This window comes from Mesorhizobium sp. WSM3862 (assembly GCF_002294985.1).
Classification (GTDB): domain Bacteria; phylum Pseudomonadota; class Alphaproteobacteria; order Rhizobiales; family Rhizobiaceae; genus Mesorhizobium.
Map to the genome: position 1 here is coordinate 1 of NZ_NSGE01000007.1, position 115,343 is coordinate 115,343.

General features: G+C 64.1%; 99 protein-coding genes and 1 pseudogene (1 of these 100 running past the window's edge). 71 read left to right on the top strand and 29 right to left on the bottom strand.

Annotated elements, in window-relative coordinates; genetic code table 11:
• The 5 genes from CK224_RS21320 to CK224_RS21340 all read left to right on the top strand — a co-directional run.
• Nucleotides 1–2,337: VCBS domain-containing protein (locus tag CK224_RS21320; protein ID WP_176477983.1), on the top strand; the 2,337-nt coding region annotated here is incomplete at its 5' end.
• A 180-nt stretch (nt 2,338–2,517) separates the two neighbouring features.
• Nucleotides 2,518–4,212: a type I secretion system permease/ATPase gene (locus CK224_RS21325; protein WP_095783301.1), complete on the top strand. Its 1,695-nt coding sequence runs from the start codon at nt 2,518–2,520 to the stop codon at nt 4,210–4,212.
• Nucleotides 4,209–5,549, top strand: coding sequence for an HlyD family type I secretion periplasmic adaptor subunit (locus tag CK224_RS21330; RefSeq protein ID WP_095783142.1), 1,341 nt, complete (start codon nt 4,209–4,211; stop codon nt 5,547–5,549). Before CK224_RS21325 ends, CK224_RS21330 begins: the two co-directional genes overlap by 4 nt.
• A gap of 148 nt (nt 5,550–5,697) precedes the next feature.
• Nucleotides 5,698–6,129, top strand: a complete 432-nt coding sequence (locus tag CK224_RS21335; RefSeq protein WP_095783143.1) for a hypothetical protein — start codon at nt 5,698–5,700, stop codon at nt 6,127–6,129.
• Entirely contained in the window at nt 6,129–6,995 is an 867-nt protein-coding gene (locus CK224_RS21340) for an alpha/beta hydrolase (protein WP_095783144.1), read from the top strand. The genes CK224_RS21335 and CK224_RS21340 overlap by 1 nt, the downstream gene beginning before the upstream one ends.
• Here CK224_RS21340 and CK224_RS21345 read toward each other — a convergent pair.
• Both CK224_RS21345 and CK224_RS21350 read right to left on the bottom strand, forming a co-directional pair.
• Complete coding sequence (locus CK224_RS21345) at nt 6,982–7,611, bottom strand: hypothetical protein (RefSeq protein WP_095783145.1); 630 nt, start codon at nt 7,609–7,611, stop codon at nt 6,982–6,984. The genes CK224_RS21340 and CK224_RS21345 overlap by 14 nt on opposite strands.
• On the bottom strand, nt 7,608–8,801 hold the full coding sequence (locus CK224_RS21350; protein ID WP_176477984.1) for a cytochrome P450: 1,194 nt from the start codon (nt 8,799–8,801) through the stop codon (nt 7,608–7,610). Before CK224_RS21350 ends, CK224_RS21345 begins: the two co-directional genes overlap by 4 nt.
• A gap of 337 nt (nt 8,802–9,138) precedes the next feature.
• On the opposite strand from CK224_RS21350, the gene CK224_RS21355 reads away from it, so the two are divergent.
• From CK224_RS21355 to CK224_RS21390, 8 genes are all read left to right on the top strand, one after another.
• The gene (locus CK224_RS21355) at nt 9,139–9,987 is read left to right on the top strand and encodes an Lpg1974 family pore-forming outer membrane protein (RefSeq protein ID WP_095783146.1); all 849 of its coding nucleotides are present in this window, start codon (nt 9,139–9,141) and stop codon (nt 9,985–9,987) included.
• A 19-nt stretch (nt 9,988–10,006) separates the two neighbouring features.
• Complete coding sequence (locus CK224_RS21360; protein ID WP_176477985.1) at nt 10,007–10,861, top strand: alpha/beta hydrolase; 855 nt, start codon at nt 10,007–10,009, stop codon at nt 10,859–10,861.
• Between the two features lie 175 nt (nt 10,862–11,036).
• Nucleotides 11,037–13,478, top strand: coding sequence for an ATP-binding protein (locus CK224_RS21365; protein ID WP_095783148.1), 2,442 nt, complete (start codon nt 11,037–11,039; stop codon nt 13,476–13,478).
• 5 nt (nt 13,479–13,483) lie between these two features.
• Nucleotides 13,484–13,870: a response regulator gene (locus tag CK224_RS21370; RefSeq protein ID WP_082980640.1), complete on the top strand. Its 387-nt coding sequence runs from the start codon at nt 13,484–13,486 to the stop codon at nt 13,868–13,870.
• 183 nt (nt 13,871–14,053) lie between these two features.
• Nucleotides 14,054–14,446, top strand: coding sequence for a response regulator (locus CK224_RS21375; protein ID WP_067000929.1), 393 nt, complete (start codon nt 14,054–14,056; stop codon nt 14,444–14,446).
• Nucleotides 14,446–16,194 carry a YaiO family outer membrane beta-barrel protein gene (locus tag CK224_RS21380; protein ID WP_095783149.1) on the top strand — a complete coding sequence of 583 codons (1,749 nt, stop codon included), beginning with the start codon at nt 14,446–14,448 and terminating at the stop codon, nt 16,192–16,194. The genes CK224_RS21375 and CK224_RS21380 overlap by 1 nt, the downstream gene beginning before the upstream one ends.
• A 2-nt stretch (nt 16,195–16,196) precedes the next feature.
• Nucleotides 16,197–17,234: a HEAT repeat domain-containing protein gene (locus tag CK224_RS21385; RefSeq protein ID WP_095783150.1), complete on the top strand. Its 1,038-nt coding sequence runs from the start codon at nt 16,197–16,199 to the stop codon at nt 17,232–17,234.
• Nucleotides 17,231–18,658, top strand: a complete 1,428-nt coding sequence (locus CK224_RS21390) for a glycosyltransferase family 2 protein (protein WP_176477986.1) — start codon at nt 17,231–17,233, stop codon at nt 18,656–18,658. The genes CK224_RS21385 and CK224_RS21390 overlap by 4 nt, the downstream gene beginning before the upstream one ends.
• A gap of 15 nt (nt 18,659–18,673) precedes the next feature.
• On the opposite strand, the gene CK224_RS21395 is transcribed toward CK224_RS21390, so the two are convergent.
• Nucleotides 18,674–18,979, bottom strand: a complete 306-nt coding sequence (locus CK224_RS21395) for an Hpt domain-containing protein (RefSeq protein WP_176477995.1) — start codon at nt 18,977–18,979, stop codon at nt 18,674–18,676.
• A 145-nt stretch (nt 18,980–19,124) separates the two neighbouring features.
• On the opposite strand from CK224_RS21395, the gene CK224_RS21400 reads away from it, so the two are divergent.
• Both CK224_RS21400 and CK224_RS21405 read left to right on the top strand, forming a co-directional pair.
• Nucleotides 19,125–19,772, top strand: a complete 648-nt coding sequence (locus CK224_RS21400; protein WP_095783152.1) for a class I SAM-dependent methyltransferase — start codon at nt 19,125–19,127, stop codon at nt 19,770–19,772.
• Nucleotides 19,773–19,930: 158 nt separating this feature from the next.
• Nucleotides 19,931–21,703 (top strand): SLC13 family permease, encoded by a 1,773-nt coding sequence (locus CK224_RS21405; protein WP_095783153.1) that lies wholly within the window; start codon nt 19,931–19,933, stop codon nt 21,701–21,703.
• 51 nt (nt 21,704–21,754) lie between these two features.
• On the opposite strand, the gene CK224_RS21410 is transcribed toward CK224_RS21405, so the two are convergent.
• A complete protein-coding gene (locus CK224_RS21410) occupies nt 21,755–22,834 on the bottom strand; it encodes a mechanosensitive ion channel family protein (RefSeq protein WP_095783154.1) in 1,080 nt (359 codons plus the stop codon).
• A 665-nt stretch (nt 22,835–23,499) separates the two neighbouring features.
• Between CK224_RS21410 and CK224_RS21420 the strand changes: the two genes are divergently transcribed.
• The 6 genes from CK224_RS21420 to CK224_RS21445 are packed head-to-tail and all read left to right on the top strand — an operon-like array spanning nt 23,500 to nt 28,345.
• Entirely contained in the window at nt 23,500–24,276 is a 777-nt protein-coding gene (locus CK224_RS21420) for an amino acid ABC transporter ATP-binding protein (RefSeq protein WP_067330146.1), read from the top strand.
• A gap of 41 nt (nt 24,277–24,317) precedes the next feature.
• Nucleotides 24,318–25,136, top strand: a complete 819-nt coding sequence (locus CK224_RS21425; RefSeq protein ID WP_095783155.1) for a transporter substrate-binding domain-containing protein — start codon at nt 24,318–24,320, stop codon at nt 25,134–25,136.
• A 54-nt stretch (nt 25,137–25,190) separates the two neighbouring features.
• Nucleotides 25,191–25,904 (top strand): ABC transporter permease subunit, encoded by a 714-nt coding sequence (locus CK224_RS21430; protein ID WP_095779996.1) that lies wholly within the window; start codon nt 25,191–25,193, stop codon nt 25,902–25,904.
• Nucleotide 25,905: 1 nt separating this feature from the next.
• Complete coding sequence (locus CK224_RS21435) at nt 25,906–26,625, top strand: ABC transporter permease subunit (protein WP_067329696.1); 720 nt, start codon at nt 25,906–25,908, stop codon at nt 26,623–26,625.
• Nucleotides 26,613–26,966, top strand: a complete 354-nt coding sequence (locus CK224_RS21440; protein ID WP_067329699.1) for a cupin domain-containing protein — start codon at nt 26,613–26,615, stop codon at nt 26,964–26,966. The genes CK224_RS21435 and CK224_RS21440 overlap by 13 nt, the downstream gene beginning before the upstream one ends.
• Before the next feature lie 47 nt (nt 26,967–27,013).
• Entirely contained in the window at nt 27,014–28,345 is a 1,332-nt protein-coding gene (locus CK224_RS21445; protein WP_095783303.1) for an FAD-binding oxidoreductase, read from the top strand.
• A gap of 186 nt (nt 28,346–28,531) precedes the next feature.
• Here the strand turns inward: CK224_RS21445 and CK224_RS21450 are convergent, their stop codons facing one another.
• Nucleotides 28,532–29,206 carry an FCD domain-containing protein gene (locus CK224_RS21450; RefSeq protein WP_095783156.1) on the bottom strand — a complete coding sequence of 225 codons (675 nt, stop codon included), beginning with the start codon at nt 29,204–29,206 and terminating at the stop codon, nt 28,532–28,534.
• A 137-nt stretch (nt 29,207–29,343) separates the two neighbouring features.
• Here CK224_RS21450 and CK224_RS21455 point away from each other — a divergent pair, with 137 nt between their 5' ends.
• From CK224_RS21455 to CK224_RS21480, 6 genes are all read left to right on the top strand, one after another.
• Nucleotides 29,344–30,840: an NAD-dependent succinate-semialdehyde dehydrogenase gene (locus CK224_RS21455; RefSeq protein ID WP_095783157.1), complete on the top strand. Its 1,497-nt coding sequence runs from the start codon at nt 29,344–29,346 to the stop codon at nt 30,838–30,840.
• Between the two features lie 322 nt (nt 30,841–31,162).
• Entirely contained in the window at nt 31,163–32,218 is a 1,056-nt protein-coding gene (locus CK224_RS21460) for a LacI family DNA-binding transcriptional regulator (RefSeq protein ID WP_095783158.1), read from the top strand.
• Nucleotides 32,219–32,283: 65 nt separating this feature from the next.
• Nucleotides 32,284–33,531 (top strand): sugar ABC transporter substrate-binding protein, encoded by a 1,248-nt coding sequence (locus CK224_RS21465; protein WP_095783159.1) that lies wholly within the window; start codon nt 32,284–32,286, stop codon nt 33,529–33,531.
• Between the two features lie 487 nt (nt 33,532–34,018).
• Nucleotides 34,019–34,942, top strand: a complete 924-nt coding sequence (locus CK224_RS21470) for a sugar ABC transporter permease (RefSeq protein WP_095783160.1) — start codon at nt 34,019–34,021, stop codon at nt 34,940–34,942.
• Nucleotides 34,942–35,799, top strand: a complete 858-nt coding sequence (locus tag CK224_RS21475) for a carbohydrate ABC transporter permease (protein WP_067000383.1) — start codon at nt 34,942–34,944, stop codon at nt 35,797–35,799. Before CK224_RS21470 ends, CK224_RS21475 begins: the two co-directional genes overlap by 1 nt.
• 27 nt (nt 35,800–35,826) lie before the next feature.
• A complete protein-coding gene (locus tag CK224_RS21480) occupies nt 35,827–37,824 on the top strand; it encodes a glycoside hydrolase family 127 protein (protein ID WP_095783161.1) in 1,998 nt (665 codons plus the stop codon).
• Between the two features lie 10 nt (nt 37,825–37,834).
• Here CK224_RS21480 and CK224_RS21485 read toward each other — a convergent pair whose 3' ends face one another.
• Together CK224_RS21485 and CK224_RS21490 are read right to left on the bottom strand one after the other, a co-directional pair.
• Nucleotides 37,835–38,635 carry an endonuclease/exonuclease/phosphatase family protein gene (locus CK224_RS21485; RefSeq protein WP_082954104.1) on the bottom strand — a complete coding sequence of 267 codons (801 nt, stop codon included), beginning with the start codon at nt 38,633–38,635 and terminating at the stop codon, nt 37,835–37,837.
• Between the two features lie 25 nt (nt 38,636–38,660).
• Nucleotides 38,661–40,118: a phospholipase D-like domain-containing protein gene (locus tag CK224_RS21490; protein ID WP_095783162.1), complete on the bottom strand. Its 1,458-nt coding sequence runs from the start codon at nt 40,116–40,118 to the stop codon at nt 38,661–38,663.
• Nucleotides 40,119–40,318: 200 nt separating this feature from the next.
• Here CK224_RS21490 and CK224_RS21495 point away from each other — a divergent pair, with 200 nt between their 5' ends.
• Nucleotides 40,319–42,997 carry a PAS domain S-box protein gene (locus tag CK224_RS21495; RefSeq protein ID WP_095783304.1) on the top strand — a complete coding sequence of 893 codons (2,679 nt, stop codon included), beginning with the start codon at nt 40,319–40,321 and terminating at the stop codon, nt 42,995–42,997.
• 40 nt (nt 42,998–43,037) lie between these two features.
• Complete coding sequence (locus CK224_RS21500; protein ID WP_095783163.1) at nt 43,038–43,499, top strand: response regulator; 462 nt, start codon at nt 43,038–43,040, stop codon at nt 43,497–43,499.
• On the opposite strand, the pseudogene CK224_RS21505 reads toward CK224_RS21500, so the two are convergent.
• Nucleotides 43,430–43,705 (bottom strand): annotated as a pseudogene (locus CK224_RS21505) (hypothetical protein); the annotation flags it as partial. The gene CK224_RS21500 and the pseudogene CK224_RS21505 sit on opposite strands and share 70 nt — an antisense overlap.
• A gap of 130 nt (nt 43,706–43,835) precedes the next feature.
• The gene (locus tag CK224_RS21510; protein WP_067329733.1) at nt 43,836–44,585 is read right to left on the bottom strand and encodes a DUF899 family protein; all 750 of its coding nucleotides are present in this window, start codon (nt 44,583–44,585) and stop codon (nt 43,836–43,838) included.
• 134 nt (nt 44,586–44,719) lie between these two features.
• On the opposite strand from CK224_RS21510, the gene CK224_RS21515 reads away from it, so the two are divergent.
• Nucleotides 44,720–45,940, top strand: coding sequence for a helix-turn-helix domain-containing protein (locus CK224_RS21515; protein WP_095783164.1), 1,221 nt, complete (start codon nt 44,720–44,722; stop codon nt 45,938–45,940).
• 31 nt (nt 45,941–45,971) lie between these two features.
• Nucleotides 45,972–46,610 (top strand): PQQ-binding-like beta-propeller repeat protein, encoded by a 639-nt coding sequence (locus tag CK224_RS21520; RefSeq protein ID WP_095783165.1) that lies wholly within the window; start codon nt 45,972–45,974, stop codon nt 46,608–46,610.
• Between the two features lie 39 nt (nt 46,611–46,649).
• Here CK224_RS21520 and CK224_RS21525 read toward each other — a convergent pair whose 3' ends face one another.
• The 3 genes from CK224_RS21525 to CK224_RS21535 all read right to left on the bottom strand — a co-directional run bounded on the left by CK224_RS21525 (nt 46,650) and on the right by CK224_RS21535 (nt 49,812).
• Entirely contained in the window at nt 46,650–47,738 is a 1,089-nt protein-coding gene (locus CK224_RS21525) for an acyltransferase family protein (protein WP_095783305.1), read from the bottom strand.
• A gap of 113 nt (nt 47,739–47,851) precedes the next feature.
• Nucleotides 47,852–49,093, bottom strand: coding sequence for an MFS transporter (locus CK224_RS21530; protein WP_095783306.1), 1,242 nt, complete (start codon nt 49,091–49,093; stop codon nt 47,852–47,854).
• On the bottom strand, nt 49,081–49,812 hold the full coding sequence (locus tag CK224_RS21535) for an MBL fold metallo-hydrolase (RefSeq protein WP_095783166.1): 732 nt from the start codon (nt 49,810–49,812) through the stop codon (nt 49,081–49,083). Before CK224_RS21535 ends, CK224_RS21530 begins: the two co-directional genes overlap by 13 nt.
• A 99-nt stretch (nt 49,813–49,911) precedes the next feature.
• Between CK224_RS21535 and CK224_RS21540 the strand changes: the two genes are divergently transcribed.
• From CK224_RS21540 to CK224_RS21570, 7 genes are all read left to right on the top strand, one after another.
• Nucleotides 49,912–50,577: a metalloregulator ArsR/SmtB family transcription factor gene (locus CK224_RS21540; protein ID WP_095783167.1), complete on the top strand. Its 666-nt coding sequence runs from the start codon at nt 49,912–49,914 to the stop codon at nt 50,575–50,577.
• Nucleotides 50,578–51,072: 495 nt separating this feature from the next.
• The gene (locus CK224_RS21545) at nt 51,073–52,092 is read left to right on the top strand and encodes an ABC transporter substrate-binding protein (protein ID WP_095783168.1); all 1,020 of its coding nucleotides are present in this window, start codon (nt 51,073–51,075) and stop codon (nt 52,090–52,092) included.
• Between the two features lie 45 nt (nt 52,093–52,137).
• Nucleotides 52,138–53,145, top strand: a complete 1,008-nt coding sequence (locus CK224_RS21550; RefSeq protein ID WP_095783169.1) for an ABC transporter substrate-binding protein — start codon at nt 52,138–52,140, stop codon at nt 53,143–53,145.
• Nucleotides 53,142–53,726, top strand: a complete 585-nt coding sequence (locus CK224_RS21555; RefSeq protein WP_176477988.1) for an SCO family protein — start codon at nt 53,142–53,144, stop codon at nt 53,724–53,726. Before CK224_RS21550 ends, CK224_RS21555 begins: the two co-directional genes overlap by 4 nt.
• A complete protein-coding gene (locus tag CK224_RS21560) occupies nt 53,692–56,346 on the top strand; it encodes a GAF domain-containing protein (RefSeq protein WP_176477989.1) in 2,655 nt (884 codons plus the stop codon). Before CK224_RS21555 ends, CK224_RS21560 begins: the two co-directional genes overlap by 35 nt.
• Nucleotides 56,343–56,708 (top strand): response regulator, encoded by a 366-nt coding sequence (locus CK224_RS21565; RefSeq protein WP_095783172.1) that lies wholly within the window; start codon nt 56,343–56,345, stop codon nt 56,706–56,708. Before CK224_RS21560 ends, CK224_RS21565 begins: the two co-directional genes overlap by 4 nt.
• Nucleotides 56,626–57,870: a response regulator gene (locus CK224_RS21570; RefSeq protein WP_245426093.1), complete on the top strand. Its 1,245-nt coding sequence runs from the start codon at nt 56,626–56,628 to the stop codon at nt 57,868–57,870. The genes CK224_RS21565 and CK224_RS21570 overlap by 83 nt, the downstream gene beginning before the upstream one ends.
• Before the next feature lie 196 nt (nt 57,871–58,066).
• On the opposite strand, the gene efp is transcribed toward CK224_RS21570, so the two are convergent.
• Nucleotides 58,067–58,636 carry an elongation factor P gene (gene efp / locus CK224_RS21575; RefSeq protein WP_067000944.1) on the bottom strand — a complete coding sequence of 190 codons (570 nt, stop codon included), beginning with the start codon at nt 58,634–58,636 and terminating at the stop codon, nt 58,067–58,069.
• A gap of 129 nt (nt 58,637–58,765) precedes the next feature.
• On the opposite strand from efp, the gene epmA reads away from it, so the two are divergent.
• The 7 genes from epmA (at nt 58,766) to lpxK (ending at nt 65,685) form a co-directional block, all read left to right on the top strand.
• Nucleotides 58,766–59,809: an EF-P lysine aminoacylase EpmA gene (gene epmA, locus CK224_RS21580; RefSeq protein ID WP_095783173.1), complete on the top strand. Its 1,044-nt coding sequence runs from the start codon at nt 58,766–58,768 to the stop codon at nt 59,807–59,809.
• Between the two features lie 220 nt (nt 59,810–60,029).
• On the top strand, nt 60,030–61,373 hold the full coding sequence (locus CK224_RS21585; RefSeq protein ID WP_095783174.1) for a TldD/PmbA family protein: 1,344 nt from the start codon (nt 60,030–60,032) through the stop codon (nt 61,371–61,373).
• Nucleotide 61,374: 1 nt separating this feature from the next.
• Nucleotides 61,375–62,169 (top strand): 3'(2'),5'-bisphosphate nucleotidase CysQ, encoded by a 795-nt coding sequence (locus CK224_RS21590; RefSeq protein ID WP_095780018.1) that lies wholly within the window; start codon nt 61,375–61,377, stop codon nt 62,167–62,169.
• Between the two features lie 75 nt (nt 62,170–62,244).
• Nucleotides 62,245–62,490, top strand: coding sequence for a DUF4170 domain-containing protein (locus tag CK224_RS21595; protein WP_040973997.1), 246 nt, complete (start codon nt 62,245–62,247; stop codon nt 62,488–62,490).
• 5 nt (nt 62,491–62,495) lie between these two features.
• On the top strand, nt 62,496–63,272 hold the full coding sequence (locus CK224_RS21600) for a lysophospholipid acyltransferase family protein (RefSeq protein WP_095783175.1): 777 nt from the start codon (nt 62,496–62,498) through the stop codon (nt 63,270–63,272).
• A complete protein-coding gene (waaA, locus tag CK224_RS21605; RefSeq protein ID WP_095783176.1) occupies nt 63,269–64,585 on the top strand; it encodes a lipid IV(A) 3-deoxy-D-manno-octulosonic acid transferase in 1,317 nt (438 codons plus the stop codon). Before CK224_RS21600 ends, waaA begins: the two co-directional genes overlap by 4 nt.
• A 62-nt stretch (nt 64,586–64,647) precedes the next feature.
• Nucleotides 64,648–65,685: a tetraacyldisaccharide 4'-kinase gene (gene lpxK, locus CK224_RS21610; RefSeq protein ID WP_095783307.1), complete on the top strand. Its 1,038-nt coding sequence runs from the start codon at nt 64,648–64,650 to the stop codon at nt 65,683–65,685.
• 6 nt (nt 65,686–65,691) lie between these two features.
• On the opposite strand, the gene CK224_RS21615 is transcribed toward lpxK, so the two are convergent.
• The gene (locus CK224_RS21615) at nt 65,692–65,925 is read right to left on the bottom strand and encodes a DUF2093 domain-containing protein (RefSeq protein WP_067000947.1); all 234 of its coding nucleotides are present in this window, start codon (nt 65,923–65,925) and stop codon (nt 65,692–65,694) included.
• Nucleotides 65,926–66,038: 113 nt separating this feature from the next.
• Between CK224_RS21615 and CK224_RS21620 the strand changes: the two genes are divergently transcribed.
• Nucleotides 66,039–66,620, top strand: coding sequence for a hypothetical protein (locus CK224_RS21620; protein ID WP_095783177.1), 582 nt, complete (start codon nt 66,039–66,041; stop codon nt 66,618–66,620).
• Between the two features lie 10 nt (nt 66,621–66,630).
• Here CK224_RS21620 and CK224_RS21625 read toward each other — a convergent pair whose 3' ends face one another.
• Nucleotides 66,631–67,557: a LysR family transcriptional regulator gene (locus CK224_RS21625; RefSeq protein WP_095783178.1), complete on the bottom strand. Its 927-nt coding sequence runs from the start codon at nt 67,555–67,557 to the stop codon at nt 66,631–66,633.
• Between the two features lie 90 nt (nt 67,558–67,647).
• Here CK224_RS21625 and CK224_RS21630 point away from each other — a divergent pair, with 90 nt between their 5' ends.
• Nucleotides 67,648–68,541, top strand: coding sequence for a DMT family transporter (locus CK224_RS21630; RefSeq protein ID WP_095783179.1), 894 nt, complete (start codon nt 67,648–67,650; stop codon nt 68,539–68,541).
• A gap of 184 nt (nt 68,542–68,725) precedes the next feature.
• Here the strand turns inward: CK224_RS21630 and mutL are convergent, their stop codons facing one another.
• Nucleotides 68,726–70,603, bottom strand: coding sequence for a DNA mismatch repair endonuclease MutL (mutL, locus tag CK224_RS21635; protein WP_095783180.1), 1,878 nt, complete (start codon nt 70,601–70,603; stop codon nt 68,726–68,728).
• A 45-nt stretch (nt 70,604–70,648) separates the two neighbouring features.
• Nucleotides 70,649–71,551 carry a LysR substrate-binding domain-containing protein gene (locus tag CK224_RS21640; protein WP_095778563.1) on the bottom strand — a complete coding sequence of 301 codons (903 nt, stop codon included), beginning with the start codon at nt 71,549–71,551 and terminating at the stop codon, nt 70,649–70,651.
• A 90-nt stretch (nt 71,552–71,641) separates the two neighbouring features.
• On the opposite strand from CK224_RS21640, the gene CK224_RS21645 reads away from it, so the two are divergent.
• Entirely contained in the window at nt 71,642–73,192 is a 1,551-nt protein-coding gene (locus CK224_RS21645) for a trimethylamine methyltransferase family protein (protein WP_095783181.1), read from the top strand.
• 52 nt (nt 73,193–73,244) lie between these two features.
• Here CK224_RS21645 and CK224_RS21650 read toward each other — a convergent pair whose 3' ends face one another.
• On the bottom strand, nt 73,245–73,928 hold the full coding sequence (locus CK224_RS21650) for a GntR family transcriptional regulator (protein ID WP_067000956.1): 684 nt from the start codon (nt 73,926–73,928) through the stop codon (nt 73,245–73,247).
• 247 nt (nt 73,929–74,175) lie between these two features.
• Between CK224_RS21650 and CK224_RS21655 the strand changes: the two genes are divergently transcribed.
• From CK224_RS21655 to CK224_RS21670, 4 genes are all read left to right on the top strand, one after another.
• Nucleotides 74,176–75,216 (top strand): proline racemase family protein, encoded by a 1,041-nt coding sequence (locus CK224_RS21655; protein ID WP_095783182.1) that lies wholly within the window; start codon nt 74,176–74,178, stop codon nt 75,214–75,216.
• Between the two features lie 218 nt (nt 75,217–75,434).
• A complete protein-coding gene (locus tag CK224_RS21660; RefSeq protein ID WP_095783183.1) occupies nt 75,435–77,084 on the top strand; it encodes an ABC transporter substrate-binding protein in 1,650 nt (549 codons plus the stop codon).
• Between the two features lie 93 nt (nt 77,085–77,177).
• Nucleotides 77,178–77,651 carry a DUF3828 domain-containing protein gene (locus CK224_RS21665; RefSeq protein WP_095783184.1) on the top strand — a complete coding sequence of 158 codons (474 nt, stop codon included), beginning with the start codon at nt 77,178–77,180 and terminating at the stop codon, nt 77,649–77,651.
• A gap of 4 nt (nt 77,652–77,655) precedes the next feature.
• Complete coding sequence (locus CK224_RS21670; RefSeq protein WP_095783185.1) at nt 77,656–78,243, top strand: hypothetical protein; 588 nt, start codon at nt 77,656–77,658, stop codon at nt 78,241–78,243.
• 218 nt (nt 78,244–78,461) lie between these two features.
• On the opposite strand, the gene queF is transcribed toward CK224_RS21670, so the two are convergent.
• A complete protein-coding gene (queF, locus tag CK224_RS21680) occupies nt 78,462–78,923 on the bottom strand; it encodes a preQ(1) synthase (RefSeq protein ID WP_095778694.1) in 462 nt (153 codons plus the stop codon).
• 198 nt (nt 78,924–79,121) lie between these two features.
• Here queF and CK224_RS21685 point away from each other — a divergent pair, with 198 nt between their 5' ends.
• Nucleotides 79,122–81,167, top strand: a complete 2,046-nt coding sequence (locus CK224_RS21685; protein WP_095783186.1) for an NADH:flavin oxidoreductase — start codon at nt 79,122–79,124, stop codon at nt 81,165–81,167.
• A gap of 376 nt (nt 81,168–81,543) precedes the next feature.
• On the opposite strand, the gene CK224_RS21690 is transcribed toward CK224_RS21685, so the two are convergent.
• On the bottom strand, nt 81,544–81,951 hold the full coding sequence (locus CK224_RS21690) for a hypothetical protein (RefSeq protein WP_095778570.1): 408 nt from the start codon (nt 81,949–81,951) through the stop codon (nt 81,544–81,546).
• A 169-nt stretch (nt 81,952–82,120) separates the two neighbouring features.
• Between CK224_RS21690 and CK224_RS21695 the strand changes: the two genes are divergently transcribed.
• Entirely contained in the window at nt 82,121–82,549 is a 429-nt protein-coding gene (locus CK224_RS21695; protein ID WP_095783187.1) for a MarR family winged helix-turn-helix transcriptional regulator, read from the top strand.
• On the opposite strand, the gene CK224_RS21700 is transcribed toward CK224_RS21695, so the two are convergent.
• Complete coding sequence (locus tag CK224_RS21700) at nt 82,546–84,615, bottom strand: EAL domain-containing protein (protein WP_067000493.1); 2,070 nt, start codon at nt 84,613–84,615, stop codon at nt 82,546–82,548. The two genes, CK224_RS21695 and CK224_RS21700, sit on opposite strands and share 4 nt — an antisense overlap.
• A gap of 299 nt (nt 84,616–84,914) precedes the next feature.
• On the opposite strand from CK224_RS21700, the gene CK224_RS21705 reads away from it, so the two are divergent.
• Genes CK224_RS21705 through tdh form a run of 3 tightly spaced genes read left to right on the top strand, consistent with a single transcriptional unit; the run spans nt 84,915 to nt 87,648 of the window.
• Nucleotides 84,915–86,102 (top strand): glycine C-acetyltransferase, encoded by a 1,188-nt coding sequence (locus CK224_RS21705; protein WP_095783188.1) that lies wholly within the window; start codon nt 84,915–84,917, stop codon nt 86,100–86,102.
• Between the two features lie 27 nt (nt 86,103–86,129).
• On the top strand, nt 86,130–86,573 hold the full coding sequence (locus CK224_RS21710; protein WP_095783189.1) for an SRPBCC family protein: 444 nt from the start codon (nt 86,130–86,132) through the stop codon (nt 86,571–86,573).
• A gap of 40 nt (nt 86,574–86,613) precedes the next feature.
• Nucleotides 86,614–87,648 (top strand): L-threonine 3-dehydrogenase, encoded by a 1,035-nt coding sequence (tdh, locus tag CK224_RS21715; RefSeq protein ID WP_067000502.1) that lies wholly within the window; start codon nt 86,614–86,616, stop codon nt 87,646–87,648.
• Between the two features lie 82 nt (nt 87,649–87,730).
• On the opposite strand, the gene CK224_RS21720 is transcribed toward tdh, so the two are convergent.
• Nucleotides 87,731–88,174 carry a MarR family transcriptional regulator gene (locus tag CK224_RS21720; protein WP_176477990.1) on the bottom strand — a complete coding sequence of 148 codons (444 nt, stop codon included), beginning with the start codon at nt 88,172–88,174 and terminating at the stop codon, nt 87,731–87,733.
• A 134-nt stretch (nt 88,175–88,308) separates the two neighbouring features.
• Here CK224_RS21720 and hmgA point away from each other — a divergent pair, with 134 nt between their 5' ends.
• The 5 genes from hmgA (at nt 88,309) to CK224_RS21745 (ending at nt 91,935) form a co-directional block, all read left to right on the top strand.
• Nucleotides 88,309–89,622 carry a homogentisate 1,2-dioxygenase gene (hmgA, locus tag CK224_RS21725; protein ID WP_095783191.1) on the top strand — a complete coding sequence of 438 codons (1,314 nt, stop codon included), beginning with the start codon at nt 88,309–88,311 and terminating at the stop codon, nt 89,620–89,622.
• A 106-nt stretch (nt 89,623–89,728) separates the two neighbouring features.
• On the top strand, nt 89,729–90,754 hold the full coding sequence (locus CK224_RS21730; protein WP_095783192.1) for a fumarylacetoacetate hydrolase family protein: 1,026 nt from the start codon (nt 89,729–89,731) through the stop codon (nt 90,752–90,754).
• A 4-nt stretch (nt 90,755–90,758) separates the two neighbouring features.
• The gene (locus tag CK224_RS21735; protein WP_095783193.1) at nt 90,759–91,295 is read left to right on the top strand and encodes a DinB family protein; all 537 of its coding nucleotides are present in this window, start codon (nt 90,759–90,761) and stop codon (nt 91,293–91,295) included.
• A 75-nt stretch (nt 91,296–91,370) separates the two neighbouring features.
• Nucleotides 91,371–91,631 carry a BrnT family toxin gene (locus CK224_RS21740; protein WP_095783194.1) on the top strand — a complete coding sequence of 87 codons (261 nt, stop codon included), beginning with the start codon at nt 91,371–91,373 and terminating at the stop codon, nt 91,629–91,631.
• Nucleotides 91,618–91,935: a BrnA antitoxin family protein gene (locus CK224_RS21745; protein ID WP_067000515.1), complete on the top strand. Its 318-nt coding sequence runs from the start codon at nt 91,618–91,620 to the stop codon at nt 91,933–91,935. Before CK224_RS21740 ends, CK224_RS21745 begins: the two co-directional genes overlap by 14 nt.
• Before the next feature lie 29 nt (nt 91,936–91,964).
• Here the strand turns inward: CK224_RS21745 and hppD are convergent, their stop codons facing one another.
• Nucleotides 91,965–93,080, bottom strand: coding sequence for a 4-hydroxyphenylpyruvate dioxygenase (gene hppD / locus CK224_RS21750; RefSeq protein ID WP_095783195.1), 1,116 nt, complete (start codon nt 93,078–93,080; stop codon nt 91,965–91,967).
• Between the two features lie 138 nt (nt 93,081–93,218).
• Here hppD and CK224_RS21755 point away from each other — a divergent pair, with 138 nt between their 5' ends.
• Nucleotides 93,219–93,686 carry an Lrp/AsnC family transcriptional regulator gene (locus tag CK224_RS21755; protein WP_059187534.1) on the top strand — a complete coding sequence of 156 codons (468 nt, stop codon included), beginning with the start codon at nt 93,219–93,221 and terminating at the stop codon, nt 93,684–93,686.
• 77 nt (nt 93,687–93,763) lie between these two features.
• On the opposite strand, the gene CK224_RS21760 is transcribed toward CK224_RS21755, so the two are convergent.
• The 4 genes from CK224_RS21760 to aztA form a co-directional block, all read right to left on the bottom strand.
• Nucleotides 93,764–94,102 (bottom strand): TIGR01244 family sulfur transferase, encoded by a 339-nt coding sequence (locus CK224_RS21760; RefSeq protein ID WP_067000965.1) that lies wholly within the window; start codon nt 94,100–94,102, stop codon nt 93,764–93,766.
• A 144-nt stretch (nt 94,103–94,246) separates the two neighbouring features.
• Complete coding sequence (gene aztC, locus CK224_RS21765) at nt 94,247–95,188, bottom strand: zinc ABC transporter substrate-binding protein AztC (RefSeq protein WP_095783196.1); 942 nt, start codon at nt 95,186–95,188, stop codon at nt 94,247–94,249.
• Between the two features lie 25 nt (nt 95,189–95,213).
• Nucleotides 95,214–96,089 (bottom strand): zinc ABC transporter permease AztB, encoded by an 876-nt coding sequence (gene aztB / locus CK224_RS21770; protein ID WP_067000522.1) that lies wholly within the window; start codon nt 96,087–96,089, stop codon nt 95,214–95,216.
• On the bottom strand, nt 96,089–96,907 hold the full coding sequence (aztA, locus tag CK224_RS21775) for a zinc ABC transporter ATP-binding protein AztA (RefSeq protein WP_095783197.1): 819 nt from the start codon (nt 96,905–96,907) through the stop codon (nt 96,089–96,091). Before aztA ends, aztB begins: the two co-directional genes overlap by 1 nt.
• A gap of 230 nt (nt 96,908–97,137) precedes the next feature.
• Between aztA and CK224_RS21780 the strand changes: the two genes are divergently transcribed.
• Nucleotides 97,138–97,482 carry a RidA family protein gene (locus tag CK224_RS21780; RefSeq protein ID WP_095778583.1) on the top strand — a complete coding sequence of 115 codons (345 nt, stop codon included), beginning with the start codon at nt 97,138–97,140 and terminating at the stop codon, nt 97,480–97,482.
• 51 nt (nt 97,483–97,533) lie between these two features.
• On the opposite strand, the gene hutC is transcribed toward CK224_RS21780, so the two are convergent.
• Together hutC and CK224_RS21790 are read right to left on the bottom strand one after the other, a co-directional pair.
• On the bottom strand, nt 97,534–98,277 hold the full coding sequence (gene hutC, locus CK224_RS21785; protein WP_095783198.1) for a histidine utilization repressor: 744 nt from the start codon (nt 98,275–98,277) through the stop codon (nt 97,534–97,536).
• A 5-nt stretch (nt 98,278–98,282) separates the two neighbouring features.
• Nucleotides 98,283–99,638 (bottom strand): formimidoylglutamate deiminase, encoded by a 1,356-nt coding sequence (locus tag CK224_RS21790; RefSeq protein WP_095783308.1) that lies wholly within the window; start codon nt 99,636–99,638, stop codon nt 98,283–98,285.
• A gap of 98 nt (nt 99,639–99,736) precedes the next feature.
• On the opposite strand from CK224_RS21790, the gene hutI reads away from it, so the two are divergent.
• The 7 genes from hutI to CK224_RS21830 all read left to right on the top strand — a co-directional run.
• A complete protein-coding gene (hutI, locus tag CK224_RS21795) occupies nt 99,737–100,966 on the top strand; it encodes an imidazolonepropionase (RefSeq protein WP_176477991.1) in 1,230 nt (409 codons plus the stop codon).
• Nucleotides 100,963–102,498, top strand: coding sequence for a histidine ammonia-lyase (gene hutH / locus CK224_RS21800; protein WP_095783200.1), 1,536 nt, complete (start codon nt 100,963–100,965; stop codon nt 102,496–102,498). Before hutI ends, hutH begins: the two co-directional genes overlap by 4 nt.
• 190 nt (nt 102,499–102,688) lie before the next feature.
• Nucleotides 102,689–103,504, top strand: coding sequence for an N-formylglutamate deformylase (gene hutG, locus CK224_RS21810; RefSeq protein WP_095783201.1), 816 nt, complete (start codon nt 102,689–102,691; stop codon nt 103,502–103,504).
• Nucleotides 103,505–103,541: 37 nt separating this feature from the next.
• Nucleotides 103,542–105,212, top strand: coding sequence for a urocanate hydratase (gene hutU, locus CK224_RS21815; RefSeq protein WP_095783202.1), 1,671 nt, complete (start codon nt 103,542–103,544; stop codon nt 105,210–105,212).
• Nucleotides 105,213–105,216: 4 nt separating this feature from the next.
• Entirely contained in the window at nt 105,217–105,804 is a 588-nt protein-coding gene (locus CK224_RS21820) for a HutD family protein (RefSeq protein WP_095783203.1), read from the top strand.
• A 270-nt stretch (nt 105,805–106,074) separates the two neighbouring features.
• Entirely contained in the window at nt 106,075–114,654 is an 8,580-nt protein-coding gene (locus tag CK224_RS21825; protein ID WP_095783204.1) for a glucoamylase family protein, read from the top strand.
• A 376-nt stretch (nt 114,655–115,030) separates the two neighbouring features.
• Nucleotides 115,031–115,343, top strand: the start of a protein-coding gene (locus CK224_RS21830) for a glucan ABC transporter ATP-binding protein/ permease (protein ID WP_095783205.1). Its footprint extends 1,457 nt past the window's final position; only the first 313 of its 1,770 coding nucleotides appear in the window; the start codon lies at nt 115,031–115,033; the stop codon falls past the right edge of the window.

The following is a 115,343-nucleotide window of genomic DNA, read 5'->3' on the forward strand; positions in this document are numbered from 1 at the left end:
GCGCACAACGAACTGACCGCCGGCCAGGTGGTGAGCGACACCTTCACGGTGACGAGCCAGGACGGCACGGCGACGGGAACGGTGACGGTGACCATCACCGGCACCAACGACGCGGCGGTGATCACCGGCGATGCGAGCGGCTCGGTCACCGAGGCCTCCGGCGTTGCCAATGGCGCGGCCGGCACCTCGCCGGCGACCGGCGACCTCGACGCCAGCGACGTCGACAGCGGCACCGACTTCTCGGTGGTAAGCAACGGCGTGCACGGCACGCTGACCATCAATGCCGCCGGCGAGTGGAGCTACGCGCTCAACGAGAACGATGCCGCGGTGCAGGCGCTCAACGCCGGCGATCCGGCGCTGACCGACACCATCACCGTGCAGACCCCAGACGGCACCCAGCAGAACATCGTCATCTCGATCAACGGCGCCAACGACGCGGCGGTGATCACCGTCAACGGCGCCCAGGATGTCTCAGTCACGGAGAAGAGCGGCGTCGCCAACGGCACACCTGGCGATGCTTTCGCTTCGGGCGACCTCAATGCGACCGACGTCGACAATCCGGCGACCTTCACAGTCCAGGCCGCCGTCGCCAAGACTTACGGCACCTTCTCCATCGATGCCGCCGGCACCTGGAGCTATACGCTGGACGACAACAACGCCACCGTTCAGGCGCTCAACAGCAGCGGCGCGAACACCACGCTACATGAGCTGGTGACGGTCACCACCGCCGACGGCACCTCGCAGGTGATCGACATCAACATCAACGGCGCCAACGACGCCGCGGTGCTCTCGTCAGCTTCGGTTAATCTAACGGAAGGCAATACAGCGGCGGCGATCAGCACTTCTGGCTCGCTGACCATCTCGGATGTCGACAGCCCGGCGACATTCGTCGCCCAGGCAGCGACCGCTGGCACGTACGGCACCTTCGCCATCAACGCCGCCGGCGCCTGGACCTATACGGCGTCCTCGGCGCATGACGAGTTCGTCGACGGTCAGCACTATATCGAGAACTTCGACGTGGTCAGTGCGGACGGCACCCACACCTCGGTTCACATCGACATCCTCGGCACCAGTGATGGTCCGGCTGCTGTTGCCGACACGATCATCACCAACCTGGCAGCCGGGAGCGCAGTCATCATTCCTGAGTGGGCGCTCATTGCGAACGACCCCGCTTCGGCAATCGATGTCTCGGGAGTTGGTTCCGCGACGGGAGGCACCGTCTCCCAGTTGGCGGGTTCCGGTGCAAACGGAACCGTGACCTTCGCTGACACCGCGCCGATGGGCGGGACCTTCACCTACACAGCAACCGATGGAACAAGTTCTGGGGCATCGGCCCTGGTGACCATCACCCAAGATGCTACCGGGACAATCGACGGAACGTCGGGCGACAATATCCTCATCAGCTCGAACGGCGGAGCAACACTCGTCGGCGGCGCGGGCAACGACGTGCTTCTTGGCGGTAGCGGCAACGACACTTACCAGTTCGGACTGGCCGACGGCCACGACGTCATCTCCGATGCCGGCAGCGGCGGCGACAGCATTCAGATTGTGACTACCGCACCATTGGACAGCACGTCGATCGGAACGCTCAATTTCGAAAGGGTGTCCAACGATCTCGTCATCAATGTTGGAACCACCGAAATTACCATCCGCGATCAATATGTCGGAAGCAGCAACAACGTCGAAAGCATACAATTCACAAATGGCGGCACTGTGTACGGCTATGCGCTGAGCGCGTCGTCCTACAGACTGCAAACGACCTTGTCCGGCGGCGGCACTGATGATGTAATCGCCTCCACTTCGGCGGGTCAGGCTCTAACCGGTGGAAACGGCAACGATCTTCTCTTCGGAAACGGCGGCGACGACAGCACCATCAACGGCGGAAGCGGCAACGACCTCGTTGTCGGCGGGACCGGGAACGATACGCTCTTGGGGGCTGGCGACAACGACACCCTCGTCGGCGGCGACGGCAACGACACGCTGACAGGCGGTGCCGGGGTCGACACACTCACAGGCGGCATAGGATCCGACATTTTCAACTATGGCGCAGCCTCAGAGTCCACCCCAGCAAGTTTCGACACCATCACCGACTTCGTCCACGGCACCGACAAGATCGACCTGTCATCGATCGACGCCAACACGGCAAGTGGCGGCGACCAGGCCTTCCTGTTCGGCGGGCAGAACGCGGCTACCGTCGCCAACAGCATCACCTGGTCGGAGGTCGGCGGCAACACGATCATCCGGGCCGATGTGAACGGAAACACGAGCAACACCGAATTCCAGATCACACTAACCGGCACCGGGCTTGGTTTGACCGCAAGCGATTTCGTTCTGTGATCCCAGAGGTGGGCCCATCGAAGGCGTTGGCTCACCTCATTTCTCCACGGCCGAGGATTCACCTTGCGAATTAAGGTTTACGGAAGGTTACGAGCGGATCGCATAGCCGGTGAATGGATCAGGAGTAGTATGGTCTCGGGCGCGTAGACAGGGGGCGGTTCTCCGCTGGGCATTTTGGGCATCGACAACAAATCGCAGATCGTGAAGGACGCGCTTCGCGCCTGCCGCCGCTATTTCCTGTTTGCGGCGGTGTTCAGCCTGGCCATCAACCTGCTTTACCTCGCATCGCCGCTCTACATGCTGCAGATCTACGACCGGGTGGTCACCAGCGGCAGCGAGACCACGCTGGTGATGCTGACGCTGGTGCTGCTTGCGGCGTTCCTGGCGCTCGCCGGTCTCGACCTCGTGCGCGCCGCGATCCTGACGCGTGCCAGCGCCCGGCTCGACCGGCTGCTTTCGGCCAGGATCCTGGCGGCTTCCGTCGAGACCCCGTCGCAGGGTGCCTCGCCAAGCCAGCCGATCCGCGATTTCGACACCTTCCGGCAGGTGATCACCGGCAGCGGTATCCATGCCCTGTTCGACCTGCCCTGGTCGCCGATCTATATCGGCATCATCTTCCTCCTGCATCCCTGGCTCGGCTTCTTCGCGTTGGGCTCCTCGCTGCTTCTCATCGCCATGGCGGTGCTCAACGAATATATCGTGCGGGCGCCGCTGAAGCAGGCCAACGACCTTGCCACGGCCAACTACAATTTCACCGAAATGAGCCTCAGGAACGCGGAAGTCATCCGCGCCATGGGCATGATCGACGGCCTCGTCCGGCGCTGGGGGCGCGATCGCGGCCTGGCGCTCGGCCAGCAGGGGCGGGCGAGCGACCGGGCAGCGGTCATGTCCGGGCTGATCCGCTTCCTGCGCCTCACCATGCAGTCGCTGATCCTCGGCCTCGGCGCCTATCTGGTGATCGAGCGGCAGATCACCGGCGGCTCGATGTTTGCGGCCAGCCTGCTGCTGGGCAGGGGGCTGCAGCCGGTCGAGCAGATCGTCGGCCTCTGGCGCAGCCTGATCCTGGCGCGGGCCGCCCTTGGCAGGGTCGAGAGGCTGCTGGACGGCGGCGCGCAGGGCGAACGCTCGTTCAACCTGCCGAAGCCCACCGGCAAGGTCGCCGTCGAGCAGTTGAGCTTCGCCATTCCCAGCCTGCAGAAGGTGCTGCTGCGCGATGTGTCGTTCCGGCTCGAGGCAGGCGAGGCGCTCGGCATCGTCGGCCCTTCCGGCGCCGGCAAGTCGACGCTGGCGCGTCACCTCGCCGGCATCATGCAGCCAAGCCGCGGCACGGTCAGGCTCGATGGCGCCGACATGACGCAGTGGGGAAGGGAGGCGCTCGGCGACCATATCGGCTACCTGCCGCAGGACATCGAGCTGTTTTCAGACACGGTGGCCGCCAATATCGGCCGCTTCAAGACCGATGTCGACCGCGAGGTGATCGAGGCGGCACGGCTCGCCGGCGTGCATGAGATGATCATCCGGCTGCCGCAAGGCTACGAGACGCAGATCGGCGAGGGCGGGGCGGTGCTGTCCGGTGGCTACCGGCAGCGCATCGCGCTTGCCCGCGCCGTCTTCGGCATGCCGAACCTCATCGTGCTCGACGAGCCGAGCTCCAATCTCGATGCCGACGGCGATCGCGCCCTGGCCGACTGCGCGCTGGAGCTGAAGCGTCGCGGCAGCACGGTGATCATCGTCTCGCACCGGCCCTCGACTTTGGCCAATGTCGACAAGATCCTGCTCTTGCGGGATGGCGCGGTCGAAGCCTTCGGCATGAGAAACGAAATCGTGGCGCTGCTCAACCAGCGCGCGGCACCGATTACGATGGCGGCCCAATGACCGATATCGCCGCTTCCTATAGCAACCTCTCCGGCACCGAAGATGCGGGCGCCAATGCGGATTCGATCCGGGCACCGGTGTGGATCGGCCTGCTCATCATCACCGCCTTCTTCGGCGTGTTCGGCGGCTGGGCGGCGGTCGCGCCGCTCAACGGCGCGGTGCTTGCCGATGCAGTGGTGAAGGTCGAGGGCAACCGCAAGAGCGTCCAGCATTTCGACGGCGGCACGGTGAAGGAAATCCGGGTCAAGGACGGCGATATCGTCAAGGCCGGCGATGTGCTGGTGCTGCTCGACGACACCCGCGCCCGGTCGGAATTCAACCTCTATTCCCAGCAATATGCGCTGCTGCGCGCCACCGATGCCCGCATCCGCGCCGAGCTCGACGGCCATGAGGCGGTTACCTTTCCGCAGGATATCACAGCCGAGCACCAGGCCTATCTGCAGGACGCCATGGCCAACCAGATTGCCGACCTCGAGAGCCAGCGCGCCTCGATGGCCGGCGCCAGGCAGATCCTGCAGAAGCGCATCGCCGAACTCGACGAGCAGATCGATGGCAAGCAGGCGCGCGTCGAATCCTTTCGCGCGCAGCTCAAGTCGACGATCGACGAAAAGGCAAGCCTCAACAAGCTGCTGAAGGCGGGACTGACGACGAAGCCGCGTATCCTGGAGCTCGACCGCTCGGCCTCCGATCTGCAGGGCCTGATCGACCAGGCGCTCGGCGAGATCGCCGGAAATCGCCAGAGCAAGGCCGAACTCGAAAGCCAGATCGCGCAGCTCACCAACGAGCGTCGCGCCAAACTTTCGGCCATGCTGATCGATACCCAGTCGAACCTTGCTGATCTGGTGCCGAAGATGTTTGCCGCCCAGGCCACGGTGGACCGCGCCGAAGTGCGCGCGCCCTATGACGGCCAGGTGATGGACTTGACCGTCTTTTCGACCGGCGCGATCGTCGCGCCCGGCCAGACCATTTTGGATATCGTGCCGACCAGGAATTCGCTGATCGTTCAAGCGCAGGTCAAGGTCGAGGACATATCCAGCCTGCGCGCCGACATGACGGCCGAGGTCCGCTTCACCTCGTACAAGCAGCGCACGACGCCAGTCATCCACGGCCGCGTCACCCGCGTCTCGGCGGACCGCGTTACCGATGCCAAGACCGGCTTTCCCTATTACGTTGCCGACGTGGCGGTGGATCAGCAGGAACTCGCCGCTGCGCCGCAGATCCAGCTCTATCCCGGCATGCCGGCGCAGGTCATGATCGTCACCGAGGAACGCACCGCGCTGGACTACATTCTGGGGCCGCTGACCACGTCGCTCCATACGGCCTTCCGGCAGAAGTGAGGGAACTGCCCGTCAAGGGGTAGCGCAAGCATTGGACGGCTGCAGTCCAAGCATTGCGGCGGTGCCGGCGGTCGATTCCCATTTCCCCACTAGCCCTACCTTGGCTGCTCAGCATAATCTCGCGCCCGTTTCCAACCCCTGAGTCCGCATGAGCAATCTCCTCTTCACCCGCGTTCCTTTCAATCCGGTCTCGCTCGGGCTTGTCTGCAACTTCATCGCTCACTATCCGCCATTCGACGGCTATGAATTCGGCCAGATGGTGAAGTCGCTTCGTTACCAGCTCGAGCAGCAGACGCATCTGATCGGCTCGATCGACGATGCCATCGTTGCCTATGTCGGCTGGATCGTGACCAGCAGCGAAATTGCTGAGGCGTGGGTCGCGAACAACGGTCCGCTCAATTCCGATCCCAGTGGCAACTCCGTTGCCGCTACGATAATGGTGACGCGCTCATCCTCGCACATCCTGCCCTTGATCAAAGAGGCGAAGCTGCTCAACCCCGACAAATCCGTCTACTGGAAGCGCGACTTCATCGATGCGCGCGGCTCCATGAAGCGCGCCGTCCGCAAGCGGGACGCGTGATGGACAAGGTAGTGTCCATTGAGGCGCTGACCCAGGAAATCCTCATCCGCCTTGGCGACCGCTATGCGTCGATGTTCGTGCGCATCTGGCAGCCGGCGGGCGCGCCGCGCGGAACCGTGTTCTGTTTGCACGGCTTTACCGGCAACGGCGCCGATTTCGACTACCTGGCAGCCCTCCTTTGCCGCAACGGTTATCTGGTGATCTGCCCTGACTTGCTCGGGCGAGGCCGCAGCGCCTATCTGGGTTCGGGTTACGACATCAATGTCTACTACAATTGCCTGCGCGCGCTCGGTCAATTTGCCGGCAAGGAAAACCACTTCATCGGCTCCTCCTGGGGCGGCACGATCCTTTTGCTGTTTCTCTACATAACCCGCTCGCGGGCGACCAAGGTGGTGCTCAACGACGTTCCCATGCTTGGCGGAGCCAATGTCGACCGTATACGCGCCGAGATCATCCGCGATAGCGAAGCGAAGTTCGCCACTCGCGCCGAGGCCGAGGCGTATGTGCGCTCGACTCGCTCCTTCATGGGGCCGGTCGAGGAAGCCGTGTTTTCGCGCTATGTCGCCAACAAGGTCATTTCCGGCCCCGATGGTTTCCGCCTGGCCTATGACCCCGCGACGACCGGGAGCTTCGGCTCCATGGCCGGGCGCGACTACGATCTGTTTCAGATTGTCGCCAAGGTGCAGGCGCGGTTCCTCCTGATGTACGGCCGCGACAGCAATTTCATCGACAGGCAGGCCATCGAGCGCACCCGGCTTGTTCGCCCGGACCTGTGGGTGGCCGACAATGTCGATGCAGGCCACCCGCCCTCGCTGATGACTCTCGACCAGGCGCTGCTCATTCTCGGTTTCCTCACCGCCGCATGACGGGCGTCGAAGTTGTTGACGTCACCCCCGACGCTTGCGCCTCGATCATCTCGATCCTGCACCAGCGCCGGCCTTGGCGAGTGATCGAGCACACGCCCAGTCCGCGTTCGGTCGTTGGTTCGCTGAGGCTGACCAGTTCGATGCTTGCGGCACGCGGCGGTTCGAGATGCAGCGCCCTTAGCACGAAGCGCCGGCCTGTGGCGGCCTGATACCGGTTGAACACCACTGCAAGGATTTCAGCGTGGCTGCGCCGGCCAAGCACGAGGTAGCGATGGTAGTCGCCACTCCCGGGCAAGGCGATGTGAGGGGCGAGCCGAGGCTCCTTGCCGGACGGCCCCTCAGCCTTGTCGAGGTTGACGATGTAGAGGTCGAGCGGCGCGCCCTCGGTCGGCGCAAGCGAGACCGCCACGGCCGTGCCGTGATCGCGTCGGAAGCTGATGGCCGCATGGTGGGTGATCGGCCGCAGGAACTTCAGGTCGAGCCGGGTGAAATCCGGGTAGCGGCGTTCGATCAGAGCCACGACGTCCAGCCCGCGCACGTAGCGGCGGCCACCCACATGTGGGAAAGAGAGCCGCTCGCCCTCGACGAGCGCACGGGTCCGGGAGGCCTGGTTCATCGCCGGGCAACGGCGACCGAGGAGCCGGCCGCCGGCCGCAACGCCAGTCCATAGTCGAAGCGGATCACATCGTCCGCCCGGCTGAAGGTGAACTGGCGCACCATCGCTCGCACCGCCTCCCTGACCTCCAGCCGACCGAGGCGTGCGCCGCCGCACATGCGTGGCCCGGTGAGAAAAGGGATGAAGGCGCGACGGTCATACGTATCCTCGATGAATTCCTTGCGGCTGGCATCGAAGGATTTCGGATCGACCCAGAAAGCGGGATGCTGGTGCACGCCCACCACGGAGAGCAGGATGAGCTGTCCGGCCCGCAGCTGCCTGCCGTCCAGTGACGTCTCCGCGCCCACCTCCCGGACTAGGAAGGGAATCGGAGGCAAGTAGCGCATCGTCTCGTTGACGATGCAGTCGGTATAGGGCGTGTCCGGCTTGCCCGTATCGATCTCGTCCTGAATGCGCTGCTGCACCTTCTCGTTGTCGCCCAACCGATCGATCACCCACAGCACCGTGGCGACGGTGGTCTCTACGCCGGCAAAGACATTCATGACGAACTCTTCGACGGGCGAGAAACCCCGGACAGCCTTGGCCTTCTCAGCGAAGCGCGCCATCTCCGCCGCAGCGTATGGCTCGGCGGCGAGCTGGGCGGCAAAATCGGCGACCACCTGGCGGGCGTCGTACACGGCCCCGTCACGCTCGGAAATCGTAGGCGCTACCCAGGAAAAATATTGTAGCCGGCGCAGCACTTCGCGGACCCGGTCGATCAGCATGAGCGTCTGCTCGATGTCCGCGACCAGGCCGAAGGCGCGATAGAAGATGGTGAGAGAGGCCGAAAACAGTGCCTTCTGGATCCCGTCCGGCGTCGCATCGCTTTGCAAGAGGCGGGCCGTGTAGATTTCGGATACCGCGTTTTGCTGGGCCGGCCTCGCAGCCGCCAGATAGGCATCCTGGGTGATCTCGCGCCGAATCGCCCAATTTTCATCGTTGGTGTTGAAACGGCTATAGCCCAGGGCCGAGATCATCGAGAAGTTCTTGCGGAACAGCGCCGGCGACTTGACGATGTGGTCGACCGCATCAGGATGGTCGAACACCTGGAGGTTTCCGATGCGATTCTCGCCCGCTCCCTGTCGACCGCTTTGGGCGTAGAGCGCGTAGACGAGACTGTTGAGGACGTCCTCGATCTGCGATTGATTCATCTGGCCCCCCGCCATCCGCAACCGGATATGGCCGGTTTCGGCGGCTGACATACCCGTCCAAGACGTTTAGCACATTTGCTTCGAGTCGATAGGCTGGTTGGACCCAGGTCCGACAGCTCACACGTGTAGCGGGATCCAAGGCCTCAGGTCCGCGTCCATGGGATGGTTGCTGTGGCAAAGCTGTCACAGCGCCTGACGAAGACATATCAGTGGCTTTCGCGGATGCTTCCCATGAGTTAGCTTGCCGCGGGTTTTGGGTTTGGATTCTTTGGGGGAAAGCGTGCGGGCGCAGGCATCCGGTAAATTTTTGGCGACTGTTGCGGCCTCGGCTGCGTCAATGACTTCTGTCGGCGTGGTGGCGGCCCATGCGAATGACGCGCAGGCGACAGACCAGACGGTCGTCGATTCGCGCATCAAGCTCGCCTTTGAAGGCTCGTACTTTTCAAATGACATCCATGATGCCGACAAGCTCGGTCTTCCGCCCAGCAAGGCCGGCTTCAACGGCTCCATAGCGTTGACCAAGCAGATTTCGCCGGACATGGATTGGCGCCTGGCCGGCGCCTTTCATACCGGCAGGGACTGGTCGGAGGGCGGCAGCGAAGCGGTCCCCGGTGGTGTGCTCAGCGCGTCTCTCAGTCACGGATTCAATTTCCAGACGGTCGACTTCGATCTCGGCAAGCATGTGAAGGTGCAAACGGCCGACATTCGTTTCTTCGGTGGCCTGCGACTGCTGCACGCCGACCAGACGGAGTTCCATTCCTCCTTCTCGGCAACACCCACCGATCCCACCGACAAGGGCCTCTCCACTGACAAAATCGGCACCTCGGAATACTGGGGCATTGGTCCGCGCATCGGTGCGGAGGCTTACTATCCGGTCGGTGAGGCGTGGGGCTTGACGGGTTCGGTTGCAGGGTCCGTCATGTGGGGGCGCCGCGCCGACCGCATTCGGCAAAATGTGACATTTACGAACCCCGACGTGCAATTTTCCGATACACTGTCTAGCCAGCACTCGAGTGAGACCGTCTCCAATGTCGAGGCTTCGGTCGGCTTGAGTTGGACGCCCATCGCGAACACTACCTTTACGGCAGGCTACAAGATCGAGCAGTGGCACAATCTGATCGTGAACGCGGACCAGAAGGACCAGACGTTCGACGGTCCGTTCCTGCGCCTCGAAGTCAAGATGTGACGGCGGCGGCTCGCTGCAAGTGAATTTGGAAGCCGGTTTCGAGTCCAGGTTCGCGGCCAACGGCAACGTCAAATTGCACTACATTGCGGCGGGCTCCGGCCCGCCGATTCTGTTTTTGCACGGCTTTCCCGACCATGGCCTCGGCTGGCGTCGCCAGATCGAGGCACTCGAAGGCAGGTATAGGGTACTGGCGCCGGATCTGCGCGGCTTTGGGCGAAGCGATGCCCCGCAGGGACATGCCAGCTACGCACTCATGCCATGCCTTGTAGAGGATGTCCTGGCCGTGCTGGCGGCGGAGGGCCTTTCCCAGGTTTCGGTCGTTGGCCATGACTGGGGTGGCATGATCGCCTGGTGGCTGGCGATGCGCGTGCCGCAGCTCGTGCGCCATCTGGTGCTACTGTCGGCGCCGCACCCCCGCCACTATTTGCGCGCCATCCACGATCCGGCCAATGCCGGCACCATCAACTACATCCGTCGTTTCCAGGGGATCAGCGGCGCCATACCGACGCCGGAGGAGCTAGGCGGCTGGGTCGCCGACGCAGCCGAACGGCAGTTGCTCGTCGAGTCGCTTGAGCGCTCCCACCCTGATGCGATGCTTAGCTACTACAGAGCCAATATACCTTTGGGCAAGATGCCGGATATCGGCCCTCTGCCGCCAGTCAGGGCGCCGACTCTGGTGATGTTCGGCTCCGACGATCCCTACATTCCGGCCGGCGCATATGACGGAACATATCGCGAGGTCGACAACGTCACATCGCTGCTGGCGCTGCCTGGTGCCGGGCATTTCATCCACCACCAGGCCGCTGCCTTCGTCACCCGCGAGATCGAGGGCTGGGTGTCGCGGCCACCGTCGAGCTTCCGCAGTCTGGCTTAGAGCCACCCGCCGCCGAGCTCCTCGACATATCCCGGCATGATCGCGTCGGTCCGACGGGATCTTGGCGCCATGTCTCGTATTCGGCGTGTCATTCCGAATCAGCCTACTCCGGCGCTCTTTAGACCTCGGATAGGTTTTGCCGGTATTTGTCGGAAAAAACGGAGCCGGAAAAGTCATGACCGAGATCTGGCACTCACTGCTGGCCAATCTTGCCCTGGTCTCCATCCTTATCGTCGCCTGGGACCTTGTGGCGGATTTCACCGGGCGTCTCTCGCGGCGGGCACAGTCGCTGCTTTTGGGCGTGGTCATGTGCGCGGGCGCGGTCATTTCCATGGCGACGGCCTTGTCCGTCTCCGGCTTCATCGTCGACCTGCGCGCCGCGTTTATCGGAGCGGCCGCGTTCTTCGGCGGATGGCCGGCGATGTTCATCGCCGCTGCCGGCTCCATCGCCTATCGTCTTCATCTGGGCGGTCAGGGCGCCGAAGTCGGCGTCATGAGCATCCTGATCACCGCCGTCGTCGGCCTGGCCTGGCACCACATCGTCGCGGTCCGTTCGCGCACCATGTTCGACATACTCGGCCTCGGCCTGTCGGTCGCGCTGGCCGGGCTCATCACGCTTCTGGTCATTCCCTCGCAGGTCGTGACCGGCTTTGTGCAGCAGAGCACGTTGCCGTCTCTCCTGTTCCGCTTCCTGAGCACCTTCATCATTGCCGTGCTGCTCGACCGGCAGCAGCGGCGGCGCGATCTCGCCATGTCCAACATGATTTTCCGTGCCATGGTTCGCGAGCTGCCGGATAGTCTCAACGTGAAGGATACTCAGGGGCGCTTCATCGCGGCCAATCCAGCCACCGCCGAACTGGTGCGCGCCGCCTCCGTCGAGGACCTCATCGGCAAGACGGATTTCGATTTCTATCCCAAGGACGTGGCCGAGCGCTTCAGGCAGGATGAAATGGGCGCGCTGGAGGCCGGGCAGACGTTGCGCATCGATCAGCCCGCGCTCCTGCCTGACGGCAGGCAGGGCTGGCTCTACACGCTGAAGGCGCCGTTCCGCGACGAGGCCGGCAAGATCGTCGGCGTCATCACCCACAATCGCGACATCACCGAGCAGAAGCGAAACGCCCAGCTCAAGAACGACTTCATTTCGACGGTGAGCCACGAATTGCGAACGCCGCTGACATCCATCCGTGGCTCGCTTGGCCTGATCGCAGCCGGCGTCGCGGGCGAGCTGCCGCCCAAGGCCGCCAACCTCGTCAACATCGCCCACAAAAACAGCGAAAGGCTGGTTCTTCTCATCAACGACATCCTCGACATGGAGAAGATCGAGTCGGGCGTCATCACCTTCAAGATCAAGCAGATGCCCGTGCGTGCGGTCCTGGAGCAGGCCATCGCCGCCAGTTCCAATTACATGGCCGAGAGCGGGATCCGCATCGTCCTGGTCGACGATGCCCCGCGCGCCGAAGCCAATATCGACCCCGATCGCCTGCACCAGGTGATGGCGAACCTGCTGTCGAACGCGATCAAGTTCTCCGATCCCGGCGGCACTGTCATGGTGAAGCTCCAGCGTCGCGAGCGCGACATGCTGCGCATCTCCGTTATCGATGAAGGCGCCGGCATCCCGGAAGCGTTCCGCAGCCGCATATTCGGCAAGTTCGAGCAGGCCGATGCCTCCAGCACCCGCAAGAAGGGGGGCACCGGCCTGGGCCTGAGCATCGTCAAGACCATCGTCGAGAAGCTCGGCGGCGCCGTGTCCTTCGAAAGCGAGGAAGGCAAGGGTACCTCGTTTCACGTCGATCTTGCCGAAGCGCAGAGACAGGCCGAGAAGCCGGTTTTGGTCGAGCGCCGGTCGCGAAAGCGCGATGGCCGCCTGCGCGTCCTCATCTGCGAGGACGAGTCCGACATCGCTGCGGTGATCGCCGCACTTCTCGACGCCGACGGCTTCTCCAGCGATGTCGCCCCCGATATCGGTACCGCAAAAGCGCTCCTGAACTCCCGCGACTATGTGGCGCTGACCCTCGACATCAAGCTGGCCGGAGAATCCGGCATCAAGCTCTTCCACGACATCAGGGTCTCACCGGTGAATTCCGAGATTTCGGTCATCGTCATCTCCGCCATCGCCGACGAAGCCAGGCGCTCGCTGAACGGAACCGCCATCGGCATCGTCGACTGGCTGGAGAAGCCGGTGGATTCGGCGCGCCTTCACGCCGCTCTCGCCAAGATCCTCGCCAGCAAGGTCGAGCGGAGGCCGAGAATCCTCCACGTCGAGGACGACGAGGGCGTCCTTGCAGTGATGTCAGCTGGCTTGGGTCCAGGCGTCTTGATCGCTTCCGCCAAAACGCTGCAGGAGGCGCGGAAGGCGGTGGCAAAGCATCGCTTCGACCTGGTCATCCTGGACATACTGCTTCCCGACGGATCGGGACTGGATCTGCTCATCGATCTGCCGCTGGAAACCCAAGTCATCGTGTTCTCGGCGGCCGAGCTGGATCAGAACCTCGGTGACCGGGTGCAGGCGATGATGACCAAGACCAAGGCGTCGGAGATCGATGTCGCCAGGCTGGTCAGGAGCATGTTGGTCTCATCGCTCGATAGCGCCAGACCCGCCTCCAGTGCCAAGGAGTGATGATTATGCCGGCAAGGATCCTCTATGTGGATGACGAGGATGACATCCGCGAAATCGCCCAGATGTCGCTGGAACTCGAGCCCGAATTCGAGGTGCGGTCCAGCGCCTCAGGCATCGCAGCGCTGACCGATGCCGCCGATTGGCGCCCTGACCTCATCCTGCTCGACGTGATGATGCCGGACATGGACGGGCCGGAAACACTGAGGCGCCTGGCCGATTCGCCGCTGACGGCCGCGATTCCGGTGGCGTTCATCACGGCGCGCACCCAGACGCATGAGGTGGAGCGTTATCTCGCCATGGGAGCCGTGGGAGTGATCGCCAAGCCGTTCGACCCGCTGGCGCTTGCGGGCGAGGTGAGAAGGCTGCTTTCGGGGCGTTCCGGCCCGGTTTAGCCGGCGAGAAAGCCGCGCAAAAGATGCCTGTCGGCAAAGTCGGTTTTGCGTTTGCCGCTCCTATACCATGGCCCAATATTCATCTAGTGATTGTGTCGAAATGCGGCCGCCGCGAATCGGCTTTATCTAAGATCGCGCGGCGTCATCACTCCGGGGGGCGACGGAACCGGAGCAGGACTGGTGGTGGATGGAGCGAAGGCAAGAGTTCTGATCTGCGATGATGATCCCTTGTTGCTCGAGCTGATGGAATTCAGGCTGAGGGCGAAGGGATACGAGGTCATCAAAGCGGTGGACGGCGCCGAGGCGCTGGCGAAGGCGGAGCAGGACGGCCCCGACATCATCGTGCTCGACGCGATGATGCCCAAGGCCGACGGCATCGAGGTGCTGGCGCGCATCAAGGGCGACCCGGTGCTGTCGAAGACTCCGGTGGTGATGCTGACCGCGCGCAAGGCCGAGAAGGACATCGTTTCGGCGCTTGAGAAGGGCGCCGACGATTATCTGGTGAAGCCGTTCATTCCCGAGGAGCTACTGGCCCGGCTGGCGCGTCTCATCGCCCGCAAGGGCGGGAAGCGCTGATGCGGCGCGGCCGGCGCTCAGCCTTTGCCGCATGCCTGATCCTGGCGGTCGCCGCCGCTCCCGGCGCAGCGCTGGCGCAGACTGTCGACGAGCTCTACGCATCCGGCGTCAAGGCCAGGCAGGCGCAGCATTTCGACGAGGCCGCCGATCTTTTCCGGCGCGCGCTGGCGTTGAAAGCTGACAATGCCGACGCTCTTGTGCAGCTTGGCTTCGCCGAGCTCGGCCGCAACGATCTGCCGGCGGCGCGCGACGCCTTTTCCAGGGCGCTTGCCCTTGCCCCGGCCTATCGCGATGCGAGCTTCGGCATGGCCCAGGTCGAATTCCGCTCCGGCAATCTGGATGCGGCGCTGCCGCTCGCCGAGAAGGTCGCTGAGGCAGAGCCCGGCAATGCCGACGCGGCAGCGCTTCTAGAGAACATCCGCAAGGCCAAGCAGGCCAGCCAGGCGAAGCCGGTTCCGGCTGCCGCGGCGCCGGCGAAGAAGCCGCCCCACCGGCGGCCCGATCCCGTCGCCATCCAGTTGGAGCAGGGCAGGCGGTTGCGGGCGGCGGGAAAGCTGCCCGAGGCCGAGACCGCCTATCGCCGCGCGCTCAAGCTGTCGCCCAGGAACACCGACACCCTGGTCACGCTCGGCCTCGTTGTCGGCTCCAGCCAGCGCTTCGACGAGGCCGGGCGGTTCTTCGACCGGGCGCTTGCGATCAGGCCCGGCCTTCTCGACGCGCGGCTGGGCAAGGTCCGCCTGGCGATCTGGCAGGGCGACGCGCCGCGCGCCCGCGCCCTGGTCGACGATGTGCTGGCCTCGGCGCCGGACAATGTCGAGGCTCTCAGCCTTGATGCCAGAATCGCCTTGCTCGAGGCCGACTACAAGCGGGCCGGGCAATCCTTGCAGCGCGCGCTGGCGCTCGATCCGCGCAATGCCGAGGCGCTGGTCGGGCTCGGCGACGTGCGCCGCGCCGAGGGCGACGACGAGGCCGCGCGGCAGGCTTACGGCCAGGCGCTCGCCATCGAGCCGGGTTCCGCCGATATCGAGCAAAGGCTGGCCGTGCCGCCGCCGCGCAAATGGCGGCTCGACCTCGGCAGCGAGGTGAGCGATCTCACCGACGGGCTTGGCGACTGGACCGACAGTTCGGCCGGCCTTTCCTATCGGCTATCGCCCCAAACGACGATCTCCGGCCGCACGCGGCTCGCCACCCGCTTCGGCAACACCGACGTCCAGATCGAGGGCCGCGTCGACCAGGCCTTCTCGCCGGCCTTCTCCGCCTATGCGCTGGCCGCTGCGACGCCGGATGCCGACTTTCTGGCGCGCTATTCGATCGGGGCCGGCGCTTCGTGGCAGGTCGTGGCGCCGGCGAAGGTCTTCGGCCCGCTTTCGCTCAACGTCGACGCCCGCTACGACAATTTCGCCGACGCCGACGTCACCAGCATCCAGCCCTGGCTGCAGGGCTATCTCCTCGACGGCCGTCTGGGGCTTTCCGCCCGCTGGGTGCATGCTAAGGACGATATCGGCACGCGCGCGGACGGCTATGTGCTTCGCGCCGACCTCGCGGTGACGCCGCATGTCAATCTCTTCGGCGGCTATGCCGACGCCCCCGAAATCTCCGACGGCACGCTGGTGCCGACGCGCACCGTCTTTGGCGGCATCTCCTTCGACGTCAGCGATCCGCTGACGCTGCGCGCCAGCATCGCGCATGAACAACGCCCGACATTCGACCGAAGCATATTCGGGCTCGGGCTGACCGCGCGGTTCTGACCATGTGGTACGTCTGGAATCTCTCCATACTGCTCAGCGCGCTCTCCCTGGTGATCATGCTGTTTTTGATCGCGCGCCGTTTGCTGCGGGAGCGCCGGGACGCCGCCAGAGCCGGACAGCGGCGGCAGCTTCTGACGGCGCTGATCACCTTCACCGAAGACCGCGACCGCCAGACGCTGAAAACGGCCATTCTTTCGGTGCCGCCGGGCGTGGCGATCGAGGCCGGCTTCGAGTTCGTTTCGCTGCTGCGCGGCGAGGAGCGTGACGATGTCCTTGTCGCCTTCAACGAATGCGGCCTGCCGGCCCTCGTCGGCAGGCAGCTGGAACGGGGCAATGTGGCCGAACGCATCCACGCGGCCGAGATGCTGGCGGCGCTGGGGTCGCAGAATGCGACGGCAAGCCTGCTTTCGGCGCTGGACCAGGACCGCTCGCGCGAAGTCAGGATCGCCGCCGCCATCGCGCTCTGCGATCTCGGCAGCCTGCCCCTGCTCGGCGTCGCGCTGGACAAGATCGGCGTGGCGGGACAGCGCTCGCGACGCCTGATCGAACTGTTCAGGCGCTTTCCGCGCACGCGCTTCAACGAGCTTGCGATCCATGCATCGCGCGTCGACGCCGTGCCCTTCATTAGGGCGGCCGCGATCGACGCGCTCGCCCGCGCCGGCGGTTTCGGCTTTGCCGCCTTCTTCGCCGGCTTGACCGGCGATGCCTCACCCGAGGTTGTCGCCGCGGCCCTGCGCGCGCTGGGCCTCACCGGACACGCCGATGCACCGGCGATCCTGACGAGCGCGATGGCAAACGACGACTGGGACGTGCGCGCCGCCGCCGCCGAGTCCGCGGGACGCCTCGGCCTTCCCGAACTTGCCGCGCCGCTGTCCAGGCTGCTGGACGACGAGGTCTGGAACGTGCGCTATGCCGCCGCCAACGCGCTGCGCTCCTTTGGCCAGCCGGGCGAGCGGCTGCTGCGCCAAATCGCCGACAGCGAGGTCTCGCGCAGCCAGCGCACCGCCTCGCTCATTCTTGCCGAGGGGCCGGCCGCATGATTGCCGACTGGAGCGACGAGATCGTCCTTGCCGCCACCATCCTGTCCTGGTTCATCATCGCGGCGGGGCTGGCGCAGACGACAATCTATCTGCTGCAGCTCGTCCTCGCCGGCTATGCGCTGTCCAAGCGCCCGCCGGTGGCGCGCTCGGCGCTGCTCTGGCAGCGCTACGGCGAGGTCGCGCCGCCGATCGCGCTTCTGGTGCCGGCCTATAATGAGGAAGTGAATGTGGTGGAGAGCGTCCATTCCATGCTGGCGCTCGAATATCCGAATTTCGAGGTCATCGTCATCAATGACGGCTCGAAGGACCAGACCTTGCAGCGCCTGATCGAGGGCTTCAAGCTGGTGAAGTTCCACCGTCCCTACGAGGACGCGCTGGCGCACAAGCCGATCCGCGGCCTCTATTCCTCGCCGATGACCGAGCGGCTGTTCGTGATCGACAAGGAGAATGGCGGCAAGGCGGACGCGCAGAATGCCGGCATCAATGTCTGCCGCGCGCCGCTCTTTTGTGTGATCGACGGCGATTCCATCCTCGAGCCCGATGCGCTGATGCGCGCCGCCCAGCCCTTCATCGACGATCCCGAGCGCACCATCGCGGTGGGCGGCACAATCCGCATCGCCAACGGCTCGAAGATCGAGGCCGGCAGGGTGCGCGAGGTGCATCTGCCGCGCCGCCTGCTGCCGCTGTTCCAGGTGGTCGAATATCTGCGCGCCTTCCTGATGGCCAGGCTTGCCTGGAGCAGCGTCAACACGCTGATGCTGGTCTCCGGCGCCTTCGGCATGTTTCGCCGCGCCGAAGTGGTGGCGGTGGGCGGCTTCACCAAGGGCTCGATGGGCGAGGACCTCGACCTCGTGATCAAGCTGCACCGCCACATGCGCGACAAGAAGCGCAAATACCGCGTTCAGTTCATTCCCGAGCCGGTGTGCTGGACCGAGGCGCCGGAAACGCTGAGCGTTCTGGCGAGGCAGCGCACGCGCTGGCAGCGCGGAGCGCTCGAATGCTTCTTCCGCTACCGCGCCATGTTGTTGAACCCGCGCTATGGCCGCGTCGGCTTCCTCGGCTTCGGCCACATCTTCATCGTCGATGTGATGGGGCCGGTGGCGGAGGTGCTGGGCTATATCCTGATCCCGGCCTTCTGGCTGCTCGGCATCCTGTCGGCCGAATATCTCCTGGCCTTCACCTCGCTGATCTTCACCTATGGCGTCTGCGTCAGCGTCTGCTCGCTCATCCTGGAGGAGGCCGAGCTGCAGCGCTTTCCGCGCGCCAGGGATCTCGCCGTTCTGACGGCGGCCGCCGTGATCGAGAATTTCGGCTACCGCCAGCTCAACAATTTCTGGCGCGTGAAGGGCTGCTGGCAGTTCTTGCGCGGCGACCAGGGCTGGGGCGAGATGACCAGGACCGGCCTCGGCGCCGCGAAGAAGTGAGCCGGGCTGGCGGCGTCAGGCCAGCGTCCGCTCGATCTCCGCGACTAGCGCATCGAGCGCAGCGCGGACATCGCCGCTTTCCGCCTGCTCGATGAGCAGCGTCTCCAGCGCTGAGGCCCGCACGCTGATCTCCGCAAAGCCGAAAGTGCCGGCCGCTCCGGCGAGCGAATGGGCGAGCTTGGTCAGGTTGGAGCCGGGCAGCGCCTCGCGCGCCGCCTGCAGTTCCGCGAGCTGACCGGCGCAGCGGGTGAGGAAACGTTGGCGCAGGGGGGCGAAGGGATCGGTTGAGATAGGGTGCTCCTGGATGAATGGAGGCGGTATTCAAGCAGAAAGCGGCGCGGGGTGGAATGGCAGGCGGACCAAGTCGCTCATCTGTCGCCCTTGCTTGGCTGCGTTGCCGTCCCCGCAGTTACGCTGCGTTTAGCGCCGCCGTATAAGGAAAGGGAATCCGGAGGGCAGCACGCTGATGTTGGACAATTACGAGGTGGACCGATTTGGCGTGATCCACCAGATCGACTTCACGCCGATCAAATACGACAAGCAATATATTTCCTATTACGAGGACCTGAGCGACCGCACCATCAAGCTCGGATATCAGCGGCTTGGCTGGGTGCTGGGATTGACCGGCGCGATCCCCCGCTCGGTGCTGGAAATTGGATACGGCACCGGCACGTTCATCGAAGCCGCGAAGATAACCGGGGTCGCCGATTGCGCCGGCTACGATATCGCCGAGTTCCCGCTGCCCGCGGGGGTCCGCTTTGTCGGTTGGGACGAGGCGCTGGCCAGTTCCTGGGATCTGGTCGCCATGTTCGACGTGCTCGAACACATCCCGGATCTGGGTTTCCTCGACCGCCTGCAGACCCGGCACCTGGCCGTCGCCGTCCCGTACTGCCGCTGGCGCGAGCTCGGCGCCGACGGTGACGCCTGGTTCCGAACCTGGCGTATGCGTCTCCCCAACGAGCATTTGCACCACTTCGACCGTGACTCGCTGGTGGCGTTGCTCGCCCACAGCGGCTTCGACTGCGTGACGCTGAACTGCTTCGAGGACGGCATCAGGCTGCGGCCCGGCGAAGCCGGCCCGAACATTCTGTCCGGCTTCTTCAGCAAGCGATAGGTTAGGTTCAATCCGCGCGCGAGGGCAGAGCCGGGCGAGGGGACCGCCCTCATGCGCGATGGCCTTCAGCTCCGCCAGCAGCCCAAGACCGTCGGGGCCAAAGCAACAAAGGAGCAGTCTGGGCGTTCTGATCAGCCGCTTGCGGAGCAGCCGAAGACATGACCATGCCGCAAATCCTGTCGTTCGCCGTCACCTTCGTGATGATGGCAGCGTTCGTATGGGGCCGCTATCGCTATGATCTCGTCGCTGCTGCGGCGCTGTTGCTCGCCCTCGCCGTCGGGATTGTGCCCTTTGACAAAGCCTTCAGCGGGTTTAGCGACGATATCGTGATCATTGTCGGCAGCGCTCTGCTGGTGAGCGCAGGCATAGCGCGATCGGGCATCATGGAACTCGCCATCGCGCGCTTTGCTCCGAAATTGTCGGGAGTTCGCTCGCAACTGGCTCTGCTGGTGATCGTGGTGACGTGCCTGTCTGCCTTCGTCAAGAATATCGGCGCGCTGGCGATCATGATCCCGATCGCCTTTCAGTTCGCGCGCCGGTCCGGCACTTCACCATCGATATTTCTGATGCCCATGGCGTTCGGGTCATTGCTCGGCGGTCTTATGACGCAGGTGGGCACTTCCCCGAACATCGTTGTCTCCCGGGTGCGAGAGCAGCTGACCGGAACGGCGTTCACAATGTTCGACTTCGCGCCCGTTGGAGCGGCTGTCGCCGCCGCCGGGATGATTTTCCTGCTGTCTTTCTATTGGCTGTTGCCGGTGCGCGAAAAGCTCGGCGGGGCGCTGAATGAAGCCCTCGACATCAAGGACTACCTCACAGAGGCGCGAGTTGTCGGCGATTCCACCGTGCTTGGGAAAACCGTCGCCGACGTTATGAAGCTTGCCGGCGGCGATGCCGTCGTGACGTCGATCCTGCGCAATCGGACGATGCGGATGACGCCGCTGCCCGATGCCGTCCTGAAGGTGAACGACATCCTGTTGCTCGAAGGCGACCCGGCGGCGCTGGATCGCCTTGTCTCGCAAGGCAAGCTCAGCGTCACGGGCGATCGGGTGAATGAAGAGGTCACCACCAGCGAGATGGTCGCTATCGAGGCCGTCATTGGCGAAAGCTCGCCCTTGATCGGCTGGACGGCTCAGCGACTTGCCCTCTACGATCGCTTCAACGTCAACCTCCTGGCTGTCAGCCGTCGCGGCCAGCGCCTCGACCGCAGGCTCGCCAAGGTCGAGCTAAGGCTCGGCGACGTCGTCGTGCTGCAGGGCAATGCAACCACAATGCCCGAGACACTGCGCGGACTAGGCTGCCTGCCGCTGGCGGAAAGGCCTATCCTTCTTGGCAGCGTGCGCAAGGGTATCGTGCCCGTGGTAATCCTCGCCCTTGCCATGCTCACGACTGCCGTGGGTCTGCTCCCTGTTCCCGTCGCCTTCTTTGCGGCCGCGGTCGGGATCGTGCTGTTCAAGGTCATCCCGCTCCGCGACGTCTACCAATCGCTGGATGGCCCAATCCTGGTGATGCTCGCCGTTCTCATCCCGGTGAGCGATTCGCTGCGCACCACGGGGGCGACCGCACTGGTCGCCGCGGAGCTTGCCAGGTTCGGGACCATTCTTCCGGCGCCCGGCGCCCTGACGCTGATCCTCGTTGCCGCCATGGCCGTGACGCCATTCCTCAACAATGCCGCCACCGTGCTTGTCATGGCGCCCGTCGCGTCGGAATTCGCCGCCGATCTGGGCTACAGGCCGGAAGCCTTTCTGATGGCTGTCGCCATTGGCGCCGGCTGCGACTTCCTCACGCCGATCGGGCACCAATGCAACACCCTTGTCATGGGCCCGGGAGGCTATCGTTTCAGCGACTATCCGCGTCTGGGGCTGCCGCTGTCGTTCCTTGTCGTCATTGTTGCCGTGCCGATGCTGGCGATCGTCTGGCCAATGAACTGACAAGCCACGAAGGGACGCGAACGACCTCGCTCTACCAAGCTGCCTGGAAGTTCACCGCAAATTGCTCTTTGGAAACAGCACGCGATCGGGTTCTGCATTCATTCGCGCCAGCATTTCCTTGATCAAGCGTGTTTTGGTGCGGCCCGCTTCCTTCGGCGGCACGAGGTAGCGCACGATGGCTTCGAGCCAGGTATTTTCACTGACGCGAAAATGCACCACCGGATGCTCCTTCACTTGCAGCTCGTCCACCGGCGTTTTCGACAGGATGTCCTTATAGACCTTCACCTTCTGGCTCATGATGTCGCCGATCTGCTCGTCCACGACCTCTCGCATGGTTTTCGCCACGAATTCCAGGTCGCTGTCGTAGGCGAGCTGGAACTTGATTTCGTTCCAGACATAGGGAAACAGCGGCCAGGAATAGTTGAAGACCGGCGTGTCGAACACGGTGGAGTTCGGGAACTTGATGACGCGTCCGCTCGGATGATCGGTCCAAAGATGCTCGCCGCCGAATTCCCACAACGTCGTGTCGAGATAGCTGACGTCGATGACGTCGCCATGGGCATCGCCGATGCGGATCCGGTCGCCGACGCGATAGGGCGCCCGGGCCAGTATATAGATCCAGGCGATGAAACTGGAGATCGGCATCTGCAGCGCGAAGCCGAGAGTCAGTGAAATCAGGCCGAGCGAAACGACGGCGGCGTACCAGTTCACGAACAGAACCGAGATGGCCACGAAGACGACGGCGACCACGACGATCAGTCGAAAAATTCGTTTCAGGTTGAAACGCGAGACGCGATTGGGAATTCGGCCGATGAGAAAGACTTCGACGATATTCGCTATCGTCAGCATGACGAAAATGAGAAGGCCGCCCCAGACATAGTTCAGCACGCGGACGCGCAAAGGCGCCTCAAACCATTCCACGCGCCAGTTGATGACAAGTTGGGCGGCAAAGAGCAGCAAGGCAGCGGCAGCGAAGCCAGCCGTCCACCAGAGGTCTTCTTTCCGAAAGCTGAAGCGGAACTTTTCCTCGGGCTTTTTCGCCTGCTGCTGGATCGTCTTCGGATCGGCAGTCCGCTGCGCGGCCCGTTCGAGCCGGGAAAGGTTCTCCTGTTCCTTGTCGCGCCGTTCCATGGATTCGCCATCCGATGTCGCATCAACATCGAGCAGCGGCTAATCGTTCCGCGACAGTGGCGTTCGATGAGGCGCTCGCGGCGCGTGAGACCGCGTCGCCATGCGTGCTCGAACCGGATCTGAGTGTCCTCGGCCGCCTTAAGACCCGTCACCTGGCCGCCGCCGTCCCTTGTTGCCGCTGGCGCGAGCTTGGCGCCGACGGCGACGCGTGGGCGGCCCGGCGGAGCGGGCCCGGCCATTCTGTTTAGGAAGCGATAGGCGAGTCTATGTTCGCCTGAGGCCGGGCGAGGGGCGGCTTATCTGCGATGGTCTTTATTCCGCGAATTGGATCCGACGCGCCAAATGTAAGCTGTTCCTGCAGATTTTTCTCGCAACCAATTTGATCTATCTTGACACCGGTTGCGATACCAATGTCATATTGGTCCTAAGAATCCCGAGATTGGTTTCAAATAGTTGCTAGAGGCAGCGAGCCGATGAACGTGACTGACAGCAAGGGATATCGAACCGTTTCGAGGAGGAGCGCCATAGACGGCGCCGTCACCGACGAAAGTGGGAGCGATGGTCACAGTCGCCTAACACTTAACGAACTCGCGCAGACGATGGACAGCCGGGGCCAGCCCCATGTTGAGAAGGTGCGATCTGAATGGAACCGAAGACGCCATGACATGGCCCCGGTTCTAAAGGTCCATGAACTCAGTAAGAATTTCGGCGCGGTCAGGATCCTTAACGACGTCACTTTCCAGATGGCGGAAGGGGAGGTCATATCCCTTATCGGCGCGTCTGGCTCGGGAAAGAGCACGTTGTTGCGCTGCATAAATTTTCTGGAGACGCCGACCTCAGGGAGGATCGAGGTGATGGGCGACGCAATCTCCATCACCACCAATCGACCGGGCAAGAGCGAAATCACCAACCGCGCGAAGATCCGGCTCTTTCGCCAGCGGACTGGCATGGTGTTCCAGAACTTCAATCTCTGGCCGCACCGGACCGTGATCGGCAACGTGACAGAGGCGCTCGTCTACGTGCTCGGGAAAGGAAGGCGGGAGGCCGAGGATATGGCGCTTTCGGCGCTTTCCAAGGTGGGGATGGCCGAATTCCGCGACCGCTATCCCAGTCAGCTTTCAGGCGGTCAACAACAGCGCGTGGCGATCGCACGGGTGCTGGCGATGCGACCAAAGATCATGCTTTTTGACGAGCCCACATCCGCGCTCGATCCGGAACTCGTGGGCGAGGTGCTGAAGGTGATCCGCACGCTGGCCGAAGAGGGGGCGACCATCCTTCTCGTCACCCATGAAATGCGGTTTGCGCGCGACGTGTCGAGCCGAATGATATTCCTGCGCAAAGGTATCCTTGAGCAGGACGATGCGCCGGAAGAGTTGTTTCGCAACCCTGCCTCGGAGGCGGTGAAACGGTTTCTCTCCAGCGTCATGCCAGCCGCCGCGTGATCGCGGTTTTCTTCAGCAGAACAAGAAAAGGGGTAACACTCATGCTTTCAGTTCAAACGTTTCGTTCGATTTTCGTATCCGGTTTCATGCTCGCCGCCGCAGCCGGTGCCGCGCGCGCCGAGGAAGGCGTCCTACGCGTCGGCACGGAAGGGGACGCGCCGCTGTTCAGCATGGCCGACGCCAACGGAAACGTCACCGGCTTCGACGCCGACGTTGCCAACGGTATCTGCGCCGAACTCAAGATGAAGTGCAAATTCGTGGTGCAGGCTTTCAGTTCGCTGGTTCCCTCCATGGATAGCGACCGCTTCGACGTGATCATTTCCGGCCTTGGCATCACTGCCGAGCGCCAGAAGAAGATCGACTACTCCATCCCGTACGCCACCACGCCGCTCTATTTCGTGGTCCCCAAAGATTCCGCTCTTGCCGGGCTCAAGAGTCTCGAGGAGATCGAAAAGGCGCTCGCGGGAAAGAGTGTCGGCGTCGTGACAGGCACGACCTATGCCAAATTCATCGGCAAGCGGGCGACCAGCGCCGATCTCAAGACTTATGATGCCACCACTCAGCAGACCGCTGATCTTGCGGCTGGCCGCCTGGATGCCGCTTTCGGCGACTCCCCGACCTGGATGGATTTCCTCGCTACACCGGACGGCGCCAACTTCACGAAGATCGATGTGAAGATTACGGCGATGAGCGATCCTCAAACCCTCGGCCACGGCATGGGTGTCGGCATGCGCAAGGGGAATGCCGAACTCAAGGCTAAGGTAGATGCCGCGCTCTGCAACATGATCGATGGAGGTAAGATCAAGGAGTCTTCCCTCAAGTGGTTCAAGGACGACTACACCATTCCGTGCAAGAAGTGATCCTCTCGCAACAACTGGCCGTCGCAGCCCGCGGCGGCCCGACGGGTGTCATCCATGTTTGAAACTATCTGGTTGCTGGTTGTGGAGCAGGGCTGGGGACTCGCTTTGCTGCGCGGCGCCTTCGTGACGATCTGCATCGGGCTGGTCGGCATGATGATCGGGTTGATCGCAGCCGTCCCGTTTGCCATAGCGCGCTGGCAGCGGGTCCCGGTGCTGTCCCAGATGATCGATGTCTACAGCATCGTCGTCCGCGGCGTGCCGGGTCTTCTTGTGATCTATCTCCTGTTCTTTGGCTCTGTCGACTGGGTGCAGAAGATAGCCGTTGCCTTCGGCTACCGAGACACGGCTGAAAGTGCCTACCCGTCCATTATCGGCATCCTCGCCATCGCGACCATTTCCTGCGCCTATTCGATCGAGGTGATGCGAGGCGCTTTGGAAGCCGTTCCCAACGGTCTTCTTGAAGCCGCGAAATCTTTGGCGTTGCCTCGATCGGTCGCCTTTTTCAGAATCACGTTGCCGCTCGCGTTGAGACTTGCTCTCGGCGGGATCAACAATGTCTGGCAGATGACGATCAAGGATACTTCACTCGTTTCCATCGTCGGCATGCAGGAACTCATGCGTATGGCGGCTATCGCGGCGGGCATCACGCGCTCGCCACTTCTCTTTTACTGCATCGCTGCCTCGCTGTTCTTCGCCATGACAGCAGTCAGCCAGACCCTGTTCGGCCTGGCTGAGCGCCATATCAATCGCGGCTTCAGCGGAGGTTAGAATGGATTTCACCATTATTGCCTATGCGATTCCGTTCCTTCTCACCGGCGCAAAGACAACGCTTCTGATCTCGGTGTTCGGCGTGGGCTTAGGACTGCCATTCGGCATCCTGGTGGCGCTCGCGCGCACTTCGCGCAATCGCTTGGTTTGCACGGCGGCCGACGCCTATTGCGCCGTCTTTCGCGGCACGCCCATGCTAGTGCAGATATTCGTGATCTACTACGGATTAGGGCAGGTCGGGTTCTTTCGCTCCAACCCGGTGATTTGGTGGCTGATCGGCGACGGCCTGCACGCAGCCATTCTCGCGGTCCTGTTGAACACCGGTGCCTACACAGCCGAAATCTTTCGAACCGCGTTTTTATCCCTGCCGCGCGGGCTGATCGAGGCGGCGGAAGCCTGCGGCATGTCGCCTTGGATTATCTTGCGCCGGATCAAGTTCCCGCTGGCTTTGCGACAAGCGCTGCCATCCTACAGCAGTGAGGTTGCCATCATCGTCAAAGAATCCAGCCTCGCTTCGACCATCGCTGTGCTCGAAATCACCGGTTGGGCCAAACGCCTGATGAGCGAAACCTTCGCCATTATGGACATCTTCATCATCACCTCCGTCTTCTACCTCACCCTCAATGTCGTCGGACTGACTGCCTTGAAGCTTTTGGAGCGGCAACTTTGGTTCGAACGGCGTTCAACGCGCAGAAAGGCCACATCCCTATGTCCAAGTTGACGTTCATCGACCAGAATGTGCTTCCGCGCCCACGCGAAGGGCAGCCTCTGCCCGACCGCCTTGTGGAGGGCGATCCACGTTTTCTGAGCTGGGATATCGCCCAGACCGCAGACGGCGCCGTGAAGGCAGGGGTCTGGGAGGTCACGCCTGGCGCCTATCGTTCGATTAAGGGCGAGACTTTCGAGTTCTGCTACATCCTTTCGGGTGTCTCCGAACTCACTGAGGATGGCTGCCCGCCGCGCCGCATCGCGGCTGGCGACGCCTTCGTCATGCATCCGGGATTCACCGGCGTATGGCGTGCCATCGAAACCACGCGCAAACTCTGGGTCTCACGTGATTGACCGGTTTGCGCTTGCCCGCCGATCCGACCAAAAGCTGGTATGTTCCCATGACCGCCGATTCCGCTGGCCCCTTCAAATCCACGCCCTATTGGTGGGAGGATTGCACCTTCTCTCCCCTCCCAGTCCGCCGGGTCGCCTCCAAATGCGACGTGGCGATCGTTGGGGGAGGCTATGCAGGACTTTCGGCGGCCATCGAGCTTGCTCGTGCCGGTCGCAGTGTTCAGCTTTTCGATCGCCAGTCGCTGGGGCAGGCGGCTTCCAGTCGTAATGGCGGCATGGCGAGCGGGAGCATTCGACCCGGGCGCAAGGAATTGATCAGAAGATTCGGCGAGGCCCGCGCCACCGAGATCCTGATGGAGGGAAAGGCCGCACGGGAAGACCTGTGGGCCTTTCTGAAGGAGGAGAAGGTGGAGTGTGACTTCCATCTCTCCGGCCTGTTCGTCGGCGCGATCAACGCTGATGAATGCGACGAACTCAGCCGCTCCGCCGATCTACTGCGGCGCTTTCTGGGCATCGAGGCTCATCCCGTCGGCCGGTTGGACGTGCCGACCTATATCGGGACGGATTTCTACACGGGTGGATTCGTGCGGATGGATACCGGTGGCCTGCATCCGGCCAAGCTGCTTGCGGGTATTATACGGGTGGCAATGGCAACCGGAGCGGTAATCCATGAGAACACAGCCGTTACGGGAACCATCGCCGAGGCCGGCGGGGTCCGTGTGAGAACGTCGCGCGGTGACGTTCTCGCCAGGAAGGTGCTGATCTGCACGGATGCCTATACCGACGGCTTCGATCCTTGGCTGCGACGCCGTATTGTGCCGGTGCGCAGCCGCATCATCGCTACCGAGCCATTGGCAGAAGGCGTCATGGACCGGTTGATGCCGAAGCGCATGATGTATGGCGATATGCGCCAGCTCAGCTATTACTATCGCCCTTCGGCGGACGGATCGCGCATCCTCTTCGGCGGCAGGGACGGCACCACGGCGGGTGACGCGCTGGCGCCGACCACCCATTTGCGCAGCGAACTTGGCCGAATTTTCCCCGAACTGAGGGGCGTCGGCCTGACGCATAGTTGGTTTGGCCAGGTCGCCATGCATCGCGACATGGTGCCTCGGATTTTCACCTCGGGTGATACGGTTTACGCCACCGGCTTCTGCGGCTCCGGAGTGGTCTGGGCCCGCTGGCTGGGCAAGAAGGCCGCCTTCAAGATCCTCGGCGAAACCGAAAAGGCGCAGTCCGCCTTCGATTTCGACCCCGCTCCGAAGGCCGTGCCGTTTTACCGCGGCAAGCCATGGTTCATCCCGCTTGTCTATTCCCTTTACGAATGGCGGGATAAACGTGCGATGCGCCGTCGCCAGCCCGAAGCAAAGAGGCGATAACCTTGCTCTTCCTTGGCGACGGGCCCGCCGCGTACAGGAACCTCATCTTGTCTGGATGGCGCGCACCGCGTCCGTCTTGAAAACAGTGTCAGATGCCCCGCCTTGAATAGAACGACAAGCGATTAGCGTTCGAACGCGCCATTCTGCTCGGTTCGGCAATCTCAAAATTTTGGCGATGAGGCCTACTCACCCCATTGTCTCCGATCCGAGTATGTTGGCTCTCGCGGTCAAGATATGGCTATGCATTCTTTGTTCGGCCTGCCCACCATCGCGGTCAGTGATCGCCTGTAAGATCGCGCGATGATGAGCCGTATACTCCTGCATACGCTCTTTCGTCAGAGACAGCTCTTTCATGCGCCCCCAAAGACGCCCCGCCCGAAGCGAGTGAATACCTTCGTAGAGCGAGGCCAGCAATCCATTGCGGGCCGCCACCACTACCAGTTGATGGAACGCGGCGTCCCAACGCTCGAACTCCGCCAGCGTCGCGGCGGTACTGCCATGCTGGATGACCTTGTGCATCTCTTCAGTTTCATAGGGGGTCGCCCGCAACGCCGCGAGCGCCGCCACCTTCGGCTCGATGATTAATCGTGCTTCGAAGACCTCAGCGGGATAGGTCCACAGTTCTTTCCGAGAGGCATCGTGTGCGCGATACGGAGCGCTCGCGGTTGCCCCTCGCTCGGCGACGAAAGTGCCACGCCCGACATGGCGAAGCAGGCGCCCCTCTTGCTCCATCTCGGCCAGCATGCGCCGGAGGGCCGTGCGGGGTAAACCTAGCTTGAGCGCGAGATCGCGCTCGGGTGGCAGCCGGTCGCCTGGCTGCAATCCAGCCGCCTCGATGAAATCCCTCAAAACGACGGTCATGCGGCCACTCCACTAAGAAACGGGCGGATTTCTCTGCAACCAATTTGATCTACATTGACACCGGTTGCAATACCAATTTCATATTGGTTCCAGCAATCGACAGACTGGTTGCGCATGTTTTCTAAAGCCGCGAGAGGATGGGTGTGAGTCAGACAGCAAGGGATATCGAATCGTTTTGCGCGGATGCTGCGGCTATCATTGCAAGCGCTCCTGTGGATCTGCTGGTGGGCGGCAAATGGACAAGTGCAACCGGCGGCAATCGGTTTGATGTCGCCGATCCATCCAACGGGCTCACGATCGCGTCTGTCGCAGACGGCGCAGTCGCCGACGCAATCCGGGCGATCGATGCTGCGGAGGCTTCTGCGACTATGTGGAGGCAAACCCCTTCACGCCGGCGATCGGACATGCTGATGCGCTGCCATCGGCTCATGCTCGATCGTGCCGAATGGCTGGCGCAACTGATATCTCTGGAGAACGGCAAGGCCCTCCCGGACGCTCGCGCAGAGGTAACGTATGCCGCGGAGTTCTTCCGATGGTACGCCGAGGAGGGGGTGCGTACTCTCGGCGACATCGGCCACGCGCCGGGCGGTGCAAACCGAATCGTGGTTCAATACCAGCCGATTGGCATCGCCGTTCTCGTCACACCCTGGAATTTCCCGGCGGCCATGGCGACCCGCAAGATCGCCCCGGCGCTCGCGGCGGGTTGCACGTGCGTACTGAAGCCGGCGGCTGAGACTCCACTGACCGCGTTGGCGATCGGTGCGATCCTCATGGAAGCCGGTTTGCCCGAAGGTGCCGTCAACATCGTGACGACCACGGCCGCGGGGCCTGTGGTGAGCGCGATGCTGCACGACAGTCGGGTGCGCAAACTGTCATTCACGGGTTCGACGGCCGTTGGGCGCATCCTGTTGCGTGAGGCCGCCAACCGGGTCACCAGCTGTTCCATGGAACTCGGCGGCAACGCTCCTTTCATCGTGTTCGATGATGCGGATCTGGACGATGCCGTGGCCGGCGCCATGGTCGCCAAGATGCGCAACGGCGGAGAAGCCTGCACTGCGGCGAATCGCTTCTATGTGCAGCGCGGCATTTACGACGCTTTTGTCCGCCGGCTCACCGCGGAAATGTCGTCGCTTTCAGTGGGGCCGGGTCTTCAAGCGACGACCCAGCTCGGGCCCCTTATTACCGCGACGGCCGTGGAGAAGGTTGATCGCTTGCTGAAGGATGCCGTTGCCCGTGGGGCGCGTATCGAAACGGGCGGCAAACCGCGGCCTGGCGAGGGCTTCTTCTATCCTCCGACAGTCCTAGCTGACGTTTCTCCCGATTCCGACATCGCGAAGGAAGAGATCTTTGGGCCGGTCGCAGCGGTCACGCCCTTCGATACGGAAGACGAGGCTGTCCGGCTGGCGAACGACACGGAGTATGGCCTCATATCCTACGTCTACAGTAGTGATCTCAGACGCGCCCTGAGGGTCGCCGAACGCATCGAAAGTGGAATGGTCGGCGTCAATCGTGGCCTGGTTTCGGACCCGGCAGCGCCCTTCGGGGGGATGAAGCAAAGCGGGCTCGGCCGCGAGGGAGGGCATCACGGCCTGCTTGAATATCTCCAACCAAAATACATCGCGACCAACTGGTAAAACCGCAAAATCGCTTCTCCGCCGAGTTGCGCCACATATCAGTCGTGCAGGTTTACGCTAGCTACTTCTGGGAAACCGACAAGTCTGCTTGCGGGCCCTTCCGGTTCATCGAGACTGGAACTTATGATAGCCCACGCACGTCAACGATTGGGCGAGCAGCCGCGTCGAGTCCTTTCCCCTTGCCAACCCCGCCACCTTCGCCTAATCTCCTTTCTGAGAAAACCTTTTCCCAACTGGCCTCGCGTGCGCTGACCTCACCCGTCATCTTCGCGCAGGGCGATAAGGGAAAACCTTTTCCCAACTCAGGGATGCGCCTCGAACTATGTCCGCCGACGCCGAGCCAGCGCCAGTTTCCGCCAAGCCGCCGGTCACGCTGCGCGAGGTAGCGGCTGCGGCCGGGGTCAGCGTGGCGACGGCGTCGAAGGCGCTGAATGGGCAGGGGCGGATGACCGCCGAGACGCGCGAGCGCATCCGTGCGGTGGCGCAGCGTCTCGGCTTCCGGCCGAACCATTTGGCGCAGAGCCTACTGCGCAAGCGTTCCTTCACCGTCGGCCTGCTCACCAATGATACCTATGGCCGCTTCTCGCTGCCGCTGATGGCCGGCGTTTCGGATGCGCTGGTCGACAATGGCGTCTCGGTGTTCCTGTGCAATGTCGAGGACGACACAAGGCTCGGCCAGCTGCATGTCGAGGCCATGCTCGACAAGCGCGTCGACGGCATCATCGCCACCGGAAAGCGCATCGACCGCCATCTGCCGATCGATCTCTCCAATCTGCGCATCCCGGTCGTCTATGCCTTCACCCAGCCGGATCCCGGCGCGGTCGGCCTGGTCTCCGACGACGCCGGCGGCGCGCGGCTGGCGGTCGAACATTTTTTGCGGCTCGGGCGCCGCCGCATCGCCCATGTCACCGGGCCGGCGGGCTTCGCGGTGGTGCACGCGCGGGCTGAGGCTTACCGGGAGGTGCTCGCGGCGCACGGCCTGCCGGTCGGCGAGCCGCTGCTCGGCGCCTGGTCGGAAGCTTGGGGCCACGATGCGGTGGCAAGACTGTTCGGCAGCGGCCGGGGCAGGGAAGGCTGGCCCGACGCCGTCTTCTGCGGCAACGACCAGATCGCGCGCGGCGTCATCGACGCGCTGCGCGAACGCGGCATCCGCGTGCCCGACGATGTCGGCGTCATCGGCTTCGACAATTGGGAGATCGTGGCCGAGGCGACGCGCCCGCCGCTGACCTCCGTAGATATGAACCTGGCTTCGCTCGGGCGCGAGGCCGGGCTTGCTCTGCTTTCGCTCGTGGGCGGCCAGCCGGCCGCGCCGGGCATCAGGAAACTGCCGTGCCGGCTGGTGGTGCGTCAGTCATGCGGCCGTCCGCCGGGCGGCTGAGGCATCGAACGAAACGGCCGTCGCGCAACGGCCAAACTGGGAGGAGAACCATGAGGAGGAATACCGTGACAACCATGTTTGCCAAGCTGGCTTTGGCCGCGGCCGTGATCGGCGGTGGCCTGCAGGCGGCGTCGGCCGAGACCGCCAACATCTGGGTGCGCGCCGACGGCTCGAATTTCATGCCGCGCATCGTCGACGCCTTCAACAAGGCGCATAAGGACCAGATCAAGCTCGACATCATCCCGAACGCCGAGATCATCCCGAAATATGGCGCGGCCGCCGCCGGCGGCACCGCGCCCGACGCGCTGTCGCTCGACCTGATCTACACCCCGTCCTTCGCCGCCGCCGGCCAGCTGGAGGACATCACCGACTGGGCGAAATCCTTGCCCTATTTTTCCAGCCTCTCGCCGGCGCATGTGAAGACCGGCACCTATAAGGGCCGCATCTACGGCCTGCCGTTCTCGGCCGATTCTTCGGTGCTGATCTGGAACAAGAAGCTGTTCAAGCAGGCCGGGCTCGACCCTGAAAAGGGGCCGAAGACCTGGGCCGAGATCGAGGCCGACGCCGAGAAGGTCAATGCGCTCGGCGGCGACATCAAGGGCTTCTACTTCTCCGGCAATTGCGGCGGCTGCAACATCTTCACCTTCACGCCGCTGATCTGGGCCTCGGGCGGCGACATTCTCTCCGAGGACGGCTCCAAGGCGACGCTCGACAGCCCGCAGCTGCGCGGCGCGATCGACCTCTACCGCTCGATGGTCAAGAAGGGGCTGGTGCCCGAGGGCGCGCAGACCGACACCGGCGCCAATTTCTTCGCCGCCTTTGCCGGCGGCAAGATCGGCCTTTCGCCGTCCGGCGCCTTCGCCATCGGCGCGCTCAACACGCAATACCCTGATATCGACTACGGCATCACCTTCCTGCCAGGCAAGGATGGCGGCTGGTCGTCCTTCGCCGGCGGCGACAATTTCGTCGTCACCAAGGGCACCAAGAAGATCGCCGTGGTGAGGGAGTTTTTGGACTTCGCCTACTCGCTCGAGGGCCAGACCATCCTCGCCAAATATGGTAGCCTTCCGGTGCGCGGCGACATCGCCAAGGAGGCGCTGAAGGACCTCGATCCGCGCTACCAGGTGGCGGCCGAGGCGATGGCCAAGGGCCGCACGCCCTATTCGGTGGTGTTCAACGACCTGATCAACTCCGCCAACGGGCCGTGGACGCAGATGGTCAACGAGGTCTTCTTCGGCGACGATGTCGACGGCGCGATTTCGAACGCGCAGGAGACCATGCAGTCGATCATCGACCAGGCGCCGAACAAGTAAAGCGCGGCCCTAAACCTCCCCCTCGAGGGGAGGTCGGACCGCAGGTCCGGGTGGGGTCGCCCGCGAAGTACGCCGACGCTATCTCCCCGTAGGCGCACTTCACAGCGGACCCCACCCCCGGCCTTCGGCCGGACCCTCCCCTCAAGGGGGAGGGGGACGCCGCGCTAAATGGCAGGATTATCGCGTTGAGAAAGCTCACTCATCATCATCGCCAAGTTGAGGCGCCGCGAGGTTCGCTCCCTCTTCTCCCCCTGTGGGGTGAGAAGCGGTCCGCGCAGCGGACGAAAAGCCAATTGCTTGGCTTTTCGAGCTTCGAACGCCCTGAGCCTGCGAAGGGCCGGGCGGTGGCCGATCCACCCCCGGCCGGATCCCCGCTGCTTTGCAGCGTCCCGGCGTTCGCCGGCATTTCATCGTGCCACTGGCACGATGAATTCACCTTCGGTGAACCGGCTGCTCACCCCACAAGGGGAGAAGGGGAGGTGAGACCATGACCTCCATCGCGGCAACCTCCGCGCCCGCCCGCGCCAGACGCATCGGCGTCAGCCGCCGGCAATGGGTGGGCCTGCTCTATGTCCTGCCGGCCGTCGCCTTCGTCACCGTCTTCTTCGTCATCCCGCTCGGCATGACGGCGTGGATGTCGCTGCACAACTGGCCGCTGATGGGCGAGCACGCTTTCATCGGCCTCGACAATTACTTTGCCATCCTGCGCGACACGCGCTTCTGGAACGCGCTCAAATTCACCTTCTACTACACGCTGATCGTCACCATCGCGATCTTCGCCGTCGCCTTCCCGCTGGCGATCTTCATCGAGCGGCCGCGCCCGCTCACCAATCTCTACCGCACAGCCTTCTTCATGCCGGCGGTGGTGGGCTTTGCTTCCGCAAGCCTGCTCTGGTCGTGGCTGCTGAACGTCGATTCCGGCCTGTTCAGCCCGGCCGCTTACGACCTCGGCCTGACCGAGAGGAAGGTCAATCTTCTCGCCACCTTCCAGCCCGCCTTCTGGTCGATCATCGCCATGGTGGTCTGGAAAGTGGCTGGCTTCACCATGATCATCCTGATGACCGGCCTGCAGTCGATCCCGCAGGACCTGCAGGAGGCCGCCGTCATCGACGGCGCCGGACCGTTCGCCCGCTTCAGGGCAATCACCCTGCCGCTGATGCGCCGCACCTTGGCGCTGGCGCTGATCCTGTCGGTCGCGGGCTCGATCCTCGCCTTCGACCAGTTCTACATCATCCTGCGCGGCGGCCCGCGCAACCAGACGCTGACGGCGGTCTACTGGATCTTCAACCAGTCCTTCGTCTCGTTCAAGCTCGGCTACGGCGCGGCACTTTCCATGGTGCTGCTGGTCATCCTGGTGGCGCTCAGCCTCATCCAGCTCTGGCTGCTGCGCAAGCCCGAGGGGCTCGACTGATGGCCGAGGCGATGTCGCAGCACCGCAAGGCGGCCTTCAGCCTGGCCAGGCATTCCACCGGCATCATCGCCTCGGTGCTGTTTTTGGCGCCGATCGTGTGGACGGTGCTCTCCACCTTCAAGCCGGCGCAGGAAGCGCGCCAGCCGCCGCTGCCGCCCTGGCCGACCACCGGCTTCTCGGTCGAGAACTATCAGACGCTGAACACCTTCGGCGACGGGCTTTGGGCCTCGGCGCAGAACAGCATCTATGTCTCGGTGATGACGGTGCTGCTCTCCGTGCTGGTCAGCGTGCTCGCCGGCTACGGCTTCTCGCGTTTCCGCTTCCCGTTCCGGGACTTCTTCTTCATCCTCATCCTGTCGACGATCATGATCCCGTTCCAGTCGATCCTGACGCCGATCTTCCTGGTGCTGACGAAACTCGGTCTCCACAACACGCTGACCGGCCTGGTCTGCGTCTATGTCACGCTGCAGCTTCCCTTCTCGATCTTCATGATGCGCAACGCCTTCGACGCGGTGCCGCGCGAGATCGAGGAGGCGGCGCGCATGGATGGCGCCAACAATGTCACCATGCTGGTCAAGGTGATGCTGCCGCTGGTCTGGCCGGGCGTCGTCACCATCGCGCTCTTCGCCTTCCTCGGCGCCTGGAACGAGTTCCTGGCCGCACTGGTGCTGATGACCGACCAGTCGAAATTCACCCTGCCGGTGATGATGACCGCGCTCCAGTCCGGCCGCTTCGGCGCCATCGACTGGGGTGCGGTGCAGGCGGGCGTCACGGTGATGATGGTACCCTGCCTGATCCTGTTCCTGGCGCTGCAGCGCTTCTACATCCGCGGCCTGATGGCCGGGGCCGTCAAATGATTTCCCGCATTCGAATGGAGTGACGTTATGACCGCAGCACAATCCGCCACCGCAGCCCAGGCAGCCGCGACCGCGAAGCCGAAGCTTGCATTCCGGCCGCTGCCCGTGCCGCAGGTCGATGTCCGCGGCTTCTGGGGCGACCGGGTCGACGCGGTCGCCGCCAAGACCGCCGGCATCCTCTACGACCGCTGCGTCGAGGCGCGCATGCTGGAGCAGATCGATCCCGACCGGCCGTCGCCGGGCGTCGTCATTCCGTTCCATTCGCCGTCGCCCGACGAGGCCGACGCGCAGGGCGCCGAGTTCACCGGCTCGACGGTGACGACCCAGATGTTCTGGGATTCCGATTGGGGCAAGACCATCGAGACCGCCGCCTATTCGCTTTACCGGCGCCGCAATCCGGAGCTGGAGAAAAAGATCGATGCCGTCATCGACATGTACGGCAAGCTGCAGCAGGAGGACGGTTATCTCTCGAGCTGGTACCAGCGCATCCAGCCGGGTCTGCGCTGGACCAACCTGCGCGACTGCCACGAGCTCTACTGCGCCGGCCATCTGATCGAGGGCGCCGTCGCCTACTTTCAGGCGACGGGCAAGCGCAAGCTGCTCGACATCATGAGCCGCTACGCCGACCACATCGCCTCGATGTTCGGCCCGGAGCCCGGCAAGAAAAAGGGCTATTGCGGCCATGAGGAGATCGAGCTGGCGCTGGTGAAGCTCGCGCGGGCGACGGGTGAGAAGAAGTACATGGATCTGGCGAAGTACTTCATCGACCAGCGCGGCCAGCAGCCGCATTATTTCGACGAGGAGGCGCGCGCCCGCGGCGCCGACCCGAAGGCCTATCATTTCAAGACCTACGAATACAATCAGTCGCACAAGCCGGTGCGCGAGCAGGACAAGGTCGTCGGCCACGCTGTGCGGGCGATGTATCTCTTTTCCGGCATGGCCGACATTGCCACCGAATATGGCGACGACAGCTTGCGCGCGGCGCTCGACAGGCTGTGGGACGATCTGACCACCAAGAGCCTCTATGTCACCGGCGGCCTCGGGCCGTCGGCTCACAATGAGGGTTTCACCAGCGACTACGACCTGCCCAACGAAACCGCCTATGCCGAGACCTGCGCCTCGGTCGGCCTGGTGTTTTGGGCGAGCCGCATGCTGGGCATGGGCCCGAACCGCCGCTATGCCGACATGATGGAGCGGGCGCTCTACAACGGCTCGATCTCGGGCCTGTCGCTCGACGGCTCGCTGTTCTTCTACGAGAACCCGCTGGAGAGCCGCGGCGGCCACCACCGCTGGAAATGGCACCGCTGCCCCTGCTGCCCGCCCAATATCGGCCGCATGGTGGCTTCGATCGGCAGCTATTTCTACGGCCTCGCCGACGATGCGCTGGCCGTGCACCTCTATGGCGACTCCACCGCACGCTTCGAGATCGCCGGCCGGCCTGTCAGCCTGGTCCAGACCAGCAATTATCCTTGGGACGGCGCGGTCTCGATCGAGATCGAGGCACAGACACCGGTTGAATTCACGCTTTACCTGCGCATACCCGCATGGTGCCGCAACGCGGCGCTGAAGCTGAACGGCAACATGCTCGATCTCGATGCGGTCACGGTCGACGGCTATGCCGCGATCCGCCGCGAATGGCAAAAGGGCGACCGCGTCGAGCTCGACCTCGAAATGTCGATGGCGCGCCTCTTCGCCAATCCGGAAGTGCGGCAGGACATCGGCCGCGTCGCGCTGTCGCGCGGCCCGCTGCTCTACTGCGTCGAAGAGACCGACAATGGCGGCGGACTGCACCGCATTGCGCTGCCGCGCACGGCCAGGCTGGAGGCGCACAAAGAGCCGAACCTGCTCGGCGGTATCGTCACGCTTTCGGCGATCGGCAGCCGGGCCGAGGCGAAGACCTGGGGTGGCGATCTCTACCGCCCCGAGCCGCCGGAAACCGAAGAGACGACGCTCAAGGCAATTCCTTACTTCGCCTGGGACAACCGCGATCGCGGCGAGATGCTGGTCTGGCTCAGGGAAGGGTGAGCTACCCTCCCTATAGATGCACGTAAGCCGTGAGCGGCAGGTGGTCGGACGCCACTCGCGACAGCGGCGTGTCATGCGCTTCCACCGCAGACACCATGCCGTCGCGGTTGCCCATGATCCGGTCGAGCGCCAGTACCGGCAGGCCCGACGGAAAGGTGGGCACGGCGGGCAGCGAGGGGCCGAAGGTGGTGTGCAGCGTGTTGAGCGCGGAGCGGTTGCCCAGCCGCCATTCGTTGAGGTCGCCGAGCAGGAGCGTCGGCCTTTCGTCCGCGCTGCTCATGATGTCGAGCACGACGCGGGCCTGTTCCGAGCGCGAGCGGCGCAACAGACCGAGATGCGCGGCGATCACGCGCAGCGTCCGGTTCTCGTCGAGGTCGATCTCGGCGACCAGCGCACCGCGCGGCTCAAGGCCGGGAAGCTTGATCTGGTGCACATCGCGCACCGTGCCGCGCTTGAACAGAAGCACGTTGCCGCGCCAGCCATGTGCCTTGCCGTTTCCGGTGACCGGCACCGGCACCAGCCCCGTTTCGATTTCGAGGCGGTTGAGGTCGAGCAGGCCGGCGCGGTCGCCGAAGCGGTTGTCGGCCTCCTGCAGCGCGATCACATCGGGGCTGATTTCGCGGATGACGCGCGCGGTCCGCTCGGGGTCGAACTTGCGGTCGGTGCCGATGCATTTGTGGACGTTGTAGGAGGCGACCACCATCTCGGCGCCGCCGACCCGTTTCGGCGCCGTGGCTTTCGCTTTCCGCATCTTTCTGCCGCGGATCGACAGGAGCACGGTTTCGGGGAGGGTGCGTCCGTTTCTCTCCATGGTTCCTGCTGCTCGTCTTTCTTGCCTACAGATAGGGCGATCCCAGCCACAGCAATCGGTCGAGGACACGAATGACGAAGGCTCTGGCCCTCAGCATCTCGAGTGTCACCGGTTTCGCCGACGCGATCGCCGCGTCGATACGCGCCTCGATCGCCCGGGCGAAGTTGGCATCCAGGACCTCCATGTCGATCTCGAAATTCAGCCTGAGCGACCGGGCGTCGAGATTGGACGAGCCGACATAAGCCCACGCGCCGTCGATTGCCATAAGTTTCGAATGATCGAAGGGGCCTTCGTGGCGCCACACCCGGCAATAATGCTTCAGCACCTGGTCGAACTGTGCCGTCATGGCGCGGTCGACGAGGAAAAGGTTGTTCACCGCGGGCACCACGATGTCGATCTGGACACCGCGCGCGCCGGCCGTGGTCAGCGCGCTGATCAGCTCGCGGTCCGGCAGGAAATAGGGCGACATGATGCGGATCGATTTGCGGGCGACCGAAAACGCTCCCATCAGCAGCTTGTGGTTGGTTTCGTTCGCGGCATCCGGTCCTGTCGCCACGGCTCTGACCAGCATCGGCTGGCCGGGCGGCGGGGTGGTTCGCTCGACCTGCCAGGCGTCGCCCTTCAGCGCCTCGTTGCTGGCGAAGCGCCAGTCCTCGGCGGCGACTGAGAACAGGTCGACCACCACCGGCCCGGTGACCTCGAAATGCGTGTCCCTGGAGCTGTCGGAACCGGCGAATTCGGCCGAGAACCCCTTGCGGATGTTCATGCCTCCGGTAAACGCCACCGTCGCGTCGATGACCAGGACCTTCCTGTGGGTTCTGAGATTCGCATAAGGAAGTCTCAAGCCCATGACGATGTTGCCGTTGAAGAGATCGACGGCGACGTTGGCCTCCCTGAGCTGCTTCAGGATGCTGGGTACCGAATAGCGCACGCCGACGGCGTCGATCAGCACGCGCACGGCAACGCCGCGTTCGACCGCGGCGGAGAGCGACTGCACGAACATCTGTCCGACGGCGTCGTTGTCGAAGATGTAAGTTTCGAGAAGCACGCTCTTTTGCGCGCTGTCGATCGCCCGGCACATCGCCGTATAGGCCTCGTCGCCGGTCTCGAGCACGGCGATCGTGTTTCCCGAAGTCAGCGGACGCCGCGCCACCCTGTCGCCCAGCGTCTTCAATCCGACGAAGCGCTGGCCGAATTGGGCCTCGATCAAGGCTTCGACGGCGACGTCGCGATTGTGCCCCTCATCCGCCGAACCGGCGCTGGGCCGCATGGCGCTGATCGTCGCGCGGCGGATGCGGTTGATGCCGGCGATGGCGTAGATGATCGCGCCGAGGAAGGGCGACAGAAGCATCACGCCGACCCACCCCGTGGCGGCGCGCACGTCTTCCTTCGTCATGATGGCATGGACGATGCCGACCGCCGCCATCGCCAACGACAGGAGAAGGATGAGCGTCGACCAGTGACTCGCTATCGCCTGGAACATCGGCCCGACTATTGTGCGAGCCGGCGCGGAAGGCAATCCGCCTGGTCAAGGCGATGCGGACTCGCATGCAGCTCTTTCCAGAGGCACGGCGAAATCGCTGTTATGTCCGCACCCGCCTCGATGCCGAAGTGTCGGAGCTCACGCGGGAACATTCGGCGATCCGATGCGTTTGGCTTTTCGTTGCCGAGCGGGAATGGGAGATGCGCATCGAAAGCCTTCAAGGAACCGAGGGGTTTATCCGCACCCCGCAGGACGCCGTCGCCCTGCAAATTCCGCCCGACTTCATCGAGACGCTGCCCATTGCGATCTACGCTTGCGACGCGCAAGGGCGATTGCTTTGGTTCAACAAGCGCGCTGCCGACTTGTGGGGGCGAACGCCTTTGCTTGGCTCGGATTCCGAACTTTATTGCGGATCTCACAGGCTCTATCTCGATGGACGCGAGATCGCGCGCGCCGAAACCCCGATGGCCGCGGTGCTGCGAACCGGCATTCCCGTCAGGGGGGTTGAAGGCAAGCTCGAGCGGCCGGACGGCACGGCGATATGGGTGATGGTCCACATCGAGCCGATCGAAGACGAGGACGGTCGGGTCGTCGGAGCCATCAACTGTTTCCACGACGTCACGGACCGGCGTCTGAGCGATGAGATCATTGGGCAACAGGAACAGCGGCTCGCTGCGACTTACCAGCATGCGGCGATTGGCATCGCTGAAGTCAACGCGAAGGGCGAACTCGGGCGCGTCAACGGCTACCTGGCCGACCTGCTCGGCTATTCGGCCGATGAACTTGTGGGTAGGTCGGTGTTCGATGCCACTCTGGCGGAGAATGTCGATGCGGACCTGCGTCAGTTCGAGCGTCAGGTGCGAGGCGAGATCGACAGCTACCGGCACGAGAGGCGCTTCATCCGCAAGGACGGGGCAAGAGTCTGGGTCGCGGTCACGTCCTCGAGCGTAAGGGACTCCGAAGGCCGCTTCTTGTATGCGGTGCGCGTGCAGCAGGATATCACCGCGCGCAAGAAGGCCGAGGCCGCGCTCGTCCGGCATCTGGAGCAGCAGGCGGCGCTTTACGAATTCACGGACAGCCTTCAGCGCGCGGCGAATCTCGGCGAGGTTCGCGAGATAGCCCTTAGCACCATCATTCGAGCATTGGGTGCGGACCGGGCGTCCATACTCTTCTTCGACAACACCGGCTTCCTCAGATTTGCTGCCTCGCGAGGCCTGTCGCAAGCTTACAGAAAGGCCGTCGAAGGCCATTCCCCCTGGTCGCGAGACACACGCGATCCCGAACCAATCGCTATTGCAGACGTCGAGCAAAGCGGGTTGCCGGACGACCTCAAGGCGGCTGTGCGGGACGAAGGCATTGCAGCGCTGGCTTTCATTCCGATCTCGGTGCGCGGTCAGTTGCTCGGCAAGTTCATGACCTATTACGATCATCCGCACGATTTCGTGGAGTCCGAGCTTCGTTTTGCGCTGACGGTGGCCGGACAACTCGGCTTCGCGGTCGACCGCGTGCGGCTCGAGACCGCCCGCCAGACGACGGAGCGCGCCGCAAATCAGCTGGTGGCCATTGTCGAATCCTCTCACGACGCGATCATCAGCAAGGATCTCAACGGCATTATCGCCTCATGGAATGCCAGCGCGGAGCGCCTGTTCGGCTTCACGGCCGACGAGGCGATCGGCAGGCACATCACGATGATCATCCCCGATGACCGGCTGGGCGAGGAGCCGGAAATCATCAGGCGCATCAGCAGCGGCGAAAGCGTCGATCACTTCGAAACGGTGCGTCGCCGCAAGGACGGCAGTCTCGTCGATATTTCCCTGACGATTTCGCCCATCCGCAACAGCCAGGGCCGCATCATCGGCGCCTCGAAGATTGCGCGCGACATTACCGACCAAAAGATGGCGGAAGCCAAGCTGCGGGCGAGCGAGCGTCAGCTGCGCGACCTGCTGGCGGCAATTCCGGCCGCGATCTACACGACGGACGCCGACGGCACGATAACCTTTTTCAACGAGGCGGCCGTCGAGCTTTCCGGGCGCGTTCCGCAGATCGGCAAGGATAAGTGGTGCGTGACGTGGAAACTGTTCTGGCCGGACGGAACCCCGCTTCCTCACGACCAGTGCCCGATGGCGGTCGCCCTGAAGGAGGGGCGCCCGATACGCAACGCTGAAGCCGTCGCCGAGCGCCCGGACGGCGTGCGCATTCCCTTCATCCCGTATCCGACGCCGCTGCGCGATGAAGATGGCAAGATCGTCGGCGGCATCAACATGCTGGTCGATATCAGCGAACGCAAACAGGCCGAAACACAGCAGCGGCTGCTCTTCAATGAGCTGAATCATCGTGTGAAGAACAACATGCAGATGCTGCAGTCGCTGCTGAGCTTGGCCGGTCAACGAGCAGCGAATCCGCAAGCGCGAGAAATCCTGCGTGAAGCCGGCAACCGCGTCGCGGCCATGGCCGCTGCTCAGCAGGTCCTGTACGAGACGGTCGATTCGACGCAGTTCAACGCGAAGGGTTTCTTGCTTGCGGTCTGCGGGACAATAAAACAGACCTTCCCGAAGGAAGTCGCGGTTGAGTTCGAGGCTGACGATTCAAAGCTTTCGAATGACGTTGCAATGCCGCTGGCGCTGATCCTGAACGAGCTTCTGACCAATGCCGTAAAATATGGAACTCCCGACGGAGCCGGCACAATCCGGGTCGGGCTTCGGCGCGATGTCGACGGCTTCCAGGTATTCGTCGAAGACAGCGGTCCCGGCTTTGACCTGGCTTCGGTCCGCGACCGTTCGTCCGGATTGAAGCTGGTTCAGGGCTTGGCGCGGCAGCTGCACGGCAAGCTTGTCGTTACCAAGGAACCGAAGACGCGCTGCAGCATTCGGTTCTCATGAAGCTCTCGCCGGCACTTCTTCAGTTCCTGGATGGCTCTTGATGACCGAGCTTGCTGCCCCATACGGACGCCGTCGGCCAATCCCAACGAAAGCCGCGTCGGCCGAGCCTGTGGCCGCCGCATTGCCCACGCGGATCTTGGTCGTCGAGGACGATTTTCTCATCTCCCTCGAGATGGAGAGCACTCTGACCGCGGCCGGTTTCGAGGTCGTAGTCGTCGGCTCGGGCGAGGAAGCGCTCGATAGCGCAGCTGCGGACCGGCCTGATCTGGTTGTGATGGATATCCGGCTGTCCGGCGCCATGGATGGAATTCAAACTGCCCTGGAGTTGTTTCGAATTTACGGTTTGCGGTCGGTTTTTGCGACGGCGCATTCCGATTCCGACGTCCGCGCCCGGGCAGCGCCAGCGGAGCCGCTGGGCTGGCTGGTAAAGCCCTACACGCCGGCATCCCTGCTCTCAGCCATCCGCTCCGCGCTTAGGTCCGGCAGCTCGTCGGCAGGTTGAAACGCCGAATCCGCCGCCCCTCTGGCGAGCAGCCGCAGCCAGGGCGCGAGGTGGAAGGCAGCCATCAGGAAATACATCGGCGCCATGCCGCTGAGCACGGAGGCTCCGGGCCCGGACATGCACATCGCGTCCGGTCCGCTATCGGCGGCCGTGAGCAACGCCATGACGGCAAAGGTCGGCGCCGCCGCGAGACATAACCAGTCGGCCAGGCCGAATCCGCTCAGGCCTGCCGGGCGAGGGGCGGGATTGTCGATGCTCATGATCTCCACCTTCCAACTGCTCTCAGGAAAGTTCGGCTCTGGCGGCGCGGGCGACGCCGCCAGAGTCGCTTCGCGTTCAGGCGTTCTTGTTGCGAAACGCCGCTTCGCCGGCATCCGAGACCTCGACCCATCGCTGGTCGGGCGCGGCGCCTTCCTCATAGTTGTCGTGCCAGTTCCACCACTTGTAGGTCTGTGTCTGCGGATAGCCCTCGGGCGAATCCTCCCACACCTCCTGGCGGCCGAGCGGGGTGACGTCGAGATAGCTCCACACCGTGCCGAACGCCTCGTCGCCGCGGTTGTTGACGAAATAGGTGCGGAAGATGCGGTTGCCGTCATGGATGAACACGTTGTGGCCGTGCCATTCGTCGACGCCGAAATCCTTGTCCCAGCTGTCGGTGATGGTGTACCAGGGCATCTTCCAGTCCATCCGCTGCTTCAGCCGCTGAATGTCGGCCTGCGGCGCGCGGGACGCATAGGCAAGCGTGGTGTCGCGGGCGTTGAGATGGGCGAGGTTGCCGACCATGTCGGCGCCGAGCGAGCAGCCCCGGCAGGCGTGCTCCGGCCAGCCATAGACGCCGGGCTCGAAGAAGGCGCGGTAGATGACCAGTTGCCGGCGGCCTTCGAAGAGGTCGAGCAGGCTTGCCTTGCCGTTTGGGCCTTCGAACACATAGTCCTTCTCGACAGGCATCCACGGCATGCGGCGGCGTTCCGCAGCCAGCGCGTCGCGGGCGCGGGTGAGCGCCTTTTCCTTCACCAGCATTTCTTCATACGCGCCTTCCCAGGCTTCCGGCGAAACGACCGGTGGTGTCTTCATGTGTTGGGTCATTGCTCTTGTCCCGTTCTTGCGTTTGGTTGGGGTGACAAGGGAAACTTAGAGCCGGACCGCGCGATGGTGAGAGTTACAAGTGTGACGCGATTTGATCCGGCAGACCCGGAAGGGGGCATTGGGGCGGGCATTGCATGGACTCGATGATCAATGCCGCCGGCCGCGCGCTCGCGACCGGTGATCCGCTGGGCGCCCTGAAGCGCGTCGCGCTGCGCGACGACGCCCCCGCGCTGGCGCTGCGCGGCATCGCGATGGCGCAGCTCGGCGATTTCGCCAAGGCCAAGGCGCTGCTGAAGAGCGCCGCCCGCGCCTTCAGCCCGAAAGAGGCGGTTGCGCGCGCCCGCTGCGTCGTCGCCGAGGCCGAGATCGCGCTGGTCTCGCGCGATCTCGGCTGGCCGGACAAAGCGTTGCGAGCCGCCCGCACGACACTTGCCGCGCATGGAGATCGGGTCAACGCCGCCTACGCCGGCAGCCTCGAAGCGCGCCGCCTCATCCTGATCGGTCGGCTCGACGAAGCCGAGCGGCTGCTTGCCGGCTTCGATCCGGGGCCGTTGCCGCCGGTCGCGCGCGTCGCGCATGAGCTCGCGGCCGCGGGCATCGCGGTCAGACGCCTGCGGACGAAGGCCGCGCGCGCCGCGCTCGGCCGGGCCGCGCTCGCAGCCTACGAAGCCAATATCCCGGCGCTGAAGGCGGAGGTCGAAAGCGCATCGCTGGTGCTGAACACGCCCGTCGCGCGGCTCGTGTCGAAGGGCTTGGAGACGCCGCTGCAGCTCGACGAGGTCGAGGCGCTGCTCACCTCAGGCGCCCTCGTCGTCGATGCCTGCCGCAATGTCGTGCGCATAGCCGACACGGTGGTCTCGCTGGCGACGCGGCCGGTGCTGTTTGCGCTGGCGCGAACGCTGGCCGAGGCCTGGCCCGCGGATGCGTCGCGGGAGGTGCTGCTGAAGCGCGCCTTCCGTGCCAGGCACGCCGATGAATCGCATCGTGCGCGGCTCAGGGTCGAGATGGGCCGGCTGCGCGCCGAAATGAACGCGCTGGCGGAAATCAACGCGACGGCCGCCGGTTTTGCGCTAACGCTGCTGACCGCAGCCGAAGTCGTGGTGCTGGCGCCGCCTGTCGAGGAGGAGCATGGCGCAGTGCTCGCCTTCCTCGCCGACGGCGAGTCCTGGTCGAGCTCGGCGCTGGCGATCGCGCTCGGTGCCAGCCCGCGCACCGTGCAGCGGGCGCTGGAAGCGCTTTCGGCCGACAACAAGGTGCAGACGGTCGGCCGCGGCAGGGCGCGCCGCTGGATGACGCCGCCGGTGACCGGATTCCCGACTGTCTTGTTACTCCCGGGTCCGCTGCCGAGCGACTAGTCTGCGGCCATTGTTCGAATGGAGATCGAAAATGAAACGAGCCGCTGCCGAGATCCTGCGCGAATACGGCCCCTTTCCGGACGCCGAGCGCATCAACGGCGTCACCTATGACGGCAAGAAGGTCTGGTTCGCCACCGGCGACAAGCTGAAGGCGCTTGACCCGGAGAGCGGCGCGATCGTGCAGTCGATCGACGTTGCCTCCGATGCCGGGACCGCCTTCGACGGCGAGCATCTCTACCAGATCGGCGAGGACCGCATCCACAAGGTCGACCCGAAGACAGGCAAGGTCGTCGCCACCATTCCCGCCCCCGGCAACGGCGGTGACTCCGGGCTGACCTGGGCCGAGGGGTCGCTCTGGGTCGGCGAATACAGGGCCCACAAGATCCATCAGATCGATCCTGAAACGGGCAAGGTGATCCGCACCATCGAGTCGAAGCGTGTCGTCACCGGCGTCACCTGGGTCGACGGCGAGCTCTGGCATGCCACCTGGGAAGGGGAGGAGGGTGATCTCCTGTGCATCGACCCCCAGACGGGCGATGTGCTGCAGGAGCTGGCGATGCCCTCCGGCGTGTCGGGACTGGAATCCGATGGCCGCGGCTGCTTCTTCTGCGGAGGCGGCAGCAGCGGCAAGATCAAGGCCGTGCGACGTCCCGGACATGATGGCAAGTAGCCGGCACGCCGGCGGCTTGCCGGGACGAAACAGCCGGCCTCAGGCCGCCTCGCGCGCGGGCCGCGCAATAGCCTTTTCGGACATCTTGGCGGCAGTCGGTCTGTCGACATGCGCCCAGGCCGGTCGCTCGAACAGGAAGGTTCCGAAGCCGGTGCGCTTGACGATGAAGTAGAGAATGACCGGGCTGATGACCGAGACGAGCAGCACCGCGAGGCTGAGCATGCCGGTATCGGTCAGAAGGCCGCTTGCCAGCATGATCCCGCGGAAGATCGACATCGGGATGGTGAAGGCGACATAGACGACCAGCGAATGCTCGCCGAGCCAACGCAGCCATTCCATCGCGGCGAATTTCGACAGGAAACCGCCGGCGACGCAGAGCGCCACCGCGCCGGCGACGGCCAGCGTAAGATGCAGCGGCGGCCATGCCGCCAGGCCCATCTGCATGCCGACCGGCTCGACGGCGTAGCCCGGCGAGTAGACGAGCAGGCCGTTGACGATGGCCCACACGATCAGCCCGGCAGCGGCGATCGCCGGACGAGCTTGCGTCCACGCCACCAGCCGGAACACCAGCGGCGCCATGACGAAGCCGAGATAGAAGAACACGAAATAGGCGGCGAATTGCGTGAGCGCATAGCTGTCCGAATGCGGCGCCCACATCTGCAGCGCGGCGGCAGCCGAGATGACGATCCAGTGCGGCACGCCTAGCTCGCGCAGGATGCGCGCCACGAGGCCGAACACGGCCAGCATGTAGATGAACCACAGCACGCCATAGGGCTGGACGACAGCCACGGCGAGGTCGTGCAGCATGCCGGCGGGATCGCGGCTGAAGATGCCGATCTTCAGCCCGATCGAGATGACCGCCCACAGGACATAGAAATAGAGGTAGTGGACGACGCGCCGGTCGATATAGCGCCGCCAAGGCCGGTCGATCACCTGCGACAGGAACAGCCCCGAGATCAGGAAGAATTCCGGCATCCGGAACGGGGTCGCGAAGCCGATGACATAATGCAGGAAGCCGACGCCGCCGGTATATTCGCCGGTGTTGTAGGCGGAATACATCATCACCACCAGGATGATCGAAAGACCTTTTGCCGTGTCCACCCACGGCATGCGCGTCGAATTGTTCATGAAAAACCCCGCAAAGGCACCCAGCGCCATAGTACCGGACAGGCGCGTCTCTAGCAGCATGAAGCTTCGGATATCGTAAACGCGGCGCTGTCGGGCTGGAGCTCGGAGCCGGGTCAGCGGCTGGTCTCTCGCATCGCCACCGCCACGATTACACCCGAGAGGAAGGTCAGCGCCGCGATCGCCGCGATCGCCGCGGCGAAGCCGAAGAAGTCGGCGATGAGGCCCGCCGACAGCGCTCCGATTGCGTAGCCGAGATCGCGCCAGAAGCGATAGACGCTGAGCGAGCGCGCCCGCCAGGACGGATGCGATGCGTCCGATACCGCCGCGATCAGGCTCGGATAGACCATCGCCGTGCCCAGGCCGAGCAAGAGGCTCGCCAGCAGCCACCAGCCGAAGTTGCGCGTCATGGCGGTGAGCAGAAGGCCGGCAGCCTGCACCCACATGCCGGCGACGATCAGGCCCTTGCGGCCCCAACGGTCGCTCAATGGCCCGGTTGCGACCTGTAAGACGCCCCAGACGGCGGGATAGACCGCCTTGAGGATGCCGATGCGCTCGACGCCGAGCCCGTTGGCGACGAAGAAGAGCGGAAAAAGCCCCCAGCTCATGCCGTCGTTCAGATTGTTGACCAGGCCCGCCTGCGAGGCCGCGAACAAATTGCGGTCCCGGAAAGAGGTCAGCATGAAGATCTCGCGAAAGCCGAGCGGGGAGACGGCTTTCGGATGGTTGGCCAGTTCCAGCCGCACATGTTCGCGCGTGTCGCGCACCAGAAGGATCGACAGAGCGGCACCCAGGATCGCATAGCCGAGGCCGAGATAGATCGGCACCGGGCGCAGCCCGTACGGGCCGGCCAGATAGCCGGTCAGAAAAGCGGTGACGCCGACGGCGAGGTAGCCGGCGAACTCGTTGAGGCCGACGGCGAGCCCGCGCGATTTCGGCCCGACCAGATCGACCTTCATGATGACGGTCATCGACCAGGCAAGTCCCTGGTTGATGCCGAGCAGCGCGTTGGCGGCAATGATCCACCCCCAACTCGGCGCCCAGATGATCATGAAGGGCACCGGGAGGCCGAACAGCCAGCCGAGGATCAGCACGCGCTTGCGACCCCATGTGTCGGCAAGCTGGCCGGAGACGAGATTGGCGCAGGCCTTGACCACGCCGAAGCTGACGATGAAGGAGGTGACGAGCGTCGTGGAAGCAACATGGAATTCCTCCGCGCCGATAAGCGGCACGACGGTTCGCTCGATGCCGACCATGCCGCCGACAAAGGCGTTGATCAGCACCAGCAGCGCGAACTGTTTCCAGTTGACCTTGAGGCCGAGCGCGACGGCAGGCGCCGCTGCGCTCACGATCGCGATCCGGCGTTGGCGGCGCGGTTCCGGGCCGCGTCCGGCGGCGGGGGAGGGATGTCGGCGGTCATGGCGGCGATGAACTGGCCCTCGTCCTCGATGCGGAAGGCCTTGTTGAAGCGCCGCTCGAAGCCGATGGTCGATGTCGGCTTGCCGCTGAGCGAGCGGCCGCACACCGAGCCGGAATAGGCGCCCGGCAGCACCTCGATGTGATCGGGCAATTCCTTCAGCCGGCGCACGCTGGCATAGAGCGCGCGGGCTCCGTCCTCGGCGCTCGAAGCAAGCTCGGTGCGACCGAGATCGCCAACCATCAGCGTGTGACCGGTGAGTACGAACCAGGGTTCGGTCGATCGCGTTCGGTCGGTGACTAAAAGGCTCAGATGCTCCGGCGTGTGGCCGGGCGTGTGCATGACGGTCGCCGTCACATTGCCGAGCTCCAGCACCTCGCCATCCTTCACGGGACGGAACGGGAAGCCCGCCTCGGCGCCTTCGAACAGCACGTATTCGGCGCCCGTCGCTTCGGCGAGCGCACGGCCTGCCGAGATATGGTCGGCGTGGATATGCGTGTCGACGACATATAGGATGCGCATGCCTGTCGCGCGCGCCGCCTCGATATAGGGCGCGATCTCGCCGACCGGATCGACCACGGCAGCAGACGCCTTGCCGCCGCAGCCGAACAAATAGGACGCGGCGACCGGGTCGGTATGCAGGAACTGCCTGAGAATCATCGCTTTCCCTCCGGGCAACTGCGGGTCGCTTGGCTTGACGGCAGGTCGAAACCATCATTCAATAATTACATTGAATGACGATGGGTCGCAGAAAGGTCGATGTCAATCCGCAATCCGAAGCTGGCGCTGTACGAACAGTTCGCGATCGTCGCCAAGGCGCTCGGCAATCCGTTGCGCCTGGAACTGATCGAGCATTTGGCGCAAGGCTCGCGCAGCGTCGAGGCGCTTGCTGCGAAGCTCGGCCAGCCGATCGCCAACATCTCCCAGCATCTGCAGGCGCTGCGCCGCGCCGGCATCGTCTCGGCCGAACGCGACGGCAAATACGTGCGCTATTCGCTGAGCGATGCGAGCGTGCTGTCGGCCTTTGCCGCGGTGCGCGGCATTGCCGAGCGGCAGCTTGCTGAGGTCGATCGCATTGTGCGCGACTGTTTCGAGGCACGTGACGACATACAGCCGGTCACGCGCGGCGAGCTTCAGGCGCTGATGCGCGACGGGCTGGTGACGCTGATCGACGTGCGCCCGGCGGACGAGTTCGCGCTCGGCCACGTGCCCGGCGCGGTCAATGTTCCCCTCGGAGAAGTCAAGGCCTGGTCCCAGGGTGCCGACCCCGGCCGGGAAATCGTCGCCTACTGCCGCGGCCCATGGTGCGTGATGTCCTTCGAGGCGGTGGCCGCGCTGCGCTCGCTTGGCCATTCCGTGCGCCGCCTCGAGGACGGCATGCCGGAATGGAAAGCCGCTGGCCTTCCGGTAGAAATGGCGGCCTGACGGTGTCGCTAACAAATGCATGTCGCCCAAAAATGGGCAGCGGTTCTGGGGCAAGAGGCGCGAGCAAGTTTTGGGCTCGCAGCCGACGCAAATTGGGCGTATCGTGACATATCGTCGGTTGCTAATAAATGAGCCGGCGACTGAGAGCGCAAGACTCCCGCACCGGACTGGGCGCTAGCATCCACACCACTCGTCGCGCCCACAAGACCACCTGCCTCTGTCGAAACCTCTTTTGCTCGGTTCCGGCCAGAATTGCCCTTCGCAATTCGGAATGGGAGCGTTCAAATGCAGCAGATCACGCAAACCCCTCGACGTTTCCTAGCCGGTGCTGCCCTGGCAGGCGCTGCCGGTGTCGTCGTCCTTAAGATGTGAGCAACAGGCAAGCCCCGAGCCCGCCATGCAGGCATGGCCGACACTCGGGCTTGTGGAGAACACAGCATCCACGGGTCAGCGTTCTCGGTGTCGCACTGGCCAGCATCTGGAAGGGAGGTTCCCATGCATACCGTATATCCCGGACGGTTCAGCCGACGGAGGTTCCTGCGTGGGATTACGCTGGCGGGGACGGCGGGGCTTCTGGGCTGGCACCCCAGGCGCGCCGCTGCGGAGCCACCGCCTGAGACGAGGCGGATCCGGCTCGTCCGGATTCCCAGCATCTGTCAGGCCCCCCAGTATGTAGCCGAAGAACTGTTGCGCAGCGAAGGGTTCACCGAGGTGCACTACCTCCAAAGAGAGGGGACGGCAGACATCGCGCCGGCCCTCGCCTCCGGTGAAGCCGACCTCAGTGCGCATTTCGCCGCCCCGCTCCTTCTCCGCCTGGAGGCGGGGGATCCCATCGTCATCCTGGCAGGCCTCCACGTCGGCTGCTTTGAACTGTTCGGGACCGATCGCATCCAGTCGATCCGCGATCTCAAGGGGAAGACCGTGGCCGTGCCAGCGCTAGATTCCAGCCGATACGTCTTTCTCGCCACTATGACGGCGTATGTCGGCCTCGACCTCCATAAGGACATACACTTCGTCATGCATCCGGGACCCGAGTCCATCCGGCTCCTGAGTGAGGGGAAGATCGATGCCTATTTGGGCTTTCCCCCCGAACCGCAGGAGATGCGGGAGCAGCAGATCGGCCATGTGGTGATCAGCAGCACCGTGGACCGGCCCTGGTCGCAATACTTCTGTTGCATGTTGGCTGGGCAGCGGGAGTTCGTCCGTACGCATCCGGTGGCCACCAAACGCGCCCTCCGCGCCATCTTGAAAGCGGCGGATTTCTGCGCCAGCGAGCCAGAGCAGTCCGCCCAGTTCTTGGTGCAGGAGGGCTATACTAAGCGCTATGACCATGCCCTCCAGGTCATGAAGGCGATCCCCTACGGTTGGCGTGAGTATAGCGCTGAGGACACCCTGCGTTTCTACGCCCTGCGTCTCCACGAGGTCGGGATGCTGAAGAGCACCCCCCAGAAGCTGTTGGCCCAAGGCACCGACTGGCGTTTCTTCAACGAACTGAAGCACGAGCTGAGGACCTGACTAGGCGGCCAGCGCCTGCCCATTTTCCACGCGAGGGAGAACCCCATGCAAATCATCCAGAACCGTCGCCACTTCATGGCCGGAGCTGCGGCAGCAGGCGCTTCAGCTCTCATCGGCGCAACGACTGACGCTTGGGCCGAGGCACCCCCTGAAACGACCTCCGTTCGCTTGCCGCGGTGGATCGATGGCGCCTACTGCTGGGCAGGGATGTACCTGGCCGGAGAGTTCCTCAAAGCGGAGGGCTTCACCGACATCCGCTACGTACAGGGCGACGAGAAAGTCGATCAGGCGGTGTGGATTGCACGCGGCGACACGGATTTCAGCATGAACTACGCGCCGGTCCATGTCGCATCGATCGACGCGGGCGTGCCAATCAGGGTACTTGGCGGTCTGCATTCCGGGTGCCTCGAGCTGATCGCCAACGACAGCATCCAAGGCATCCCGGATCTCAAGGGCAAACGGGTAGGCATGCATGACATCCATGCGCCGTCGCGCGTGCTGGTCGCCCTGATGGCCGCCTATATTGGCCTGGATCCCGTCAACGACATCGAATGGGTCGAGGAAAGCAAGCCGGTGGAAGCCTTCGCCGACGGAAAGTTCGATGCATATCTCTTCACGCCTCCGGAGACGCAGCAACTGCGCGCCAAGAAAATCGGCCACACGATCCTCAACACGACCCTTGATCGCCCTTGGTCGCAGCACTTCTGCTGCATGACCTCGGCCGCTGCGGACTACGTGAGCAGATACCCGGTGGCGACCAAGCGCGTGCTCAGGGCCATCCTCAAGGGCGCCGACCTATGCATTTCGGACCCCGCATGGAGTGCAGCGCAAATGGTCGATCGAGGTTTCGTCCCCAGCTACGAAATCGCCCTGCAAACGCTGAGCGACACGCGGTACGACGTATGGCGGGACTACGATGCCGAAGCCTCGATGCGCTTCTACGCGTTGCGCATGCAGGAGACGGGCATGATCAAGTCGAGCCCACAGCAGATCATCGCCGAGGGAACAGACTGGCGATTCCTGGAGCAGCTGAAGCGCGAGCTCAAGACGTGAGCGTATTGGCGGCCCGTATCTTGCTGCTGGCGCTGATGGCCGGGCCAGCGCAGGCGCATGATGCGCAGCACGATGAGCGATTGCCGGCAATCGGACCGGCTCCAGACTTTACGCTGACGTCGCAGGACCGGGAGCGCGTCTCGCTGCACGACTTTCGCGGCAGGGTGATCGCCATTGCATTCATCTATACGCACTGTACCGACGTCTGTCCCATGCTGACCGCCCAGATGGCCAGCGTGCAGGAAAAGTTGGGTAGTGCGTTCGGACCCAAGATCGCCTTCATTTCGATCACCGTCGACCCGAAGCGCGATACGCCCGATGTTTTGAAGCAATATGCGCAGAATTTTGGCGCCGATCTGAAGGGCTGGTCGTTTCTTACCGGCGATCCGGCGACTGTCCATGAGGTTGGACGGAAATATGGGGTCTTCGCGAAGCAGGCGGCGAATGGTGATGTCGACCATACCTTGTTGACCTCGCTCGTAGACCCGAATGGCATCTTGCGAGTACAATATCTTGGCGTCCGGTTCGACTTGGAGGAGTTCCGGAGTGACCTTCTCGGCCTCTTGGACGAAACCAAATAGCATAACGAACTGGCTCGTTGGCTGGGTTGCCCGGCTGCCGGCGCGCGTCCAGACCAAGCTCTTGAGCGCGTTCCTGTCGATCGTCGGCCTGCTGATCGTGCTCGGTGCCGTCGGGTTGCAGGTGCTGAGTGGGGTCAACGATCAGACCAACGAGCTGATCAAGCTGCAGCGCAGGATCGCGGCCTACCGCCAAGTACAGCACGATACGACCACCCAGCTCTACGGTATCTCCACCGCCCTGTTGCTACAGGATAACCGGATGCTGGATACGGCGCTGCGCCAGCTCAATCAGTTCGGCTACGACCTCGAGCGCATGGAGTTCGTCGCCAAAGCCGAGGTGGAAGTGCTTGGCCAGGTCAGGCAAGAGTACGAAAAACTGACGGCCGGGGTGACGCACGTGGCAGAGCTTGTCCGCGCGGGCCGTACCGAGGAGGCGCGCAAGGTTCAGCTTGATGAAATCATACCGTCGGCTGATCGCCTCGAGCGGCTGACGAACCAGCTGGTCAACATGGCCGAAGCCGACATGGTGGCGGCCATCGAAACGACCGAGGGTGCGTACGGCACGTCCAGACTGATCGTGGTTTCGTTTGCCGTGGGCAGTATCCTGCTGGCGTTGGGGCTCGGTTACATCATCTCCTGGTCGTTGATCGAACCGGTCAAGAAGATCGAGACGCGTCTCAGCCAGATAGCGGCCGGCGACTTCGCGCAACGGGTTGCCGTCGCCAATCGCGACGAACTTGGAGTGCTCGCCGCTAACGTCAACCAGACCTCCGACCAGCTGGGGCGCCTGTATCAGGAGATTGAGACACGCACCCAGCAGCTCGATGAAGCCCTTCAGCAGCAGACAGCCACTGCAGACGTTCTGAAGGTCATCAGCCGCTCTACCTTCGATCTCCAGGTCGTGCTCGATACGTTGGTGGAATCGGCTGTCAGGCTCTGTCGCGCCGACAAGGGTGGCATCGTGCAGTTGCTTGATGGCGTATTCCGCTATGTGTCGACGCTTGGCTACCCGCCCAGCTTCCGTGCCTATGTCGACGCCAACCCACTTCCAGCGCTTGCCGCTGGCCGAGGCTCCGCCGTAGGGCGCGTAATCGAAGAACGGCGGATCGTGCAAATCGAAGACGTGACCGCTGATCCGGACTACCGCGTCGCCTTGATCGCTGAGGCAGGCGGATTCCGCACCGTCCTCGCTGCCCCGCTGTTGCGGGAAGGTGATCTCGTTGGCGTATTCGTCATGACGAGGGCTGAACCGCAACCGTTCAGTCCCAAGGAGATCGCGCTCGTCGAGACATTCGCCGACCAGGCCGTGATCGCCATCGAAAATGCGCGGCTCTTCGAGGCGGTGCAGGCACGGACGCGCGAGCTTGCGGCGTCGGTTGGTGAGCTCGAGGCGCTTGGTGAAGTGAGCAAGGCGGTCAATTCGACGCTGGATCTCGACACGGTGCTGAAGACGATCGTCGCCAAGGCGGTCCAGTTGTCGGCGACGGATGCTGGCACCATCTACGTGTTCAGCAGCACGCGGCAGCAATTCCGTCCGCGCGCCAACTTTGGGATGAGCGATGAGCTTATCGCGGCAGTCTCGCAGCAGACGATCGGGCTGGCCGATATGGGTATTGGCGACGCGCCCGGACGGTGCATGCCGGTGCAGTTTCCCGACCTCAGCAAGGAAACCTCATCCTTCCTTGTGAGAAAGACGATCCTCGACGCCGGATATCGCGGCATCCTGATCGTTCCGCTGCTGAGGCCCAACAAGATCGTCGGTGCATTGGTCGTCAGGCGCCACAAGCCAGGCGCCTTCGATGAGCAAGTTGTTCACCTGTTGGAGACCTTCGCAGCCCAATCGGTGGTCGCGATCCAGAATGCCAAGCTGTTCCGCGAGATCGAGGAGAAAGGCGAGGAGCTGGAAGCAGCCAGCCGCCACAAGTCCCAGTTCCTGGCGAATATGAGCCATGAACTCAGGACGCCGCTCAATTCGGTTCTGGGCTTCACAGAACTGCTGGTCGACGGCATCTACGGCGAACTCCCGGACAAGGCAAAGGCGACCGTCGCGCGTGTGCAGGCAAACGGCCGTCACCTCCTCGGGCTCATCAACGACGTGCTCGACCTGTCCAAGATCGAAGCCGGCCAGCTCACGCTGGCGATCGAGGACTACTCCGTCGCGCAGATTGTCCGATCGACCGTTACGGCGGTCGAGCCGCTCGCACGGGCGAAGGGTCTTGAGCTTTCAGCGACTGTTGCCGAGAACCTTCCAATCGGCCGTGGGGACGAACGCCGTTTGACGCAGATTCTGCTCAATCTCGCAGGCAATGCCGTCAAGTTCACCGAAACGGGTGCGGTCGATATTCTTGCCGATGCAGTCGATGGGAGCTTCGAGATCGCCGTCCGAGACACCGGTCCCGGTATTGCGTCCAAAGACCAGGCTCTTATCTTCGAAGAATTCCAGCAAGTCGACAACAGCAGCACCAGGCAGAAGGGTGGCACAGGTCTTGGCCTGGCGATCTCGAAGCGCATCGCCGAAATGCATGGCGGAACCTTAGACGTCGAGTCCGTGATCGGGTCAGGGTCGACATTCCGTCTGAAGGTCCCGATCAGGATGAATGAGGACGTGAGGGCCGCATGAGCAAACGAATCCTGATGGTCGAAGACACCGAGGACAACCGCCAAATCATCCGCGATCTCATTGCCACCACCGAATACGAACTGATCGAGGCGGCGGACGGTGCCGCCGGCATCGCTGCAGCTGCAGCACACAGGCCAGACCTGATCCTTATGGACATTCAGCTCCCGGTGATCGACGGGTATGAAGCGGCCCGCCGCATCAAGGCCGACCCGGCGCTCCGGCACATTCCGATTATCGCCGTCACCTCCTACGCGTTGTCGGGCGACAAGGCGAAAGCCCTTGCTGCTGGGTGCGATGGTTACATTGCCAAGCCATTCAGTCCACGCCAGCTGCTTTCCGAGATTCGCGGTTTCCTTTCTTGAGGGAGGCAACACCTTGCACGATCCGCCTCGCATTCTCGCGGTCGACGATACTCCGGAAAACCTCGAGATCCTGCGCATGCGCCTCGAGGCGAATGGCTATGAAGTTGTAACCGCCGCCGATGGTGAAGAGGGGCTTGCGAAAGCCCGCGAACTCACGCCGGATCTGATCCTGCTCGACATCATGATGCCGAAGCTCGACGGCATCAGTGTGGTCCGCATGCTCAAGCAGGATCACTCGCTGCGATCGATCCCCGTCATTCTGGTCACCGCGAAAGCCGACACGCGCGACGTGGTCGAGGGGCTGGACGCCGGTGGCGACGACTATCTGACAAAGCCCTTCGAGCACAGGGCGCTGCTGGCGCGGGTGCGCTCGATGTTGCGCCAGAAGGCGCTTCACGACACTGTCGCGAGCCAAGCCAAGCGCCTTGAGGACCAAGCCGCGCAACTTTCCGACTGGAACCGCTCGCTCGAGGAAACCGTCGCCGGCCAGGTGACGGAGCTCGAGCGAATGGCGCGGCTCAGGCGGTTCCTGCCCGAACAGGTCGCCGACCTCATCGTTGCGGCGGGCAATGGAGATGCGCTCTTGCAGAGCCACCGCCGCGAGGTGACGGTTGTCTTTTGCGATTTGCGCGGCTTCACGGCGTTCGCAGAGACCGCCGAACCCGAAGAAGTCATGACAGTTCTGGCCGAGTATCATTCCTGTCTCGGCGAACAAATCGTCCGTCACGAGGGGACGCTCGAGCGGTTCGTGGGCGACGGAATCGTCGTGGTTTTCAACGATCCAATGCCATGTGCCGACCACAGCGAGAGAGCTGTCTCGATGGCTGCCGCAATGCGCGAAGCGATTGACGAGCATTCCGAGCGATGGCGCAAGCGGGACTATTTGCTTGGCTTTGGGATCGGCATTGCCAGGGGCCACGCAACCATCGGGCGCATCGGTTTTGATCAGCGCTCGGACTATGCCGTCATCGGCACCGTGTCGAACCATGCCGCCCGTTTATGCGAGGAGGCCAAATCGCGCCAGATTCTTGTTAGCCAACGGGTCCTCGGAGCTGTCGAGTCGCTGGTCGAATCCGTTCCTGTTGGCGAACTGACGCTGAAGGGCTTTCGCCGCCCGATGCCTGCCTATGAAATCGTGCGGTGGATCGGTCGGCCAATCTAGCGCTGAGCGCACTCCGGCTTCGTTCGAGGGATGCGGTGCGTCGAACCACCGGCGCCGCGGCGCGGATCTGCCGTTCACGTCGCGGCAACCGCAAATCCGCTTCGGGTCAGAGCCTCACGCCCAGACGGCGGACAAACCGTGCTGACGATAGGCCCGCCTGGCCGCAGGCGAGCTGTGATAGTTGACTGCTGTACCCTCAGTCCTTGGCGCGCTCGACATAGGAGCCGTCGGCGGTCATCACCACCACGCGCGTGCCGGTCGTGATGTGCGGCGGCACGGCCGTGCGCACGCCGTTGGAAAGCACCGCAGGCTTGTAGGACGAAGACGCCGTCTGGCCCTTGGTGACCGGCTCGGTATCGACCACCTCGAAGACGGCGCGCTGCGGCAGCGTCAGCGAGATCGGCGCGCCGTTGAACTGCGCCAGCTGCACCGCCATGCCTTCCTGCAGGTAGGGCGCCATGTCGCCGACCACGCTTTCGGAGGCTACGACCTGGTCGTAGCTTTCCGGGTTCATGAAATGGAAGCCTTCGCCGTCGGAATAGAGGAAGGTGTGCTCGCGCTCCTCGACATAGGCGCGCTCGACCATCTCGGTCGTGCGGTAGCGCTCCGAGATCTTCACCCCGTCGCCGATGCGGCGCATGTCGAGCTGGGTCACCGGCGTGCCCTTGCCAGGGTGGATGTTTTCGGCAAAGAGGATGACATAGAGCTTGCCGTCCTTATCGACGACGTTGCCTTTGCGTAAGGAACTGGCGATGACCTTGACCACGATATTCAATCCCAATCGAGTTTTTCGGCCTGCAAGCGTCTTTGCCCACGAAGCGGCGACGGCGGCCATCGCGTGCGCCGTAGCGCATCTTGCGTCGAACCGCCAGCCTCCTCGGCGATTTTCCCGCCCATGACCACCGCTTCGCCCTGGTGGACGCCGCATGTACACGCCGATCGCCGGCCAAGGCTGATGGCGCGCAACGCCATTGCCGCCGCCTTGCGCAGTTGGTTCGCCGAGCGCGATTTCGTTGAGGTGACGACGGCCGCGCTGCAGGTTTCGCCCGGCAACGAGGCGCATCTTGCGGCCTTCGCCACCGAGGCGATCGCGCCGGACGCATCGCGCCAGCCGCTCTACCTTCACACCTCGCCGGAATTCGCCTGCAAGAAGCTGCTTGCCGCCGGCGAGAAGCGCATCTTCAGCCTGGGCTCCGTTTACCGAAACCGCGAGCGCGGGCCGCTGCATCATCCCGAATTCACCATGCTCGAATGGTACCGCGTCGGCGAGGCCTATGAGCGCCTGATGGCCGACTGCGCCGAATTTCTGGCGCTCGCCGCGGAAAAGGCCGGGGCCAAAAGCTTTCGGTTTCGTGGCCGCGAGGCCGATCCCTTCGCCGAGCCGGAGCGGCTGAGCGTGGCGGAAGCATTCATGCGCCATGCCGGCATCGACCTGCTGGCGACCGTCGGCGCCGACGGAAGCACCGACCGCGAAGCGCTCCACCAGGGCCTGGTCTGCGCCGGCCTGCGCACCGCGCCCGACGACAATTGGGCCGACCTGTTCAGCCGCGTGATGGTGGAAAAGGTCGAGCCGGCGCTGGGGCAGGGACGGGCGACAATCCTCTACGGCTACCCAGTCTCCGAGGCGGCTTTGGCACGGCCGAGCGCGGAGGACCCGCGCGTCGCCGAACGCTTCGAGCTTTATTGCTGCGGCGTCGAGCTTGCCAATGCGTTTGGCGAGCTCACCGATCCGGCCGAGCAGCGCCGCCGCTTCGTCGCCGAGATGGACGAGAAGGAGCGCATCTATGGCGAGCGCTATCCGCTGGACGAGGATTTCCTCGCCGCGCTTGCCATCATGCCGCAGGCGAGCGGCTCGGCCCTCGGCTTCGACCGGCTGGTGATGCTGGCAGCCGGCGCCGCCAGGATCGAAGATGTGATCTGGGCGCCGGTGGCCGGCTAATTCGCACTGTTCATGCGGTTGCGGCGGGGCAGTGCGCTGCGAAGGGCCGCGATTGCCTTGAGATTGCCGCATCCGCCATTGCACAAGCGGTGGTGGAACAATAGATGGTGCAGCAGCATCCAAGACGATTGTGCGGGCTTCCAGAGATGGCGGCCCGGCATCCATGGATGTGCGGTAGCATCTGCCCTCCCGCACAGCTTGAACAAACAGGACCAACCGCATGACCGACACGCTCGACGCAGGGAAACTGACCGACCGCGTCGCGGCGCTCGTCGAGGCGGCCAAGCGCGCCGGGGCGGACGCCGCCGACGCGGTCGCCGTGCGCGGCCGTTCGGCCGGCGTGTCGGTGCGGCTGGGCAAGGTCGAAGGCACCGAATCGTCGGAAAGCGAGGACGTGTCGCTGCGCGTCTTCGTCGGCCAGCGCGTGGCGAGCGTCTCGGCCACCGCCGCCTCCGACCCGAAGGCGCTTGCCGAGCGGGCCGTCGCCATGGCGAGAGTCTCCCCCGAGGATCCGTTCCAGGGCCTTGCCGACCCAGCGCTGCTCGCCCGCAATTTGCGTGATCTCGACCTCTTCGATCCGACTGAGGTGTCGGCCGATCAGCTCAAGGAGGCGGCGCTGGCAGCGGAAGCGGCGGCCCTTGCCGTCAATGGCGTCACCAATTCCTCCGGCAGCAGCGCCAGCGCCGGCCTTGGCGGCCTGGTACTTGCGACCTCGCATGGCTTTGTCGGCCAATATGTCGCGTCGCGCTTTTCACGTTCGACCAGCGTCATTGCAGGCCAAGGCACGGCGATGGAACGCGACTATGAATTCTCCTCGCGCCAGCATTTCGCCGATCTCGACGCGCCGGAGGAGATCGGCCGCAAGGCCGGCGAACGCGCCGTGCGCCGCCTCGGCGCCCGCAAGGCGGCGACCGGCCCGGTCGACGTCGTGTTCGACCCGCGTGTTGCGCGCGGCATTGCCGGCCATCTCGCCGGCGCCATCAACGGCGCCGCGGTGGCGCGCAAGACCAGCTTCCTGCGCGACATGATGGGAAAGCAGGTAGCCTCAAGCGCGATCACCGTCAGCGACGAGCCGCTGCGGCGTCGCGGCCAGGCGTCGCGGCCCTTCGACGGCGAAGGCGTCGAGGGCGACAAGCTGTTGATGGTAGACAAAGGCGTGCTCAACCACTGGTTCCTGTCGACCTCGGCCGCGCGCGAGCTTGGTCTCGTCACCAACGGCCGTGGCTCGCGCAGCGGCTCTTCGGTTTCGCCGTCCTCGACCAATCTGGCCATCGAGCCCGGCGATCGCGCGCCGGAGGAGCTGATCGCCTCGCTGCAGCTCGGCTTCTACGTCACCGAGGTCTTCGGCCAGGGCGTCGACATGGTGACCGGCGAATACAGCCGTGGCGCCTCCGGCTTCTGGATCGAGAACGGCGCGCTTGCCTATCCGGTGGCCGAGGTGACGATCGCCTCCAATTTGAAGACCATGTTCCTCAACATGGTGCCGGCGAGCGATCTCGACCGCAATTTCGGCACCGCCGCGCCGACGCTGCTGATCGAGGGGATGACCCTTGCCGGCGCCTAACATGGTCATCTCAGCCGAGACGCACGAAGACCTCGCTCTGCTTCGCGAAGCCGCCCGCGAGGCGGGCACCATCGCCATGCGCTATTTCGGCCAAAACCCCCAGGTGTGGATGAAGGGCGGGACCTCGCCGGTCAGCGAGGCCGACCATGCGGCCGACGCCTATCTGCGCGAGACCCTGCTCAAGGCGCGGCCGAATTATGGCTGGCTGTCCGAAGAAACCGCCGACGATCATGCCAGGCTGTCGGCCCGCCGCACTTTCGTCGTCGACCCTATCGATGGCACGCGCGGCTTTCTCGATGGCCTGCATTCCTGGTGCGTCAGCGTCGCCGTGGTCGAGGATGGCCGCTCGCTGGCCGGCGTGCTCGAATGTCCGGCCAAGCGCGAGACCTATTGGGCGCTGCCGGGCGAGGGCGCGTTCCTCAACGGCAAGCGCATCCAGGTCCGCCAACTCGGCGATACCGTCGAGATCGGCGGGCCGAAGCCGCTGGTCGAGCGCATGCCCGCTTCCTGGCAAGCCCGGATGCGCCGCGTCGCTTACATACCCTCGCTCGCCTACCGGCTGGCAATGATCGCCAACGGCAAGCTCGACGCGACCTTCGTCAAGCCCAACGCGCATGACTGGGACATCGCCGCCGCCGACCTTATCCTCCGCGAAGCGGGCGGCGCCTTGCTCGACCGCACCGGCAAGCCGCCGCGCTATGCCGGCGAGGTGATCAACCATGGCGCGCTCGCCGCCGGCAGCGGCGAACTGCTGGGCGTCCTGGCCGGCGTCATTGCCGGAGCTGACCAAGGGTGAGTCGGCCCACGGTTTCAAAATCGGCGGCTTTGGTCTAAACGTTTCACAAAATTCATGAATCTGCGAAGGATCGGCATGGCCGTGGAAGACGGAAAGAAACAGCTTTTGCACCTGGTGTTCGGCGGCGAGCTGAAAAAGCTGGGTGGAACCGAGTTCCGTGATCTGGATGCGCTCGACATCGTCGGCATCTACCCCGACTATCAATCGGCGCACGCCGCGTGGAAGGCGAAGGCGCAGGCCAGCGTCGACAATGCCCACATGCGCTATTTCGTCGTTCACCTGCACCGGTTGCTCGACCCGGAAACAAAGGCAGCCGGTTGACTTCGATGGAGCATGAAGTGGTGAAAGGAGCGACGGGGCGCGCCGCCGGGCGGGGCGGGACTCGCACGCTGTGGCGCCGCATCCGAGAGCCGCTCGCCCAGTCGCGATTCGTCAAGAATTTCATCGCCAGCCTGTTCGCCTGGTTCGTGCGGCTGATTCGCATCACCAGCCCGCTGGTGAAAGGGTCGACGCAGGTCGCCGGCGGCGCCTATGCGCATCTCGAACCGGGCATCATCGCGCTGTGGCATGGCCAGCATCTCTTGACGCCGGCTTATTATCCCAAGGGCCGGCCGCTGGTCGCCATGGTATCGCGCAGTGCCGACGCCGAGCTTAACGCGCTGATGCTGAACAGATTCGGCATCGAGGCGGTGCGCGGCTCGGGTGGCCGCGACAGTTCGAGGCATCTCGACAAAGGCGGCGCCAAAGCCTTGATCGCGCTCAAGAAAGCGCTGGTGGCGGGCAAGAATGTCGCGATGATCGCCGACATTCCACACGGCACGCCGCGCGACGCGGGGCTGGGCATCGTGCTTTTGGCCAGGCTTTCCGGGCGCCCGATCCTGCCTTCGGCGATCGCCACCAGCCGCCGCAAGGTGCTGGAAAAGAGCTGGGACAAGACCACCATCAACCTGCCGTTCGGCCGCTCCGCCGTTGTCGTCGGGCAGCCGGTCTTCGTGCCGGCCAACGCCGACGACGCCGAGATGGAGCGCAAGCGCCAGGAAGTCACCGCCTCGCTCAACGCCGCGACCGCCGAGGCCTACCGCCTCGTGGACGGCGACAAATGAGCGAGCGCTGGGCGCGCGCGGCCCTGACCGCCTATCGTTACGCCGGGGCCGTCGCCTATCCGCTGATCGGACCCTATGTCGCCTGGCGCGCCTCGCGCGGCAAGGAAGACCGCGTTCGCCGTCGCGAGCGCTACGGCGTCGCCGGCCGTCCGCGTCCGGAAGGACCGGTGATCTGGATCCACGCCGCGAGCGTCGGCGAGACGATCGCCGTCGTGCCGCTGGTCGAAAGCATTCTCGATTACGGCGTCAACATCGTGCTGACGACCGGCACTGTGACCTCGGCCAAGGTCGCCGACGAGCGGCTTGGCAGCCGCATCATCCACCAATATGTGCCGCTCGACCTCAAGCCAGCGGTAAGCCGCTTCCTCGATCACTGGCTGCCGGAGCTGGCCATCATAGCCGAATCGGAGATCTGGCCGATGACCATCCTGGAACTCGGCGCGCGCAACGTGCCGCAGGTCCTGGTCAACGGGCGACTGTCGGACCGTTCCTTCCGGTCGTGGAAGAAGCGCGCCGGCGTCGCCGAGGCGCTGTTCGAGAATCTTGCCCATGTCGTTGCCCAGTCGGATGTCGACGGCGAGCGTTTCCGCGTCCTCGGCGCCCGGCCGGTGACCGTTTCCGGCAACCTCAAGGTGGACACCAACCCGCCGCCGGTCGACGAGCGGGCGCTGGCGATCCTGCAGCGCCAGATCGGCTTACGCCCGACCTGGGCGGCGATCTCGACCCATGACGGGGAGGAGGTCGCCGCGGCGGAAGTCCATGCGACCCTGCACAAGCGCCACCCTGGACTGTTGACCATCGTCGTGCCCCGCCATCCCGACCGCGCGGACGCGCTGGCCGCGCAGATATCCGGCATGGGGCTGAAAGTCGCGCGCCGCAGCAAGGGCGACCGCATCACGTCCGAGACCGATATCCTGCTCGGCGACACGATCGGCGAGATGGGACTTTATCTCAGGCTGACCGAGATCGCCTTCGTCGGCCGCTCGCTGACCTCCGAGGGCGGCCAGAATCCGCTCGAGCCGGCGATGCTCGACACGGCGGTGCTGGCCGGCCGCAACGTGCAGAATTTCCGCGAAGCCTATCAGCGCCTGCTCGATCGCGGCGGCGCCAAGCTGGTGCGCGACCGCGACATGCTGGCCGGCGCCGTCAATTTCCTTTTGACCAACGAGGCGGTGCGCCACGAGATGATGGCGGCGGGCGCGGCGACCGTCGACGAGATGCGCGGCGCGCTTCAGCGCACGCTGAAGTCGCTCGAGCCCTACATCCAGCCGCTGGTCGTCAAGGCGCGCCTGAAAGGCGCCAACGGGCGCTAGCGCATGGCCCAAAAACTCGGATCCGATCTTTGGAAAGGGTCATGCGCCATGGAAGTCGCGCCATGACCAGCGAAGCGCCGCCCTTCTGGTGGGAAAAGCCGGACTGGCGCGTGCTGGCGCTTTCGCCGGTGTCCGCGATGTATGGAATGGTGGCTGGGCGCCGCATGCGGCGCGCGCCGCGCGAGAAGGTCGCGGCACCTGTGCTGTGCGTCGGCAACTTCACCGTCGGCGGCAGCGGCAAGACGCCGGTCGCCATCGCGCTGGCTAAACAGGCAAAGCGCATGCAGCTCACGCCCGGCTTCCTGTCGCGCGGCCATGGCGGTTCCTTCGCCAAGCCGCATGTCGTCGATGCGCATCACGACGCGGCCAAGCATGTCGGCGACGAGCCGCTGCTGCTTGCCGAACATGCGCCGGTCGCGGTGACGGCCAACCGCGCCGCCGGCGCCAAACTGCTGATGGCAGAGCATGGCTGCGACTTCCTGATCATGGATGACGGTTTCCAGTCGGCGCGCATCCATATCGACTACGCGCTGGTCGTGGTCGACGCGCGTTTCGGCATCGGCAATGGCCGAGTCATTCCGGGCGGCCCGCTCCGGGCCAAGATCGTCGATCAGCTGGTCTTCACCGGCGGCTTGCTGAAGATGGGCGAGGGGAGCGCCGCCGATACGGTGGTACGTCAGGCGGCGCGCGCCGGCCGGCCGATCTTTTTGGCCCATGTCGAGCCGGCGAATCCGGCGCGCTTTGCCGGCGGGCGCTTCCTTGCCTTTGCCGGCATCGGCCATCCGGAGAAATTCTTCGACACGCTGCGCGGCGCCGGCGGCGAGGTCGCGCTGTCGCGCGCTTTTCCCGACCATCATTTCTACGCCGCGGACGAGCTTGCCGATCTGGCGGCGCTTGCCCAGCGCGAGGGGCTTCGGCTTGTCACCACGGCAAAGGATGCCGCACGGCTTCGCCACGGCGCCGCACCAGCCGGCTTCCTGGAGCAGCTCGACGTGCTTGAGATCGACGCCGTGTTCGAGATCGACCACGTGCCGGAGCGCATCATCAATGAGACGCTGGATGCATGGCGACAGCGCAAGATGAGACCGTCCTCATCCTAGGAGGTTCTACCCGCGCTTGCGCAGCTCCGGATGCGCCTCGATCTCACGCCGCAGCGACGCTGCCGCGTTCACATATGGCTCCTGCCTGGCGACGCTCCAATATTTGAGCTCGTCCAGCGGAATGCTTTCGCCGGTCACCGCGCAGCGCACGAACGCGCCGGGGCTCGTCACCTGGAAGTCGCCGTCGAGATAGCGGATGCGCGCTTCCTTGCCGCCGGGGCCTTCAAAACGGTTCATCATGGAATGGCGCATAGGTTCATAGGGGTTCAATCGCCACAAATCGAAGGCAAGGTCAAGCTTGGCGCAATGCTCATGTAGTATGCCGGTTGGCACAATGGTTGTCGGGAAGCGCCATGGACATCACCAACGCCAGCGTGACGTCGCTGCTGAAAGAGGCGCTGGCGCCGCAGCCGGTGCCGTCGCCCAAGGCCGAACCTGCGACCGCGGCGCTGGTCAAGGCGCTCGTCCAGCCGCCGGCGCCGTCCGTCGTGTCCTCCGCACAGGTGGCCGCGCAGGCGCTGAACGGCACGTTGCCGGCCGCTCAACCAACTCAGCGTCTGTCCTCGGCCGAGATCGAGAACGCCTACAGAGCCGTCCTGGAATCCGATGCCGGCACTGATGGCGCCTCGACGAAGTCTCCGGCTGGCAGGTCGGCGGCTGACGCCGATCAGCCTTCGCGGGCGCTGCCCCAGGTTCCACCGCCGGCCGCCGATGGCACCGCAAGGGTCGTGGCGGCGCCCTCTTCGTTCTCGCCGGTGCTTGCGTCCGGAGTGCTGGTAGCGGCCAACGCCAATGCGCCGCCGCGCGGCGGCGTTCGCAGCCCCGGCCATGCCCCGCGATCCGAACCCGGCCAGACGCCGCTGTGGATGATATCGATCGTGACGGCCGTCGTCTCGGCTGCGACCACCACGATCGTGCTGATGCTGCTTCGCTGATCCGGGCGATCTAGTCCTCGTCCTGCAGGAAGGCTTCGAGCTTCTCCGGCGCCAGGCCCGCCTGTTCGGCGATGCGCCTGGCGAGATCGGCGGCGGCCGCCCGCAGCCGTCCGACCGGGCGGTCGAGCCAGTAGGACACCGGATTGAGCGCGACCCGCTCGTCAACGGGAACAATCCGGCCCGACTTCAACTGGTCTGCCGTCAGCGGCGGCCGCGCCAGCGCGATGCCGAGCCCATGCGCCGCCGCGTCGAGCACCAGATTGTAGTCCTCGAAACGCCGGTCCTGCGGGCGCGGGCGATAATCGACCTCCTGTGCCGCGAACCAGGCGCGCCAGGCGGACGCGTCGGAATCGTTGATCAGCGGGAATTTGAGCAGCCGGGCCGGGTCGCCGTGCCCGATCGCCTTCGCCAGCTCCGGCGAGGCGATCGGGAAAATGTGCTCCTCGAAAAGCTGGACCGAGACGCGCCCCGGAATGCGACCGCGCCCGCAGCGCACCGAAAGGTCGATGCCTTCGTCGGCAAGGTCGGCCTGGCGGTTGTCGACGTCGAGCACGATGCGCAGCCGGGTCGGGTTGTTTTCGAGCGCCGCCATGCGCGGCATCAGCCAAAGGCCGCTGACCGAAGGGATCGAAGCCAGCCGCACCACCGCGGTGCCGCGCGGCTCGACCCAGCGATCGGAATTGACCGAGATCAGCGCGAAGGCCTCGGTGGTGCGCAGGTGCAGCCGGTTGCCCTCATTGGTCAGCGTGACGCCGCGCGCGTTGCGCTCGAACACCTTGAGCCCGAGCCAGTCCTCCAGCTTGGCGATCTGACGGCTGATCGCGCCATGGGTGAGGTTGAGCCTTTCGGCCGCCGCGGAAAAGCTTCCCGTCCGCGCCGCCGCGTCGAAGGCGCGCAAAGTCTCGAGCGGCAATAGCTGGTCAGAGCTGTGAAGCATGCTCACAGCTGACCCTCGAATTGCTCGTTTGTCAATCGGCGGGCAATGGCGTTTTCTCTCTCTATGGCACTGAGAGACGAGGATTCGGCAATGAGCGCTTACACCGGCACGTTGAATGAGACACAGCGCATGGACACCACGGCCGCGATCGCGGTGGCGCTGACGGTGGTCGGCTGGGCGTCTGCCTTCCCGGCGATCCGCGCTGGCCTTGCCGCCTTCCAGCCGCTGGAGCTCGGGGCGCTGCGCTTCGCCATCGCGGCCGTGCCGGCAGCGATCTTCCTTGCGGTCAAGCGTCCGGCGCTGCCGAGGATCGATGAGCTGTGGCGTTTCGGCTTCGGCGGTGCCATCTTCGTCGCGCTCTACACCGCCATGCTCAATTTCGGCGAGCTCACCGTCTCGGCGGGCGCCGCCGGCTTCATCATCAATGTCAGCCCGATCTTCACGGCCATCATGGCCATGGCGTTGCTCGGGGAGCGTTTTTCCGGCATGGCCTGGCTTGGCACGGTGATCTCGTTTGCCGGCATCGGCATCATCGCGGTGGCGGACGGCCATGGCCTGCATTTCAACACCGGCGCGTTGCTGGTGCTGGGCTCCGCCCTTTGCTCGGCCGTCAACACCATCGTCCAGAAGCCGCTCTTTGCGCGCCATCATCCGCTGACGATCGCCGCTTCCAACATGGTGCTCGGCGCGCTCTGCCTGTCGCCCTTCCTGGCGGAAGCGTTTGTGCAGGCCGCGGTCGCCGACATGGCCGGCCTCGGCGCCGTCATCTATCTGGGCATCGTGCCCAGCCTGATCGCCTACGCCGCCTGGGCCACCGCGCTGTCGCGCCTGCCGGCCGCGCGCGCCTCGAACTTCCTCTATCTGGTCTCGCCGACCTCCGCTCTGATCGGTTTCTTCTGGCTCGGCGAAGTACCGACTCTCCTCGGCATGCTCGGCGGCGCGCTGGCGCTCGGCGGTGTGATCGTGGTGAATTTGAAGCGGTAAGTCAGAGGGTTGAGGCCGGTTCCTGACTCAAGGAAAGAGCCGCCTCGAGCGGCCCTTTTCTTGCCCCTCATCCGGCCGCTACGCGGCCACGAGAACGGGTTGGTGCTGGCGCTGAAGGTCTCCTCTCCCCATAGGGAGAAGTCAGCGGAGTGAAGCGGAGGCTGGGTGAGGGGAATTGGCGCGCTCACCTTCGCCCGAACAATCTTTCAATGTCGGCGAGTTTCAGCTCGATATAGGTCGGCCTGCCATGGTTGCAGGTGCCGGAGCCGGGCGTCGCCTCCATTTGGCGCAGCAGCGCGTTCATCTCCTCGGCCTTGAGCAGCCGGCCCGAGCGCACCGAGCCGTGGCAGGCCATGGTCGCGGCTATTCTGTCCAGCCGTTCCTTCAGGGTCTCGACCGTGTCGTTGTCGGCGATCTCGTCGGCGAGGTCACGCACCAGTTGCTGCACGTTGGTTTCGCCGAGCATCGACGGCGTCTCGCGCACCGCCACCGCGCCCGGGCCGAAGCGCTCCAGGCCGAGGCCGAATTTGGCCAGCGTCTCGGAATGCATCGCCAGCCGCTCGGCATCCTCTTCCGCAAGGTCGACGATCTCGGGCAAAAGCAGCATCTGCGAAGGCACGGCGCGAGAGTGCAGCGCGTTCTTCAAGGCCTCGTAGACCAGGCGCTCATGTGCGGCATGCTGGTCGACGATGATCAGCGAATCCCGGGTCTGGGCGACGATATAGTTCTCATGCACCTGAGCGCGCGCCGCGCCCAGCACCGTGCCGAGCAGCGCCTCGGCCGGCTCGGCGATGCCCGCCCGCGCGTCGGCGCTTGCCAGCGGCCCGGTGTCGAAGGCAGCCTGATCGTTCTCGGCGAAGCCGCCTCGCGCCGGCCGCGCTTCGCCCATGTCGAGCGGCCGCTGCGGCGAGCGCGCCAAAGTCGAACCATGATCAAAGCTGGAGCCGGAGGCGCGAAAAGCGGCCTCATAGCTGCGGTGGCCACTGGCCGGTCCGGGATGCGAATAGGACGCCGCGCCGGGCCGGAAAGCCGCCATCATGCCGGCCGCGCCGGTGGTCGCGGCCCGGATGCCGGCGCCGGCCATCGCCTCGCGGATGGCGCCGACAATCAACCCGCGCACCAGGCCCGGATCGCGGAAGCGCACATCGGCCTTGGCCGGGTGGACGTTGACGTCGACGGTTGCCGGATCGAGCGAAAGGAACAGCACGGTCACCGCATGCCGGTCGCGCGGCAGCACGTCGGCGAAGGCGCCGCGGATCGCGCCGGCGATCAGCTTGTCGCGCACCGGCCGGCCGTTGACATAGGCATATTGCTGCAGCGCGTTGGCGCGGGTGTAGGAAGGGATCGAGACGTGGCCGGCAAGATGCACGCCGTCGCGCATGGCATCGATCGCAATGGCATTGTCGGGAAAGTCGGCGCCCATCACTTGCGCGATGCGGGCGAGCCGGCCCTCCGGCGTGTCGCCGGTCGCCGGCAGCTCCAGCGTCGAGCGGTCGGACCCGGCAAGCGTGAAGCGCACGACGGGGAAGGCGATGGCGATGCGCTTCACCACGTCGCCGGTGGCCGAGCTTTCGGCGCGCTCGCCCTTCATGAATTTGAGCCGTGCCGGCGTGGCGAAGAACAGGTCGCGCACTTCGACGGTGGTGCCGCGATTGGCCGCCGCCGGCTTGACGGCCGACACCCGGCCGCCCTCGATGCTGATCTCGGCCGCGCTGTCGCCGGCGGCCGTGCGCGAGCGGATCGAAAGCCTGGCCACCGAGCCGATCGATGGCAACGCCTCGCCGCGGAATCCGAGCGAGCGGATGTCGTGGATATCGTCCGACAGCTTCGATGTGCAGTGTCGGGCAACTGCCAGCGCCAGTTCGCGCTCGGGAATGCCCGAGCCGTCATCGGTGACGCGGATGAGCGAGAGCCCGCCGCCGGCGGTGACGATCTCGACGCGCGACGCGCCGGCGTCGAGCGCATTCTCGACCAACTCCTTCACCACGCTTGCGGGACGCTCGATGACCTCGCCGGCGGCGATCTGGTTGATCATCGTTTCGGAAAGCTGGCGAATGGGCATCCGAGGATTATAGGCGGATTCGAACGGTGTGGGGGAGGGGCTACTTCATGCCTGCGCCACCAGCCAGTCCCTGACCTTGCGCGCGTTGTCGCTGAGCTCGCGGTTCTTCGGCCAGATGACGTGGAAGCCGATGCCGGTCCTCATCACATGCTCGGTCACCGGCACCAGCAGCCCTGATGCCACCAGCCGCTCGACCAGATGCCGCCAGCCAAGCGAGATGCCTTGCCCTTCCATCACCGCCTGGATCACCAGGGCATAGTCGTTGATGCGCAGGCCGCGCTCGGCATTGCGCAGGCTGGTTCCGGCCGACGCGAACCATTCGTCCCAGTTCGGCGCCTCGCGATAGGGCTCCTCGAGATGGATCAGCCGGTGCGTGGCCAGTTCCTCGACCGTCTTCGGCATGCCGAATTTGGCGAGGTAGCTGGGGCCGGCGACGGGGAAGATCTCTTCATCGGACAGCGACAGCGAGTGATAGTCCGGCCAGTCGCGCGGCACGCCGCCGCGCACCCCGAGCGGAATACCCTCGGCAATGATGTCGAGGTCGCGGTCGGCGGTCTGGATGCGCAGGTCGATGCCCGGCAGTTGGTCGCGGAACTGCTGCAGACGCGGCATCATCCAGAACGAGCCGAAGGCCGTCGAGGCGGCAAGGGTGACATGGCCGCCGGTCGCCTGCAGGCGAAGGTCCTCGGCAGATTTGCGGATATGCGACAGCCCCAGCGAGACGTCCGCGTGGAAGCGCTCGCCGGCCTCGGTCAGGAGCACCTGGCGGTGGCGGCGCTGAAACAGCTTGGCGCCGAGCTGTTCCTCCAGTCCGCGCACCGCATAGGAGACGGCCGCCTGGGTCATGCCGAGCTCGCGCCCGGCCGCGGTGAAGCTCGACAGCCGGCCTGCCGCCTCGAAGACGACGAGGCTGCCGGCCGAGGGCAGGAGATGGCGCAGGCTTCGCATAAGCGCAGCTTATACAAGAGATCAGGATTTTCCAGCGTCACATCCATATTTCGTGTCGCTAACTTGGTCGGGCGGGATGAAGGAGGCAACATGAACGCACCGGCCGCTGAATTGACTGAGCCGACCCACCGTCGCGGCGGCGGCCGCCTTGGGCGCAAGGCGCTGAGAAGCGCGCCGGTCGCGTCTTTCCCGACGCTCGTTCGCCAGATTCCGGCCTATGAGATCGTGCCCGACGAGGCGGTGGAACTGATCCACGAGGAGTCGCTCAAAATCCTCGAGGAGGTTGGCTGCGAGTTCCGCGACGACGAAGCGATCGCGCTTTGGAAGGCGGCGGGTGCCGACGTCAAGGACACACGGGTCCGCATCGATCGCGCGTTGCTGATGGAGCTCGTCTCGAAGGTCCCGCCGGAATTCACGCTCAATGCGCGCAACCCCGAGCGAACGGTTCGCGTCGGCGGCAAGAACTCGATCTTCGTGCCGATGTATGGCGCGCCTTATGTGCGCGACCTCGACAACAAGCGGCGTTACGGCACGCTCAACGACCTCAACAATTTCCACAAGCTCGCCTACATGGCGCCGACGCTGCATTCGTCGAGCTCGATCATCTGCGAGCCGATGGAGATCCCGGTGCCGAAGCGGCACCTCCACATCATTCATTCGGCGCTCAAGCACTCCGACAAGCCGTTCATGGGCATCGTGACGTCGAAGGAGCGGGCCGAAGACACGATGGCGATGGCTGCGATCGTGTTCGGCGAGGAGTTCGTGCGCGACAATCCGGTGCTGGTGGCGATCACCAATTGCAATTCGCCGCTGGTGTGGGACGCCACCATGCTCGACGCCATGCGGGTCTATGCCCGCCACAACCAGCCGCTGATCCTGGCACCGTTCGCGCTCTGCGGCGCCTCGACCTCGGCCTCCGCCGTCGGCGCGGTCGCGCAGGTGAATGCCGAGGCGCTCGCCGGTGTGGCCTTCACCCAGCTCATCCGTCCCGGCTCGCCGCAGATCTATGGCCAGTTCATGGTGACCGTCGACATGAAGACCGGCGCCCCGATGGGGGGCACGCCGGAGGCCGCGCAGATGATGTATCTGATGGGTGCGCTGGCGCGGAAATACAAACTGCCGTGGCGCACCTCGGGCTTCCACGTCGGCTCCAAGCTCAACGACGCCCAGGCCGGCTACGAGGCGAACATGCTTATGCATGCCGCGATCCTCGCCGGCGCCAATTACATCTGGCACTCCGCCGGCTGGCTTGAAGCCGGCCTTACCTGCGGCTATTCGAAATTCGCCACCGACTGCGAGCAACTCGTCGGTTGGTACAAATATGCCGGCGGCGTCCCGTTCGACGATTTCAAGGAAGCCATGGCGGCGATCCGCGAGGTCGGCCCGCAAGGGCATTTTCTCGGCACGCAGCACACGCTCGAGCATTTCGAGCGCGCCTTCTTCATGCCGAGCATCATGGATTTCAACTCCTTCGAGCAATGGAGCGCCGAAGGCGCTAAGGATCACGACACGCGCGGCCTCGAAAAGGCGCGCAACATGCTCGCCGACTATCAGGAGCCGAAGCTCGACGAAGGCATCGCCGAAGGTCTCAAGGATTTGATCGCGCGGCGCGAGGAAAAGCTGCCTGATACCGTTAGTTGACAAAAAATGGGCAAAGGCCGTCGGCAATCGTGACTGACAGCAAGCCAATGGCTCAGCCAGCGCGCACCTTGCCGTTCGCCAGGTGTTTCTGAAGCGATTGACAGGCGTTCATAATATGATCGTAGACCAACTTTGCGGCCTGTTCGGTCTCGCCAGCGCGGCAGGCGGCCAGGATTTCGCGATGTTCTCGATCCGCAAGCTCATGACCGCCGGAAATCGTCAGCTGAACTCGCAGATAGCGTTCGATCCGATCGTTAACCGACCGGATCATGCGGAGCAGATATGGTCGCCCGGCGTCTAGATAAAGACTGGAATGGAACTCCCAATTTAGTTCCGCCCAGCGGCCGACGTCGGTTTCCTTCGCAAAGGAGTCGCAACTTGCTTGCGCTTTATCGAAGGTCTTCTCGTTCATGTGGGGGAGGGAAAGCCGAATTGCGTTCGATTCCAGCATGGCTCGGACCTCGAAAATCTGCACGATCTCCGGTTCCGACATGCTGGCGACAATTGCGCCCTTGTTTCGCTGAAATGCCACGAATCCCTCTGCCTCGAGCCGCTTCAAAGCTTCGCGCACCGGAATCTTGCTGATGTTGAACATGCGGGCGACGTCGTCTTGCCTGATCGGTTCGCCCTCATCAAGCGACCCGGATATGATTGCTCCGCGGATGAACTTCAAAACCACGTCGGAAGCGGTGGGGGCGGCACCCAAATCGGGAATGTCGGCAAATGCAAATGGCACGTGTAGAGTCTCCGCACGGAGCGTCAGATCTGCAAACATAGATATCGTAGACGATGTTCGCGATCAAATACGCTCGCGATTCTGCTCAACCCGAGTGTCTGCATGGCCTGAGATGCCGTCCGGCGTGGGCTCTTTTGAGCCCGGCCGATCAGCAGCGACTGGCGCATTTCCCTTCAATCGAGCCTTGACGAGAGCCGAAGATCGTATACGATATCCAATCGGAAGCCGCGGCTCTGGGGACTCCCGAATGCGAAGCACGAAAGTCATCCATGTTGTTTCCTGCCACGCGGAGGGCGAAGTCGGGGATGTCATCGTTGGCGGGGTGTCTCCTCCGCCGGGAGACACCGTCTGGGACCAGCGCAAATGGATTGCAGAAGACAACGGACTTCGTAACTTCGTTCTTAACGAACCGCGCGGCGGCGTCTTCCGGCACGTCAACCTTCTGGTCCCTCCCAAGCATCCCGACGCGCAGATGGCTTGGATCATAATGGAGCCGGAGGATACGCCCCCGATGTCCGGCTCCAATTCGATTTGCGTCTCCACGGTAATTCTGGACACCGGGATCATCCCCATGCAGGAGCCGGTAACCGAAATGGTGCTCGAGGCGCCGGGCGGCCTGGTACGCGTGCGGGCCGACTGTGCCGGAGGAAAAGCCCAGCGCATCACCGTCGAAAACGTACCCTCATTCGCCAGCAGGGTCGGTGTGCCGCTTGAGGTCGATGGCCTCGGTACCATCACGGTCGACACGGCCTATGGAGGCGACAGTTTCGTCGTCGTCGACGCACCTACCCTTGGGTTAGCGCTTGAAACCGACGAGGCTCGTGATCTCGCCGAACTTGGGGTGCGCATTACCGATGCGGCCAATCGACAAATGGCGTTCTTCCACCCTGAGCGTCCCGATTGGCGCCACCATTCGTTCTGTCTTTTTGCCGGCGCCATCACCCAGGATGGCAACCGCCTCCGCGCAAAATCGGTCGTTTCGATAAAACCTGGCAAGCTCGACCGATCGCCGACCGGAACGGCGGTGTCGGCCCGCATGGCGCTCTTGCACGCGAAGGGTCAAATGACAGCCGAGGATTGGTTCACCGGTGTGTCCATCATCGGGTCAGAATTTCACGGCAAGATTCTCGGCACCACGCAGGTTGTCGGTATGCCCGCAATACGCCCCCAGATCAGCGGTCGCGGTTGGATCACCGGCATCCATCAGCACATGCTGGATCCTGAAGATCCTTGGCCGGCGGGCTATCGCGTGGCGGACACCTGGCCGATGAAGCGTGCGAAGGTGTGAAGGTGGTTCTTCGCCCGGCATCTTTCTCCAGCTCATGTCCCAAGAAGCTTGACGCTCAACAAGGCTCGTATACGATATTCGAAATGCCGCAGGATGGAGCGAGTTCTCACTATCTCAGGCAAGGCAGCGTCTGGACGCACGCTCACGCTGCAGGCGCCATCTACAGCTGAAAAAAAGTGCACCAGGATGGCCAATGTTTCGCAACATGGGAGGAAAAAATGACAATCTTCAAAAGCAACGGTGATCGCGTTCCTGCCGCCATCGAGGCGATGGCTAAAGAAGCGCGCGCGGGCCGCGTGGACCGGCGCGAATTCCTGGCGCTGGCAAGCGCCTTCGGCGCGTCGACGGCGTTCGCCTATGGCATGATCGGCCTTGCCGCGCCGACAAAAGCCCTGGCGCAAGAGCCGAAGAAAGGCGGAACGCTGCATGTCGCGATGTCGGTCAAGGCGCAGAAGGACCCGCGCACCTATGACTGGACCGAGATGGCGAACGTCACCCGCACCTGGCTGGAGCCGCTCGTGCGCTACACGCACCAGTTCACTTTCGAGCCGGTGCTGCTCGAAAGCTGGGACGTCAACGACGACGCCACCGAATACACGCTGCATCTGCGCAAAGGCGTCACCTGGAACAACGGCGATGCCTTCAATGCCGATGACGTGGTTTTCAACCTCAATCGCTGGTGCGAGAAGGGGGCTTCCGGCAATTCCATGGCCGCCCGCGTCGGCGCGCTGGTCGAAGCCAAGACCGGCAAGGCAAGGGATGGCGCGATCACCAAGGTCGACGACCATACGGTCAAGCTGAAGCTGTCCGAGGCCGATATCGCGATCATCCCGGGTTTCACGGACTATCCGGCGCTGGTCGTGCATCGCAACTTCGACAAGGACGGCGCCGATCCGATCAAGAAGCCGATCGGCACCGGGGCTTTCGAGCTGGTGTCTTACGATGTCGGCCAGAAAGCCGTGGTCAAGCGCCGCGAGAACGGCAAGTGGTGGGGTGGCGAAGCGCCGCTCGACGGGGTCGAGTTCATCGACTACGGCACCGACTTCAACGCCACGCTGAATGCCTTCGATTCCGGCGAGATCGACCTCGATTTCGAGACACCGGCCGACTTCATCGACCCCCTCGACAAGATGGAGCTGGTGAAATCGGAAGTCGCGACGGCGACCACGCTCGTTGCGCGCACCAACATCACGCACAAACCTTACGATGACAAACGGGTGCGCAATGCGCTGCAGATGGCGGTCGACAACAACCAGGTCATGCAGCTCGGCTACGCCGGCCGCGGCACGGTCGGCGAGAACCACCATGTCAGCCCGATCCATCCGGAATATTACCCGCTGCCGAAGAAGGAACGGGACGCGGCGGGCGCCAAGAAGCTGATGGCCGACGCCGGGCAGGCCGACTTCGAGCACGAGCTGATCACGGTCGAGGACGAATGGCAGAAGAACACCGGCGACGCGATCGCCGGCCAGTTGCGCGATGCCGGCATCAAGGTGAAGCGCACGGTGCTGCCCGGTTCGACCTTCTGGAACGACTGGACGAAATATCCTTATTCCATGACCATCTGGTACATGCGCCCGCTCGGCGTGCAGGTGCTGGCGCTGGGCTACCGTACCGGCGAGGCCTGGAACGAGACCGCGTTCTCGAATCCGGATTTCGACGCCAAGCTCAAGGAGGCGCTGTCGCAGATCGACGTCGCCAAGCGCAAGGAGGTTATGAAGGACGTCGAGCAGATCCTGCAGGACTCCGGCGTCATCATCCAGCCGTTCTGGCAGAAGCTCTACTGCCACATGAACAAGAAGGTGAAGAACTACGCCATGCACCAGACCTATCAAATGGACTTCCAGAACGTCTGGCTGGAAGCTTAAGCCGCGCAGCGCAAGGACTTCATGCGCCGTGAAAAAGCCGATATGCAGGATGCGTGGTGGTGATCGTGCCACCACGCATCCGGAGATTCCTGCATGAGACCGATGATGCTGGCAGTTGCCATCTCGATCGCCTTGCCTGCCGCGGCGCTCGCCGGGCCGGCTTCAAACGCCGTGAAGTTCTTCTATGTGCCTGAAGTGAAGTTCGAGGCGGACGCGAAATACCGCGACCGCTTCACCGAGCCGGTCACCAAGCTCTTCGAAGCCAACGACAAGGCGCGCAAGGAGAAGCCCGACGAGGTATCCTGCATCGACTTCGACCCAAGCCTCGACGCCCAGGATTTCGACCAGAAGACCGTGTCGAAGACGCTGAAGCTTGCCGAGGCCGTCAATGGCGACACCGCCGAGGTGACGGCAAGCTTCAATCTTTTCCCGGAAGGCGATGACTCCAAACGCGAAATGGTGTGGTCGCTGAAGAAAGTGGACGGCAAGTGGAAGATCGCCGACATCACCTCCAAAACCAGCGACTGGACGCTCAGCGCGCTGGAATGCGGCTCCTCGACGGAGTGACGCCGTGCTTCGGCGTCTGGTCCTCGCGCTGTCGAGCTTGTCGATGCTGACCGCGGGGCTGAACGGCGGCGCCTACGGGCAAGGACTGTTCGGCTCGCCGCCGCCGAACGCGTCCTCAGGCGACAATGCGCCTGCGATCGAGAAGTCGGCGCCGGCCACATCGCCTGAAAGCAAGCCGGCCGAACCGGCGCCAGCTGCGCCCGTCCTGCCCGGATCGCCGACGGCGGTGGTGAAGCCCTTCTACGAGCATCTCGGGCTGGAATTGGACCCCGGCCAGCGCAAGAACTTCAGCGATCCGGCGAAGAGCGTGCTCGACAAAGCCGACGCGCTGCGCGCCTCGGGTCAGGGCGAGTGCCTCGATCCCAACATGGCGCTCGACAATGCCGATTACGACAAGCTCGCCATCGACAAGAGCCTGCGCACCATCGAAGCGATCAATGGTGACGAGGCCAAGGTGGTGGTCGTCTTCGTCGTCGAAGGCCACCAGCACCGTCTCGAATGGAAGCTGAAGAAGGTCGGCGGCGACTGGAAGATCTCCGACCTCCTGTCGGTCACCGGCGAATGGGCGCTCAGCCAGTACCAGTGCGAATGAATATGATTGAACTTCGGCGCCGGCGATCCTTCGCGCCCCCCTCTGGCCTGCCGGCCATCTCCCCCACAAGGGGGGAGATTGGCAGCTTCGGCGACCCGCCTACTTTGCCACGATGGAGATTGGCGAAAGCCGGGGTGACGTCCGATCTCCCTCCAAGTGGGGGAGATGTCCGGCAGGACAGAGGGGGGCGCTGTCCCGCCAGCCTTTCGCAACAAATTTCACCCGCGCCCGCGATATGGCGGCACCCCGGTGTCGGGCAGCCAGGCGCCTTCAGGCGGCGCGCCGGTCTGCCAGAAGACGTCGATGGGAATGCCGCCCCGCGGGAACCAGTAGCCGCCGACGCGCAGCCAGAGCGGCTTGGTCGCTTCGACGATGCGGCGGCCGATCATGACGGTGCATTCCTCGTGAAAGGCGCCATGGTTGCGGAACGAGGTCATGAACAGCTTCAGCGACTTCGATTCCACCAGCGTCTTGTCGGGCGCGTAGTCGATGACGATGTGGGCGAAGTCGGGCTGGCCGGTGACCGGGCAGAGCGAGGTGAATTCCGGGCAGGTGAAGCGCACGATCGCGGGCGGGCCGTCGCCTCGCTCGAACGGCACGGTTTCCAGGACTGCCTGTTCGGGACTCTGCGGCGTCTCGACGTGTTTGCCGAGCTGGGTCAGGTTTTTGGCGTCGGTCATCGATGGCTCCTTGCTGCCGCCGATGATTGCAAGGGCGGCAGGTGCAATCAGTTGAAGTGCGCCGCGATCGAACGGACCCGGCGTGTTTGGCGGCTCATTAGCATTGGAGCGAAAGCCGCGCAGCGGTTTTCGGATGAATCCGATGCGTGAAATGGAAGCGGGAGCAGCTCCCGCGCAATTTGATACGGCAGGAAGACGATGACCAGCAACGACCCGCTTCTCCAACCTTATCCGCTCAAGCACCTGACGCTGAAGAACCGGGTGATGTCGACCAGCCATGAGCCGGCTTATTCCGAGGACGGCATGCCGAAGGAGCGCTACCGGCTCTACCACGCCGAGAAGGCCAAGGGCGGCATGGCGCTGACGATGACAGCGGGCTCTGCCATCGTGTCACGCGACAGCCCGGCCGCCTTCGGCAACCTGCATGTCTATGACGACGCCATCGTGCCGTGGCTCGCAGAGCTTGCGGATGCCTGTCATGAGCATGACTGCAAGGTCATGATCCAGATCACCCATCTCGGTCGCCGCACCGGCTGGAACAAGGCCGACTGGCTGCCGGTGCTTTCCGCCTCGCCGGTGCGCGAGCCGGCGCATCGCGCCTTTCCCAAGACCATCGAGGACTGGGACATCGAGCGCATCGTTGCCGATTATGCTTCCGCCGCCCTGCGCTGCCAGGCGGCCGGCCTCGACGGCATCGAATTCGAATCCTACGGCCATCTGATGGACGGCTTCTGGTCGCCCGCCACCAACCATCGCGACGATGATTTCGGCGGCTCGCTCGACAACCGGCTGCGCTTCACCAACATGGTGCTGGATGCGGTTCGCGCCGCGGTCGGCGAGAAATTCGTCGTCGGCATCCGCATGGTCGCCGACGAGGATTTCGAAAAAGGCCTGTCGAAGGAGGAGGGCGTCGAGATCGCGAAACGTCTGGCTGGCTCCGGCAAGGTCGATTTCCTCAACATCATCCGCGGCTCGATCGAGACCGACGCGGCGCTGACCAAGGTCATCCCGGTGACCGGCATGCGCTCGTCGCCGCATCTCGATTTCGCTGGCGAGGTGAGGGCGGCGACGAAATTCCCGACTTTCCACGCGGCGCGGATATCCGATGTCGCGACCGCGCGTCATGCGATCGCCTCCGGCAAGCTCGACATGGTCGGCATGACGCGCGCCCATATCGCCGATCCGCATATCATCAGGAAAGTGATGGAAGGGCGCGAGCACGAGATCCGGCCTTGCGTCGGCGCCACCTACTGCCTCGATCGCATCTATGAAGGCGGTGAGGCGCTCTGCGTCCACAACGCCGCCACCGGCCGCGAAGCGACGATCCCGCATGTCATCGCGAAAAGCGAAGGGCCGAAGAGGCGGGTGGTGGTCGTCGGCGCCGGGGCGGGCGGTCTGGAAGCCGCGCGTGTCGCCGCCGAACGGGGCCATCAGGTGATGGTCCTCGAAGCGTCCAGCCAGGCCGGCGGCCAGGTGCGGCTCGCGACGCAAAATCCGCGCCGCAAGGAGCTGATCGGCATCATCGACTGGCGGCTTGCCGAGCTCGATCGCCTGGGCGTCGAGATCCGCTACGACACATGGGCCGAAAAAGACGATGTCTTGGCTCTGTTGCCGGATGTGGTGATTGTCGCCACCGGCGGCCTGCCGCAGAACCCGCCGCTGGCAGCGGGCGACAATCTCGTCACCTCGAGCTGGGACATTATGGCCGGCAGCGTCAAGCCGGCCGAGAACGTTCTGGTCTATGACGACAATGGCGGCCATCAGGGGATGGGCGCGGCGGAATTGATTGCCAACAGCGGCTCGAAGCTGGAGCTGGTCTCGCCCGAACGCTTCTTCGCGCCGGAAATGGGCGGCCTGAACCACGTGCCCTATATGCGGGCTTTCCACGAGAAAGGCGTCACCGTCACCATCAACACCCGTCTGCGCTCGGTGCGACGCGAGGGTAACCAGCTCATCGCCGAGCTGGCGTCGGACTTCGCCGATGGCTGGCGCGGCGAGCGGGGCGTCGACCAGGTGGTGGTCGAGCATGGCACCGCGCCGCTCGACGATCTCTACCTCGCGCTGAAGCCGCTGTCGAAGAATGGCGGCGCGGTCGACTACGAGCGGCTGGTAAGCGGCGGCGACATTTTTCCGCCGCGCAATCCGGAAGGCGGCTTTGTTCTGTTCCGCATCGGCGACGCAGTCGCCTCGCGCAACATCCACGCGGCCATCTATGACGGCATCAGGTTCGGCATCCGGATCTGAACCTGGGTCCTCCATTGGCCAGGCTGGAATCATCGAAACGCGGGTCGCGGCCTGCGCCATCCTGGCCAGGCAACTGGGCCGCGAGGATCTCGCGCGACGATCGAAACATATGGTGGCCGTGATGAAGCGCTTGGCTGGGCGGCAGCGCTTGAGGACGTCAGGCTGGAAGGTTTTCGCATCGCGCCCAACATGCGCACCTACACAAAGCTGCGACGGGAAAATCTGCGCGGCGGTTCCGTTGAGGTGATCTGATGCGCCGGCGACGGCCGCACTGGGGAACGCACCGGACCGTCACAAGGAGAGCCACCTGCCGCGTTGGTCCGGTGCGCCGCGCGCGGCCGCCGGCCCGCACCGGTACCGCGCGAGCCGTTGACGGTCAGAACATCCTGGCCGTGGCCATGCACAATACGGTGATGACCAGCAGCCCGCCGGCAAGGCGTTCGCCTTTGGTCATTTTCGCGCGCAACTGCGCTTGCGTCGCCGCATCGGCACCTGCCAGTTGCCTGCTGGAAGAGGCTACAAGGGCGCCCTGCACGCCGGCGGCGATCAGCGCTGTCGCAATGCCCAGCGCCAGCACCATTTCCATCGGGCCGAAAGCGCCTTCGTGGAAGAAATACCAGAGCAGCAGACCGGTCAAGAAGACCATGCCGGAGGCGCCGAGTTGCGGCCGGATAAAGCGCTCCGCCTTGATCTCCGGATCACGGGCAACCGCAATGGTCGTGCCGGCCCAGAAGACGCCGGCCATAACATGCAGACCGATGACGACGATGTAGACATATTGCATGACTGCATTCCTCTCGTTCGCCCCGCCACCGGTGTGACGCTTTGCCTGTCGGGTTTGCCTATCGGCTGGGTCCGACAACGTTAATAACACAAAGTTAGATATCTAACAGTTAGATATCAATGCTTCATGCGAAGTTTCGCCAACCCGTTGCTTGTTCTAGTGTCCAGCCATGACGCCATTTGATCGCCCGCCCATCGGCATGAATCTCGCGCGCACCGCCAAACTGGTGGCGCAGGCCTTTGACGCTGCCTTGGTGGAGGTCGGCGGAACGCTGCCGGTCTGGGTGACCTTGCTCTCGGTCAAGTCGAAGGAACTGGCCAACCAGCGCGAGCTTGCCGGCATGATCGGCATCCAGGGCGCGACGCTGACGCATCACCTCAACGCCATGGAGGCGCAAGGGCTGCTGACGCGCCGCCGCGATCCGCAGAACCGCAGGGTGCATCAGGTGGCGCTGACCGAAACCGGCGAAGCGCTGTTCGAGAAGTTGCGCCTCGAGGCCGTCGCCTTCGACAAAAGGCTGAGAGCTGGGCTGCCGGACGACCGGCTTGCGGAATTCGCCGAGGTGCTGGCGGCGCTTCGGGCGAATGTGGGCGGTTAAGCCCGGCTGCCCTGCAGCACCTTGAGCTTCGCCTTCTTCGGGCTGCGCGCGGTAAGCCATTCGCGCGCCTTGTCCTGCGGCATCGGGAACGCGATCGAATAGCCCTGCACCTGGTCGCAGCCGATCGCCATCAGCGAGTCGAGCTCGGCCTCGGTTTCCGCGCCCTCGGCGACGATCGAGATGCCGAGCCCGCGGGCAAGCTCGGTGATGGCGCGCACGATCTTGGTGTTGTCGCCGTTCTCGTTGATGTTCTGGACGAAGCGGCGGTCGATCTTCAGCCGATCGATCTCGTTCGGGTTGACATGGCTGAGTGAAGCATAGCCCGTGCCGAAATCGTCGAGCTCGAGATGGACGCCCGCCGCGCGGATATGCCTGAGCTTGGCGGCGATGCCGGTCTTCTCGTCGTCGAGGATGACGGATTCAACGATTTCCAGCGACAGCTTCTGCGGCGCAAGCCCTGCCCGCTCCAGCGTTCCGAACAGGAAATTGTCGAAATCCGGCTCGCGCAGCTCGGTGCCCGAGACATTGACGGCGATGCGTCCGAAATCGATGCCGGCGCGATCCCATTCGGCGGCTTCGTTGATCGCCTTGCTGATGACGATGCGGCCGATATCCGGCATGAAGCCGCACTTCTCCGCCACCGGGATGAATTCGCCGGGCGAGATCATGCCGCGCGTGGCGTGTTTCCAGCGCACCAGTGCTTCGATACCGCTGATCTTGCCGCTGGTGAGCGACACTTGAGGCTGGAAATAGACCTCGAAGGTCTTTTCCGCGATCGCCGTGCGGATGTCCTGCTCGAGCTGCTTGCGGTAGTCGAGCTCGCGCCGCAGCTCTTCGGAGAAGAAGGAGAAGCTGCCGCCGCCGAGCTTCTTGGCCGAATAGAGGGCGAGATCGGCATGGACGAGCAGGTCCTGCGCGTTGTCGGCGTCGACTGGATAGACGGCGATGCCGGCGCTGGCGCCAGGCATTATGGTCGTGCCCTGGAAGGTGATCGGCTCGTTGATGTTGGCGATGATGCGCTTGGCCAGCGCATGGATGTCCTCGGTGCTGCCGGCGCCGTTGAGGATCATGACGAACTCGTCGCCGCCCAGACGGGCGCAAAGATCCGATGCGCGGCAGGAATCGCGCATGCGTTGCGCGGTGACGACAAGCACATAGTCGCCCGCCGCGTGCCCCAGCGTGTCGTTGATCTGCTTGAAGCGGTCGAGGTCGAGTTGGATCACCGCCAGCCGCTCGCGGCGACGATGCGCGCCCTTGATCAGCGTGTCGAAATGATCGGTGAGGAAGGTGCGGTTGTGCAAGCCGGTCAGGCCGTCATGCACGGCGATGAAGGCCATCGAATTGCGGGCGTCGACCAGTTCATGCGTCTTGCGCAGGATGGCCTTGGACATCGGCCGGAAGATGAATAGCGCGACCAGCACGATGACGCCGATGGTGGCAAAGAACAGAGTGCGGTGCAGACTGAGCATTTCATCCGACCGCTCGGTGGCGAAGGCGCTGATGCGCTGGCCGAGCGCGGCATAGCCGGACAAAGTCGCATTGGCGACGGAGGCGTCGAGGCCGACGCGCTCGCCGCCGCCCTTATAACCGTCGCTTTGCATGCCGAGCTGGGATGCAAATGATGAAACCAGTCGATCGCCGTTGGCGATAAGGCCGACCGAGAAATAGTCGAGATGGAACGGCTTGCTGAACAGCACATATTCGATGGATTGCGGATCGTTGCGCGCCGGCGATAGAGGATCGGCGCCGGTCTCCTTGAGCAGCCGGTCGTAATTGGTCTCGAACTCGCCCGTTGCCTGCTTGAGCGCGGTGACCAGCGCCGGCTGCTTGTCGCGCGGGGCGGCACCGGTCGCGCTGGCCAGGAAGACGATGCGCTGCGACAGCGCCTTCTGCGTGGAGACGATGTTGAGCAGCGCGTCATTGTGCTGCTGCTGCGCCATCAACTGCTGCAGCAGGATGAAGGAAGCCATCACCATGGCGGCGATGATCAGCAAGGCCAGCCAGTAGCCGCTCTTGATCAGCAGAATCAGCTTGCGCGAAACGCTGTGCACCGGCTGCTGCGACATAATTGAGTGACCCCTCCCGATCGACGGATTCCTGCCATGGATTTGCGGCGCCAGAACCCTTGACGTGAAAGGGTTAACAGCTCGGCAAACCGGCACGGTGCCGGAGCTGGCGGCGCGACAAAGCTGACAGGATGGTTATTATGTCCTTTCGCCGATCGTCGCATTTGAACACATCCTTGTCCGGCTGCGCTGAAGGAGCTGCGGCGCGGCTTGCACAACGCCACCGAAGCGGTCGTTTTTGCGATGGATTTTTCTTGTCCGCAGCGCGACAGTCCGCATCGAACAAACAGGGCCAGACCATGAGCGCAGCGTTTCTCTCCCACATCGATAACGAGCTTGAAGGCCTGAAATCGGCCGGGCTCTACAAGTCCGAGCGGGTGATTTCCTCCACGCAGTCGGCGCTGATCGAGGTCGCCGGCCAGAAGGTGCTGAATTTCTGCGCCAACAACTATCTCGGCCTCGCCGACAGCCCCGAGCTGCGCGATGCGGCGAAGCAGGCGCTCGGCCGCTATGGCTACGGCATGGCGTCGGTGCGCTTCATCTGCGGCACCCAGGAAGAACACAAAGAGCTCGAAGCCACCATCTCTTCCTTCCTCGGCATGGACGACACCATTCTCTACGGCTCCTGCTTCGATGCCAATGGCGGCCTGTTCGAGACGCTGCTCGGCGAGGAAGACGCCGTCATCTCGGACGCGCTGAACCACGCCTCGATCATCGACGGGGTGCGGCTCTCCAAGGCCAAGCGCTTCCGCTACGCCAACAACGACATGGCCGACCTCGAGGCGCGGCTGAAGGAGGCGAAGGACTGCCGCTTCCGGCTGATCGCCACCGACGGCGTGTTCTCGATGGACGGCATCATCGCCAACCTGCGAGGAGTCTGCGACCTCGCCGAGAAATTCGACGCCTTGGTCATGGTCGATGACAGCCATGCCGTCGGCTTCGTCGGCAAGAACGGCCGTGGCTCGGCCGAGCACTGCGGCGTCGAGGGCAGGGTGGACATCATCACAGGCACGCTCGGCAAGGCGCTGGGCGGCGCGTCCGGCGGCTATACCGCGGGGAAGAAACAGGTGGTCGACTGGCTGCGCCAGCGCTCGCGGCCCTATCTCTTCTCCAACACGCTGATGCCGGCGATCGCCGGCGCCTCGCTGAAAGTCTTCGAGCTGATCCGCAATGGCGATGCGCTGCGCCGCCGCCTGTATGCCAATGCGGAACGCTTCCGGTCTCAAATGGGCAAGCTCGGCTTTACGCTTGCCGGCGCCGATCATCCAATCATCCCGGTGATGCTGGCCGACGCCGCTCTTGCGCAGGAGATGGCGGCCCGCATGCTGAAGCGCGGCATCTACGTCATCGGTTTTTCGTTCCCGGTGGTGCCGAAGGGCCAGGCGCGCATTCGCACCCAGATGTCGGCGGCGCACTCCGGCGCTGATATCGATCGCGCCGTCGAGGCGTTCGGCGAGGTCGGGAAGGAACTGGGTGTAATCGCTTGACGCTACCGCCGGCAATGGAAAAGGGCCATGGCGATCGATGTAACGAGCAGTATCGAGATCGCCAGCCCGCGCGCGGTTGTCGCCGCCTTTTCTTCCGATCCGGACAATGTTCCGCGCTGGTACGTCGACATCAAGTCGGTGGAATGGAAGACTCCCCGACCGGCCCAGATAGGATCGAGAATTGCATTCGAGGCGCAGTTCCTCGGACGGCGGCTCGCTTATACCTACGAGATCCTGGATCTCGTGCCGGGCGAGAGGCTGGTGATGCGATCCGACGAAGGACCGTTTCCGATGGAGACGAGCTATGGATGGCGGGATTCCGGCGAAGGCCGCACGCATATGACGCTCCGGAATCGCGGCTCGCCGGCCGGCTTTTCCCGTCTCATGACCCCGCTCATAGCCCTGGCTGTCCGACGTTCGACCAATCGCGATCTGCTGCGGCTGAAGAACATCCTGGAAGCGGCAGGTTGATGATCCGTCAGGACAGGGAAGATTTTCTGGAGAGTGTTCGATGTCCAACATGATGAAGGCGCTGGTGAAGGCCAAGGCCGAGCCGGGCATCTGGATGGAAGAAGTGCCGGTGCCGGAAATCGGCCCCAACGACGTGCTGATCAAGGTCAGGAAGACCGCGATCTGCGGCACCGACGTCCACATCTACAATTGGGACCAGTGGGCGCAGAAGACCGTGCCGGTGCCGATGGTGACCGGCCATGAATTTGTCGGTACCGTCGCGGATTTCGGCGCGGCCGTCACCGAATACAAGGTCGGACAGCGCGTCTCGGGCGAGGGCCACATCGTCTGCGGCCACTGCCGCAACTGCCGCGCGGGGCGAGGGCATCTCTGCCGCAACACGCTCGGCGTCGGCGTCAACCGGCCCGGCGCCTTCGGCGAGTATGTAGCGATCCCGCAGCACAATGTCGTGCCGATCCCCGACGACGTGCCGGACGAGATCGCGGCCATCTTCGATCCATTAGGCAATGCCGTCCACACCGCACTGTCCTTCGACCTGGTCGGCGAGGATGTGCTGGTCACCGGCGCCGGCCCGATCGGCATCATGGGCGCGCTGGTCGCGCAATGCGTCGGCGCGCGGAAAGTCGTCATCACCGATATCAACCCGGTCCGGCTGGAACTGGCGCGCAAGCTCGGCGTCCAGCATGTGGTCGACGCCTCGAAGGAGAAGCTGCGCGACGTGATGCCGGCACTCGGCATGACCGAAGGTTTCGACGTCGGGCTGGAGATGTCGGGCGCCGCGCCAGCCTTCCGCGACATGATCGACACCATGAACAATGGCGGCAAGATCGCCATCCTCGGCATCGCGCCGACCGGTTTCGAGATCGACTGGAACAAGGTCATCTTCAAGATGCTGCATCTCAAAGGCATCTACGGCCGCGAGATGTTCGAGACCTGGTACAAGATGATCGCCCTGGTGCAGGGGCCGCTGGATGTCTCGGGTCTGATCACGCATCGCATCGGCATCGACGATTTCCAGGTTGGGTTCGATGCGATGCGCAGCGGCAGTTCCGGCAAAGTGGTGATGGACTGGTAGGGTTTGGTTGAAGCAGCATCCTGGCAATGCTGCGGGACAGCTCCCTCTTTGGCCTGCCGGACAGAGGGGTTGTGAAGGATCGCTACGAAGAAGATAAAGCCTCTTCCAGTGCTGCCACCCCCCTGACAATCGCCGCTCTCTCTTCCTCGCTCAGCCTCGCCAGCACCTCCCTTTCAAACGCCTTCGCCAGCGGCACCATTTCCCGGTAAGCGGCGAGCCCCGCCTTGGTCAGCGTCAGATGCTCGACGCGACGGTCGTTCTCGTCCGGCGCTCTTGTCAGCCAGCGCCGGCGTTCGAGCTCGGCGACCGCGCGCGACACCTTGGTCTTGTGCATGGCCGACTGCTCGCCGAGTTCCGTCGCCGTCATCATCCCGCGCTGGCCGAGGCCTGAGAGCGTGCGCCATTCCGGCCGCGTCAGACCGTGGCGCTCCTTGTAGATGCGCGAGAATTCGCGGCTCACGGTGTCAGCCAGCCGGTAGAGCCGGTAGGGCAGGAAGTTTTCTAGCTCGAGAATTTCCGGTTTCATTTGGCGCATCATCGATGCAGGGTTCGGCGTTGATAGTTACATTTTCGATGGTTACAAATGAAACCAGTTTGGTCAACATCACCGGAAAGCCTTCCTCAACGCTGAGGGCGCAGCCCGGGATCAGGGAGGATCGGATGGCCTTTTCCTATATGCCGGGCTTCGGCAATGATTTTGAGTCCGAGACGCTGCCGGGATCGCTGCCGCAGGGCCGCAACTCGCCGCAGCGGCCGGCCTACGGGCTCTATGCCGAGCAGCTTTCGGGCTCGCCCTTCACCGCGCCGCGCGGCACCAACGAGCGCTCCTGGCTTTACCGCATCCGCCCAAGCGTGAGACATACCGGCCGCTTCAAGGGCGCGAGCTATCCCATGTGGAAGACTGCGCCCAACGTCGGCGATCACGAGCTGGCACTCGGCCAGTACCGATGGAACCCGGTGCCGATCCCGACCGAGCCGACCGACTTCATTTCCGGCATACGCACCATGACTACGGCCGGCGACGCGGTCGGCCAGTCCGGCATGGCGGCGCATGTCTATGTCGCCAACCGCTCGATGGTCGACGACCATTTCTTCAATGCCGACGGCGAGCTCATGATCGTGCCGCAGGTCGGCACGCTGCGCTTTGTCACCGAGATGGGCGCCATCGAGCTTCGCCCTGGCGAGATCGCGGTGCTGCCGCGCGGCCTCGTCTTCAAGGTCGAGCTCGCCGACAGTCAGGCGCGCGGCTATGTCTGCGAGAACTACGGGGCAAAATTCACCATGCCCGACCGCGGCCCGATCGGCGCCAATTGCCTGGCCAATCCGCGCGACTTCAAGACCCCCTGCGCCTGGTTCGAGGAGAAGGAGACGCCATGCCGGCTGATCGTCAAATGGTGCGGCACTTTCCACGTCACCGAGCTCGGCCATTCGCCGCTCGACGTCGTCGCCTGGCACGGCAACTACGCGCCCTATAAATATGATCTGGCGACGTTTTCGCCGGTCGGCGCGATCCTCTTCGATCACCCAGACCCGTCGATCTTCACCGTGCTGACGGCGCCGAGCGGCGAGGAGGGCACGGCCAATGTCGACTTCGTCATCTTCCCGCCGCGCTGGCTAGTGGCCGAAAACACTTTCCGGCCGCCCTGGTACCACCGCAACATCATGAGCGAGTTCATGGGCCTGATCCACGGCCAGTACGATGCCAAGGAGGAAGGTTTTGTCCCCGGCGGCATCAGCCTGCATAACCAGATGCTGGCGCACGGACCCGACGCCTCCGGCTTTGCGAAGGCCTCCCGCGCCGACTTGAAACCGGTCAAGCTCGACAACACCATGGCCTTCATGTTCGAGACGCGCTTTCCCCAGATGCTGACGCGCTACGCCGCCGAACTCGACACCTTGCAGGCGAACTACATCGACTGCTGGGCCGACCTGAAGAGGCGCTTCAACGGCACGCCGGAAGGCGACTGGTCCTGATTGGTGAGGTCAGGATCAGGAAAACATCGGCGGGTGGCTTGACGATCACTCGCCACGGCCTTGTTGTGGGACGAGCGGCACGAAGCCCGCGAGGAGAGGAAACCGCATGAAGCTTGCCACTTTGAAGAACGGGACGCGCGACGGGAAGCTGGTCGTGGTCTCGCGCGATCTGACGCGGTTCACAGACGCCTCTTTCCTGGTGCCGACGCTGCAGGCTGCGCTCGACAATTGGGAGCGCTTGGCGCCGCATCTGGCGGCGATGGCGGAATCGCTCGAGACCAACGCGGTGCCCTCGGCCCGCTTTCACGAGCATGACGCCCATTCGCCGCTGCCGCGCGCCTATCAATGGGCGGACGGCTCCGCCTATGTGAACCATGTCGAGCTGGTGCGGAAGGCACGCGGCGCCGAGATGCCGGCGAGTTTCTGGACCGATCCGCTGATCTACCAGGGCGGCTCGGACTCCTTCCTTGCGCCGCGCGATCCGATCCGCATGGCCGACGAAGCCTTCGGCATCGACATGGAGGCGGAAGTTGCCGTCATCGTTGGCGATGTGCCGATGGGCGCCGGGCTGGGCGAGGCACGCGAGGCCATCCGCCTCGTCATGCTGGTCAATGATGTGACGCTTCGCGCCATCACGGGGCCGGAACTGGCAAAGGGCTTCGGCTTCTTCCAGTCGAAGCCGTCTTCTGCTTTCTCGCCGGTCGCGGTGACGCCGGACGAGCTTGGTGATGCCTGGGACGGCGGCAAGGTCAGCCTGCCGCTGCTCGCCGATCTCAACGGCAAGCCGTTCGGCCGTGCCAATGCCGGCATCGACATGACCTTCGATTTCCCGGCCTTGATCGTGCATGCCGCGAAAACGCGGCCGCTTGCCGCCGGCACCATCATCGGCTCCGGCACCGTCTCCAATAAGCTGAATGATGGGCCAGGCAAGCCGGTCGCGGCAGGCGGCGCCGGCTATTCGTGCATCGCCGAACTGCGCATGATCGAGACCATCGAGAGCGGCGAGCCGAAGACACCGTTCCTGCGCTTCGGCGACACGGTGCGCATCGAGATGAAGGACAAGGCCGGCCATTCGATCTTCGGCGCCATCGAGCAGAAGGTCGAGAAATACGAGGGGGAGGAAGGAACCTGAAAAGGTGACCCTGCTCGAGCATCTTCGCTGCATGGCGCGCAACAATTTGTGGTCGAACGACCGGCTCTACCGCGCCGTCCTGGAGCTTCAGCCCGGCGAGTTCGAGGCCGGTCGAACCAGTTTCTTTCCCTCGATCAAGGAGACGCTCAACCACATCCTCGCGGTCGATCGTCTCTATCTCGATTTTCTGACGGATGGCGGCCTCGGTGCTGCGGCCTATGACGACTTCATACCGTTCGACGATGCGTCAAGCCTGGCGGAAGCGCAGGCCGATTTCGACCGAAGACTTGTCGCCTTCTGCGACGGCCTGTCGGAGGCAGATCTCGACCGCCGCGTAATGACTGACCGCCGCGAGGACGGCATGATCCCCGAAAGGATCGGCGACATCCTCGCTCACGTCTTCCTGCACGACATCCACCATCGCGGCCAAGTGCACGCGATGCTGTCGGGCACCTCGGTTGCACCGCCGCAATTGGATGAGTTCTTGCTTGATTACGACATTAAGCTCAGGAAGGACGAGGTCGAGCGGCTTGGGTTGTGAACAAGCGAGAACGCTTCGGGAATTATTGTAGTTACGAAAATTATTGACTTAATTCATGTAGGTACATAAATTCAGATGCAGATCGTCTGGGATGAACCTAAACGGTTGGCCAACATTGACAAACACGGCTTGGATTTCGCGGCGCTAGACGAGGAGTTTTTCCTTGCCTCGGCGATCCGGGCGGCCAAATCCGGCCGTTTCATGGCGATTGGTCGGGTAGTCGGCGGCGGCGTTGTTGCAGTGGTCTTTTCCCGGCTTGGCTCCGAAGGCATCTCGGTTATTTCAATGCGGGCGGCCAACCAGACGGAAAGGAGATTGTTCGATGGCGAAAGCTAAGCTGAACACTACAAAGCTGGACAACGGATTCAAGTCAGGCAAGGGATTCACCGAGGAAGATTGGGATGCGGTTTCGGACAATCCCGAATGGACCGAGGAGGATTTTCGGAATGCTCGTCCCTTCGCCGACGTGTTTCCGGACCTTGCCGAAAGCATTCGCTCGCGTGGTCGGCCGGCACTCGACAATCCGAAGAAGCAGGTAACGCTGCGCCTCGACAGCGATGTGGTTGCTCGTTTCCGTGCCAGCGGGCCCGGCTGGCAGAGCCGAATCAACGAAATTCTGAGGAAGGCCGCCGGCCTTTAGAGTAGCCGGCGGCTTGGTCTTTCGGCTGACTACGCCGCCCTGCCATCCAGCTTGATCACGCCACGCTTGATCTGGTCCTGCTCGATCGATTCGAACAGCGCGCGGAAATTGCCTTCGCCAAATCCATCGTCGCCCTTCCTCTGGATGAATTCGAAGAAGATCGGCCCGATCACCGTCTTCGAGAAGATCTGCAGCAGGATCTTGGTCATACCGCCGTCGACGACGCCTTCGCCGTCGATCAGGATGCCGTGCTTCTTCATGCGCTCGATCGGCTCGTCATGGCCGTGCACGCGCTCATGCGACATCTCGTAATAGGTGTTGGGCGGGCCGGGCATGAACTTCAGCCCGTTGGCGGCGAGCTTGTCGGTGGCATCGTAGATCGCGTCCGTACCGACGGCAATGTGCTGGATGCCCTCGCCATTGTACTTCTTCAAATACTCGGCGATCTGGCTGGTTTCGTCCTTGGACTCGTTGAGCGGAATGCGGATCTTGCCGCAGGGCGAGGTGATCGCCCGGCTGACCAATCCGGTGATCCTGCCGTCGATGTCGAAGAAATGGATCTGCTTGAAGCCGAACAGGTCGCGGTAGAAGTCCCACCACTTGTCCATGTTGCCGCGATAGACATTGTGGGTCAGGTGGTCGAGGTAGTAGAAGCCGACGCCTTCGGGTTTCGGATTGCGCTCGCCAAGCCACTCGAACTCAGCATCGTAAGCCGAGCCCTTGTCGCCATAGGTTTCGATGAAATAGAGGAGCGATCCGCCGATGCCGACGATCGCCGGCGCGTCGAGCGCCTTGTCGGTGCCCTCGTACGGCACAGCACCCTTCGACACGGCGTGGTCGAAGGCATGCTTCGCATCGACCACGCGCCACGCCATCGAGGCGGCGCAGGGGCCGTGCTTTTCGACGAATTTCATCGCATGCGAGCCTGGCTCGGCATTGACGACATAGTTGATGTCGCCCTGGCGCCAGACGGTGATGTCCTTGGTGCGGTGCTTCGCCACCGCGATATAGCCCATGCGGGCAAAGAGCTCGGCAAGTTTTGCCGGGTCTGAATGCGCGAACTCGACGAATTCGAAGCCGTCGGTGCCGGCGGGATTCGCCTTGCTGATCTTGGCGGGTGGGGCGTCATGCGGGAAGGGTCCCATGGCATTCCTCCGAAAGCTGTTGCGGCCGTGCTTGGCCGATTTTCACCATAATAACGCTGGACGGCTGCATGGTGCTTGCATTCAACCGCCTGGAATGCCCACAATGTGCGCAGATTGTGCATGATTGGGGACAAAACCATGGATGATGCGCGCCTTGATCAATTTGACCGCAAGATACTGGCGCTCCTGCAGGGCGATGCGCGGCTCACCAACAATGATCTTTCGGAGCGCGTGAACCTGTCGGCCTCGCAATGCTCGCGCCGCCGCCAGCGGCTGGAGGAAGATGGCTATATCAGGGGCTATCGCGCCGTGCTCGACCGCGACCGTCTCGGCTTTTCGCTGGTCAATGTGATTTCGGTGACCTTGGCCACCCACAACCGCGACAATGCCCGCCGCTTCGGCGAGTTGGTGGCGCGGCTACCCGAGGTGCAGGAAGCGCACGCGCTGACCGGCGAGATGGATTACATCCTGAAGGTGGTGACGCCCGATCTCAAATCGCTTTCCGAGTTCGTCAACGGCGTGCTGCTGCCGCATGAATCGGTGCAGCATGTGAAGACGGCGATCGTGCTGGAAACGCTGAAAGAGACCGGCGCGCTGCCGATTTAGTTTGCGGAGATCTTTGTTGGATGCGACGGCGACGGAACGCGAACCTGCGGAATTGGCTCTCGCCAATGCGCAAGCTTTCACCCCCTCTGCTGCTGGATCAGCCCATAGAGGTTGGTGCAGCGCGCGCCGGAGCGGCAATAGGCGAAGACCGGGCCTTCGAGCTCGTCGAGCGCCTCGGCCTGATCCTCGACATTGTCCATAGTGAGCTGGCCGCTGATCACCGGAATGTAGCGGAAGGCGAGCCCCGCGGCTTCCGCGGCCGCCTTGACGCTGTCGGCCGAGGGCTGGCCGGGCTGTTCGTCGTCCGGCCGGTTGCAGATGACGCTCTTGAAGCCGGCGTCCTTGATGGCAACGATGTCCTCGGGCTGGATCTGCCCCGAGACCGAATAGTCTTCGCTGATCTGGCGGTATTCCATAGCGTCGTCCTCGCAATCCTTGGCCGCAGTCATGCCACCGCGCGGCATTAGCGACAATCCGTAGCACCGGATTTCTCTGCCAAATAGAGAGTGCGGGGCGGAAAATCCAACCGGGCCGGTTTTAGCCCGGTTGGATGATGCCGCTTAGCTTCCGAGCAGCGCGCCTTTGAACTGCTCGATGTTGTTGTGCATCATGTCGATATAGGTCGAGGCCGGGCCGTCGGGCGGCGACAGCGCATCGGAATAGAGCGTGCCGCCGACCTTGATGCCGGTCTCGCTGGCGATCTGCTCGATGAGCCTGGGGTTGGTGATGTTCTCGATGAAGATCGCCGCCGCCTTGTCCTGCTTGACCTGGTTGACCAGCTTGGCCACGTCGGCGGCCGAAGGCTCGGAATCGGTCGAGATGCCTTGCGGAGCAAGGAAGGCCAGGCCGTATGCATGCTCGAAATAGCCGAAGGCGTCGTGCGAGGTGATGACGACACGCTTGGCCTCGGGGATCGCCTGGATCGCCGCGGTCACTTCGCCCTCCAGCGCGCCGAGCTTCTGGGTGTAGGCGGCGGCATTGGCCTTGTAGCTGTCGCAGCCCGCGCTATCGGCGGCGCAGAATGCATCGGCGATATTCTTCACGTAGATCTTGGCATTGGCGATCGACTGGAAGGCGTGCGGGTCGTTGACCGTCTTGCCGCCGCCGGTGCCGGCGCCTTCGGCCGCGTCGGCATCGGCGAATTCCGGCTTGAAGGCGATTGGCGTCACGCCCTTGGTCAGCGTCACGATCGTCGCCTTGGTGGCGCTGGTGTCGACTAGGCGCTGCAAAAAACCTTCGAAATGCAAGCCGTTGACCAGCACGACATCGGCGCCGGCCATCGCCACCGCATCGGCCGGGGTCGGCTCGTAGACATGCGCGTCGCCGTCCGGGCCGACGATGGTGGTGATGTTGACGCGGTCGCCGCCGACATTCTTGGCAAAGTCGGCAATGACCGTGAAGCTCGCCACCACCTTGAGCGGCGCCGCAAACGCGGACGATGCGGTAAAAGCGCTTAATGTTATAACGCTCAGAGCCATGGCGGCGCGGAAGGATTTCAACATTGGGACAAGTCTCCTTGCTTGGGGATTAAGCTGTGCGGTGGCGGTGATGCACGATGCGGGCGCGCAGCGCGCCGCGCGTGCCGAACAGGATCGAGCAGAAATAAACGACGCCGGCCGAAAGGATGATAGCCGGTCCGGACGGCAGCGAGGCGTGATAGGACAAAAGCAGTCCGGCGATGCAGGAGGCAAAGCCGATCAGCACCGCCAGCGCGCACATCGGCTCGACGCGAACCGTCCAGAAGCGGGCGGCGGCGGCCGGCAGCATCATCAGCCCGACCGAGAGCAGCGTGCCCAGCGCCTGGAAGCCGCCGACGAGGTTGAGCACGACCAGCCCAAGAAAGATGAAATGGACCGGGCTGCCCATGCGGCTCACCGAGCGCAGGAACAGCGGATCGAGGCATTCGGCGACCAGCGCCCGCCAGAAGATGGCGAGGCAGGCGAGCGTCACAACCACGATGCCGCAGATCAGGATCAGCGCCTCGTTGTTGAGCGCCAGCACGGTGCCGAACAGCACATGCATCAGATCGACGCTCGAGCCGCGGATCGACACCATCAGCACGCCGATGGCGAGCGAGATCAGATAGAAGGCCGCCATCGAGGCGTCCTCGCGCTGGATGGTGAAGCGCGAAACCGCCCCTGCGCCGAGCGCGACGATGATGCCGGCGATCAGCCCGCCGACGGTCATCGGCAGGATTTCGAGGCCATAGAACAGGAAGCCCGCGGCGGCGCCCGGCAGGATGGCATGCGCCATCGCATCGCCCGACAGGCTCATGCGCCTGAGCATCAGGAAGACGCCGACCGGGCAGGCGCCGAGCGACAGCATCAGCGAGCCGAACAGAGCCCGCTGCATGAAGGCGAAATCGGCGAAGGGCTGGATGAACAGGCCGTAGAGAAACTCCATCACGCCGCCCTCGGTCCGGAGCCGTGGTGGTGACCATGCCCATGAGCGTGATCATGGTGGTCGTGTGCGTGATCATGACCATGATCATCGGGCTCGCACCAGGGCGCGTTCTCTTCCCAGGCCTCGTGAAAGCGCCGCGCCTTGAGCAGGTTTTCAGGCCTGAGCGTCTCTTTTGTGTCGCCCCAGGCGACAGGCTGGCGGGCGAGCAGCAGCGTCTCGGGAAAATTCCGCCGCACGAGATCGAGGTCGTGGACAACCACCATGATCGTGCGCTCCTCGCCATGCCAGCGCTTTATCAGCTGGATGAGGTCGCCGACGGTCTTGGCGTCGACGGCATTGAACGGCTCGTCGAGCAGGATGAGGTCGGCATCCTGCAACAGCACGCGGGCAAACAACGTGCGCTGCAGCTGACCCCCGGAGAGCGTGTCGATCGGCCGCTTCTCGAAGCCGCCGAGCCCGACCGCCATCAGCGCCTTGCTGACCGACTCGCGATCCTCTTTGGTGTAGCGGCCGAGCATGCCGCGCTTCGGCCACAGGCCAAGCGAGACCAGGTCGACCACCCGCGCCGGGAAGCTGCGGTCGAGCTCCGACTGCTGCGGCAGATAAGCGGTGCGCACGCCGGGCGCGCCGACAACCGTGCCCTCCATCGGCTTCAGCACGCCGACAATGCCCTTCATCAGCGTCGACTTGCCCGAGCCGTTGGCGCCGACGACGGCAGTCAGCGAGCCTTTTCGGACCGTGCCGTTGAGGTGATGAATGGCCGGATGGCTGTTGTAACCGAGCGTCAGGTCGCGGAAGGTCAGGCAGGCATTTGTCATCAGACGTTCCGGATCGGGCGCGAATTCGAGAGTACCCGTCGATATGTGATGTTATTACATTAGTCAACACGCCGGTTCGGCGGAATTGTGTCCAGATCGGTCAACTCGCCGTGTACACGGAAGCGGTCCGGAGCCGACAAATTGGCTCAATCGGTTTCGCGCCGGTCGGCCTTGCCCGGAGCCGGCACGGACTCTAAACAGGCGCGACCCTAGAAAAGAAGGAGCCTCCCATGAGCATTCGTCGTATCGATGTCGGCCCGCGCATGAGCCAGATCGTCATTCACGGCAACACCGTCTATCTAGCCGGCCAGGTCGGTGAGCCCGGCGGCAACGTCGCCTCGCAGACTCGCGACATCCTGAAGACCATCGACGAATTGCTGGCCAAGGCTGGCACCGACAAGACCAAGATCGTGCAGGCGATCATCTGGCTGGCCGACATGGGCACCTTCGCCGAGATGAATTCGGAGTGGGACAAATGGGTGCCGCAGGGCCACACGCCCGCCCGCGCCACCGGCGAAGCCAAGCTTGCCACCCCGGAATATCTGGTCGAGATCATTATCACGGCGGCGCTGTAAGGCGCTAAAACTGCCAATCTCCCCCTCGTGGGCACACGAGGGGGAGATTGCTCATCCCTGCGAAGGCGTGAACCGCGCCACAAGCGTGTGGCTTTCCGCCGGATAGATGAAGCGCACATGCGTGACCGGATGCTCGGCGCTCCAGGTGCGGCGCTCGACCACCAGGCAGGGCGCGCCGGGATCGATGTCGAGCGTGTCGGCGATAGTTTCGTCAGCCGCCATGGCGCGGATACGGTGCTCGGCCTCGCTCCACGGCACGCGTCCGATCAGCCAGGGGCCGGGCGCAATGTCGAGAAATTCTTCCTCGCTGGCCTCGCCCACCGCCGAAAGATTGATCAGGCGCTGCTCGAGCGCGAATGGCCGTTCGCCGGCGAAATGCAGCCCCTCCAGCCAAAGCACTGGACCCGCAGAGAGCCCAAGCAGCGACCGATCCTCGGCATTGCCGCGCCGTTTCATGCGCTCCAGCCGTTCATAACGATAGGGCAGGCCGAGCGCCTCGACCTCGATCCTGATGTCGTGCAGTTCCAGCACCGCCGCCTGCGACTGCGGCTGGCGCACGAAGCTGCCCGAGCGGCGGCGGCGCTCGATCAACCCCGCCTTGGCGAGCTGCGACAGCGCCTTGTTCACCGTCATGCGCGAACAATCATATTGAGCCGTCAGCTCGTGCTCGAACGGGATGCGATGGCCGGGCGCCCATGCACCCGACAGGATTTTTTCCCGGATGTCGGACAGGATCCGCTGGTGCAGCGACAGGGTCTCGCCGTCTTCCATCTCTGCCGTTTCGGCCATGCTCATCGGGATCAGCCCTCGGAAAGCGCCATCATCACTTTGCGGAATCGCCCGGCGACCGCCTCGCGTTTGACATGCCTGCCGCCGCTCACCTGCTTCTTGCCATGCACCCAGACGGAATCGACCTTGCTGCCATTGGCAAAGATCCAGGCGTCGAGGATGGCATCGCCCGCCTTGCCGGCAAGCAAGGGGTGGCTGGCATCGAGCGAGACGAAATGGGCCGGACTGCCGACGGCGAGAGTTGAGGGGCCGGCGCCGAGCGCGATGCTGCCGCCATCGAGCGCGGCATCGAACAGCGCGCGGCCGGTAGAGCCGCCGGCGCGCGCCAGCACGTTGCGGGCGCGGTGGGCAAGGCGCTGCGAATATTCGAGCTGCCGAAGCTCGTCCGTCAGGCTGATCAGCACATTGGAATCGGAGCCGACACCGAAGCGGCCGCCATGTTCGATGAACGAGGGGGCGGCGAAAGTGCCGTCGCCGAGATTGGCCTCGGTGATCGGGCAGAGGCCAGCGATGGCGCCGGCCTTGGCCATGGCGATGGTCTCGGCTTCGGTCATGTGTGTGGCGTGGATCAGGCACCAGCGCCTGTCCACCTCAGCATGTCCGAGCAGGAACTCGACCGGACGCTTGCCCGACCAGGCGATGCAGTCCTCGACTTCCTTCACCTGCTCGGCGACATGGATGTGGATCGGCTCGTTCGGCGCCATTGCGGCAACGGCGTTGAGTTCGTCCGGCGTTGCGGCGCGCAAGCTGTGCGGCGCGAGGCCGACGACGGCTTGCTCAAGCGAGCGAACGCCCTCGCGAGTTTTCTCAAGCAGACGTTCGAAGCGTTCGACATCATTGATGAATCGCCGCTGGCCTTCGTTGGGAGCAGCGCCGCCGAAGGCCGAATGGGCATAGAAGACCGGCAGCAGCGTCAGTCCGATGCCGGTGTCGGCGGCGGCAGCCGCGATCCGCTCCGCCATCTCGGCGATGTTGGCGTAAGGCTGCCCGTCGCGATCATGGTGAAGGTAGTGGAACTCGCCGACGCGCGAAAAACCGGCTTCCAGCATCTCCACATAAAGCTGCGCCGCGACCGCCTCGACCTGGTCCGGCGTCATCGACAGCGCGAAGCGGTACATCACCTCGCGCCAGCTCCAGAAACTGTCGGCCGAGGGACCGCGCAACTCGGCAAGCCCCGCCATGCCGCGCTGGAATGCGTGGCTATGCAGATTGGGCATGCCGGGCAGGACGATGGCGTGGCGTTCGTCGCCGACGTGTGCCGAAGAGCCCGCTTCGACGGCAGAGATACGGCCGCCGTCGAAAGCGATCCTCACATTGCCCCGCCAACCGCCGGGCAGCAGCGCCTGTTCCGCAAAGATCGCCGTCACGTCCAAACTCCCAATCCGAATGCCCGAGCGACATTAACACTTGCGTCGCGTTTCAATATGTATATACATAATCGTCATCCTTTCAAATGGAAAAGATGATGGGTGGAGCAAACGGAAAGAGCGGCCTTCGTCTGTGGCGCAATGCCCGCCTGGCGACTATGGCCGAGGGTGCTGCCGGTCTCGGCATCGTCGAGAAAGGTGCGATCGCCGCGCGCGACGGGCTGATCGTCTATGCCGGATCGGAGGCCGACCTGCCGGCAGCCGCCGGACAGGGCGCCGAAACGGTCGATTGCCAGGGCCGCTGGATCACCCCCGGCCTGATCGATTGCCACACCCACCTTGTCTATGCAGGCAACCGCGCCAACGAATTCGAGATGCGCTTGGCCGGCGCCACGTATGAGGAGGTGGCGAGGGCAGGGGGTGGCATTGTCTCCTCGGTCAAGTCGCTGCGCGCCGCGAGCGAAGACGAGCTCGTCTCCCAGACGCTGCCCCGCCTCGACGCGCTGATGGCCGAGGGCGTCACGACCGTCGAGGTCAAGTCCGGCTACGGCCTCGATGCCGACAATGAAAAAAAGTCGCTGCGCGCTGCCCGCCGTCTGGCCAGTGAGCGTCCAATCACGATCCTTACGACCTGTCTCGCCGCCCATGCGCTGCCGCCCGAAGCCAGGGGCGACAAGGACGCTTTCATCGATCTCGTCGCCGGCACGATCCTCCCGGCGGTTGCCGCCGAAAAGCTCGCGGACACCGTCGACGGTTTTTGCGAGGGCATTGCCTTCTCACCGGAACAGATCGCGCGCGTCTTCGATAAGGCGAAAGCGCTCGGCCTGCCGGTGAAGCTTCACGCCGACCAACTCTCCAACCTGCATGGCGCGGCGCTTGCCGCGCGCTACGGCGCGCTGTCGGCTGATCACCTGGAATACACCGATGAGGAGGGCGCCGCGGCGATGGCCGGGTCCGGCACCGTCGCGACCATCCTGCCCGGCGCCTACTATTTCATCCGCGAGACCAAGAGGCCGCCGGTCGAGCTGTTCCGCCGGCAGGGCGTGAAGATGGCGGTCGCCACCGACTCCAATCCCGGTACCTCGCCGCTCACCTCGCTGCTGCTCACCATGAACATGGCCGCGACGCTCTTTGGCCTGACCGTCGACGAATGCCTCGCCGGCGTCACCCGCGAGGCCGCGCGTGCGCTGGGGCTTCTCGACAGGATCGGCACGCTGGAAGCCGGCAAATCGGCCGACCTTGCCGTCTGGAATATCGAGCGTCCGGCCGAACTTGTCTACCGCATGGGCTTCAACCCGCTCCATGCCCGCATCTGGAGAGGACAATGACCGAACTGATCTTGAAGTCCGGCAGCGCGACGCTTGCCGACTGGCGCGCCATCTATCGCGGCGCCGTGCCGAAGCTCGACGATGCCTGCCAGCCGAAGATCAAGGCCAGCGCCGAAGCCGTTGCCCGCATCATCGCCAAAGGCGAGCCGGTCTACGGCATCAACACCGGCTTCGGTAAGCTCGCCAGCGTTCGCATTCCGGCAAACGATCTTGAAACGCTGCAACGCAACATCGTGCTTTCCCACGCCGCGGGCGTCGGCGAACCGATGCCGGCCCCCGTGGTGCGGCTGATGATGGCGTTGAAGCTGGCGAGCCTCGCCCAGGGCGCTTCCGGCGTGCGCGCCGAGACCATCGACCTGCTCCAGGGGATGCTCGCCAACGACGTCATTCCGGTGGTGCCGGTGCAAGGTTCGGTCGGCGCCTCGGGCGACCTCGCGCCGCTCGCGCATATGACGGCGGTCATGATCGGCGTCGGTGAATGTTTTACCCCGCATGGTCGCTTCCCGGCCAAGGTCGCCTTCGTCTCGCATGGGCTGGAACCGGTCACGCTCGTTGCCAAGGAGGGCCTGGCGCTGCTCAACGGCACCCAGTTCTCGACCGCCTTCGCGCTCGCCGGCCTGTTCGAAGCCGAGACGCTCTACCAGTCGGCGCTGGTCGCCGGCGCCCTGTCGACCGATGCTGCCCGCGGCTCCGACGCGCCTTTCGACCCGCGCATTCATCTGTTGCGCAAGCATCGCGGCCAGATCGAGACCGCGGACGCGTTGCGCAATCTGATGGCCGGCAGCGCCATTCGTGAATCGCACCGCGTTGGCGACGAGCGCGTGCAGGATCCATACTGCCTGCGCTGCCAGCCGCAGGTGATGGGCGCCGCGCTCGACGTCCTGCGCAAGGCGGCCGACACGCTCGAGACCGAAGCCAACGGCGTCACCGACAACCCGCTGATCTTCGCCGAGGACGACACCGCGCTCTCGGGCGGCAATTTTCACGCCGAGCCGGTGGCCTTTGCCGCCGACATGATCGCGCTTGCGGTTTGCGAGATCGGCTCGCTGTCGGAGCGGCGCATCGCCATGCTGGTCGATCCGGCGCTCTCCGGCATGCCAGCATTTCTGACGCCGAAGCCTGGCCTCAATTCCGGTTTCATGATCCCCCAGGTGACGGCGGCGGCGCTCGTTTCGGAAAACAAGCAGAAGGCTTATCCGGCGAGCGTCGATTCCATCCCGACCTCGGCCAACCAGGAAGACCATGTCTCGATGGCTGCGCACGCGGCGCGCCGCCTGCTCGGCATGATCGAGAATGCAACGGCCGTCGTCGGCATCGAGCTGTTGGCAGCCGCGCAAGGCTGCGATTTCCACGCCCCGCTCGCCTCGAGCGAAGCGCTGGAAACGGTGCGCAAACTGGTCCGAGCCGAGGTGCCGCATCTCGATAACGACCGGCATTTCCACCCCGACATGGAAAAGGCGATCGCCCTGGTCCGCAGCGGCGCCGCGGTTAAGGCGGCGGCTGCGGTGGCGCTGCCGGGGATTGCGTCATGAGACGCCCCTCTCTGTCCTGCCGGACATCTCCCCCACAAGGGGGGAGATTGGCAACTTTGGCGCCCCGCTCCTTCTTGCAACGTGGACGATTGGCGAAAGCCGGCGTGATATCTGATCTCCCCCCTCGTGGGGGAGATGTCCGGCAGGACAGAGGGGGGCGCCGTAGAGCTCCAACCCGTGGAGAGCTCCAATGACCACGCCCTGGCTCACCATCACACGCGGTACGGCGCCGCTGCTGGTCTCGATCCCGCACACCGGCATAGATCTTGCGGGCCTCGACAGCCGGTTGGTCTCGCCGTGGCTCGGCCGCCGCGACTGCGACTGGTGGATCGACAAGCTGTACGACTTCGCGAACGATCTTGGCGCCACGGTCGTCCACACCGCCATCTCGCGCACCGTCATCGACGTCAACCGCGACCCCTCCGGCGTCTCGCTTTATCCTGGACAGGCGACGACCACGCTCTGCCCCACCGACACGTTTGATGGCGATCCGCTCTACCGCATGGGCGAGGAGCCGACGCCGTCCGAGATCGACCGGCGCCGCGAGACTTACTTCGCGCCTTACCATGCCGCACTGCAGGCTGAGATCGACCGGCTGCGCGGCATGCATGAGAAGATCGTGCTGTATGATTGCCATTCGATCCGCTCGGTGCTGCCGCGCCTGTTCGAAGGCACGCTGCCGGTGTTCAATCTCGGCACCAATGACGGCAAGAGCACCGAACCATCGCTGCAGGAAAAGGTAGCCGCCATCCTCGCGGCGAGCAGCCAGTCCTGGGTGGTCAATGGGCGCTTCAAGGGCGGCTGGATCACCAGAAGTTTCGGCCGGCCGCAGAGCGGCGTCCATGCGCTGCAGATGGAGCTCTCGAACCGCGGCTATATGCGCGAGCCGTCGGAAAAGGGCGCGCCAGACAACTGGCCGGTGCCTTACGACCCAACCTACGCGGCGCCGATCCGCGCCACGCTGAAAACCATTCTCGAAACCGCGATTGCCTGGGCCGCGCGCTGACGCTCCCGCCGCACCTGATCGAAAGGGAACTGCCGACATGACCGACCCTCGCCACAACATCCGTGAAGTCCGCGCGCCGCGCGGCGATAAGCTCAACGCCCGCTATTGGACGACCGAGGCGCCGCTGCGCATGCTGATGAACAATCTCGATCCGGAGGTCGCCGAGAACCCGAACGAGCTCGTGGTCTATGGCGGCATCGGCCGGGCGGCGCGCACCTGGAACGATTTCGACCGCATCGCCGCGTCACTGAAGACGCTCGGCGAGGACGAGACGCTCTTGGTGCAGTCGGGCAAGCCGGTCGGCGTCTTCCGCACCCACAAGGACGCGCCGCGCGTCTTGATCGCCAATTCCAACATCGTGCCGCACTGGGCGACCTGGGAAAAATTCAACGACCTCGATAGGAAGGGCCTGATGATGTACGGCCAGATGACGGCCGGTTCCTGGATCTATATCGGCACGCAAGGCATCGTTCAGGGCACCTACGAGACCTTCGTCGAGGCCGGCCGCCAGCACTATGGCGGCAATCTCAAGGGCAAGTGGATCCTGACCGCCGGCCTCGGCGGCATGGGCGGCGCCCAGCCTCTGGCCGCTGTCATGGCCGGCGCCTCCTGCCTCGCCATCGAATGCAATCCGGACTCGATCGACTTCCGCTTGCGCACTCGCTACCTCGATGAGAAGGCCGAAACGCTCGACGAGGCGATGGAAATGATCGAGCGCTGGACCAAGGCCGGCGAGGCGAAGTCCGTCGGCCTGCTCGGCAATGCCGCCGAGATCGTGCCGGAGATGTTCAGGCGTGGGATCCGCCCCGATATCCTCACCGACCAGACCTCGGCGCATGACCCGATCAACGGCTATCTGCCCAAGGGCTGGACCATGGCCGAATGGCGCGAGAAGCGCGTCAGTGATCCGAAGGCGGTGGAGAAGGCGGCGCGCGCGTCGATGCGCGAGCATGTCGAGGCGATGGTGGCGTTCTGGAACGCCGGCGTGCCGACGCTCGACTACGGTAACAACATCCGCCAGGTCGCCAAGGACGAGGGTTTCGAAAATGCCTTCGCCTTCCCCGGCTTCGTGCCGGCTTACATCCGTCCGCTGTTCTGCCGCGGCATCGGCCCGTTCCGCTGGGCTGCGCTCTCGGGCGATCCGGAAGATATCTACAAGACCGACGCCAAGGTGCGCGAACTCACCCCTGGCAACACGCATCTGCACAATTGGCTCGACATGGCGCGCGAGCGCATCTCCTTCCAGGGCCTGCCGGCGCGCATCTGCTGGGTCGGGCTTGGCGACCGCCATCGATTGGGGCTCGCCTTCAACGAAATGGTGGCCAAGGGCGAGCTCAAGGCGCCGGTCGTCATTGGCCGCGACCATCTCGATTCCGGCTCGGTCGCCTCGCCGAACCGCGAGACCGAGGCGATGAAGGATGGCTCCGACGCCATTTCCGACTGGCCGCTGCTCAACGCGCTGCTCAACACCGCGTCCGGCGCCACCTGGGTCTCGCTGCATCACGGCGGCGGCGTCGGCATGGGCTTCTCGCAGCATGCCGGCATGGTGATCGTCGCCGACGGAACGCCTGACGCGGCCAGGCGCCTGGAGCGCGTGCTGTGGAACGACCCGGCGACCGGCGTCATGCGTCACGCCGATGCCGGTTACGACATCGCCATCGAGTGCGCGAAGGAGCACCAGCTCAACCTGCCGGGCATTTTGGGTTGAGGCGATGCGCATCCTTCGTGCCGCCGGCTATCGCGTCATGCCGTGGAAGAACGGCGGCGGCACGACCACCGAGATCGCCGTCTCGCCTGATGGCGCCGGTCTCGAGGATTTCGACTGGCGCATCTCCATGGCGCGCGTCGAGACCAGCGGGCCATTCTCCAGCTTTGCCGGCATCGACCGCACGCTGTCGGTGCTGGAAGGCGACGGCATTATGCTCGACATCGCCTCTCGACCGCCGGCGCGGCTGACGCCGGCCTCGGCGCCGCTTCCTTTTCCCGGCGACGTGCCGACCCGCGCCACGTTGATGGGCGGCCCGATCACCGATCTCAACGTCATGAGCCGCCGCGGCTGCATCAGCCATACGGTCGAGCGCTTGCCTGTTTCGGGTGAAGTCGAGATAAGGTCGACCGACGGCACGACGATTATCTTGCCGGTTGGCGGTGGCGTCACAGTCCTCACGGACACCGCTGCCAGCCTCGGACCGCTTGATGCGCTCGTCCTCGATCAGCAGAGCCAGAAACTGCGCCTCCAGCCTGAAGGGCATGAGCTGATTTTTGTGATCCGCCTGCGCGTCACCGCCGCCAATGGTTAACGGCTGTTGCCAAACATGATCGCGGCGCGGGCGAAATATCGCCTGGCCCCTTGCATGTATCACGAAAAAGCCTGAATCCTTTCCCTGATCGGACCCGGGGCGGGAAGCGAGGGGCGTTCGCCCTTGAGTTGTCGAAAGGGGACGCCCCTGTCATGGAGCGCGAACAAACTTTCGGCCGAACCTGCCATGCAACAGATTGCATTTGAACCGGTTTTAGGGCCATTGCCGTGGCGGTGACGCCGCATCGCGCCCCGCCTTACGGAATAATCAATGAACATCCAGACGAATCCCGCCAAGATTGAACAAACTAGTGCCGGCTTCCCGACCGTCACGGAAGCGCCGATACGCTCCAATTTCCTGCCGGAAGACCGGCTGCGCGCGCTGGGCGCAGCACTCGCCAAGGGCGATGTCAGGGACCTGTTCGGGCTTTCGCCGTTCGAATTCCAGGCCCGCATCCGCGACAGCGCCAAGAAGATTCTCGAAGTCTACCGTTCGACCAACGCCGCCCAGGCCAAGGGCGAGACGATCACGCCCGCGGCGCAATGGCTGCTCGACAACAACTACCTGGTCGAAGAGACCATATTTCAGGTCAAGCGCGATCTGCCGCGCCGTTTCTACCGCCAGTTGCCGACGCTCAAGCTTGCGGGCGGCACGGCGTTGCCGCGCGCCTTCGTCGTCGCCTGGAGCTATGTCGAGCATTCCGACAGCGCCGTCTCGGCGACCATGTTCAAGGCCATCGTCGAGGGCTTTCAATCGGTCGAGCCGCTGAAGATCGGCGAGCTCTGGGCGCTGCCGTCGCTGCTGCGGTTCGTGCTGATCGAAAACCTCCGACGCATCGCAGTGCGCGTCAACCGTACCAGAGAGATGCGCCAGATCGCCAACGAGGTCGCCGACCGGGTGTTGGCGACCGACGACAATGCCGACCGGACCAGGATCCTGTCGAGCTACGCCGCGCATGCGCAGGATACCACTTTCGCCACCCAGCTCCTTTATCGCCTGCGTGACGGTTCGCAGAACGCCGGCCGCGCGCTGGAATGGCTGGAGGGCGAGCTCGAGAAGACCGGCTCCGACGCCGAGGAGATCATCATCTCCGAGCATCAGACGCTGTCCAGCGGCAACGTCACCACCGGCAACATCATCCGCGGCCTGCGCCTCATCAACGACGTCGACTGGACGGTCTGGTTCGAGGGCGTCAGCCGCATCGACACGCTGCTGCGCGAGAAGACCGATTTCGCCGCGCTCGATTTCTTCTCGCGCGATCAGTATCGCACCGCGATCGAGCAGCTTGCGCGCCGCTCCGACCTTTCCGAATTCCGCGTCGCCGAAACGGCGATCGAGCTTGCAGGCCACATGCCTGGGGTCACCGATGCGTCCGGCGTGCCGGAAACTGCCGACCCCTCCGTGCATACCGATGTCGGCTTCTTCCTGGTCGGACCGCGCCGGCCGGAGCTGGAACAGGCGATCGGCTACCGGGCTCCCTTCTATGTGACTTTCAAGCGCGCCTTTGCCGCCACCGGCTGGCTCGGCATCGTCGTGCCGGTCTTCCTGCTGACGGTGCTCCTGCTTGTGCTGTCCGGCAACGCGCTTGCCAATCTCGGCCTCTCGGCAGGGGCGATCACGCTGATGCTGGCTTTGTTCGCGGTGCCGGCAAGCGAAGGCGCGTTGGCCTTCTTCAACACCGTCGTGGCGCTCTTCCTCAAGCCGACGCGGCTCGTCGGCTATGACTATAAGCACGGCATCCCCGCCTCAGCGCGCACGCTGGTCGTCGTGCCTTCGCTCATCGGGTCGCGCGACGACGTCGAGGAAAACATCCGCAACATCGAGGTGCATCATCTCGCCAACACGGCAGAAGAGATCCATTTCGCGCTTTTGTCCGACTGGCCGGATTCCAAAACCGAAATCGACGCAGCCGACATCGAGATCCTGCAATATGCCCGCGACGAGATCGCCAGGCTGAACGCCCGCTACCCGTCGGAAGGTGCTCCGCGCTTCTATCTTCTGCATCGCCGCCGGCTCTACAATCAGGCCCAGGGCTGCTGGATGGGCTGGGAACGCAAGCGCGGCAAGCTGCACGAGCTCAACCTTCTGCTGCGCGGCGACAGCGACACCACCTTCCTGCCGCTCGATGTGCCGCTGCCGGACAAAGTCACCTATGTGATGACGCTCGACGCCGATACGCGCACCACCCGCGACGCCGTCTCGAGCCTCGTCGGCAAGCTCGCGCATCCGCTCAACCGTCCGCATTTCGATCCGGCAAAGCGCGTCGTCACAGCCGGCTACACCATCCTGCAGCCGCGCATCACCGCCTCGCTCACCAGCGGCGACGATGCCTCCTTCTTCCAGCGCGTCTTCTCGGCCAATCGCGGTCTCGACCCGTACGTCTTTGCCGTGTCCGACGTCTATCAGGACGTCTTCGGCGACGGCACTTTCACCGGCAAGGGCCTCTACCATATCGACGCCTTCGAAACGGCGCTGAAGGGCCGCATCGAGGAAAACACCATCCTCAGCCACGATTTGCTCGAAGGCGCCCTGGCGCGCGCCGCGCTCGTCACCGATGTCGAACTGGTCGAGGACTATCCGACCCGCTACTCGGTCGACGCCTCACGCCACCACCGCTGGGCGCGCGGCGACTGGCAATTGCTCGGCTTCATGTTCGATCCGCGCTCTGGCGTTCCGGCACTGTCGCGCTGGAAGATGGTCGATAACCTGCGCCGCTCGGTGACCCCGATCTTCTGGGTGATGGCCTGTATCGCCGGCTGGACGCTGCTGCCGTTCACGCAGGCCGCGCAGTGGCAGGCGCTGATGATCCTCAGCCTGTTCATGGCCCCGACTTTCGACATCGTCAACGGCATCCTGCCGAAGAGCGGCGACCAGACGCCTCGCGGCCATTTCTCGGCGCTGGCGCGCGACACTGTGTTCGGCACCGCGCTGGTGGCGCTGAAGGTGCTTTTGATGGCGCACCTCGCCTGGATGATGGGCGATGCCATCGTCCGCACTCTTTACCGGCTCTTCGTCAGCCGCCAGAACCTTCTGGAGTGGCGCACCGCCTCGCAGGCGCACAAGACCGGCGGCAGCGATCTCGGCGCTTATTACAGCATGATGTATGGCGCCGTGATCATCGGCGTGGTCGGCCTTGCCGTTCCGGTGCTGGCCGATTCCACCGGCGCGTTCGTCGCCTTCTTCTTCGCGATTTTCTGGATCGGCTCGCCCGCCGTCGCCTGCTGGATCAGCCGCTCGGCCGAGACCGAGGACAGGCTGCGCATTTCCGCCGCCGACATCCATGCGCTGCGCACCGTGGCGCGTCGCACCTGGCACTATTTCGAGACCTTCGTGACGGCCGAGCATCACCATCTGCCGCCCGACAATTTCCAGGAAAGCCCGGCGCCAGTGGTGGCGCCGCGCACCTCGCCGACCAACATCGGCGTCTACCTGCTCTCGGTGGTGTCGGCGCGCGACTTCGGCTGGATCAGCCTGTCGGATGCCATCACCCGCATCGACGCCACGATGACGACCATCGAGAACATGCCGCGCGATCGCGGGCATCTCTACAATTGGTACGACACGACGACGCTGAAGCCGCTTTATCCGCTCTATATCTCGGCGGTCGACAGCGGCAATCTCGCCGGCCATCTGGTCGCCGTGGCTGCGGCCTGTGCCGAATGGGCCGAGGCGCCTTCCGTCCACCTGCAGGGCGATTTCGAGGGCATCCTCGATACCGTCACCATCCTCGACGAGAGCCTGGAGGAACTGCCCGACGACCGCCGCCAACTGCGGCCGCTGCGCCAGCGTCTTGCCGACCGCCTCGACGGCATGCGCCGGGCAGTGATGACCATCAAGGCGCAGCCCGAGATGGCCTCGATCCGCACGATCAATCTCGCGGTGCTGGCCGGCGAGATCCGCAAGCTTGCGACCGCCATCCACGTCGAGGCGGCGTCGCCCAAGAGCGACGTCATCGCCGACTGGGCGGCCAGGCTGGAGGCGACCTGCGAGGCGCATGTGCACGATTCGCACAATGACGAAAGCGCGGTCTCGGCGCTCCGCACCAAGCTGCTCGCGCTGCGCGGGCGCTGCCGCCGCTACGCCTTCGAGATGGATTTCTCCTTCCTGATGCGGCAGGAGCGCAAGCTCCTGTCGATCGGCTATCGCGTCGAGGAGCACCAGCTCGACGAGAGCTGCTACGACCTGCTCGCCTCCGAGGCGCGGCTGACCAGCCTGTTCGGCATCGCCAAGGGCGACCTGCCGACCGAGCACTGGTTCCGGCTCGGCAGGCCGATCGTCGAGATCGGTTTCAAGGGCGCGCTGATGTCCTGGTCGGGCTCGATGTTCGAGTACCTGATGCCGCCGCTGGTGATGAAGGAGCCGCAGGGCTCGATCCTCAACCAGACCAGCAAGCTCATCATCAAGCGCCAGATCCAGTATGCGCGCTCGAAGAACGTGCCCTGGGGCATCTCGGAAGCGGCCTACAATGCCCGCGACCGCGAGCTCACCTACCAGTACACCAACTTCGGCGTGCCCGGCCTCGGCCTGAAGCGTGGTCTCGGCCAGAACACCGTGATCGCGCCTTACGCCACTATCCTGGCGGCGCAGTTCAATCCGCGTGAGGCGGTGCAGAACCTGATGCGGCTGCGCGCGATCGGCGCGCTCGGCCGGCACGGCTTTTACGATGCGGTCGACTTCACGCCGCAGCGCGTGCCGGAAGGCACCGACCATGCCGTCGTCCAGAACTACATGGCCCACCATTCCGGCATGTCGATCGCCGCCGTGGCGGACGCCATCTTTGAGGGTCGGCTGCGCGAACGCTTCCACAGCGATCCGGTGATCGAGTCGGCCGAACTCCTCTTGCAGGAGAAGGCGCCGCGCGACATCCCGACCGCTACCGTCAGGACCGAGGCCGACGAGCGCTCCAAGGATGAGACCGAGACCGAGAGCCCGGACAGCCGCATCATCCTTGACCCGATCAAGGCGCTACGCGCGACCAACGTCATGTCGAATGGCCGCTACTCGGTCATGGTCACCGCCACCGGATCCGGCTACAGCCGCTTCGGCGAGCTTGCCGTCACCCGTTGGCAACCGGACCCGAGCGAAGACCGTCTCGGTTCCTATATCTTCTTGCGCGACACCGCGACCGGCGACTGGTGGTCGGCCACCGCCGAGCCGAAGCGCGCCGAGGGCGAGCGCGTGCAGACGCTGTTTGCGGACGACAAGGCGAGCTTTACCAAATCGATCGGCTCGCTGCGTTCGGAGGTCGAGTGCATCGTCATCTCCGAAGGGAATGGCGAAGGCCGGCGCGTCACGCTTTACAATGACGGCCCCACCGACCGGCACATCGAGGTGACGTCCTTTGCCGAGCTGGTGCTGGGCAACGAAGCCTCCGACAACGCCCATCCGGCGTTCTCGAAGATGTTCGTCGAGACCGAGATCTCCGCTAACAACGGCGCGATCTTCGCCACCAGGCGCAAGCGCGAAAAGAACGAGCCCGACCTAACCATGGTGCATTTCGTCACCGATCCGTCGGGTCCCTCGCGCGACGCCGAGGCCGAAACCGATCGCCGCGCCTTCATCGGCCGTGGCCGCACCATCGCCGACGCTGCCGCCTTCGACCCCGGCGCCCGGCTCTCCGGCAGCCACGGCTTCACGCTCGACCCAGTGGCGGCACTTCGCCGCCAGGTGCGCGTGCCGGCCAACAAGAAGATCTCGCTGACCTTCTGGACCGTCGTCGGCGCCAACCGCGGCGAGCTCGACGAGGCGATCGGCCGCCTCGATCATCAGGAGAGCTTCGCCCGCCAGGCGATGCTCGCCTGGACGCGCAGCCAGGTGCAGACGCGCCATCTCGGCCTCAGCCTGACCGATGCCGCCAATGTGCAGAAGCTGGCGCGTTACCTGATCTATCCCGATCCGTTCCTGCGTCTGCCCGCCGACTCCATCGCCTCGGGCCTCGGCCGCCAATCGAGCCTCTGGCCGACCAGCATCTCCGGCGATTTCCCGATCTTCCTGGTGCGCATCGGCGACGTCGCCGATCTCGAGATCGTCGCCCAGGCGCTGCGCTTCCAGGAATATATGCGCGCCCGCGGCATGATGATCGACTTCGTCGTCGTCAACGAGCAGGCATCCTCCTACGTGCAGGACCTGCAGCGCGCAGTGGAGACGCTGTGCGAGAACAGCCGCCTGCGTGGTCGCGAGCTTGGCCCCCGTCAGCACATCTTCGCCGTGCGCCGCGACCTGATGGACGAGCCGACCTACAAGACCCTGCTGTCGGTCGCGCGTGTCGCGCTCCACACCCGCAACGGCACCATCTTCGACCAGCTCGAGCGGGCCGAGACGGCGGCATTGCAGGCCCGCGACGCCTTGCAGCAGGCGGAAGGCGTTCCGGCTCGCCAGCCGTCGCCGCCTTTGCCTGAGCCGACGCGGGCAAGCGAGGGAGGAGCCGATTTTGCCGCCGACGGCACCGGCCTCAGCCTCTGGAACGGCTTTGGCGGCTTCGACGGCGACGGCCGCCACTATGTGACGCGGCTGACCGGCCGTCGTGTGACGCCGCAGCCCTGGATCAACGTCATCTCCAACGCTTCCTTCGGCTTCCACGTCTCGGCCGAGGGCGCCGGCTTCACCTGGAGCCGGAACAGCCGCGACTACCAGCTGACGCCGTGGTCGAACGACCCGGTGTCGAACCGGCCGGGCGAGGGCTTCTATATCTACGACCAGTTGAGCGGCAAGGCGTTCTCGCCGATGGCCGCGGTGGTGCGCGATCCCTCGATGACCTACGAGACCTGGCACGGGCAGGGGTTCTCGACCTTCCGCTCGAAGCGCGGGCCGCTGTCGATGGATCTGACGCAGGTCGTCGACCCGGTGGATCCGGTGAAGATCACCCGGCTGCGCATCCAGAATGCCGGCCCCGCGCCGGCAAGGCTGCGCGTCTATGCCTATGCCGAGTGGGTGCTCGGCGGCCATCGCTCGCGCACGGCGGCAACCATCGTGCCGACCAGGGACGCCGCGACGGGCGCCATGCTGGCGCAGAACCCCTACGGGCTCGACTTCGGCGAGCGGGTGGCTTTCCTCGCCGCGACGGCGCCTGTTCATTCGGTGACCGCCGACCGTGGCGAGTTCGTCGGCAGGCACGGCACGACCGAATATCCGCAGGCGGTGCTTGGCGGAGTTGCTTTGTCCGGCCGCGTCGAGGCAGGCGACGATCCGTGCGCGGTGATCGCCAGCGACATCGACATCCCGGCCGGCGGCGACGTGACGCTGTTCTGGCTGCTTGGCGACGCCGCCACGGCCGCCGAGGCGAGCGCCCTGGTGCAGACCCACAGGGACAAGGATTTCGACCGGCGTCTGGCCGACAATGAGCGCGTCTGGCGCGGCTTCCTCGACACCATTCAGGTCGAGACGCCGGACAAGGCGCTCAACGCCATGGTCAACCACTGGCTGCCCTACCAGAGCCTGGCCTGCCGCATCCGCGCGCGGTCGGCCTTCTACCAGGCGAGCGGCGCCTTCGGCTTCCGCGACCAGTTGCAGGATACGCTGGCCTTGCTGGCGCATGATCCGAAGCTGGCGCGCGACCAGATTCTCAACGCCGCCCGCCGGCAGTTCCAGGAGGGCGACGTGCAGCACTGGTGGCTGCCCCGCACCGATGCCGGCGTGCGCACCATGATCTCGGACGATGTCGTGTGGCTGGCGCACGCGACGGCCCGCTACATCGAGGTGACGGGCGATGCCGCCATCCTCAAGGAGCAGATACCGTTCATCGACGGGCAGGAGCTTGGCGAGGGTGAGCACGACGCCTTCTTCACGCCCGAGATCACCAAGACCACAGCCTCGCTTTACGAGCACTGCGCGCGGGCGCTCGATCTGGCGATCAAGCGCAGCAGCCCGGCCGGCCTGCCGCTGATCCTCGGCGGCGACTGGAACGACGGCATGAACCGTGTCGGCGAGGGCGGCAAGGGCGAAAGCGTCTGGCTAGGCTGGTTCCTGCTGAAGACGCTGGGTGACTTCGCCCCCATCGCCAAGGGACAGAGCGATGGCAAGCGGGCGCAGGCCTGGACGAAGCACGCGGACCTGCTGAAGCGGGCGCTGGAGAGCACGGCCTGGGACGGCCAGTGGTACCGGCGCGGCAGCTTCGACGACGGCAGCCCGCTCGGCTCCCGCAATTCGAACGAGTGCAAGATCGACTCCATCGCCCAGTCCTGGAGCGTGCTGTCGGGCGAGGGGGATCCTGCCCGCTCGACCACGGCCATGGAGCAGGCGACGAAGATGCTCGTCGACGACAAGCACAAGATCGTCAAGCTGTTCACGCCGCCCTTCTCGAACAGCGACAAGGATCCCGGCTATATCAAGAGCTACCCGCCGGGCGTGCGCGAGAACGGCGGCCAGTACACCCATGCCGCCACCTGGTTCGTCATCGCGCTGGCCGAGATGGGACGCACCGACGAGGCCTATCGCTGCTTCTCGATGCTGAACCCGGTCAACCACGCCTCGGACGAGGCGGCGGCCGAGCATTACCGCGTCGAGCCTTACGTCGTGGCGGCGGACATCTACGCCGGCGAAGGAAAAGGCGGCCGCGGCGGCTGGACCTGGTACACGGGGTCGGCCGGCTGGCTCTACCGGGCCGCGGTGGAAGGAATCCTCGGCATCGAGCGGCGCGGCAAGCAGATCACGTTTAGGCCGAAGCTGCCCGGCCACTGGGACGGCTACGCCGCCACACTCAAGATGTTCGGCGGCGAAATCAAGGTTCGCGTCATCCGCGACAAAAAGACCAAGTCGATCGCGCTTGAAGTCAATGGTTCGAAGACCAAATCAGGGTCTTTCGAACCGAAGGCCGGCGAGATGACCGACGTCGTCGTCAAGATACCTGCGTAGGATCAACGGTTTGCCTTGCAGGCCGCGCATCTCTCGGGATGCGCGGCCGAGCTTGGCGTTTTACTTTGTCAGTGGGCCGGGCAGCGTGCGCCCACGCTGCTTCAGGCACGGCTAAGCAAGCGCCAAGTGATTAAAAATGTGGCAGCGCTGGGCAGGTGCCATTGTTTTGCCGCAAGGCTGACATTTCACCTTTTATCTCAAACCGTTAGGTGATCACGTCAGATTTCGCACCGTCGTCATCTTTTGTTCGCTAAATGGGAACGGAAGGGATAGACGACGCATTGTTTCGCGACACATAAACCGGTACGTGTCAAAAAATGGTGCGGCGCACAATACCGACATTGAGCACGGACAAGAGTTTGGCGGAGTAGCTGAAGTGTCACTTCTGCAGATCTACTTTAGAGCGCTGAGTTATCTGGCTGCGGACAAGAAGCGCGTCGCGCTGATCTGCGGCGCCAACGTCGCGCTTGCCGCGATCGCTATTCTCGAGCCGATCCTTTTGGGCCGGGTGATCGGCGCCATTTCCGAAAAAGGTCCGGTGTTTTCGACGCTCGCCGTCTGGGCTGCTCTCGGTGTCTTCAATGTCATAGCTTTCGTGCTGGTGTCGCGCGGCGCCGACCGCTTCGCCCATGCCCGGCGTTCGGAAGTGCTGTGCCAGTCCTTCGAGCGCGTCATCACCATGCCGCTCG

Excerpts from the sequence above, each read along its gene's own strand:
- CK224_RS21330 (WP_095783142.1), top strand. The coding sequence starts at position 4,209 with ATGACCGATATCGCCGCTTCCTATAGCAACCTCTCCGGCACCGAAGAT.
- CK224_RS21335 (WP_095783143.1), top strand. The coding sequence starts at position 5,698 with ATGAGCAATCTCCTCTTCACCCGCGTTCCTTTCAATCCGGTCTCGCTC.
- CK224_RS21340 (WP_095783144.1), top strand. The coding sequence starts at position 6,129 with ATGGACAAGGTAGTGTCCATTGAGGCGCTGACCCAGGAAATCCTCATC.
- CK224_RS21345 (WP_095783145.1), bottom strand. The coding sequence starts at position 7,611 with ATGAACCAGGCCTCCCGGACCCGTGCGCTCGTCGAGGGCGAGCGGCTC.
- CK224_RS21350 (WP_176477984.1), bottom strand. The coding sequence starts at position 8,801 with ATGAATCAATCGCAGATCGAGGACGTCCTCAACAGTCTCGTCTACGCG.
- CK224_RS21355 (WP_095783146.1), top strand. The coding sequence starts at position 9,139 with ATGACTTCTGTCGGCGTGGTGGCGGCCCATGCGAATGACGCGCAGGCG.
- CK224_RS21365 (WP_095783148.1), top strand. The coding sequence starts at position 11,037 with ATGACCGAGATCTGGCACTCACTGCTGGCCAATCTTGCCCTGGTCTCC.
- CK224_RS21370 (WP_082980640.1), top strand. The coding sequence starts at position 13,484 with ATGCCGGCAAGGATCCTCTATGTGGATGACGAGGATGACATCCGCGAA.
- CK224_RS21380 (WP_095783149.1), top strand. The coding sequence starts at position 14,446 with ATGCGGCGCGGCCGGCGCTCAGCCTTTGCCGCATGCCTGATCCTGGCG.
- CK224_RS21385 (WP_095783150.1), top strand. The coding sequence starts at position 16,197 with ATGTGGTACGTCTGGAATCTCTCCATACTGCTCAGCGCGCTCTCCCTG.
- CK224_RS21390 (WP_176477986.1), top strand. The coding sequence starts at position 17,231 with ATGATTGCCGACTGGAGCGACGAGATCGTCCTTGCCGCCACCATCCTG.
- CK224_RS21400 (WP_095783152.1), top strand. The coding sequence starts at position 19,125 with ATGTTGGACAATTACGAGGTGGACCGATTTGGCGTGATCCACCAGATC.
- CK224_RS21405 (WP_095783153.1), top strand. The coding sequence starts at position 19,931 with ATGACCATGCCGCAAATCCTGTCGTTCGCCGTCACCTTCGTGATGATG.
- CK224_RS21410 (WP_095783154.1), bottom strand. The coding sequence starts at position 22,834 with ATGGAACGGCGCGACAAGGAACAGGAGAACCTTTCCCGGCTCGAACGG.
- CK224_RS21420 (WP_067330146.1), top strand. The coding sequence starts at position 23,500 with ATGGCCCCGGTTCTAAAGGTCCATGAACTCAGTAAGAATTTCGGCGCG.
- CK224_RS21425 (WP_095783155.1), top strand. The coding sequence starts at position 24,318 with ATGCTTTCAGTTCAAACGTTTCGTTCGATTTTCGTATCCGGTTTCATG.
- CK224_RS21430 (WP_095779996.1), top strand. The coding sequence starts at position 25,191 with ATGTTTGAAACTATCTGGTTGCTGGTTGTGGAGCAGGGCTGGGGACTC.
- CK224_RS21435 (WP_067329696.1), top strand. The coding sequence starts at position 25,906 with ATGGATTTCACCATTATTGCCTATGCGATTCCGTTCCTTCTCACCGGC.
- CK224_RS21440 (WP_067329699.1), top strand. The coding sequence starts at position 26,613 with ATGTCCAAGTTGACGTTCATCGACCAGAATGTGCTTCCGCGCCCACGC.
- CK224_RS21445 (WP_095783303.1), top strand. The coding sequence starts at position 27,014 with ATGACCGCCGATTCCGCTGGCCCCTTCAAATCCACGCCCTATTGGTGG.
- CK224_RS21450 (WP_095783156.1), bottom strand. The coding sequence starts at position 29,206 with ATGACCGTCGTTTTGAGGGATTTCATCGAGGCGGCTGGATTGCAGCCA.
- CK224_RS21455 (WP_095783157.1), top strand. The coding sequence starts at position 29,344 with ATGGGTGTGAGTCAGACAGCAAGGGATATCGAATCGTTTTGCGCGGAT.
- CK224_RS21460 (WP_095783158.1), top strand. The coding sequence starts at position 31,163 with ATGTCCGCCGACGCCGAGCCAGCGCCAGTTTCCGCCAAGCCGCCGGTC.
- CK224_RS21470 (WP_095783160.1), top strand. The coding sequence starts at position 34,019 with ATGACCTCCATCGCGGCAACCTCCGCGCCCGCCCGCGCCAGACGCATC.
- CK224_RS21475 (WP_067000383.1), top strand. The coding sequence starts at position 34,942 with ATGGCCGAGGCGATGTCGCAGCACCGCAAGGCGGCCTTCAGCCTGGCC.
- CK224_RS21480 (WP_095783161.1), top strand. The coding sequence starts at position 35,827 with ATGACCGCAGCACAATCCGCCACCGCAGCCCAGGCAGCCGCGACCGCG.
- CK224_RS21485 (WP_082954104.1), bottom strand. The coding sequence starts at position 38,635 with ATGGAGAGAAACGGACGCACCCTCCCCGAAACCGTGCTCCTGTCGATC.
- CK224_RS21490 (WP_095783162.1), bottom strand. The coding sequence starts at position 40,118 with ATGTTCCAGGCGATAGCGAGTCACTGGTCGACGCTCATCCTTCTCCTG.
- CK224_RS21495 (WP_095783304.1), top strand. The coding sequence starts at position 40,319 with ATGCGCATCGAAAGCCTTCAAGGAACCGAGGGGTTTATCCGCACCCCG.
- CK224_RS21500 (WP_095783163.1), top strand. The coding sequence starts at position 43,038 with ATGACCGAGCTTGCTGCCCCATACGGACGCCGTCGGCCAATCCCAACG.
- CK224_RS21510 (WP_067329733.1), bottom strand. The coding sequence starts at position 44,585 with ATGACCCAACACATGAAGACACCACCGGTCGTTTCGCCGGAAGCCTGG.
- CK224_RS21515 (WP_095783164.1), top strand. The coding sequence starts at position 44,720 with ATGGACTCGATGATCAATGCCGCCGGCCGCGCGCTCGCGACCGGTGAT.
- CK224_RS21520 (WP_095783165.1), top strand. The coding sequence starts at position 45,972 with ATGAAACGAGCCGCTGCCGAGATCCTGCGCGAATACGGCCCCTTTCCG.
- CK224_RS21525 (WP_095783305.1), bottom strand. The coding sequence starts at position 47,738 with ATGAACAATTCGACGCGCATGCCGTGGGTGGACACGGCAAAAGGTCTT.
- CK224_RS21535 (WP_095783166.1), bottom strand. The coding sequence starts at position 49,812 with ATGATTCTCAGGCAGTTCCTGCATACCGACCCGGTCGCCGCGTCCTAT.
- CK224_RS21540 (WP_095783167.1), top strand. The coding sequence starts at position 49,912 with ATGTCAATCCGCAATCCGAAGCTGGCGCTGTACGAACAGTTCGCGATC.
- CK224_RS21545 (WP_095783168.1), top strand. The coding sequence starts at position 51,073 with ATGCATACCGTATATCCCGGACGGTTCAGCCGACGGAGGTTCCTGCGT.
- CK224_RS21550 (WP_095783169.1), top strand. The coding sequence starts at position 52,138 with ATGCAAATCATCCAGAACCGTCGCCACTTCATGGCCGGAGCTGCGGCA.
- CK224_RS21565 (WP_095783172.1), top strand. The coding sequence starts at position 56,343 with ATGAGCAAACGAATCCTGATGGTCGAAGACACCGAGGACAACCGCCAA.
- epmA (WP_095783173.1), top strand. The coding sequence starts at position 58,766 with ATGACCACCGCTTCGCCCTGGTGGACGCCGCATGTACACGCCGATCGC.
- CK224_RS21585 (WP_095783174.1), top strand. The coding sequence starts at position 60,030 with ATGACCGACACGCTCGACGCAGGGAAACTGACCGACCGCGTCGCGGCG.
- CK224_RS21590 (WP_095780018.1), top strand. The coding sequence starts at position 61,375 with ATGGTCATCTCAGCCGAGACGCACGAAGACCTCGCTCTGCTTCGCGAA.
- CK224_RS21595 (WP_040973997.1), top strand. The coding sequence starts at position 62,245 with ATGGCCGTGGAAGACGGAAAGAAACAGCTTTTGCACCTGGTGTTCGGC.
- CK224_RS21600 (WP_095783175.1), top strand. The coding sequence starts at position 62,496 with ATGGAGCATGAAGTGGTGAAAGGAGCGACGGGGCGCGCCGCCGGGCGG.
- waaA (WP_095783176.1), top strand. The coding sequence starts at position 63,269 with ATGAGCGAGCGCTGGGCGCGCGCGGCCCTGACCGCCTATCGTTACGCC.
- lpxK (WP_095783307.1), top strand. The coding sequence starts at position 64,648 with ATGACCAGCGAAGCGCCGCCCTTCTGGTGGGAAAAGCCGGACTGGCGC.
- CK224_RS21615 (WP_067000947.1), bottom strand. The coding sequence starts at position 65,925 with ATGATGAACCGTTTTGAAGGCCCCGGCGGCAAGGAAGCGCGCATCCGC.
- CK224_RS21620 (WP_095783177.1), top strand. The coding sequence starts at position 66,039 with ATGGACATCACCAACGCCAGCGTGACGTCGCTGCTGAAAGAGGCGCTG.
- CK224_RS21625 (WP_095783178.1), bottom strand. The coding sequence starts at position 67,557 with ATGCTTCACAGCTCTGACCAGCTATTGCCGCTCGAGACTTTGCGCGCC.
- CK224_RS21630 (WP_095783179.1), top strand. The coding sequence starts at position 67,648 with ATGAGCGCTTACACCGGCACGTTGAATGAGACACAGCGCATGGACACC.
- mutL (WP_095783180.1), bottom strand. The coding sequence starts at position 70,603 with ATGCCCATTCGCCAGCTTTCCGAAACGATGATCAACCAGATCGCCGCC.
- CK224_RS21640 (WP_095778563.1), bottom strand. The coding sequence starts at position 71,551 with ATGCGAAGCCTGCGCCATCTCCTGCCCTCGGCCGGCAGCCTCGTCGTC.
- CK224_RS21645 (WP_095783181.1), top strand. The coding sequence starts at position 71,642 with ATGAACGCACCGGCCGCTGAATTGACTGAGCCGACCCACCGTCGCGGC.
- CK224_RS21655 (WP_095783182.1), top strand. The coding sequence starts at position 74,176 with ATGCGAAGCACGAAAGTCATCCATGTTGTTTCCTGCCACGCGGAGGGC.
- CK224_RS21660 (WP_095783183.1), top strand. The coding sequence starts at position 75,435 with ATGACAATCTTCAAAAGCAACGGTGATCGCGTTCCTGCCGCCATCGAG.
- CK224_RS21665 (WP_095783184.1), top strand. The coding sequence starts at position 77,178 with ATGAGACCGATGATGCTGGCAGTTGCCATCTCGATCGCCTTGCCTGCC.
- queF (WP_095778694.1), bottom strand. The coding sequence starts at position 78,923 with ATGACCGACGCCAAAAACCTGACCCAGCTCGGCAAACACGTCGAGACG.
- CK224_RS21685 (WP_095783186.1), top strand. The coding sequence starts at position 79,122 with ATGACCAGCAACGACCCGCTTCTCCAACCTTATCCGCTCAAGCACCTG.
- CK224_RS21690 (WP_095778570.1), bottom strand. The coding sequence starts at position 81,951 with ATGCAATATGTCTACATCGTCGTCATCGGTCTGCATGTTATGGCCGGC.
- CK224_RS21695 (WP_095783187.1), top strand. The coding sequence starts at position 82,121 with ATGACGCCATTTGATCGCCCGCCCATCGGCATGAATCTCGCGCGCACC.
- CK224_RS21700 (WP_067000493.1), bottom strand. The coding sequence starts at position 84,615 with ATGTCGCAGCAGCCGGTGCACAGCGTTTCGCGCAAGCTGATTCTGCTG.
- CK224_RS21705 (WP_095783188.1), top strand. The coding sequence starts at position 84,915 with ATGAGCGCAGCGTTTCTCTCCCACATCGATAACGAGCTTGAAGGCCTG.
- CK224_RS21710 (WP_095783189.1), top strand. The coding sequence starts at position 86,130 with ATGGCGATCGATGTAACGAGCAGTATCGAGATCGCCAGCCCGCGCGCG.
- tdh (WP_067000502.1), top strand. The coding sequence starts at position 86,614 with ATGTCCAACATGATGAAGGCGCTGGTGAAGGCCAAGGCCGAGCCGGGC.
- CK224_RS21720 (WP_176477990.1), bottom strand. The coding sequence starts at position 88,174 with ATGAAACCGGAAATTCTCGAGCTAGAAAACTTCCTGCCCTACCGGCTC.
- hmgA (WP_095783191.1), top strand. The coding sequence starts at position 88,309 with ATGGCCTTTTCCTATATGCCGGGCTTCGGCAATGATTTTGAGTCCGAG.
- CK224_RS21730 (WP_095783192.1), top strand. The coding sequence starts at position 89,729 with ATGAAGCTTGCCACTTTGAAGAACGGGACGCGCGACGGGAAGCTGGTC.
- CK224_RS21740 (WP_095783194.1), top strand. The coding sequence starts at position 91,371 with ATGCAGATCGTCTGGGATGAACCTAAACGGTTGGCCAACATTGACAAA.
- CK224_RS21745 (WP_067000515.1), top strand. The coding sequence starts at position 91,618 with ATGGCGAAAGCTAAGCTGAACACTACAAAGCTGGACAACGGATTCAAG.
- hppD (WP_095783195.1), bottom strand. The coding sequence starts at position 93,080 with ATGGGACCCTTCCCGCATGACGCCCCACCCGCCAAGATCAGCAAGGCG.
- CK224_RS21755 (WP_059187534.1), top strand. The coding sequence starts at position 93,219 with ATGGATGATGCGCGCCTTGATCAATTTGACCGCAAGATACTGGCGCTC.
- CK224_RS21760 (WP_067000965.1), bottom strand. The coding sequence starts at position 94,102 with ATGGAATACCGCCAGATCAGCGAAGACTATTCGGTCTCGGGGCAGATC.
- aztC (WP_095783196.1), bottom strand. The coding sequence starts at position 95,188 with ATGTTGAAATCCTTCCGCGCCGCCATGGCTCTGAGCGTTATAACATTA.
- aztB (WP_067000522.1), bottom strand. The coding sequence starts at position 96,089 with ATGGAGTTTCTCTACGGCCTGTTCATCCAGCCCTTCGCCGATTTCGCC.
- aztA (WP_095783197.1), bottom strand. The coding sequence starts at position 96,907 with ATGACAAATGCCTGCCTGACCTTCCGCGACCTGACGCTCGGTTACAAC.
- CK224_RS21780 (WP_095778583.1), top strand. The coding sequence starts at position 97,138 with ATGAGCATTCGTCGTATCGATGTCGGCCCGCGCATGAGCCAGATCGTC.
- hutC (WP_095783198.1), bottom strand. The coding sequence starts at position 98,277 with ATGAGCATGGCCGAAACGGCAGAGATGGAAGACGGCGAGACCCTGTCG.
- hutI (WP_176477991.1), top strand. The coding sequence starts at position 99,737 with ATGGGTGGAGCAAACGGAAAGAGCGGCCTTCGTCTGTGGCGCAATGCC.
- hutH (WP_095783200.1), top strand. The coding sequence starts at position 100,963 with ATGACCGAACTGATCTTGAAGTCCGGCAGCGCGACGCTTGCCGACTGG.
- hutG (WP_095783201.1), top strand. The coding sequence starts at position 102,689 with ATGACCACGCCCTGGCTCACCATCACACGCGGTACGGCGCCGCTGCTG.
- hutU (WP_095783202.1), top strand. The coding sequence starts at position 103,542 with ATGACCGACCCTCGCCACAACATCCGTGAAGTCCGCGCGCCGCGCGGC.
- CK224_RS21820 (WP_095783203.1), top strand. The coding sequence starts at position 105,217 with ATGCGCATCCTTCGTGCCGCCGGCTATCGCGTCATGCCGTGGAAGAAC.
- CK224_RS21825 (WP_095783204.1), top strand. The coding sequence starts at position 106,075 with ATGAACATCCAGACGAATCCCGCCAAGATTGAACAAACTAGTGCCGGC.